This window comes from Roseivivax halodurans JCM 10272 (assembly GCF_000521785.1).
In the GTDB taxonomy this organism is placed as follows: Bacteria; Pseudomonadota; Alphaproteobacteria; order Rhodobacterales; family Rhodobacteraceae; genus Roseivivax; species Roseivivax halodurans.
The window spans coordinates 1-109,398 of the sequence record NZ_JALZ01000010.1 but is presented as its reverse complement, the minus strand read 5'-3'; the positions used below and the strand labels follow the sequence as shown (position 1 = coordinate 109,398).

The following is a 109,398-nucleotide window of genomic DNA, read 5'->3' as shown; positions in this document are numbered from 1 at the left end:
TGGTAGCGCCCCGAACTGTCGTCGACCACGTCCACGCCCCGTTCCGAGAGCTGGTTGATGATCCGGATGACGCCCTTCTCGTTGCCGGGTATGGTCTTGGAGGAGAAGAGGAAGAGATCGCCCTCCTTGAGCTCCATCCCGTGATGCTTGCCGCGCGCGAGCTGGGCCGAGGCCGCACGGCGCTCGCCCTGCGAGCCGGTGACGATCAGCATCAGGTTCTCGCGCGGGATCGATCCCGCCTCCTCGACCGGCACGGTCGACGGGAAATCCTTGAGCACGCCGGTCTCGACCGCCGCCTCGACCATCCGCCGCATCGCGCGGCCGAGCAGGACGATGGACCGCCCCGCCTTCTGCCCCGCTTCGGCCAGCGTCTTCAGGCGCGCGACGTTCGAGGCGAAGGTGGTCGCGCAGACCATGCCCTTGGACTCAGACAGGAGCCGCTCGATCTCGGGGCCGACGGTCGCCTCGGACCGGCCCTCGTGGGACGAGAAGATGTTCGTCGAATCGCAGACCAGAGCCTTCACACCCGAGCTCGCGACGCTTTCCCAGAGCCCGCGGTCGAAGGCCTCGCCGACGACAGGGGTGAGGTCGATCTTGAAGTCGCCGGTATGCATGAGGCGGCCGGCCGGCGTGTCGATCACCAGCGCCGAGCTTTCGGGGATCGAGTGCGAGATCGGCAGGAAGCCGACCTCGAAGGATCCCACCCGCTGGGTCTCGGGCCAGGCCGAGACGGTCTGCACGTATTCGGGCTTGTGGCCCATCTCTTCCATCTTGCGCCGCGCGATGTTGGCAGTGAAGGCGCGCGCGTAGACCGGTGCGCCGAGACGCTCCCAGTAATGCGCGACGGCGCCCACATGGTCCTCGTGTGCGTGGGTGATGAAGATCGCCTTGAGCCGGTCCTTGCGCTCGGCGAGCCACGCGATGTCCGGAAAGATCAGGTCGACCCCGGGCGAGGTCTCCATGTCCGGGAAGGTCACGCCGATGTCGACGAGGATCAGTTCCTCCTGGCCCGCCTTGCCGTAGCCGTAGACATAGGCGTTCATGCCGATTTCGCCCGCCCCCCCGAGGGGCAGGTAGATGATGCGTTCTCCGCTCATTTTGTTCGTTATCCTTGGTTCGTATTGTGTCGGTGGATGACGGTCAGACCGTGCATCGTGAGATCGTCCCTGAACTCGTCGAACAGGGCTTCGGATTGCTGGAAGAGCGGCGCCAGCCCGCCGGTCGAGATGATTTTCATGGGCCGTTCCCGTTCGGCCTTGATCCTTTGGCAGATCTCGCGGACGACCCCCACGTAGCCCCAGAAGATGCCGGATTGCATGCAGGCTACGGTATTGGTTCCGACGACCGCCTGCGGCCGCGAGATGTCGACATGCGGAAGCGCCGCCGCGGCCTCGTGCAACGCCTGGAGCGAAAGGTTCACCCCCGGCGCGATCACACCGCCCACATAGGCGCCGTCATGGTCGACGACGTCGAATGTGGTGGCGGTGCCGAAATCCACGACGATCAGATCGCCTCCGTAGAGGTCGTAACTCCCCACCGTATTTACAAGACGGTCCGGGCCGACCTGCGTTCCCGCATCCACTCGCACGTCCACGGGCAGGGCGCAATCGGGCTTGCCGACGACAATCGGTCGCGTCCCGAAATAGCGGTCGGCGAGGACACGCAGGTTGAAGACGACGCGCGGCACCGTGGACGAGACGATCATGTCGGTGATCTCGGCGTCGATCCCCTTGAGGTTCATCAGGGTCGAGAGCCAGACGTAATACTGGTCGGCGGTGCGCTGGTGCTCGGTCGAGGTGCGCCAGGTGGCGAGGAAGCGCGTCCCGTCCCAGATCGCGAAGACGGTGTTGGTATTGCCCACATCGACGGCGAGAAGCATCGCGTGCCCCTTTCTCAGAAGAAGACGTCCGCCGCCGCGACGGCGATGCGGCCGCTCGGCGTCGAGAGGACGAGATGGCCCGAGGGATCAACGGTCTCGAAGGTGCCGGTGGTGGCGCTCGTTCCGGTGCGGGCGGTGACGGTCTCGCCGACCCGCGCCGCGCCCGCGAGCCAGGCCTGCCGGATCGGGTCGAAGCCGAAGGTGCGGAACGCCGCCTCGCGCCTGGCATAGGCCTCGGCGAGATGCTCAAGGAAATCCTCCGGCGCAACATCGGCGCCGGTCTCGGGCAGGAGCGCAACAGGGCGCATTGCGCCCGGTTCGACCGCTTCCGCGCCGGGCGCGGCACGCAGGTTCACCCCGATGCCGACGGCGAGATGGGCCGCGCCCCCTGCCCCGCGCCCGCCATGGCTCTCGAGCAGGATGCCCGCCACCTTGCCGCCATTCAGCAGGACGTCATTGGGCCATTTGAGCGAGAAGGGCTCGGCGCGGCCCGTCACCGCGACGAGCGCGTCGACGAGCGCCAGCGAGGCCACGAACGAACGCAGGGCGAGATGCTGCGCCGGGCCCGCGACCGGCAGGAGGAGCGTTGCGGCGAAGTTGCCGTCCTCCTCGACCCACGCCCTGCCGCGGCGGCCGCGGGCGGCGGTCTGGCGATGTGCGAAGATCCAGACCGGGCCCGCCGCCTCGGGGGCGCGCCGCGCCGCCTCGGCCATGGTGCTGTCGACTTCGTCCAGCTCGACGCGCGCATATCCCGCAGGCCAGCTCACCGGCGCGCATCCCGGCTTCTTCTTGACACAAATATCCTCGCCGAAGGCAGGCCGGACACCCGCCCCGCCGATGCCGGCCTCAATTGACGAGCGAGGCCGCCGCCGCGGAGGCCGCGCCCTCGATGCCGAAGAGGTTGATGACGCCGCCCACCATGATGAAGGCCGAGAGCGCCATGAAGCCCCAGAGAAGCCCCGAGCGGTTCTGGTCGATCCCGTCGTCCCGATCCGCGCCGAAATACATGAAGTAGACGATGCGCAGGTAATAGAACGCACCGAGGACCGAGGCGATGCCGCCGAGGACCGCAAGCCAGAAGAGGTCCGCCTCGACCGCCGCGCGGAAGACGCCGAACTTGCCGAAGAAGCCGAGGAGCGGCGGCACGCCCGCGAGGCTGAACATCAGGATCAGCATGGCGAAGGCGCGGCCGGGATCGGTGCTCGAGAGCTGGTTGAGCGAGGCGATCTCTGTCACCGGCTGGCCGTCGCGCTCCATCGAGAGGATGAAGGCGAAGGTGCCGATGTTCATGGCGATGTAGATCGCCATGTAGATCAGCATCGCCTCGATGCCGAGCGCGGTGCCCGCCGCGAGGCCCATCATCGCAAAGCCCATATGTGCGATCGAGGAATAGGCCATCAGGCGCTTGATGTTCTGCTGCCCGATCGCGGCGATGCCGCCGAGGAACATCGAGAGCACCGACATGAGCGCGATGATCTGCTGCCAGTCGCCGACCACGCCGCCGAACGCGTCGTGCAGGACCCGGGCGAAGAGCGCCATGGCGGCCATCTTTGGCGCGGTCGCGAAGAAGGCCGTGATCGGCGTCGGCGCGCCCTCGTAGACGTCGGGTGTCCACATGTGGAAGGGCACCGCCGAGATCTTGAAGGCGAGGCCTGCGCTGATGAAGACGAGGCCGAAGAGAAGGCCGAGCGATGCCGAGCCCTCGCCCGCCGCGCCGATGATGCCCGAGAAGAGCGTCGTGCCGGCATAGCCGTAGCTCAGCGACGCGCCATAGAGCAGAAGGCCAGAGGAGAGCGCGCCGAGCACGAAGTACTTGAGGCCCGCCTCGGTCGACTTGGCGCTCTCGCGGCGCAGCGAGGCGACGACATAGAGCGCCAGCGATTGCAGCTCGAGCCCCATGTAGAGCGCGATGAGATCGCCCGCGGAAACCATCATCATCATGCCGATGGCGGCGAGCGCCACGAGGATCGGGTATTCGAAACGCAGGAGCTCCCGGCGCGCCATGTAATCCTGGCTCATCACCAGGACCGAGGCGGCCGAGACGAGGATCGTGACCTTGGCGAAGCGCGCGAAGCTGTCGGCGACGAACATGCCGTCGAAGGCCGTCCGGGTTCCGGGACCGCGCGTCGCGATCCAGATCGCCAGCGCGACCATCAGGCCCGAGGTGATCCAGACGAGCGGCCGCGCGAGGTCGTCCTTCGTGGTGTAGACCGCCCCCACGAGCGCCGCCATGGCGAAGACCGCCAGGATGATCTCGGGAAGGATGAGGTTCAGGTCTGCGGAGAGCATGGGGCGTCGTCCTCAGTGTGCGTCTTGCGATGCGTCGGCCACCTGCGGACCGCCGAGGTCCGCGGCTGCCACCCGCTCGTCGTAGGTTTCGATCAGCGCCTCCACGGAGGGGCCGATGCGGTCGAGGATCGGGGCGGGATAGACGCCCAGCCAGATCGTCATGAAGGCGAGCGGCGCGAAGATCGCCTTTTCGCGGCGGCTCATGTCGGTGATGGACTTGAGCGATTCCTTGACCATCTCGCCCATCACGACGCGGCGGTAGAGCCAGAGCGCGTAGCAGGCCGAGAGGATCACGCCGGTCGTGGCGAAGACCGCGACCCAGGTGTTGACCTGGAAGACGGCCATCAGGGTCAGGAACTCGCCGATGAAGCCGGAGGTGCCCGGCAGGCCGACATTCGCCATCGTAAAGAGCAGGAAGATCGTCGCATAGGCCGGCATGCGGTTCACGAGCCCGCCATAGGCGTCGATCTCGCGGGTGTGCATCCGGTCGTAGATCACGCCGACGCAGAGGAAGAGAGCGCCGGAGATGAAGCCGTGGGAGATCATCTGGAAGATCGCCCCGTCGACGCCCTGCTGGTTCGCCGCGAAGATGCCCATGGTCACGAAGCCCATATGCGCGACGGAGGAATAGGCGATGAGCTTCTTCATGTCCTCCTGCACCAGCGCCACCAGCGAGGTGTAGACGATGGCGATCACCGAGAGCCACAGGATCAGCGGCCCGATCACCTCGGAGCCGATGGGGAACATCGGCAGGTTGAAGCGCAGGAAGCCGTAGCCGCCAAGCTTCAGCAGGATCGAGGCCAGCACCACCGAACCCGCCGTCGGTGCCTGCACGTGCGCGTCGGGCAGCCAGGTGTGGACCGGCCACATCGGCATCTTCACCGCGAAGGAGGCGAAGAAGGCGAGGAACAGCATGGTCTGGAGACCGCCGACCACCTGGATGCCGAGCACGCTGAACGGCGCATGGGCGAAATCGTGGCTCAGCAGCGTCGGGATGTCCGTGGTGCCGGCGTCGGCATACATCGCGACCATCGCCACCAGCATCAGGATCGAGCCGAGGAAGGTGTAGAGGAAGAACTTGAATGCCGCGTAGATCCGGTTCTTGCCGCCCCAGATGCCGATGATCAGGAACATCGGGATCAGGCCGCCCTCGAAGAAGAGGTAGAAGAGCACGAGGTCGAGCGCCATGAAGACGCCGAGCATGAGCGTCTCGAGCAGCAGGAACGCGATCATGTATTCCTTCACCCGCGTCTTCACCTCCCACGAGGCGGCGATGACGAGCGGCATGATGAAGGTGGTGAGCATCACGAACAGGACCGAGATCCCGTCGACGCCCATCTTGTAGTTGAGACCGAGCAGCCACTCCCCTTCCTCGACCATCTGGAAGCCGGGGTTCCGCGGATCGAACTGCGCGAGGATGAAGAGCGAGACGAGAAACGTCGCGCCGGTCGCGATCAGCGCCAGCCACTTGGCGTTCCTGTCCGCCGCCGCGTCCCCGCCCTTGAGGAAGACGCCGAGGATCAGCGCCGCGAGGGCCGGGAGGAACGTGGTGATGGATAGCAGATTGTCCATTACTGCGCTCCTCCGGTCAGCGTCATCAGGGTGAGGAAGACCGCGATCCCGATCACCATCGCGAAGGCGTAGGTGAAGATGTATCCAGACTGGGCGCGGCCCGCGAGGCGGGTGAAGAACGGGACGATGCCCATGGCGAAGCCGTTGATGCCGCCGTCGATCACGCCGGTATCGCCGCGCTTCCAGAGGGTCCGGCCGAGATGGCGGATGGGGCGGACGAAGAGGAAGTCGTAGATCTCGTCGAAATACCACTTGTTGAGCAGGAAGAGGTACAGCGGGCGCTGGCTCTCGGCGAGGCGGCGCGGGATCGCGGGGTTCACGATGTAGAACCAGTAGGCGGTGACGAAGCCGATCAGCATGGCGACGAAGGGCGAGACTTTGACCCAGACCGGGCTCTCGTGCGCCTCGTCGAGCGTGTGGTTCTCGGGCCCGATATAGATCGCGCCGTCGCCCGGAGCGCCGCCAAAGGCGAAGTGGTGGCCCTCGGCGCTGGGGCTGTCGCCCGTTCCTTCGGTCGCGGTGATGGCTTCGGCCGCGGCCTCGGCATCACCGTGCGCCGCTTCCTCGACCGCCTCTGCCGGGCCTTCGCCGTCGGCATGGCTCTCGGCGCTTTCGGCGCCGTGGCTCTCCTCGGCATGGGCTTCGGGAATGGCGAAGAACCGCGCCACCTTCTCGCTCTCGCCGAAGAAGGGCCCGTACCAGATCATGCCGGCAAAGACTGCGCCGATCGCGAGCACGCCGAGCGGGATGGTCATGACCGCCGGGCTTTCATGGGCGTGGTCGTGCGTGTGCTTGTCGCCCTTCGGCTCGCCGAAGAATGTCATGAACATCAGGCGCCACGAGTAGAACGAGGTGAAGAGCGCCGCGATCACCAGCATCCAGAAGGCGTAGCCCCCCGCCGTGCCGGCCCAGGCGCTCTCGATCACCGCGTCCTTCGAGAGGAACCCGGCAAAGCCGATATGGGTGAGCGGGATGCCGACGCCGGTGATGGCGAGCGTACCGATCATCATGGCCCAGAACGTGTAGGGCATCTTGTGGCGCAGGCCGCCGTAGTTCCGCATGTCCTGCTCGTGGTGCATCCCGTGGATGACCGAGCCGGCGCCGAGGAACAACATCGCCTTGAAGAAGGCGTGCGTGAAGAGGTGGAACATCGCGACCGAATAGACGCCGACGCCCGCAGCGACGAACATGTAGCCGAGCTGCGAGCAGGTCGAATAGGCGATGACGCGCTTGATGTCGTTCTGCACGAGGCCGACCGTAGCCGCGAAGAACGCCGTCGTCGCGCCGAGGAAGGTCACGAATTGCAACGCGCCGGGGGCGAACTCCATCAGCGGCGACATCCGGCAAACGAGGAAGACGCCCGCGGTCACCATGGTCGCGGCGTGGATCAGCGCGGAGACCGGCGTCGGGCCTTCCATCGCGTCCGGCAGCCAAGTGTGCAGGATGAGCTGCGCCGACTTGCCCATCGCACCGATGAAGAGCAGCACAGCGATGAGCTCGGCCGCGTTCACCTCGAACCACAGGAAGCTGATCTGGGTCTGCGCGATCTCGGGCGCGGCGGCGAAGATGTCGTCGAAGCGCACCGAGTCGACGAGGAAGAACAGCCCGAAGATGCCGAGCGCGAGGCCGAAATCGCCGACGCGGTTGACGATGAACGCCTTCATCGCGGCGTTGTTGGCGGACGCCTTGCGGTAGTAGAAGCCGATCAGCAGGTACGAGGCGACGCCGACGCCCTCCCAGCCGAAGAACAGCTGCACGAGGTTGTCCGCGGTCACCAGCATCAGCATCGCGAAGGTGAAGAATGACAGGTAGGCGAAGAAGCGCGGCTTGTAGCTCTCCTCGCCTTCGCGGAAGTTCTCGTCATGCGCCATGTAGCCGAAGCTGTAGAGGTGCACGAGCGCCGAGACCGTGGTGACGACGATCAGCATGATCGAGGTCAGGCGGTCGAGGCGGATCGACCAGTCGGTCGAGAGCGAGCCGCTCTCGATCCAGCGCATGACCTGCACGTGCTGCGTCTCGGGGCCGTGGCTGAAGAAGACGATCCACGAAAAGAAGCAGGCGAGGAAGAGAAGGCCGGTGGTGATCCACTGGGCGCCACGGATGCCCGTCAGCTTCCAGCCGAACCCCGCGATGAGAGCGCCCACGAGAGGGGCGAAGAGGATGATGCTCTCCATCGGATCAGCCTTTCATCACGTTGATGTCTTCCACGGCGATGGTGCCGCGGTTGCGGAAGAAGCAGACGAGGATGGCAAGGCCGATCGCCGCCTCGGCCGCGGCGACCGTCAGCACGAAGAGCGTGAAGACCTGTCCGACGAGGTCGCCGAGGAAGGACGAGAACGCGACGAGGTTGATGTTCACCGCGAGCAGCATGAGCTCGATCGACATCAGAAGGATGATGACGTTCTTGCGGTTGAGAAAGAGCCCGAAGATGCCGATGACGAAGAGCGCCGCCGCCACCGTCAGGTAATGTTCAAGTCCGATCATCGTCGTCCCCGTGTCTGTTCCGCGTGCCGGTCGGACCCGGCTGGCCTTTTGAGGTGCGGCTTAGCCCCCGCACCGGGCGTTTGCAATGCGGCGTGCGCCGCGCTGCCGCATCAGACGGACACGAAGCCCCCGATGATGAGGACGACGACGATCACGGCGACGATGATGAGAGTGTTGCGCGACATGGGTTGGATCCCTTCCTTGGTGCCGCACCGGGACCCTGCGCCCCGGCGCCATCGGTCACGGCCGTTCGGGCCGCCCCCGTTCCGAATGTCTACGGCGGCGCGGCGCGCCGGCCGTCATCTTGTCCGCCGGTTGCGCCAGAGGCCCCAGAGCCGGTAGCCGATCAGAGCCTTGACCACCCAGAATAGTGCGGCCCCGGCAACCACCGCCGCGGGATGCGTCCCCGCGAACGGCGGCAGGTGCGGAAGGGTCAAAGGCCCTGCCCGGGTTTGACGTCGCGCAGCTCCATCGCGGTCTTGGGATCGCGGTACATCTGCGCGAGCACGTCCTGCCGCTTCACGTCCGAGCGGTGGCGCAGGGTCAGCACGATCGCCCCGATCATCGCAACCAGCAGGATGAGACCCGCGAGCTGGAAGAGCAGGAAGTAGCGATCGTAGAGGATCATCCCGAGCGCCTCGGTGTTGTGCATGTCGGTCGGGATCGGCTGCTGCGCAGCGTCCGCCGCCAGCTCCGAGGTCTCCCACGCGCCGTAGGCGACCGCGAACTGCATGAGGATGATGACCGCGATCAGGAGCGCCAATGGCATGAAACGCGCCATCTCGGCCTTGAGCTCGGCGAAGTCGACGTCGAGCATCATCACCACGAAGAGGAACAGCACCGCGACCGCGCCGACATAAACAATGACCAGAAGCATCGCGACGAATTCGGCCCCGAGCAGCACGAAGAGGCCCGCCGAGGACAGGAAGGCGAGGATCAGCCAGAGCACCGAGTGCACCGGGTGGCGGCTGATCACGGTGAAGAGACCGCCCGCGAGGCAGCTCACCGCAAAGAGGTAGAAGGCAAACGCGCTCATGTTCCCTCGTCCTTCGTCTCGTCGTTCATCACTTCGCGCGCGAGTTCCATCGCGCGCGTCATCGCGGGGATACCGGCGAACATCGACATCTGCGCGATGGTCTCGGCGATCTCGTCCCGCGTGGCGCCGGCCTCGAGGGCGTGGCGCACCGTCATGCGCACCTGCGTGTCCGCCTGCGCGCCTTGCATCGTCAGGCCCGCCAAGGTCAAGAGCAGCCGCGTCTTGGCGTCGAGCCCTTCCTTCGAGATGCCCTTGCCGAACCACATCTCCATGGCGTCCTTCGGCATCGTCGGCCACATCTTCTCGAAGCCGCGCGGATCGAAGTTCTCGAGCGCGGGATTGAAGGCCCGCGCCATCTCCTGCGCCTGCTCCATGAAGAGCTCGAAGGGGGTCTTGGTGCTCATTGCGGGTTGTCGTCCCCGAGCTCGGCCATCATCGCGGCCATGTCGTCTTCCTCCACCTCGACCGAGGCGCCGGCGAGCATGGTCAGCAGCACCGACAGCCCGTCGACCTTTTGATGCACGATGTCGAGCTCGTCGTGGAGCTCGGACATTTCCTCGCGCATCAGCCGGATCTCGGCCAGAAGCTCCTTGGAGACCGCGTCGCTCATCTGTAGGGCGCGTCGATCTCGAGGTTGCGGGCAATCTCGGCTTCCCAGCGCTCGCCATTTTCGAGAAGCTTGGTCTTGTCGTAGTAGAGCTCCTCGCGCGTCTCGGCGGAGAATTCGAAGTTCGGGCCCTCGACGATGGCGTCCACCGGGCAGGCTTCCTGGCAGAAGCCGCAATAGATGCACTTGGTCATGTCGATGTCGTAACGCGTCGTGCGGCGCGAGCCGTCGTCGCGGGGTTCGGCATCGATGGTGATCGCCTGCGCCGGGCAGATCGCCTCGCAAAGCTTGCACGCGATGCAGCGCTCCTCGCCGTTCGGGTAGCGGCGGAGGGCGTGCTCGCCGCGAAAGCGAGGCGAGAGCGGGCCCTTCTCGTGCGGGTAGTTCAGGGTCGCCTTGGGGCCGAAGAAGTATTTCAGGCCGAGGCGGAAGCCCTTCCAGACGTCCTGCAGCAGGAAGTACTTCGCGGCGCGGGTGTAATCCATGGTCGCCATGTGTCAGCGTCCTCCGGTTTGTCTTCGGCGGGGCCCCTGCCCCGTCCGCGTCGGTGCCGCGGTTCCGGCACCTTTTGCAAGATCGTCCCTCGTCGCCGCCGCCGCGCCGTCGGGGCGCGGCGGGGCAATTGTCTCAGACGCCCGTCGTGTAGCGGGCGAAGATGCCCCAGAACCATTCGAACCTGGCCGCGAAGGCGACGAACACCACCCAGACGAGGCTGAAGGGCAGGAACACCTTCCAGCCGACGCGCATCAGCTGGTCGTAGCGGAAGCGCGGTGTGATCGCCTTCACCATCGCGAAGAGGAAGAAGAAGAACGCCATCTTGGCGACCATCCAGAGCGCGCCGTCAGGCAGGCCCGGGATCGGCGAGAGCCAGCCGCCGAAGAACAGGAGCGACGTCAGCGCGCACATCAGGAACATGGCGATGTATTCGCCGGCCATGAAGAGCAGGAACGGCGTCGAGGAATATTCCACCTGGTAGCCGGCGACGAGCTCCGATTCGGCCTCGGGCAGGTCGAAGGGCGGGCGGTTCGTCTCGGCCAGCGCCGAGATGAAGAAGAGGAAGACCATCGGGAAATGCGGCAGCCAGTACCAGCCGAGCAGGTGCCAGTCCGTGTCCTGCGCCGCGACGATGTTGCCGAAGTTCATCGAGCCGGTCGAGATGATCACGCCGATGATGATGAGGCCGAGCGAGACCTCGTAGGAGATCATCTGCGCCGCCGAGCGAAGGCTTCCGAGGAACGGATATTTCGAGTTCGACGCCCAGCCGCCCATGATGACACCGTAGACCTCGAGCGAGGAGACGGCGAAGACATATAGGATCGCGACGTTGATGTCCGAGAGCACCCAGGTTTCGTTGAACGGAATCACCGCCCAGGCGATCATGGCGAGCACGAAGGAGGTCAGCGGCGCGAGGATGAACACCGCGCGGTCGGCGCCCGCGGGGATGACGACCTCTTTGAAGACGTATTTCATCGCGTCCGCGACGGTCTGCAGCAGGCCGAAGATGCCGACCACGTTGGGGCCGCGCCGCATCTGCACCGCCGCCCAGATCTTCCGGTCGCCGTAGACGAGGAAGAGGAGCGACAGCATCACGAAGGTGACCATGCTCAGAACCTGCAGGGTCACGATCAGCGCGGTGCCGCCGGTAGTGGACAGAAAGTCAGACATGAAGGTCCCTCACACCGTCGGTATTCCGTTCTGCGCAGAGCCCGGACCGGTGGCGTCGCCGCCGATCGTCCCGAGGCCCCGCGGCAGGGCTGGCGAGTTGCTGTAAACCGCATCTGCGCGCCATAAGCCACCCTCTTCCTCGATATTTGTGCGCATTTGACGCGCGAGGGCGGGGCTGCCGAGCCGCCCCTTCGATGCCGCCCGCGGAATGCTCCGGGTCGTCGCCGGATCGGTGGCGCCGCGCAACGGATTACTCCGCAGCGACCGGGGTCTCGTTGCGGGCCCTGGCGTTCGCCGAGAGCTCGGCCATCAGCTCGCTCGCGCGGGTGATCGGGTTCGTCAGGTAGAAATCGGCGATGGAGCTGCGGAAGTTCCCCTTGCCGAGCTCACCCTTCGCCTCCTCGATCTTCCACTCGTTCTCCGGCACCCTGTCGATGCGCTCGAGATGAGGCACCTTCGCGACGAGATCGCGGCGCAGCTCGGCGATGCTGTCGAAGGGCAGCTGCTTGCCGGCCTCGGCCGAGAGCGCCCGCAGGATCGCCCAGTTCTCCTTGGCCTCGCCCGGGGGGAAGGCCGCGCGGAGTGCCAGCTGCGGCCGTCCTTCGGTGTTGACGAAGAGGCCCTGCTCTTCGGTATAGGCCGCGCCCGGCAGAATCACATCGGCGCGGTGCGCGCCGCGGTCGCCGTGGCTGCCCTGGTAGATCACGAAGGCGCCGTCTGCGACGTCGATCTCGTCCGCCCCGAGATTGTAGACCACGTCGGCCCCCTCGGTCGCCGCACCGATGCCGCCCTCGGTCACCGCACCCACGTCGAGCGCGCCGACGCGGCTTGCCGCAGTGTGCAGGACGAGCAGCTTGCCGCCGACGCTGTCGACCAGCTTTTGGGTCGCGGCGAGGACCGCGGCGCCGTCGGCGCCGGTGATCGCGCCCTGCCCCAGAACGACGAGCAGGCTGCCGTTGTCCTTGAGCTCGTCCGGCAGGCCGCGGTCGATCAGCGAGGTCAGCGCGGCGCGGTCGGAGCCGAGATGCTCGTAATCGAAGGTCAGATCCACGTTCTCGCCGATCATCGCGACGTCTGCGCCCTTGATCCACGCCTTCCGGATGCGCGCATTGAGAACCGGCGCTTCCTTGCGCGGGTTGGACCCGATCACGAGGATCATGCCGGCGTCCTCGATATCCTCGATGCTCGCATTGCCGACATAGGCCGAGCGGTTGCCCGCGGGGAGCTTCGCGCCGTCGGTGCGGCACTCGGTGGTGCCGCCCAGGCTCTCGATCAACTCCTTCATCGCGTAGGTCGCCTCGAGCGGGGCGAGGTCGCCGACGAGGCCGACGGGCTTTTTCGCGGCCTTCAGCTTGTCCGCGGCAACGCGCAGCACCTCGGGCCAAGTTGCCGGTCGCAGCTTGCCGTTCTCGCGGACGAAGGGCTTGTCGAGGCGCTGGCGGCGCAGGCCGTCGAAGACGAAGCGCGTCTTGTCAGAGATCCATTCCTCGTTGGTGCCGTCGTGGTTGCGCGGCAGGATGCGCATGACCTCGCGGCCCTTCGCGTCGACGCGGATCGACGAGCCGAGAGCGTCCATGACGTCGATCGACTCGGTCTTGGTCAGCTCCCACGGCCGCGCGGTGTAGGCGTAGGGCTTGGACGTCAGTGCGCCGACGGGGCAGAGATCGATGATGTTGCCCTGAAGTTCGCTCTCGAGCGTCTGGCCGAGATAGGCGGTGATCTCGGCATCCTCGCCGCGGCCGGTCTGACCGAGTTCGGGCATGCCCGCGACCTCGGTGATGAAGCGCACGCAGCGGGTGCAGGAGATGCAGCGCGTCATGTGCGTGCCGACGAGAGGCCCCAGATCCATGTTCGACACGGCGCGCTTGGGCTCGCGGAAGCGCGAGAAGTCGACGCCGTAGGCCATCGCCTGGTCCTGCAGGTCGCATTCGCCGCCCTGGTCGCAGATCGGGCAGTCGAGCGGGTGGTTGATGAGCAGGAACTCCATCACCCCCTCGCGGGCCTTCTTGACCATCGGCGTGTTCGTCCGCACCTGCGGCGGCTCGCCGTCCTTGCCGGGGCGCAGGTCGCGCACCTGCATGGCGCAGGAGGCGGCGGGCTTCGGCGGGCCGCCCACGACCTCGACGAGACACATCCGGCAGTTCCCCGCGATCGACAGACGCTCGTGGTAGCAGAAGCGCGGGATTTCGACCCCGGCGGCGCTCTCACAGGCCTGGAGGATGGTCATGGCGCCATCCACCTCGTAGTCGGTTCCGTCGATATTGACTGTGCGGAGGTCGGACATGGGATAGTCTCACCTTGCTCTGAGCAGGACGCCGATCTGGCTGCCCTTGGCTATTTCCTGGCGGCCGAAGGTGCAATAGGCCGATCTGTCGCCCCTGTCGACGCCCCGGGACGCAAGAAAGGCATCACCGCGGGCCTCCATCCGGGCCTTTTCCTCTTTCGAGGTCACGTAGCGCTCGATCTCCTCGTCGCTATAGCCGCGATCCCTGGCAATGCCCTTCAATTTCTGGAGATAAGAATAGGCGCGGATCAGTCGCGCGTCGATGTTGTCGCAGGTCTTGCGCAGATCGTCGGCGATGGCGACCATCAGCAGCGCGTCGTCGATCTGCGACACCTCGCGCAGCGGGGGCTTCGCCTGCGTGGCGGCGGGACCGGCCAGCGGAACGAGGGTGAGGGTCGCGGCAAGGGCGGCGGCAAGACGGCGCATCTGTCTCTCCTGTCGTCAGAGGACCCGGCAGTGCGGGCGAGTCACCGACAGATGGGTGCCGCGGGGCCGGTCATTCAATAACCGTAACGCCGCGGCCGCCCTCACGATCCCGCGCGGTAGGGTACCGTAGCGGCACCTTCGGGGACCGGCCATTCGATGCAGCGGCCCTGCGCGACGAGGCGGTTTCCGTCGATGGTGAGCGCGCTCGCCGGATCGCGGGTGGGATGCACGACCCAGTCGATGTCGGACGTGCCGTAGTTCTGGATGCAGTGCAGCGTGCCCTCGTAGAAGGCCGCCTGACGCGCGCCCTCGAAGCCGCGCTGCAGCGGGCCGGAGGTCACGGTGAAATTGTGGCGGTCGCTCCGCGGGGCACTGGCCTTGGCGCGATAAAACTGGCCGTCAAAGGGCACGCGCTTGGAGCTTTCGACGCAAGCCGTGAGTGCCAGGGCGGCAATCCCGAGGCTGATGAGCGCGGCGCGGTTCCGTTGCATTCCTGTCCCCTTCGCAGTCCGGCGGGAGCCTGCCCCGCTGTGCCCGGTATCGGGGAAATCGACCGCGCCGTCCAGTCCGTCAGCCCGCGCTCTCGGCGGCTCTCGCCTCGGCACGCTTGAGCTCGGCGACGCTCTGGCCCTTGGCGGCGGCGACGAGGCGCGTGACCCGCGGCAGGATCACCATCGAGATCGTCGGGACGGTCACCGCGGTCGAGAGCAGGATGCGCAGCCAGACCGGCGCGCCGGGGGCGATCCAGCCGACGAGTTCGGCGAAGACCAGAACGCCGGGATAGACGCAGAGCCAAGTGATGAAGACGAAGAGCGCGCGCTGGCTGCGGGACATGAATCGGGCTCCGGGATCGCTGAGGGCGTTCGCGTCGCGAGATGGGCCGGCGAGCGCGAAAGGAAAGGTAGACAGCCGCCTCGGGCAGACTGGGGCCGCGGAAAGCAAAAGCGCCGCGCGATGCCCGCGCGGCGCCCGAACTCTCAGTCTCGCAGCGGCCTCACTCGGCGGCGATGGGTCCGCGCTTGTGCCGGATGCGGTCCTCGATCTCGTCGCGGAAGTTGCGGATGAGACCCTGGATCGGCCAGGCGGCGGCGTCGCCGAGCGCACAGATCGTGTGGCCTTCAACCTGCTTGGTGACGTCGAGCAGCATGTCGATCTCCTCGGGCTCGGCATCGCCCTTCACGAGGCGCTCCATCACCCGCATCATCCATCCCGCGCCCTCGCGGCAGGGCGTGCACTGGCCGCAGCTCTCGTGCTTGTAGAACTTCGAGAGCCGCCAGATCGCCTTGATGATGTCGGTGTCCTTGTCCATCACGATCACGGCCGCCGTCCCGAGACCCGACCGCTGCTCCTTGAGCCAGTCGAAGTCCATGATGGCGTCCTTCATGTTCTCGCCGCGGATGCAGGGAACCGAGGAGCCGCCGGGAATCACCGCCTTGAGATTGTCCCAGCCGCCGCGGATGCCGCCGCAATGCCGATCGATCAGCTCCTCGAAAGAGATCGACATCTCTTCCTCGACGACGCAGGGATTGTTCACGTGGCCGGAGATGGCGAAAATCTTGGTGCCTGCGTTGTTCGGGCGGCCGAAGGACGAGAACCACTCGGCGCCGCGGCGCAGGATCGTCGGCACGACGGCGATCGATTCGACGTTGTTCACCGTGGTCGGGCAGCCGTAGAGGCCCGAACCCGCCGGGAAGGGCGGCTTCATGCGCGGCATGCCCTTCTTGCCCTCGAGCGATTCGAGAAGCGCGGTCTCCTCGCCGCAGATATAGGCCCCTGCACCGTGCGCGAGGTAGAGATCGAAATCCCAGCCCGAGCCGGCGGCGTTCTTGCCGAGGAGACCGTCGTCATAGGCCTCGTCGATGGCGTTCTGCAGCGCTTCCTTCTCGCGGATGTATTCGCCGCGGATATAGATGTAGCAGGCATTCGCGTTCATCGCGAAGGAGGCGATCAGGCAGCCCTCGATCAGCGTGTGCGGATCGTGGCGCATGATCTCGCGGTCCTTGCAGGTCCCAGGCTCGGATTCGTCCGCGTTCACCACGAGATAGGACGGACGCCCGTCCGATTCCTTCGGCATGAAGGACCACTTCATCCCCGTCGGGAAGCCCGCGCCGCCACGTCCGCGCAGACCCGACTTCTTCATCTCGTCCACGATCGCGTCGCGGCCGCGCTTGATGATGTCACCGGTCCCGTCCCAGTGCCCGCGCGCCTTGGCGCCCGCGAGCGTGCGGTCGTGCATCCCGTAGAGATTGGTGAAGATGCGGTCTTCGTCCTTCAGCATGGCTCTCAGTCCTTATTCGCCCGGCGCGCACGCCATAGCTCAAACAGCATGTAGATGGCCATGCCGAACCCTGCCAGTGCGGCAAGGTCGCACAAGGCCCGGGCGCGCTGGCTCCAGTCCAGCGCCGCCCCGAGAGCCGTCGCCGCGATCCAGAAAAGGCCCGTGGCCGCGATCACCAGCGCGATGACGCGCCCCCGTCGTGCCTGTTCCTCGTCCGTCATGCGGTGTCCCGGTGCTCCCTTACGTGTCGTTGTTCATGTCGGGCCGGCGCGAGAAATCGGTCTCGCCGCCTCCCGCCAGTATCTTCGCCTGGTTCACCCAGTCGTCGCGGGTGACCCGGCCCTTGAACCCGTCGAGGTTGTCGTCAACCCAGGCGACCTCGCTTTCGGACCAGTTTGCGATCTGGTCGAAATGATAGACGCCGAGGCCGTTGACCACCTGCTCGAGCTTGGGGCCGACGCCCTTGATCCGCTTGAGGTCGTCCGCGCCCTCTCCGCGCGGAGCCTCGAGGAGCGGCGGCTTGGTCCCCGCGCTCGGCCCGGTGCCGGGTGCCTGGGCGCTGCTATTGCCCTCGTAGCGCCAGGATCCCTTGCGACCCTCGAGGTCGCGCTGCCCCGGCAGGTCCTTCGACGGCTTCACCGTGCCGCCAGCCTCCGCATCGGCGGTCGCGACCGCGGCCCCGGGAGCCGGCGGCGCCGCCTTCTCCTGCGTCTCGGTCGGCGCAGGGCCCGAGTGCGACGCGGTCTCCGGCTCGGACGCCGCGGTCTCGGCCGTCGGTGCAGAGCTGCGCGCCGCGGCACCCGTCCCGGCAGCTTCGGCGGCCGAACTCCGGCGGCCCGACCCTGCCGCAGCGGAGGTCGCCTCGGTGGCGGTGCCCCCGGATGCCGGCGCCGCGCCGGAATGAGGCTGCGACTGACGCGATTGCGTCGAGACCGGAACACCGGTGCCCGGTCCCGGATTGCGCCTCTCGCCGGGCTTGGTCAGGGGCGAGCAGAAGATCATGCTGAAGAGAAACCCCAGCACCACGAAAGCCAACCCGCCAAGAAACATCGCCCCGATGACGCCGTAGCTGCCGACGACGAGCATCAGCACGAAGGCCACGAAACCCACGCCTGCCGCGAGCGCCCAGCATCCCGTCTGGCAGCTCATGCCATTCTTAGATCCGTTCATCTCCCACTCCCTGTCCGCTCTTATAGAGACCCGTGTCTTGAACACGTTGACTCTTTTAGCATGCTCGGAACAAGGCGTCTTGTCCGGTGATCGGCGTTCGGGCGGAGCTCGGCCGTATCAGGACCCCGAGAGATCGCGCGCCTGCCCCACCCAGTTGTCGCGGGTGGCACGGCCCTTGAACCCTTCGAGGTTGGCGTCGATCCAGGCGATCTCGTCATCCGACCAATTGGCGATCTGGTCGAGATGATAGATCCCGTGGCTGAAGAGCAGCTCCTCGAGTTTCGGCCCGATGCCCTTGATCCGCGTCAACTCGTCCGGCTTCTCGCCTCTCGGCGCGTCGAGCGACGCAGGGCGCGATCCAGTCTCTGCCTCCTGCGCCGGGGCGCCGCTTTCGGGGTGTCCCTCGCCGCTCTCGGGCGCGGCGCGCTTGTCGACACCGGTCTCGTCCACCGGATGATCGCCGGCGAGCTCCGGGCTGCGCGGATCGGTCTCGGGCTCGACGCCGACCGTATCCATGTCGCGCCACGGGGTGCGCAGCGGCACTTCGGTGCCATCGATTCGCTTCACCGTGTCGCCGATGTCGGTGGCGAGCGCGACCGACGCGTTGCCCTCGGAGGTGCCGTCGACGAAGCCGGTCAGGGAGGTGAGACCTTTCGCCGGCTCGGAGGCGTAGCGGCCCTGCTGCGGCCCCGGCGTCGGAACGCGGCCCGCGGCGAGCTCGTCGAGGATCTCCGCGAAGCGCTCGGTCGTGAGGTCCTCGTAGTAATCCTTGCCGATCTGCGCCATCGGCGCGTTCGCACAGGCGCCGAGGCACTCCACCTCCTCCCACGAGAACTTGCCGTCCTCGGAGAGCTGGTGCGGCTTCTTCGCGATCTTCTCCTTGCAGACCTCCATCAGGTCCTCGGCGCCGCAGATCATGCAGGAGGTGGTGCCGCAGACCTGCACATGCGCGACCGAGCCCACGGGCTCGAGCTGGAACATGAAGTAGAAGGTCGCGACCTCGAGCGCCCGCATGTAGGGCATGTCGAGCATCTCGGCGACATGCTCGATCGCGGGCCGGGTCAGCCAGCCCTCCTGCTCCTGCGCGCGCCAGAGCAGCGGAATGATCGCCGAGGCCTGGCGGCCGGCGGGAAACTTGGTCATCTGCGCCTCGGCCCACTCGCGGTTCGCGGGCGTGAAGTCGAAGCTTGCAGGTTGGTCGTGATGCAGTCGTCTCAGCATGTCGGGTCCTATCGTGTCGCCACGCAGAGTAGCGGAATGTCGGGCACCGCGCGCGTCTCGCCGGTCCCGTCTATTTCGGCCAGCCTCACCCGCTGGCGCTCGGATTTCAGCAGGTCTGCATCTTGCGCGGCCGCGCCGCCGGGGATCACAGCCAGAGCCGCCGCTGAGATATTGGGGGCCGCACGCATGTCCTCACTCAGCCTTGACGCAGACCACGGGAACGTTCGGCAGAGTGCGGTTCTCGCTCTGTCCGCTCGAATATTCCGAGATCACCCGCTGGCGATCGGCCCGCAGCGCCGGCTTGTCCTCGAGATAGCAGAGGTAGATCTCGGCCGCCTTGCGCATCCCGAAGACCGCGCCGCCACCCTGCACCGGGATCGTCTCGAACCCCTCTTCCGCAAGGCTCGAGAGGTTGCGGAACTGCGAGAGGTTCTGGTCTTGCGCGAGAAGCGGGCCGGCGAAGGCGAACGTGGCGACGAGGATGGCGCGAAGCATGGGTCAGGCCTCTCCGGGTGCGGACGTGTCGCCCTCGGCGACCGTGGGTGCACAGGTGCCGGTGACGAGGCGTACGCCGCCGTTCTCGAAGCGCTGCGCGGCGCCGTTCGCCACCTTGTAGTCGGACATCTCCTGAAGCTGAGCCCGGGTCAGGCCGGTCTGCAGTTCCACGGCAAGATACTCGCTCTCGGTGCGTAGATCGCACCCGACCGAAGCCACCGCGGCGTCGTAATTCGCGGAATCCTGTTCGTCGGTGCCTTCGGGAGGCATCGCACAGGCGGCCGTGAGCGCGAGAGCGGGAAGAACGCCGCGGATGATCTTCATGGAAAGTCCCTTGTCAGTGTCGTTCGTTTCTTCGGCGGAGGCCCGGCGGGACCGGACCCGTGCCGAAGCGTTACCGGTCCACCTCGCCGAAGACGATGTCGAGCGTGCCGATGATGGCCGCGACATCCGCCAGCTGGTGCCCGCGCGAGACGTGGTCCATGGCCTGCAGATGCAGGAAACCCGGCGCGCGCAGCTTGGCGCGATAGGGCTTGTTGGTGCCGTCCGAGACGAGGAAGACGCCGAACTCGCCCTTCGGGGCCTCGACCGCACAGTAGACCTCGCCCTCGGGGACGTGGAAGCCCTCGGTGTAGAGCTTGAAGTGGTGGATCAGCGCTTCCATCGAGGTCTTCATGTCGCCGCGGGTCGGAGGCGTGACCTTCCCGCGGGCAAGCACGTCGCCCTGGTTCGCCGGATCCTTCAGCTTCGCGATCGCCTGCTTGATGATATGCGTCGACTGGCGCATCTCTTCCATCCGGACGAGATAGCGGTCGTAGCAGTCGCCGTTCTTGCCGACCGGGATCTGGAAGTCGAACTCGTCATAGCACTCGTAGGGCTGGGCGCGCCGCAGGTCCCAGGCGAGGCCCGAGCCGCGGACCATGACGCCCGAGAAGCCCCAGTCCTGGATGTCCTGCTCGGTCACCACGCCGATATCGGCGTTGCGCTGCTTGAAGATGCGATTTTCTGTCAGGAGCCCGTCGATGTCCTCGAGCACGCTCGGGAACGCATCGGCCCATGCGTCGATGTCGTCGAGCAGCTCGGGCGGCAGGTCCTGGTGCACGCCGCCCGGCCGGAAATAGGCCGAGTGCAGACGCGCGCCGCAGGCCCGCTCGTAGAAGATCATGAGCTTCTCGCGCTCCTCGAAGCCCCAGAGCGGCGGCGTCAGCGCGCCGACGTCCATGGCCTGCGTGGTCACGTTCAGCAGGTGGTTCAGCACGCGCCCGATCTCGGAATAGAGCACCCGGATCAAGGAGGCGCGGCGCGGCACCGGCGTCTTGGTCAGCTTCTCGATCGCGAGGCACCAGGCATGTTCCTGGTTCATCGGAGCGACGTAGTCGAGCCGGTCGAAATACGGCAGGTTCTGCAGGTAGGTCCGGCTCTCCATCAGCTTCTCGGTGCCGCGGTGCAGCAGGCCGATATGCGGATCGCAGCGCTCGACGATCTCGCCGTCGAGCTCGAGGACGAGACGCAGCACCCCGTGCGCCGCGGGGTGCTGCGGGCCGAAGTTGATGTTGAAGTTGCGGATCTTCTGTTCGCCGGTCTCGGCGTCGCCGAACTGGTTGGAGCCGTCCATCATGTCGTCAGCCTCCACATGCGTTGGAGAAAAGGGCGCCAGGCCCGCCGAGGGGCGCCCGGGCAATATGGCCGATCAGGCTCACTTCTTCGCGCCCTCTTCGGTCTTCTCGTCGCCCGGCAGCACGTATTCCGCGCCCTCCCAGGGGCTCATGAAGTCGAACTGGCGGTATTCCTGCACGAGGCTCACCGGCTCGTAGACGACGCGCTTGAGCGCCTCGTCGTAGCGCACCTCGGTGTAGCCGGTGGTGGGGAAGTCCTTGCGCAGCGGATGGCCGCGGAAGCCGTAATCGGTGAGGATGCGGCGCAGCTCGGGATGGCCCGAGAAGAGCAGGCCGAACATGTCGAAGACCTCGCGCTCGAACCAGTTGGCCGAGGGGTGCACCGCGGTGATCGACGGCACGATATCCTCCTCGCGCACCGAAAGGCGCAGGCGGATGCGGTGGTTCTGGTACATCGACAGGAAGTGGTAGATCACGTCGAAGCGCTTGGGACGCTGCGGATAGTCCACCGCCGTGATGTCGATCAGCGTCGAGAACTTGCAGGTCGGCTCGGTCTTGAGGAACTCGACGAGGCCGCGGATGTTCGACGGCGCCACCTCGACGGTCAGCTCGTCCTCGACCACGGCAAAGCGGACGACGCATTCGGGACGCTTGGCGGCGATGAATTCGCCCAGCTCGGTCAGATCGGTGCTCATCGTCCCTCCTTCAGCGCGTCAGCGTGCCGGTCCGGCGGATCTTCCGCTGGAGCGCGAGAATACCGTAGAGCAGCGCCTCGGCAGTCGGCGGGCAGCCCGGCACGTAGACATCCACCGGCACCACCCGGTCACAGCCGCGCACCACCGAGTAGCTGTAATGGTAGTAGCCGCCGCCATTGGCGCAGGAGCCCATCGAGATCACGTAACGCGGCTCTGGCATCTGGTCGTAGACCTTGCGCAGCGCGGGCGCCATCTTATTGGTCAGCGTGCCCGCGACGATCATCAGGTCGGACTGGCGCGGGCTCGCACGCGGGGCGACGCCGAACCGCTCGGCATCGTAGCGGGGCATCGAGGTGTGCATCATCTCGACCGCGCAGCAGGCCAGCCCGAAGGTCATCCAGTGCAGCGAGCCGGTGCGCGCCCAGTTGATGATGTCCTCGGTCGAGGTCAGCAGGAAGCCCTTGTCGGAGAGCTCGCGGTTGAGGTTCTGGGTCGCGACCTCGCGGTCGGGACCGGCCGTGTTGGCTCCGGTCATCACTCCCATTCGAGCGCCCCCTTCTTCCATTCGTAGGCAAAGCCGATCGTCAGCACGCCGAGGAACACCATCATCGACCAGAACGCCACGTCCGAGAGCCCGGCAAAGCCGACGGCCCAGGGGAACAGGAACGCAATCTCGAGATCGAAGATGATGAACAGGATCGACACGAGGTAGAACCTCACGTCGAACTTCATGCGCGCATCGTCGAAGGCGTTGAACCCGCATTCGTAGGCCGAAACCTTCTCGGGGTCCGGACGGCGGACGGCGAGGACCACGGCAGCGAGGACGAGGACGAGGCCGAGCCCGATGGCTACGGCCAGAAACACGAGGATGGGAAGATATTCCCGAAGCAGCTCTTCCACGGAACCGGGCTCCCTCTGCCGCGGCGCGCGCCCTGACAGGGCGTGGCGGCATCTAGTGGCGAAATCGACTGCTTGGTCATCTATCCCCCGGGCATTGCGGGGTCAACCGAACCTCCGCGCCGGATGGTCGCATCGGGACGGGTGCACGCAGACGTGACGCGAAAAGACCCTCGGAACGGGCAAACACGCGGCATAGCGAAGACGCTCGGTGACGCCTGTGCCTTTGGACCCGCGTTGCTCTGCCATCTTCGATGCTTCGAGCTGACGTTTCCGACGGAGCAAACAGGCACCCGTCGCCGTATCGGAAAACTATGCGGTCCTGTGAGAGCAGAGGCGGAAAGCAACCCCGGGGGCAATTGGGGGGATGGGTGCGTCCCCCGGGGTTGTCCCGATCTCCGAAACCCGGCCGAAAGGCCAGGTCCGGAGCCCGTTTCCAGCGCTGCAGCCCCGCCCCGTTCACGGGCGGCGCCACAGCGCCTCTGCAACCAGAGATATAGGCGATATGCCCCCTAACACATCCGGGCGCGCGTATAGACCGCCGCGCCCGATGGATGTGATCCTATCCGAACGGATAGGGTCCGAGGTCAGGCCGAGCCCCCGGCCCACGAGGCGGGCCGCTTGTCGAAAAAGGCCGACAGACCTTCGGCCGCCTCTTCGGTCTCCCATCGCCGCGCAAGCGCCTCGACGGCGTGCTCGACCTGCGCCTCGGTCACGCGCCCCGCGAGATCGTTCAGCAGCCGCTTGGCGTCCGCGACCGCGCCGGGCGCGCAGGCGAGATAGGGCGCGACCTCCGCCTCGACCGCCTCATCGAGCGCGCCCAGGGGCACCACGCGCGTGAGAAGATCGAGCCGCAGAGCCTCCTCCGCCTCGAAGATCCGCGCCGACATGAAGACCTGCCTGGCCCGCGCCGCGCCCATCCGCGCAACCACGTAGGGGCCGATATTGGCCGGGATCAGCCCGAGCCGAGTCTCGGTGAAGCCCATCTTCAGCCCCTCGACCCCGATCGCCACATCGCAGACCGAGGCGAGGCCGACGCCGCCACCGAAGGCGTTGCCTTGAATGCGCCCAATCAGCGGCTGCGGCAGGGAAGCAAGCGCGCCGAGCACATGGGCGATGCGCGCGCTTTCCGTCTTGCGGGTCGCGGCATCCATCTCGCGCTGCGCCTTCATCCAGCGCAGATCGCCGCCCGCACAGAAGGTCGGCCCGTCCGCGGCGAGGACGACCACGCGCACTGTGTCGTCGGCGGCGAGACGCTCGGCCGCCTGCTGAAGCTCGGTCATCATCTCCGCCGAAAGCGCGTTGTGCTTCTCGGACCGCGCCAGGGTCAGCGTCGCGACGCCGCGGGGATCGGTCCCGAGCCGGATGAACTCATGTGTCATGTCAGATATCCTTCCTCTGGGCGCGGCCCCGCCGCGCCGGCGTTTCTCACATGACGCAGCCGCATGCTCATCCGCGCATCGCCCGCGCCACCTCCGCCGCCGCGTCGAGCACTGCCCGGTCGAGCCCCGTCGCATATCCGAGCCCCTCGACGAAATCGGCGACCTTGCGCGTCGCGACGTTGCCCTTGGCGCCGGGCGCGTAGGGACAGCCGCCGAGCCCGCCGATCGCGGCGTCGAAGACGCGCAGGCCGCGGGCAAGCGAGACCTCGACATTCTCGAGCGCCCGCCCCGACGTGTCGTGGTAGTGCCCCGCGAGCCGCTCCGCCGGCATCTCATCCAGCACGGACGCAAGCATCGTGTCGACAGCGTCGGGCGTGCCCTGCCCGATCGTGTCGCCGAGGCTCACCTCGTAGACGCCCATGTCCCGCAGTGCCGCCACGACGCGCGCGGTCTCTTCAGGCGGCACGGGACCGTCATAGGGGCATTCGACCACGCATGAGACGTAGCCCCGCACCTTCACGCCGCGGGTCCGGGCCGCCTCAGCGACCGGCGCGAAACGCGCGAGGCTCTCGGCGATCGTGGCGTTGAGATTGGCCTTGGAAAATCCCTCCGAGGCCGAGGCGAAGATCGCCACCTCGTCGGCGCCCGCCTCCATCGCGGCCTCGAACCCCTTCATGTTCGGCGTGAGCGCGGCGTAGGAGACACCCGGCGCCCGCGCGATCCGCGCCAGGACCTCGCTCGAGGAGGCCATCTGCGGCACCCATTTCGGGCTCACGAAGGACGCGACCTCGATCCGCGAGAACCCCGCCCGGCTCAGGCAATCGACCAGCGCGATCTTCTCCGCGACCGGGATCTCGCGCGCCTCGTTCTGTAACCCGTCGCGCGGGCCAACCTCGAAGATCTCGACCTTGTCCATATCGCCTCCCTGGCCGGCGCCCGGCCCTTCTTCTTGGCGGAAATACTCCGGGGTCCGGGGCGGAGCCCCGGTCCCGTCCGTTCAGCCCTCCCACGCCGGGTAGAAGTCCCGCGTGTAGAGTCGCGCCTCGCCCTCCGTCGGCAAAGCCTTGCGGAACGCGTCGCGCGCCGTGATCCGCGCATACCACGCCGACATCGCCGGGAACGGGGCCAGAGGCGCGAAGTGCCGGCTCATGTAGACCGCCTGCCCGACCGCGACGTCCGCCGCAGAGAACCCGCCCTCCAGCAGATGGTCGCGCCCGGAGAGACGCGCCTCGACAGCGGCGTAGCATTTGCCGAGACGCGCCGCCTCGAGCTTCATCACCACCGGGCTGGCTGCGCATCGAATCCTCGTAGAGCATCACGTGCTGCTGCGTGAGCGCGGCGGAATGCTGGCTCATCGTCTCGGCGAAGTGCAGCCAGATCAGCCATTGCGACCGCTCCGAATCCCCAGACGCTCGTCCGAGCCCCGCCTCGGGGAACCGCTCGCAGAGGATCTCGGCGATCGCGCCGGTCTCGAAGAGGGTCTCGCCGTCCATCTCGAGCGCCGGCACCCGCCCCGCGGGCGAGAGCGCGAGGTAGTCCGGCGCGCGCAGGGACTTGTCGAAGGGATGCACCACCACCTCGAACTCGAGCCCGAGCTCGTGGAGCAGCCATAGCGTCCGCATCGACCGGGTCTGGGGCGCGTGGTGGAGGCGGATCATGCCGCCTCCTCTTCGGGTTCGAGCCGCACCAGAGCCGCGCCCGCCTCGACCTGGTCCCCTTCGGAGACGAGCACCTCCGCGACGGTCCCGTCGCGCCAGGCGGTCAGGGCGTGCTCCATCTTCATCGCCTCGAGCAGGGCGAGCCGGTCGCCGGCGCGGACGCTCTGGCCGGCACTGACCGACACCCGCGAGACGCGCCCCGGCATCGGCGCCTCGATCACGTTCTCGCCGGTCGCGACCTGCGCCTGCTCCAGCGGATCGACATGATTGAAGGCGAGCCCGTGATGGGCAAAGACGGTGATCCGCGCGCCGTCGACATGAACCCCATGCGCCGGCCGCCCGTCGAACCGCCAGTGGCCGCCCGTCCGCGCGGCGGTGACAGTCGACTCGCCGACGCCGATCTCGATCTCCGACGGCGACTGCACCGAGAGGCGGCAGGCGATCTCCTCGCCCTCCCGCATCAGCCGCACGGTCTGGGTCAGCGGCTGCCAGAGCGCGAAGCCCGCGAAATCGTCCGCACGCCGGTCGAGCCCGGCGGCCGCGAGCGCCGCCTCGGCCACCACGGCGGGACCGGCCTCGGGGGCGGCCGTCAGGGCCTCCAGATCCCGCGCGATGAGCCCCGTATCGACCTCTCCGCGCGCGAAACCCTCATGCGTCGCCAGCGCCCCGAGGAAGGCGAGGTTGGTCACGGTTCCGGCCACTCGCGTCTCGGAAAGCGCGCGGGCGAGCTTGCGCAGGGCGACGGCCCGCGTATCGCCGTGCACGATCAGCTTGGCGATCATCGGATCGTAATGGGGGCTGATCGCGTCGCCGGCCCGCACGCCGGTATCGGCCCGCACGCCGTCCGGGAAGGCGAGCTCCGACAGCCGCCCCGTCGCCGGCAGGAAGCCCGCGGGCACGTCCTCGGCATAGAGGCGCGCCTCGAAGGCGTGGCCGCCGAGCGCCAGATCCTCCTGCCGCATCGGCAGCGCCTCTCCGGCGGCGACCCGCAGCTGCCACGCCACGAGATCGACGCCGGTCACCAGCTCCGTCACCGGGTGCTCGACCTGAAGGCGCGTGTTCATCTCCATGAAATAGAACCGGTCCGCGCGCAGCCCCTCGCTCGCATCGACGATGAACTCGACCGTGCCCGCGCCGGAATAGCCGATCGCCTCCGCGGCGCGCACCGCCGCCTCGCCCATCGCCTGCCGCATCTCCTCGGTCATGCCCGGGGCGGGCGCTTCCTCGATCACCTTCTGGTGCCGCCGCTGCAGCGAGCAGTCCCGCTCGAAGAGATGCACTGCGCGGGTGCCGTCGCCGAAGACCTGCACCTCGATATGCCTCGGGGTCGAGACGAACTTCTCGATCAGCACATGGGCGTTGCCGAAGGCGCCCTTCGCCTCGCCCTGCGCACTCTCGAGCGCGGCGGCGAAATCCTCCGCCCGCTCGACGAGCCGCATGCCCTTGCCGCCGCCGCCCGCGACGGCCTTGATCAGCACCGGGTAGCCGATCCGCTCCGCTTCCGTGGCGAGCCGATCGGGCGCCTGCTCGGCCCCCATGTAGCCCGGAACGACCGGCACCCCGGCCCCCTCCATCAGACGCTTGGCCTCGTCCTTGAGGCCCATCTTGCGGATGGCCGATGCGGGCGGGCCGATGAAGACGAGGCCCGCCGCTTCGACCGCCTCGACGAAATCGGGGTTCTCCGACAGGAAGCCGTAGCCCGGGTGGATCGCCTCGGCGCCGGTCTCCTTCGCCGCCGCGATGATCCGGTCGCCGCGCAGGTAGCTCTCGCCCGGGGCCGCGCCGCCGATCATCACCGCCTCGTCGGCCTCGGCGACATGCATCGCGCCCGCGTCCACATCGGAGTGGACCGCCACGGTCGCGACGCCCATCGACCGTGCCGAGCGGATCACCCGCACCGCGATCTCGCCCCGGTTGGCGATCAGGATCTTGCCGAACATCGCGCGCTCCGTCCCATCTTCTTCTTGATCAAAATATCCAAAATTCGTCCCGTCGGCCGGGCACCCGCTCCGTCACATACGGAAGACGCCGAACCGCGTCTCCTCGATCGGGGCGTTGAGCGCCGCCGACAGCGACAGCGCGAGAACCTCGCGGCTTTTCCGCGGGTCGATCACGCCGTCATCCCAGAGCCGGGCCGAGGCAAAGAGCGGATGCGACTGACGCTCGAACATCTCCACCGTAGGACGTTTGAACTCGGCCTCGTCGTCCTCGGACCATTCCTCGCCAGCCTTCTCCATCGCCGCGCGCCTGACCGTCGCCAGCACGCCTGCCGCCTGCTCCCCGCCCATCACCGAGATGCGGCTGTTGGGCCAGGTCCAGAGAAAGCGGGGCTGGTAGGCCCGCCCCGCCATGCCGTAATTGCCCGCGCCGAAGGAGCCGCCGACCAGCATCGTGACCTTCGGCACGCTCGTCGTCGCCACCGCGGTCACCATCTTGGCGCCGTGGCGCGCGATGCCCTCGTTCTCGTATTTCCGCCCGACCATGAAGCCGGTGATGTTCTGCAGGAAGACAAGCGGGATGCCCCGCTGCGAGCAGAGCTCGACGAAATGAGCGCCCTTCTGCGCCGCCTCGGAGAAGAGCACGCCGTTGTTCGCCACGATCCCGACCGGGCAGCCATGAACGTGGGCGAAGCCGCAGACCAGCGTCTCGCCGAAGCGTGGCTTGAACGCATCGAAGCGCGAGCCGTCCACCAGCCGCGCGATCACCTCGGTGATGTCGTAGGGCGTGCGCAGATCGGCCGGCACGACGCCGAGGATCTCCTCGGGGTCGTAAGCCGGGGGCTCGGGGCTCTGCCAGTCGACGGTCGCAGGACGCGTTCGGTTCAGGCTCTCGACCGCGCGGCGCGCCAGCGCCAGCGCATGCGCGTCGTCCTCGGCCAGGTAATCCGCAACGCCCGAGAGCCGCGTGTGCACGTCGCCGCCGCCGAGATCCTCCGCGGTGACCACCTCGCCCGTCGCCGCCTTCACCAGCGGCGGCCCGGCGAGGAAGATCGTGCCCTGTTTCTTCACGATGATGGTGATATCCGACATCGCGGGCACGTAGGCGCCGCCCGCGGTGCACGACCCCATGACCACGGCGATCTGCGGGATGTTCTTGGCGCTCATCCGCGCCTGATTGTAGAAGATCCGCCCGAAATGGTCGCGGTCGGGAAAGACCTCATCCTGGTTCGGCAGGTTCGCGCCCCCGCTGTCGACGAGGTAGATGCACGGCAGATTGTTTTCCTCCGCGATCTCCTGCGCGCGCAGGTGCTTCTTGACGGTCATCGGGTAATAGGTGCCGCCCTTCACGGTGGCGTCGTTGCAGACCACCATGACCTCCTGGCCGTGCACCCGCCCTATCCCGGCGATGGCGCCCGCCGCCGGGGCCGCACCGTCATACATGCCGTGAGCTGCGAGCGCGCCAACCTCGAGGAAGGGCGAGCCCGGATCGAGAAGGTTCGCCACCCGCTCGCGCGGAAGCATCTTGCCGCGCTCGAGATGCCGCTTGCGCGCCCGCTCGCCGCCCCCCGCCGCGGCGATCTCGGCCGCCTCCCGCACCACCTTCAGCGCGTCCAGATGCGCGTCCCGGTTCGCGCGGAACTCGTCCGAGGACGGGATCGCCTGGGATTTCAGTTTCACGTCTCGCTCTCCCTTGTCGCCCGCGCCTTCAGCTCCTTGCGGATCACCTTTCCCGTCACCGTCATCGGCAGCTTGTCCAGAAAGGCGATCTCGCGCGGATAGGAATAGCTCGCGAGCCGCTCCTTGACCCACGCCTTGAGGTCCTCGGCCAGCTCGTCGGACCGGTCCAGACCGTCCCGCAGCACCACGTAGGCCTTCACGATCTCGGTGCGCATCGGGTCGGGCTTGCCGACGACGCCCACGTTGGCGACCGCGTCGTGGGTCATGAGGCAATCCTCGATCTCGGAGGGGCCGATGCGGTAGCCCGACGAGGTGATCACGTCGTCCTCGCGCCCGACGAAGCGCAACACGTCGCCGTCGAGCACGCCGCGGTCGCCGGTCAGCATCCAGCGGCCTCTGAATTTCGCCGCCGTCTCGCGTGGCTTGCGCCAGTATTCGAGCATCATCGAGGCCGAGCCGCGCTTGATCGCGACGTCGCCCTCGCCGTCCGTCGGCTCGCCCGCCTCGTCGAGCACGGCGACGCGGTGGCCCGGCGCGGCCCGGCCGATGGCCCCCGGCACGGGCTCGAAAAGCGCGGCGCAGGAGGAGGCGACCATGTTGCACTCGGTCTGGCCGTAGAATTCGTTGATCGTGACGCCGAGGTTCTCGCGGCCCCAGGCCAGCATCTCGGCGCCGAGCGGCTCGCCTCCGCTCGCAACCGAGCGCAGCCCGTCGATCCGCGCGTCCGACGCCTTCAGCATCCGCAGCACCGTCGGCGGGAAGAAGACGTTGCGCACCGCGCCTTCCGCGCAGATGCGAGCACAGTCCTCGGGCGTGAACTTCGGCAGGCGCGCGGCGACCACCGGAACGCCGAGCGCGAGCCCGGGCATCAGCACGTCGAAGAGGCCGCCGATCCAGGCCCAGTCGGCCGGCGTCCAGAGTACGTCGCCGCGGGCCCCGAGGAAATCGTGGCTCAGCTCGACGCCCGGCAGGTGGCCGGTCAGCACGCGGTGGCCATGCAGCGCGCCCTTCGGCGTGCCGGTCGTGCCGGAGGTGTAGATGAGCACAGCCGCATCGTCCGGTCCGGTCTCGACCCCCGCGGAGGACGGCGCGCCCTGCTTCAGGTCGCGTTCGGTCAGGACGGCGAGGCCCATGCCCCGCAGCGCCTCGCGGCCCTCGTCATCGGACACCACCACTCCGAGGCCCGAATCGTCGATTCGGCTCTCCAGCGCCTCGCGGCGGAAGAGTTTGAAGAGCGGCACCGAGATCGCGCCGAGCCGCCAGGCCGCGATATGCGCCGCCGCCGTGAGCGGCGATTGCGACAGCAGCACGCCGACGCGGTCGCCGCGCTCGATGCCCTTCTCGATCAGCGCCGCCTCGACCCGGCGCGAGAGCTTCCAGAGCTCGCCATAGGTCCAGCCGCGGCGCGCGCCGCCGGTGAGGTCGAGAATGGCGAGCCGGTCGGGCTCGGTCGCGGCCCAGCCGTCGCAGACCTGCTCGGCCATGTTGAGCTGGTCGGGCAGATCCCAGCGGAAACGGGCGTAGAGCTCTGGATAGGGGCGTTTTCGCAGCATGCGAGCCTCAGGCATCGTCCGGTCCCACCCTTCGGATGAGCTTGCCGGCGCGGTCGACGTAATAGGTGTAATGACGTGCGGCATCGTGGGGCTCGGGTCCGCAGACGACGACGAGCCATGCGCCCTGCCCCGCGCCCGGAACGCCGCGGCATTCGGCGGCACGGGCCGTGGCCCCGGTGCCGTCCCCCGCGCGGTCGGCGAGATAGCGCTCCGCGAAAGCGGCGATGGCCTGCGTCTCGGTCACGTTGGCGTGGATCCAGCCCTGCCGCCAGCCGAGGATCGCGGCGATCGCCACGAGCCCCGCGACAGGCAGGAAGAACACCGTGCGCCGCATCAGACGCGCCTCCGGACCGGTCCGGAGGCGGCACCGATCACCGGTAAAGCGCGTAGAAGAATTCCACCGCCTTTGCGGCCGTCATGTCGCGCTGGCACTCGGCGCCGTAGATCACGCGGATGGAGCCCCCGCCCGCGCTGTCGTAGGCGCGCTGGCACGCGACTTCCTTCTCCGCGATCCAGGCGCGCTGCGCATTCAGGAGACCGTCCCAGCTGCCGTTCGCCTGCGCGGCGGATTTCATCGGCTCCCACCACCGGTTGAGGAGCGAATCCCACGCGCGGTATTCGGCCATGATGCAGTCGGAGATCTCGAGCGTCGTGCCGCCCCGGCAGGAGCCGTCCACGATCCCGACGCAGCCGCCGATCACGCTCTCCTGCGTCCCGCCGCGGGAGCGGTTCTCCACGCAATCCTCGATCGCGGCGACGCCCCGGGCCTCCTGCGCCACACTCGGCATGGGCAGGACGGTCAGGCACAGGAGAGCGGCAAGGCCGAGGGCAAGGCGCATAGGAAAAGGTCTCCGGAAAGGATTTCGGGGCAGGCAATGCCGGAACCCTACCAGAGTGCTGCACCAATCCGAAGCGCGCAGCCATCTTTCAGCTCATCGCCGCCATCAGCTCGCGCCCGACGAGCATGCGCCGGATCTCGGACGTGCCCGCGCCGATCTCCATCAGCTTGGCGTCGCGGAAGAGCCGCGCGACGGGGGCGTCGTTCATGAACCCGGCACCGCCCATCGCCTGCACCGCCTGATGCGCCTGCACCATCGCCTGCTCGGAGGCGTAGAGGCAGCAGGCGGCGGCGTCCTGCCGGGTCACGCGGCCCGCATCGCAGGCCTTGGCGACCTCGTAGACATAGGCGCGCGCAGAGTTCATCGCGGTGTACATGTCCGCGATCTTGCCCTGCATGAGCTGGAAGGACCCGATCGGCTTTCCGAACTGCTTTCGTTCGGCAAGGTAGGGCATGACCTCGTCCATGCAGGCGGCCATGATGCCGAGACCGATGCCGGCGAGCACGACTCTCTCGTAATCGAGGCCGGACATCAGGACCTTCACGCCACGCCCCTCCTCGCCGAGGATGTTCTCGAACGGGACCTCGACATCCTCGAAGATCAACTCGGCCGTGTTCGAGCCGCGCATGCCGAGCTTGTCGAAATGCGGCGAGGTCGAAAAACCGGTCATCGTCTTCTCGATGAGGAAGGCGGTGATCCCCTTCGAGCCCGCCTCCTTGTCGGTCTTGGCGTAGACCACCAGCGTGTCGGCGTCGGGGCCGTTTGTGATCCAGTACTTGGTTCCGGTCAGGCGGAAGTGATCGTTGCGCTTTTCGGCCGCGAGGGACATCGACACGACGTCGGAGCCGGCGCCCGCCTCGGACATCGCGAGCGCGCCGACGTTCTCTCCCGAGACGAGGCCGGGGAGGTACTTCTTGCGCTGCTCGTCCGAGCCGTTGAGCTTGATCTGGTTCACGCAGAGGTTGGAATGCGCCCCGTAGGAGAGCGACACGCTAGCCGAGGCGCGCGCCACCTCCTCGACCGCGACGACATGGGCGAGATATCCCATGCCGGAGCCGCCGTATTCCTCGCCGACCGTGATGCCGAGAAGGCCAAGCTCTCCCATCTCGCGCCAGAGCTCGTTCGGAAAGGCGTTCGAGGCGTCGATCTCGGCGGCCATGGGCTTCAGCCGGTCCTGCGACCAGCGATGCACCATCTCGCGCAGGGCACCGACGTCCTCGCCGAGGTCGAATGTCATGGTGGCGTCGAACACGTGCTCCTCCCCTAGCAATGCTCTCCCGCTTTTAGGGCTATCCCCCGGCGTCACCCGCTGCAACCGGAACCACGCGTAAGAGGGCGGCGTTCGCCGGTCAGACACCGACAGCAAATCGGACAGAAAAGGATAGCCAGTCATGGCAAGCGATCTGAAAGAGACCTTCTGGAACCGCATGGACAAGGTCACCGCGGGGCTTCTCTCGGCCGACAGCGAGCGCCCGATCCCGATGGCACCGCAGGTCGACCGCGAGAACAAGGCGATCTGGTTCATCACCGCGAAGGGCTCGGCCGCCGACCGCGCATCGCAATCGGGCGGCGAGGCGCGCTTCGACGTCGCCGACACCAAGGCGGGCCTCTACGCGGTCATCGAGGGCAAGCTCGATCACGGCTCGGACGAGAAGCTCGACGAGATCTGGAACGCCTTCGCCGGCGCGTGGTTCGAGGACGGCAAGGACGACGAGGCCGTGGAGCTGGTGAAGTTCACCCCCCATTCGGCCGAGGTCTGGGCGACCGAGAATTCCGTCGCATTCCTGTGGGAAGTGGCGAAGGCCAACTTCACCAAGCAGACCGCCGAGGGCGGCGAACACGGACGCGTCGCGTTCTGATCGAGGCTTGATCGACGTATCGAAGGCGCGGTCCCGCGGGGCCGCGCCTTTTTTCATACCGCTGGGCGGACGCCCCTGACCTCTTCGGCGATGATGCGGGAGATGAGCCTGCAATCCTCGACGTCGAAGGTGAGCGGCAGGCGCATGTCGAGCAGTCCTGCGAGCACGCGGTCGGTCCGCGGCATCGGAACGCTCGGCGCGTAGCGCCATGCGCCGTAGCGCGAGGTGAAGCCCGCCGGCTCCTCGGGGCCGAACCATTTCAGCTCGACGCCGCGCGCGGCGCAGCGCGCGACCACCTCCGCGACGGTCGGCTCGGGCCAATCGAGCAGCAGGAACTGGAAGGACGAGCCGACGAAATCCTCCGCCTCGGGGCGCTGGACGAGGGTGAGGCCCGGCACACCCCAGAGGCCCGCCTCCATGGCACGGTAAAGCTCGGCCCAGCGTTCGGACCGGTCCGAAAGCCTCGACAGCTGCGGGCGCAGGATCGCCGCACGAAGGTTGTCCATCCGCCCCGACACGTTCGGGACGTGCCAGCGCAGCCGATCGAAGGCCGCGGCAGGCGGTGCAGCCGCGTGGCGCTCGTAGAGCATGTAGGAGCCCGAGAGCAGGATCGACCGGGCGGCGATCTCCTCGTCGTCGGTGACCAGAAGCCCGCCCTCGCCCGAATTGGCGTGCTTGTAGGTCTGTGTCGAATAGCACCCCACCAGCCCGTGCCGCCCCGAGGGAACGCCGCGCCAGCGGGCGCCCATGGTGTGGGCGCAATCCTCGATCACCGTCACACCCGCCTCGCGGCAGATCGCCATGAGCCGGTCCATGTCGCAGATATGCCCGCGCATGTGGCTGAGCATCAGCACGTCCGCCGCGGCGGCCTTCTCCGCGAGATCATCGAGGTCTATCACCAGATCCTCGGTCACGCCGACGAAGACCGGCTCCGCCCCGAGCGAGGCGATCGCGCCCGGCACAGGCGCTAGGGTGAAGGCGTTGGTCAGGACCCTGTCGTCCGGAGCGACGCCCACGGCGCGCAGAGCGCAGGCGAGCGCGTAGCCCCCCGAGGCGACGGCAAGACAGTAGCGCGCGCCGGTCATCGCCGCGAAATCCTGCTCCAGCAGCGCGGTTTCGCCCAGCTCGCCCTCGGAAAGGTTGTAGCGGTGCAGGCGCCCGTGGCGCATCACCGCGACCGCGGCCTCGATGCCGTCCTCGGGGATCGGCTCCTGCTGGGTGAAGCTGCCCTCGAAGCGCTCGGTCATCAGGTGATCAGGCGGTCGACCGTCGCGCCAAGCTCGTCGTAATGGCCGATGATCGCCTCGGGCTCGTGGCGAGAGACGTCGCGGCCTTCAGGGCCGAAGCCGACGAGGATGCAGGGACGCGAGACGGCGCGGGCCGTCGCGCGGTCGGTCTCGGTATCCCCGACGATGAGCGACCGGTCCATGGCGCCGCCGACGCGCTCCACCGCGATACGGTAGGGCGCGGGGTCGGGTTTGCGCTCCGGCAGGGTGTCGGCTCCGATGAGGGCCCCGAAGAGGTCCCGGATCCCAAGCCGCGCGGTCAGCGTCTCGGCCAGCCCCTCGGGCTTGTTCGTGCAGATCGCGACCTGGGTGCCGGCGCTGCGCAGCGTCTCGACCGCCGCCACCGCGCCGGGATAGAGCGTCGTGTGCACGTCGATCGCCGCGCCGTAGGCCTCGAGAAGCTCGGGATACCAGCGATCGACCGCGTCCTCGTCCGGCTCGCCCATGCGCTCGAGCCCGAGGCGCAGCATCGCGCGCCCGCCGCGGAAGGCGGTCGCGGCATCCTCGTCGGGATCGAGCCGCACGTCGCTTCCCATCTCGGCCAGACAATGGTTGGCCGCCGCGATCAGGTCACCGCTGGTATCGGCCAGCGTGCCGTCGAGATCGAAGATCACGCAGCGCATCGCCGCCTCCCCCGCCCGTTTCATGCAACATGACAGCGTCGGAAACCCTAAGTGATGGCGCGCCCGCTTGTCCTGAGATGCCACGTGGTTAAAACGGCGGCGCAGGAAACACAAAGAGATATCGCATGAGCATCGCCCTGGTCGTTCTGGCCGCCGGCAAAGGCACCCGCATGGAGTCGGACCGGCCCAAGGTCCTCCACAAGATCGGCGGCGCGCCGATGCTGCTGCACGCGCTGGCGACGGGGGCCTCCCTCTCGCCCGAGCGCGTCGTGGTGGTCGCCGGCCACGGCGCCGACGCGGTCACCAAGGCCGCGCAGGACTACGACCCCGACGCCGAGGTCGTGATCCAGTCCGAGCAGCTCGGCACGGCTCATGCGGTCGCGCAGGCAAGGGATGTGCTCGAGGACTTCGACGGCGACGTCATCGTGCTCTACGGCGACACGCCCTTCATCAGCCACGACACGCTCGAGGAGATGGCCCGCGCCCGCGCGCGGCACGACATCGTCGTGCTCGGGTTCGAGGCGGCGGATCCCGCGCGTTACGGACGGCTCGTGATGGAGGGCGACAGTCTTGCCCGCATCGTCGAATACAAGGACGCGACCGAGGAAGAACGCGCCATAACTCTCTGCAATTCCGGCGTTCTGGCGGCAGACGCGCGGACGCTCTTCCGACTGATCGGAGAGGTCGGCAACGAAAACGCGAGCGGCGAGTACTACCTGCCAGACGTCGTGGCGCTCGGGGCAAGCCAGGGGCTTTCGGCCACGGCCGTGGCCTGCGACGAGGCCGAAACGCAGGGCATCAACTCGCGCCCCGAGCTCGCCCGCGCCGAGGCCGCGTTCCAGATCCGCGCCCGCGCGCAGCTGATGGCGGACGGCGTGACGCTGCAGGCGCCCGAGACGGTGTTCCTGAGCTTCGACACGGTCCTCGGCCGCGACACCGAGATCGAGCCGCATGTCGTCTTCGGCCCCGGCGTCACCGTCGAGAGCGGCGCCCGCATCCGCGCCTTCAGCCATCTCGAGGGCTGCCACGTCAGCACCGGCGGCGTGGTCGGACCCTATGCGCGCCTCCGGCCCGGGGCGGAGCTGTCGGAGGATGTCCACGTCGGCAACTTCGTCGAGGTCAAGAACGCGCACCTCTCGGCGGGCGTGAAGGCCAACCACCTGAGCTATATCGGCGATGCCGAGATCGGCGAAGGGGTCAATATCGGCGCAGGCACCATCACCTGCAATTACGACGGCGTCTTCAAGCACCGGACGGAAATCGGTGACGGCGCCTTCATCGGGTCGAACACGATGCTGGTCGCCCCGGTGAAGATCGGCGCGGGCGCGCTCACGGGAAGCGGGTCCGTCATCACCGAGGACGTGCCCGACGGTGCGCTTGCCTTGGGCAGGGCGGCCCAGATCACCAAGGAGGGCCGCGGCGCGAAGCTCTTCGAGATGCTCAAGGCCCGCAAGGCCAACCAGACCAAAGGCGACTGATCATGTGCGGAATTGTTGGGGTGCTCGGCACCCACGAAGTGGCCCCGACCCTGGTCGAGGCGCTGCGCCGGCTGGAATATCGCGGTTACGACAGCGCGGGGATCGCCACGGTGAACGAGGGCCATCTCGACCGCCGCCGCGCGGTCGGCAAGCTCGCGAACCTCTCTGACCTCCTCGTGCACCAGCCGCTCGCGGGCAAGGCCGGGATCGGGCACACCCGCTGGGCGACGCACGGCGCACCGACCGAGGTCAACGCCCACCCCCACAAGGCCGGGCCCGTCGCGGTCGTCCACAACGGGATCATCGAGAACTACAAGGCCCTGCGCGAGGAGCTTCGCGGCATGGGCGCGGAGTTCGAGACCCAGACCGACACCGAGACCGTGGCGCTACTGACCCAGTACTACCTGGCCGAGGGCTTCGCGCCAGCCGAGGCCGCCCTGAAGACGCTTTCGCGACTCGAAGGCGCCTTTGCGCTGGTCTTCCTCTTCGACGGCGAGGACAACTTGATGGTCGCCGCCCGCAAGGGCAGCCCACTCGCCATCGGACACGGCGACGGCGAGGTCTACGTCGGCTCGGACGCCATCGCGCTCGCCCCCCTTACCGACACGATCACGTATCTCGAGGAAGGCGACCGGGCGATCCTGACCCGCACCAGCATCGAGATCCGCGACGCGGACGGCCATTCGGTCGATCGCCCCGCAAAGACCGTCTCGATCGACGCCGCGCGCGTCGACAAGTCCGGCTACAAGCACTTCATGGCCAAGGAGATCTGGGAACAGCCGACGGTCCTTGCCGACGCGCTCTCGGCCTATCTCGACGGCGACGACATCGTGCTGCCCGAGGGGCTGGATTTCTCCGAGACCGATCGGGTCACGATGGTCGCCTGCGGCACCGCGTATTTCGCCTGCCTGACCGCGAAATACTGGTTCGAGACCATCGCGGGCCTCCCGGTCGAGACAGACGTCGCCTCGGAGTTCCGCTACCGCGAGCCCCCGATTCCGGACCGCTCGACCGCGCTCTTCGTCAGCCAGTCGGGCGAGACGGCTGATACGCTCGCCGCCCTGCGTTACTGCCGGGGAAAGGCGGACCGCATCCTGTCGGTGGTGAACGTCGCCGAAAGCTCCATCGCGCGGGAATCGGACATCGCCCTGCCGATCCATGCCGGGGTCGAGATCGGCGTCGCCTCGACCAAGGCCTTCACCTGTCAGCTCAACGTCCTCTACCTGCTGGCGCTGAAAGCAGCGTCGGATCGCGGCCGGATGACGTCCGAAGAGTTGGCGACGGCCCTCGCGGAACTCCGCGCCCTGCCGGGCGTCTTCAACGCGGCGCTCGACCGCGATGCCAGCGTGGCCGAGGCCGCCCGCGCCATGGCCGAGGCACGCGACGTGCTCTTCCTCGGCCGGGGCCTTATGTATCCCCTCGCCCACGAGGGCGCACTGAAGCTCAAGGAAATCAGCTACATCCACGCCGAAGCCTATGCGTCGGGCGAGCTCAAGCACGGCCCCATCGCGCTGATCGACAAGGCGGTGCCGGTGGTCGTCATGGCGCCGAACGACCACCTCTTCGACAAGACCGTGTCGAACATGCAGGAGGTCATGGCCCGCGGCGGGCAGGTGCTGCTGATAACCGATGCCACCGGGGCCGAGGCCGCGGGCGAAGACGTCTGGCGGACCGTGATCCTGCCCGAGGTCTCCCCCCGCCTCACGCCGCTCCTCTACGCCCTTCCCGCGCAGCTGCTCGCCTATCACGCGGCGATCGCGAAGGGCACGGACGTGGACCAGCCGAGAAACCTCGCCAAGTCCGTGACCGTGGAGTGAGGGGGCGTCAGCCCCCCGCGTAGACTTCCAGCGTCGGCAGGTCGGTGAGCGGCGCCTCGATGAGGCGCATCGCCGCCAGCGAGATGCGGCTGCCGGCGCCGGGCTCTCCCGGGATCGGGCGGAGCGTCACGCTCGCCGACTCGCCGGTCTCGGGATAGACCACCCGCCCCTCGGTTTCGGCATCGACCAGTGGCGTCTCGAGCCAGAAGCCCTGCGACGCGGGATCGCCGAGCGATGCCACCGTCGTGCCGAGGCTCGTCTCGCCGCCGATCGGCGCGGGCGCCGCCGCTTCCTGCCGCTCCGCCTCCGTCGTCAGGTCGAAATCATCGACCGAGTTGGCGTTGGCGTCAGGAAACCGCTCTTCGATCGGCTGTTGCGGCGCGGGCTGCGCGGAAGGGACCGGCGCGTCGGCGCCCCGGGTGTCGGAGGGCGCGGGCATCTGCGTGCAGGCGCCGAGCGAAATGGCGGTGCCGAGAAGGAGGGCGGAGCGAAGTTGCATGGGTGGTACCTTTGTCGTGACAGTCGTCTTGCCCGCGATCCTTGCCGAGATGGTCGGGAATTACTAGCTTTGACACATGGATACGCCGCTCATCGACCCCTTCGCCCGCCCGATCAACTACCTGCGGGTCTCGGTCACCGACCGCTGCGACTTCCGCTGTGTCTATTGCATGTCCGAAAACATGACGTTCCTGCCCAAGAAGGAACTGCTGACGCTCGAGGAACTCGACCGCATGTGCTCGAGCTTCGTCCGCCTCGGGGTCGAGAAGCTGCGAATCACCGGCGGCGAGCCGCTCGTGCGCCGGGACATCATGACCTTCTTCCGGTCGATGACCCGCCATCTCGACGCAGGCGCGTTGAAGGAACTGACGCTCACCACCAATGGCTCGCAGCTGTCGCGCTTCGCCGATGATCTCTATGCCGCCGGGGTGCGCCGGGTGAACGTCTCGCTCGACACGCTCAACGAGAAGAAGTTCGCCGACGTCACCCGCTGGGGCCGCCTGCCGCAGGTGCTGCGCGGGATCGACGCCGCCCAGGCCGCGGGGCTTCGGGTCAAGATCAACGCGGTCGCGCTCAAGGGCTTCAACGAGGACGAGCTTTTCTCGATCACCGAATGGTGCGCATCGCGCGACATCGATCTCACCTGGATCGAGGTCATGCCGATGGGCGATATCGGCAACGAGGACCGGATCGGCCAGTACTGGAAGCTCGACGACCTGCGGGCGCGCCTCGGGGAGCACTACACGCTCACCGATCTGCCCGAGCGCACCGGCGGTCCGGCGCGGTACGTCCGGCTCGAGGAGACGGGGCAGAAGATCGGCTTCATCACGCCGCTCACCCACAATTTCTGCGAAAGCTGCAACCGAGTGCGCCTCACCTGCACGGGCGAGCTCTTCATGTGCCTCGGACAGGAGGACAACGCCGACCTCCGCGCGCCGCTGCGCAACCACCCGCGCGACGACGGCCCGCTCGAGGACGCCATCCGCGCCGCGATCGCGCGCAAGCCCAAGGGCCACGATTTCGACTATTCGCGCCAGAGCGTCGACGGCCGCGTCTCGCGCCACATGAGCCATACCGGCGGCTGAGAGCGACCGATCGTGAGGGGCCAGACCCTCACACTCCCCGGGATATTTGGGTCAAGAAGAAGGCAAGCGCATTTGCTTCTTCTTGACCCAAATATCCTCGCCGAAGGCAGGCCCGACGGTCAGCCCAGGCGCATCTTCGGGGTATCGGCGGGCCGGCTGATCTCTCCCCCTCCCACCGCGACGCTGACGCCGGTCGTTGCGGGACAAGAGGTGGGCAGGCCCCGCATGACCCGCACCGCGAGAAAGGCGAAGGCCTGCGCCTCGAGCATGTCGCCGTCGAGACCGACCGCTTCGACGGGCTCGACCGGGCAGTCTAGACCAGCTCCGAGCATCGCCATCATCACCGGGTTCTTGCGTCCGCCTCCACAGACGAGCAGGCGGGAGGGCGGCGCCGGGCAATGCGCGATGGCACGCCGCACCGCCGCCACCGCCATCGCCGTCACGGTCGCCGCCGCATCCGCGTCGCCGAAATCGCGCACGAGGTCGCGCAGCCCCGGGAAATCGTCCCGGTCGAGGGATTTCGGCGGGCTCTTCCGGAAGTAGCTCTCCTCGAGGAAGCGCCCGAGAGCGCCCTCATCGACGCTGCCCTCGCCGGAGAGTGCGCCGTTCTCGTCGTAGGGAAGACCCTTTCGCTCCATCATCAGATCGTTGAGCGGTGCGTTCGCGGGCCCGGTGTCGAAGGCGAGGAGCGCGCCCTCATCCTCGGGCCGGGCCTTCGACGGGTCGATCCAGGTGATGTTGCCGACACCACCGAGATTGAGGAAGGCGAGCGGTTCGGCCGCGCCGAGGGATCTGGCGCAGGCGAAGTGGTAGAAGGGCGCAAGCGGCGCGCCCTCACCGCCGAAGCGCACGTCCGACGAGCGGAAATCCCAGACCACCGGCAGCCCGAGCGCCTCCGCGAGGGCCGCTCCATCTCCGAGCTGGTGCGTGCCCCGCCCGCGCGGCTCGTGCGCGAGCGTCTGGCCGTGAAAGCCCACGAGCTCCGCGCCCTCGAAACTCGAGAGCACATCGAGATGGACGCGATGCACGACCTCCGCCGCAGCGTCGAGATCGTCGCCCGGCCAGCGGCCGAGCGCGGCGCGCAAGATGGCCGTCTCGTCCGGCGCATAGGACCGGTAATCCGACGCGCCGGTCTCGAACACCGTCTCGCCGTCGGTCAGCACCATCGCCGCGTCGACGCCGTCGAGCGACGTGCCCGACATCGCGCCGAGCGCCCAGATCGCTTCGTTCCTGCTCATGTGTGCCTGCCTTGCCGTGAAAACCGGGATTGGATGTTGCCGTTTGCCGCTTTATAGCCGCGAGACCACCACTTCGCGAGGGTTCAGCGATGACCTACCATCCCAAATCGGATTTCATGCGCGTGATGATGGAGCGCGGCTATCTCGCCGATTGCACCGATTATCAGGGGCTCGACGAGGCGCTCTCCGCCGGGATGGTCACCGCCTATATCGGCTACGACGCGACCGCCAAGTCGCTGCATGTCGGGCATCTTCTGAACGTGATGATGCTGCGCTGGTTTCAGAAATGCGGCCACAAGCCGATCACGCTCATGGGCGGCGGCACCACCAAGGTGGGCGATCCGTCCTTCCGCTCGGACGAGCGCCCGCTGCTCGGGCCCGACCAGATCGCCGAGAACATCGAGGGCATGAAACAGGTCTTCGCCAAGTACCTGACCTACGAGAAGGGCGAGAACGGCGCGCTGATGCTCGACAACGCCGAGTGGCTGGACGGGCTCAACTACCTCGAGTTCCTGCGCGACATCGGGCGGCATTTCAGCGTGAACCGGATGCTGAGCTTCGAGAGCGTGAAGTCGCGGCTCGACCGGGAGCAGTCGCTGTCGTTCCTCGAGTTCAACTACATGATCCTGCAGGCCTACGACTTCCTCGAGCTCAACCGCCGCTATTCCTGCGTGCTGCAGATGGGCGGATCCGACCAATGGGGCAACATCGTCAACGGCATCGACCTGACCCGCCGGGTTCTCGACGCAGAGATCTTCGGTCTGACCTCGCCGCTCCTGACCACCTCGGACGGGCGCAAGATGGGCAAGTCCGCGGGCGGGGCCGTGTGGCTCAACTCCGACATGCTGAGCCCCTACGAGTTCTGGCAGTTCTGGCGCAACACGACCGACGCGGATGTGGGCCGGTTCCTCAAGCTCTATACCGAGCTCCCGGTCGAGGAATGCGAGCGGCTGGGCGCGCTCGGCGGGGCCGAGATCAACGAGGCCAAGGCCGTGCTCGCGAATGAGGTCACGGCGCTCTGCCACGGGCGGGAGGCGGCCGAGGCTGCGCAGGCGACCGCGCGCGAGGTCTTCGAGAAGGGCGGCGCTGGGGACGATCTTCCCACGGTCGAGCTCAGCCGGGACGAGGTCGCGGGTGGCATCTCGATCGTGCAGGTCTTGGTGCGCTCGGGGCTCGCGAAGTCCGGCAAGGAGGCCAAGCGGCTCATTTCGGACAACGGCGCGCGGATGGGCGACGAGGCGCTGACCGATCCCGGGCTCATGCTCGACGCCGGCGCGCTGCAATCGCCGGTGAAGCTCTCGGCAGGCAAGAAGCGGCACGCGCTCGTCAAGCTCGCGGAGTAATCGGTTCGCGGGCGGTCAGCCGCCCGCGAGCAGCCACCAGGCCAGCTCCCCGAGCGCGATCAGGGCGAAGGGCAGCGATAGCAGCATCGCGGCGAGGAGAGCTGCAGCGCGTGTCGGACGGGGTGGAGGAATCGTCTGCCTCATTCGCCGAAGTTTACTCGGTTTTAGGTTTCCGATCGGTCAATCGGGACCATGTCTCGCGCCCTGCAACAATCGGACGAATTCTTTCACGCCGCACGGGCTCTCGGCTGGCCGGTGGAGCGGGGCCGCGCGCCCTGCGGCACGTGCTGGATCGAGCAGCGGCGGCGCCTGCCCCTCTTCGGGCCCGTGCGGCTCATCTCGCGCGCGCCTGCCGGCACAGGATGGCTCGCCGCGGCGGCGCGTCCGGGACCGCTTCTTCTCAACGCAGAGGAAGGACGCGATGCGGATCTCTGGCGGGCGGGATTCTGGCCGATCCTGACGCCGGCGACCCTCGCCACCCTGCCGCTCGGCCCCGAGGCGCAGATGCGCGCGCGCCTCAGGCAGAAATGGCGCAACCGGCTCAATGCGGCGCAGCGCGCGGGGGTCACGGTGAAGGCAAGTGCGCTGCCCGCAGATCCCCGGCACTGGTTGCTTGCAGCGGAGGCCGAACAGGCACAGCGCCGCGGCTATCGCGGCTGGCCTGCGAGCCTTTGCGCCGCCTGGGCCGAGACCAGCGCCGGGGCGGCGCGGCTTTTCGTGGCCCATGGGGAGGGAGCGACCCTCGCGGGCGCGGTCGTGCTGCTGCACGGCAGCACCGCGACATGGCAGGTCGCGGTGTCCTTGCCGGAGGGTCGCAGGACGCACGCCATGAACGCGCTTCTCTGGGAGGCGATGTGCTGGGCGGCGGAGCAAGGCTACGACAGGCTCGACCTTGGAACGATCGAGACGAAGACCGCCGGGGGGCTTGCCGCGTTCAAGCTCGGCACCGGGGCCGAGCCTGTGCGCCTCGGCGGCACCTGGCTCCACCATCCGGTGCTGGCGCCGATGGCGCGGAGGGCGCCACCGGCCTGGGCGTGGCCGCAGGGCGAGCCGGGCTCCCCTGCCCCGGCGCGCCTCACTCGGTGACGCGCACCGCTTCCATGACGTCCGGCTGGCCGACGATCGCGCCGTTCTGCCCGGTGCCGCGCTTGATCGCGTCGACCACGTCCTGCCCGCCGGTCACCTCTCCCACGACGGTGTAGCTGCCGTCGAGATGCGGTGCGGGCGCGAGCATGATGAAGAACTGCGAATTGGCGCTGTCGGGCGATTGCGAGCGGGCCATGCCCACGGTGCCGGTCTCGAAGGACCGGTCCGAGAACTCGGCCGGCAGGTCCGGCTTGTCCGATCCGCCGCGTCCGGCCATGCGCATGTCGCCGCCGGCCTTTCCGAACTCGACGTCGCCGGTCTGGGCCATGAAGCCGTCGATCACCCGGTGGAAGACCACGTTGTCGTAGGCGCCGTCCTGGGCGAGCGTGGTGATCCGCTCGACATGCTCGGGGGCGACGTCCTCGAAGAGGTCGATGGCGATGGTGCCGTTTGCGCCCTCGCCCGCGACGTCGATCTCGATGCCCGTCGCGGCGGCGGGTCCGGCCGCCACGATCAGGCCTGCGACGACCAAGTTACGCATCGGCGGCGACCTTCACGCTGATCATGCGGTCGGGATTCTCCGGCGGCTCGCCGCGGGTGATCGCGTCGACATGCTCCATCCCCTCGATGACGCGGCCGTAGACGGTGTACTGGCCGTTCAGGAAGTGGTTGTCCTTGAAGCTGATGAAGAACTGCGAATTCGCCGAATTGGGGTTCTGGCTGCGCGCCGCGCCGAGCGTGCCGCGGTCGTGCGGCAGCTTCGAGAATTCCGCCGGCAGGTCCGGCATCGCCGAGCCGCCCGTCCCTGCGCGCCGCAGGTTGAAGTCGTTTTCCATGTTGCCGTGCGCGACGTCACCGGTCTGCGCCATGAAGCCGTCGATCACGCGGTGGAAGGCGACGTTGTCGTAGGCGCCGCTCCGCGCGAGATCCTTCATGCGCTCGCTGTGCTGCGGCGCGACGTCCGGCAGAAGCTCGATGACGACGGTGCCGTCCTTCAGCTCCATCAGGATGGTGTTCTCGGGGTCCTTGATCTCCGCCATGGCGGCTCTCCCTCTGTCATAAAGTCCCGCCCTAGGTAGAGGCGGGAACGCGGCACCACAAGGCAGGGTTTGTTGACGACGGCCCCGCAGCGGGCCATGCAAATGCCGAAACGGGAACGCAGGAGATGAATATGGCGTGGAAGACGCTCGACGACATGGATCTGGCAGGCAAGCGCGTGCTGACCCGCGTGGACATCAACGTGCCGGTCGAGGACGGCCGCGTGACCGACGCGACCCGGATCGAGCGCGTGGTTCCGACGATCAAGGACATCCTGTCGAAGGGCGGCAAGCCGATCCTGCTGGCCCATTTCGGCCGCCCCAAGGGCGAACGCGTGCCTGAGATGAGCCTCCAGCCGCTGATCCCCGCACTCGAGGAGGCCTTCGGCACCCGCGTCGTATTCGCCGCCGATTGCCGCGGCCCCTCGGCGCAGAGCGCGATCGAGGCGATGGGCGACGGCGAGGTCGTTCTGCTCGAGAACACCCGCTTCCATCCCGGGGAGGAGAAGAACGACGACGCTCTCGCCTCCGAGATGGCGGAACTCGGCGACATCTACTGCAACGACGCGTTTTCGGCGGCGCACCGGGCGCATGCCTCTACGGAAGCGCTGGCCCGCAAGCTGCCCTCCTGCGCGGGCCGGCTGATGGAAGCGGAGCTCTCGGCCCTCGAAAAGGCGCTCGGGGAGCCCAAGCGACCGGCGGTCGCCGTGGTCGGCGGCGCGAAGGTGTCGACCAAGCTCGACCTTCTGTCGAATCTCGTCACCCGCGTCGACACGCTGGTGATCGGCGGCGGCATGGCGAACACCTTCCTCGCCGCGCAGGGCCTCGACGTGGGCAAGTCGCTCTGCGAGCACGACATGACCGGCACCGCCTCCGAGATCGCGGAAAAGGCGGCCGAGGCCGGCTGCGAGATCCTGCTGCCGCGCGACGTGGTGGTCGCGCACCGCTTCGAGGCGGGCGCGCCGCACCAGATCGTCAAGACCGAGGACGTGCCGTCCGACGCGATGATCCTCGACACCGGACCCGACAGCGTCGCCCATATCAAGGAGGTGCTGGACCGGTCCGAGACGCTGATCTGGAACGGCCCGCTCGGCGCCTTCGAGATCAAGCCGTTCGACGAGGCGACCAACGCCGCCGCGGGATATGCCGCGGAACTCACGAAGGCGGGCAAGCTGATCTCCGTCGCGGGCGGCGGTGACACCGTCGCGGCGCTCAACAAGGCGGACGCGTCCGATCACTTCACCTATGTCTCGACGGCGGGCGGCGCCTTCCTCGAATGGATGGAGGGCAAGGACCTGCCGGGGGTTGCGGCGCTCGGGTAACACCCCCTCGCGCAAGGGATTCCCAAGCGCCGGGCGCTGTGGCATGGTCACGCCACAAGCGCCCGGTGCCAGAGGCGCGATCGAGGCAGAGCCATGAGCAATCGCAAGTCCCGCCCCGCCATCGGGGCGCTTATCTTCTTCTCCGGCTCCCTTGTGGTCGGCGGCTACTTCACCTTCGCCGCCGTGCAGGGAGATTACGGTCTCTTCCGCCGCGCCGAGATCGAGGTCGAGACCCGCGTGCTCCGCGAGGAGCTCGCCTCGCTCGAGGCCGACGTCGCACGGATGGAGAACCTCACCAAACGCCTCTCGGACGATTACCTCGATCTCGACCTTCTCGACGAACAGGCGCGCGACGTGCTGGGGCTGATCCGCTCGAACGAAGTAGTGGTGCGCTGAGCGCTTAGCGGTTCGCCCGCGCCAGCATCCCCACCGCGATCAGCCCGACCAAGATTACCAGCACCGCCGCCGGGGCCGCGCCGCCGAGATTCTCGAGGCTGGCCTGCTGGTGCACCCGGGTCGCCAGCGTCTCGTAGTTGAACGGCCGCAGGAGAAGCGTCGCGGGCAGTTCCTTCACGCAATCGACGAAGACGAGCAGCAGAGCCGAAGCGACGCTCGAGCGGATGAGCGGGTAATAGACCGCGCCGAGGACCTGCCCCTCGCTGCGTCCGAGCGAGCGCGCGGCGAGCGGCAGGTTCGGCGATACCCGCCCCATCGCCGCGTCCGCCGCACCCTGGGCGATGGCGAAGAACCGCACAAAATAGGCGAGCACCAGCGCGAAGGCAGATCCCGTCATCACGAGACCGATATCGACCCCGGTGGCGTTCTCGATCGCGTCCGCGACCGCGTTGTCGATGGCCGCGAGCGGGATCAGGATGCCGACGCCAAGCACCGCCCCCGGCGCGGCATAGCCGATCGAGGTGATCGGCATCAGCAGACGCGGCAGCCGCCGCCCCGAGAGGCGCACGCCGTAGACCATGAAGACACCGCCCGCGACCGTCACCGCCGCCGCGATGGCGCCCACCGTCATCGTGTGCAGGCCGGCGCGAACGAGCTGCGGATCGGTCCATTCTCCTGCGTTGTCGAAGGCATGTTCGAGGATCACCCCCACCGGGAGAACGAAGCCGAGGGCGAAGGGGAACCCGCAGGCCAGACAGGCCGCGAGCCCCGCCCGCCCCGTCAGCCGCTTGCGCAGCACCGGCCGGTGCCGGGTCGAGAGGTTGAAAAAGCGCATCCGTCGGCGCGAGGTGCGCTCGAGCGAGACCAGCAGCACTACCACGACGAGGATCACGCAGGCGATCTGCGCCGCGCCGCCCGCATTGCCCGATTGCAGCCAGACCGAGAAGATGCCGGTCGTCAGCGTCTGCACCGCGAAGTAATCCACGGTGCCGAAATCGTTGACCGCCTCCATCATCACGATGGCGACGCCCGCGGCGATGGCGGGCCGCGCGAGCGGCAGGCCGATCCGGCGGAACCGTGCAAAGGCGCCCGCGCCGAGCGACTGGGCCACCTCCTCGGCACTGCCCGACTGCTCGCGGAAGGCGTTGCGGGTGAGCAGGTAGACGTAGGGATAAAGCGCCGCGGACAGAACAACGATCGCCGCCCCCATCGAGCGGATCTGGGGGAACCAGTAGTCGCGCGCGCTCTGCCAGCCGAAGAGGTCGCGCAAGGCCGTCTGGACCGGTCCGGCGTATTCGAGGAAGTCGACCAGCGCGTAGGCCCCGACATAGGCGGGAATCGCCAGCGGTAGGAGCAGCAGCCATTCGAGCCAGCGCCGGCCCGGAAAATCGTAGCGCGCCACGAGCCAGGCCGCGCCCGTGCCCATGCAGGCGGTCATGAGGCCGGTCCCCGCCATCAGTACCGCGGTGTTGCCGAGATAGCGCGGCAGCGTCGTCGAGATGAGATGCGGCCAGATGTTCTCCTCGGGGAAGAACGCGAGGCCCAGCACCGACAGGATCGGCGCCAGCACCAGCGCCGCGATCAGGACCGCCCCCGCGGACCAGAGGTTCGGCCGGCGCCGGGGCGCAGGCTGGGAGGCAGGATCGCTCGCGCTGAGGGTCATGGGCACGTCCCTGAGGGTGGCACGGGGTTTGACGGAATGCGGGGGCTCTTATAGGTCCGCGGGGAAGCAATCTGAAGCCCCCGATGCCCGTCACATCTCACACCGGCGTCAGCGCCACGGATACCGAGCGGTCCTGGCCATGAAGGCCAAGGGCCTGCCCCGCAGCGTCGCGGAACTCCGTGCCCGTGTCGGCAAGGTGACGATGCGCGGCGGTGACGAGGTGGCACGGGCCCGCCGAATGCTCGACGTCTATCTCGAAACCGCCGCGACGCACGGGCTCGCCGTCGAGGACGTCGCGCGGGAGATCAAGTCGGGTCTTCCCGCGCTGCGTATCGGCGGGGCGGAACTGACGGCCCAGACGGACTCGGCTCCGGTGCGGCTGGCGGCCTGCGCGCCCGGCTGCGCCTTCTGCTGCATCCTCGCCGGGGACGAGGGTGCGGTCATCCTCGAGGCCGAGGCGCGGCGCCTGCACGAGGCGCTCGTGCCGCTTGCCGGGGCGCCGGACGGGCGGGCATGGCATTCTCGCGCCTGCCCCGCCCTCGATCCCGAGACGCGCATGTGCCGGGCTTACGACGCGCGTCCGATGATCTGCCGCACCTACGTCTCGCCCGATGCCGAAGCCTGCCGCCAGATCTCGGAAGGCACACCCGCCGCGGGTCCCGGAGTTCTCGGCGCGCAGAGGACGTACCTGACCGTGCAGGCGCTCGGCCGCGCCGGGCTGCAGGGCGCGGTCACGGTCCCGACCTACGCGCTCGCCCGGATCGCCGCCGCCGCGGTCGAGGGCCGGGATCTCGCGGCGGCGCTGCGCGAGGCGCGACACAAGCCGCGCACGCTCGAGGACGAGCGCGCGCGCCTGACCGGAGCCGCGACGGACTGACCCGCCTCGCCCGACCGAAGCGTCACGTTGGCCCGAGCGCGTCCGATCCGGGACACGCACCAGCGAACAGGCGAAAGTTTCCCTCCTCGGCCAAACCCGGTTCTCGGCTACCCCTTGAACGGCGCCGATCCGGGCGCAAGTCTGGGGCAGACCTGACAAGAGCGGCCCCATGCACAACAACGATCCCGAAGCCATGCCCATCCTGCACGCGCCCGCCCCCGAGGTGGCGCAGCGCGAGAAGCTGGAGGGCGGCAAGCGGTTCGTCATGCATACCGAATATTCGCCCGCCGGCGACCAGCCGACCGCGATCAAGGAGCTGTCGGAACAGGTGATGTCGGGCGAGCGCAATCAGGTGCTGCTCGGCGCGACGGGCACCGGCAAGACCTTCACCATGGGCAAGGTGATCGAGGCGACCCAGCGCCCCGCGATCATCCTCGCCCCGAACAAGACGCTGGCGGCCCAGCTCTACGGCGAATTCCGGCAGTTCTTCCCGGAGAACGCGGTCGAGTACTTCGTCAGCTACTACGATTACTACCAGCCCGAGGCCTACGTGCCGCGCTCGGACACGTATATCGAGAAGGAATCCCAGATCAACGAGCAGATCGACCGGATGCGCCACTCGGCCACCCGCGCGCTGCTCGAACGCGACGACGTGGTGATCGTGGCCTCGGTGTCGTGCATCTACGGCATCGGCTCGGTCGAGACCTACGGCGCGATGACGCAGGATCTCTTCGTCGGCAAGGAATACGACCAGCGCGCGGTCATGGCCGATCTCGTGGCGCAGCAATACAAGCGCAACGATCAGGGCTTCCAGCGCGGCAGCTTCCGGGTCCGCGGCGACGTGCTCGAGGTCTGGCCCGCTCACCTCGAGGACCGCGCCTGGCGCTTCAGCTTCTTCGGCGAGGAGCTCGAGGCGATCACCGAGTTCGATCCGCTGACGGGACAGAAATCCACCAGCTTCGACCGCATCCGGATCTACGCCAACTCGCACTACGTGACGCCCCGTCCGACGCTCAAGCAGGCGATCGAGAAGATCAAGACGGAGTTGCGCCAGCGGCTCGACATCCTCGTCGGCGAGGGCAAGCTGCTCGAGGCGCAGCGGCTCGAACAGCGCACCAACTTCGATCTCGAAATGCTCGAGGCGACTGGCACCTGCAACGGGATCGAGAACTACTCGCGCTACCTCACGGGCCGCGCGCCGGGCGAGCCGCCCCCGACGCTCTTCGAATTCATCCCCGACGAGGCCATCGTCTTCGCCGACGAGAGCCACGTCTCGGTCCCGCAGATCGGCGCGATGTACAAGGGAGACTACCGGCGCAAGTTCACGCTGGCCGAGCACGGCTTCCGCCTGCCCTCCTGCATGGACAACCGCCCGCTCAAGTTCGAGGAATGGGACGCGATGCGCCCGCAATCGATCTTCGTGTCGGCGACGCCGGCGAACTGGGAACTCGACCAGTCGGGCGGCGTCTTCACCGAGCAGGTCATCCGCCCCACCGGTCTTCTCGATCCGCAGGTCGAGATCCGCCCCGTCGAGACGCAGGTGGACGATCTCCTCGACGAGATCCGCAAAGTGGCGGCCGACGGCTACCGCGTGCTCTGCACCGTGCTCACCAAACGCATGGCCGAGGACCTGACCGAGTACCTGCACGAGCAGGGCATCCGCGTGCGCTACATGCATTCCGACATCGACACGATCGAGCGGATCGAGATCCTGCGCGACCTGCGCCTCGGCGCCTTCGACGTGCTCGTCGGCATCAACCTCCTGCGCGAGGGGCTCGACATACCCGAATGCGGTCTGGTCGCGATCCTCGACGCGGACAAGGAAGGCTTCCTGCGCTCCGAGACCTCGCTGATCCAGACCATCGGCCGCGCCGCGCGGAACGCCGAGGGCCGGGTGATCATGTATGCCGACCGCGTCACCGGTTCGATGGAGCGTGCCATCGGCGAGACCAACCGTCGCCGCGAGAAGCAGATCGCCTACAACGAGGAACACGGCATCACCCCCGAGACGATCCGCAAGAACGTCGAGGACGTGCTGGCGGGCGTCTATCAGGGCGACACCGACATGAACCGCGTCACCGCCAAGATCGAGCCCGCACACCAGGGCTCGAACATGCAGGCGGTGCTCGAGGGGCTGCGGACGGACATGCGCAAGGCCGCCGAGAACCTCGAATTCGAGGAGGCGGCGCGCCTGCGCGACGAGGTCAAGCGTCTCGAAGCCGTCGACCTCGCCGTCGCCGACGACCCCCTCGCCAGGCAGCAGGCGGTCGAGAAGGCCTCCGACGAGGCGACCAAGCGCTCCGGCCGCTCGACCGCGGGCCGACCGGGACAGCGTGGCGGCAATGTGCAGCGCCGGAAGAAGAAGTAGGCCGCTGCTCACTTGGCCGGGCGACGGAACGCGAGCCCCCCTCCATCGGTTTGTCGAAAAGCATACCCCGTACAGGAGGGCACATCATGGAATACGGAATTCTCGGACTTCTCGTCCTCATCCTCGACATCTACGCGATCTACAAGATCATCACCTCGGGCGCATCCACCGGCGCAAAGGTGCTCTGGGTCCTGCTGATCCTCATCCTGCCGCTGCTCGGCTTCATCGCCTGGCTCGTGGCGGGGCCCGGCGACAAGACGGTCAACCCCTGAGGCAAGGCGCCGGGGCCTGCGCGCCCCGGCGGTCTTCACCCCTCAGCGCAGGACGTGCACCGCGCAAGGGGCGTGACGAACCACGCGGCCCGCCGTGGAGCCGAGAAACCAGTCCTGCAGACCGGGCTTGTGCGAGCGGATCACGATCAGATCGAAGCCCTCGTCACGCGCCACGTCCACGATCTTGGACGCGGGAGAGCCGGTCACGGCAGAGACCTTCACCTCGGGTTTGTCGCGAAACGCCTCTTCGAGCTGCTTTTTCATCTCGCAACTGGATTTTTCGTAGACTTCGGCAGGCACCTCGGCCGCGACATAGAGCGGGATCATCTCCAGCACTGACATTGCCTCAATGACCGTATTCTCGCCCGCAAGTTGGCGCGCGACGGCGATGCTGTCTTCCACCGCCTCGATATGGTCGGGTGCGATCGGGATCAGTATCTTCTTGTACATGGCGATTACCTCCTGCCCCGACCTTGGGCGGGACAGGCAGGCATCGCATTGATTCATGTCATGTTTCGTTCGAAATCGCCGGGCTCCCGCAGCAAGGCCGGAGGCTCAGCCGCAGCGGACACCGGTGATCGTGCCGGCCTCGTCGACGTCGATGGTCAGCCGGTCGGCCCGGTACTCCATCGTGACGATCTCGCCGGGCCGGATCACCCGCTGCGGCAGCTCCGCGGGCAGGGTCACCGCCGCGAGCGGGCTGCCGACGAGGCTCTGGTAGCCGTCCGCCCCGCAGGCTGGCGCCGAGGGATTGGGCTCGGCCGCGGTGCAGGCCGCCAGCCCCGCGGCAAGGAGGATCAGGACGCGTCGCATGGCACTTCTCCGGACTTGGTCATTTCCGTCACGCTAGCGCCGCGGCGGGGCCCTGCCAAGGATCGACAGGGCCCGGAAAGCTGGTAAGCTCTTGGTCATGCGCCTGATCCCGATCGTCTTCCTCGCTCTCCTCGCCGCCTGCGCCACCCCGCTCGAGCGGTGCGTCTCGCAGGCCCGCGCCAGTCTCACCGCCGCCGAGAGCGAGCTGCGCGAGCTCGAACAGATTCTCGCCCGCGGCTACGCGATCGAGTACCGCACCCGCAGCTATCCGGTCTTCGTCACCTGCGTCGACGGCGACGGCGATCCCTACCCGTGTGTCCGCGAGCGCACCCAGCGTGTGCCGAAGCGCGTGCCGGTGAACCTCGTCCGCGTCGCCCAGCGCGCCGACGAGATCCGCGCCCGCCTGCCCGCGCTGCAGACCTCGGCCGATACCGGCGCCGCCCAGTGCCGCAACGTCTATGCCGACAGCCTTGCGGAGCAGCGCTGAGCGACCGGAGAGCCGCATGCCACACGACATTGCCGACCTGCGCGACCTCGCGCGGACACTTTACGAGGCCGCGATTGCCGCCGCCGATCCCGCGCGCGCCCTCGCCCGCGCCTGGGACAAGGCGCCCCCGGACAAAGCCACAGGCCGCACGGTCCTCATCGCCTTCGGCAAGGCCGCGCCGCAGATGATGCAGGCCGCGCTCGCGCGAGTGGAGGGTGCTGTCGACGCGCTCGCCGTCACACATCACGAGAACGAGATGGACGTGTCCGGCTCCAGGGTGATGCGCGCGGGTCATCCCGTCCCCGACGCCGCCGGCGCCGAGGCCGCGCAGGAGGTCATGCGCCGCCTCGACGCGGCCGGTCCGGACGACCGCGTGATCGCGCTCGTGTCGGGTGGCGGCTCGGCGCTCCTGCCCGCACCGGTGCCGCCCCTCACGCTCGCCGACAAGCAGGCGGTGAACGAGGTGCTCCTCGCGGGCGGGCTCGACATCGTCGGCACCAATCTCGTCCGGCAGCAGCTGTCCGAGTTGAAAGGCGGCGGGTTCCTGCGCCGCGCCGCACCCGCACCGGTGACCGCCTACATCCTCTCCGACGTGATCGGCGACGACCTGCGCGTCGTCGCCTCCGGCCCCACCTCCGAGCCCATCGGCACGCCCGAGGAAGCACGGCACCTGCTCGCCGAAGCGGGGCTCTGGGACCGTCTCCCGCAAGCCGCGAAGGACCGGCTCGAGAGCGCGACCCAAAAGGAGCCCGCGACGCCGGCGCGCAACCACCTCATCGGCTCGAACCGCGTCTCGCTCGAGGCGATGGAGGAAACCACGGAACGCGCAGGGTTCGCGGCCCGCATCGTCTCGGATCACCTGACCGGGGATGTGGGCGACGCGGCCCGTGAGGTGCTGACGCATCTCGCCACCCCGGATCGACCAACCGCGCTCCTCTTCGGAGGAGAGACCACCGTGCGCCTCTCGGGTTCGGGCAAAGGCGGCCGCAATCAGGAAATGGCCCTGCGCATCGCGCTCGCCGCACCGGACCACGACTGGCCGTGGGTCTTCCTCTCCGCCGGAACGGATGGGCGCGACGGGCCGACCGATGCCGCGGGCGGGATCGTCGACGGCGGGACGGCGGAGCGCATCCGCGCGGCAGGCGGCGACGCGGAGGCCCTCCTTGCCGACAACGACAGCTACCGGGCGCTCAGGCTCGCGGGGGACCTGCTGCAGGTCCCCGCCACCGGCACCAATGTCGCCGACGTGCAGGCGCTGCTCATGGTCCCGGGCCAGCAGTAGCGGGCCCTACCGCCGCCCCTCGAAGGTCCGAAGCGTCACGCCCGCATCCTTCAGCGCGTCCCGCACCGCGCGGGCGATCGCGAGGGCTGTCGTTCCGTCTCCGTGAAGGCAGATCGTGTCGACCGCCGCGCCGATCCGCGCGCCGCTCTCGGTCAGGATCGCCCCGGCCTCGACCATCCGCACCATGCGCTCGGCGGCCACGTCCGGCTCGTGGATCACCGCCCCCGGCTGCGAGCGGTCGACCAGCGTCGCATCGTCGTTATAGGCCCGGTCGGCAAAGATCTCTCCCGCCCAGAGGCAGCCGAGACCCCGCGCCGCCTCTTCCTGCTTCGTCCCCGCGAGCACCATCAAGATGAGGTCCGGATCGAGTTCGAGCGCCGCGTCATAGGCGCGCCTGGCCATCTCGGCGTCCTGCGAGGCCATGTTCGCCATCGCCCCGTGCAGCTTGAGGTGCCGGACCCGTCCGCCCGCGACCCGCGCCATGCCCTGCGCCGCGGCGACCTGATAGCGGACCATGTTGGCGAGCGTCCCGCCCGGAATGTCCATCTTCCGCCGCCCGAACCCCTGAAGGTCTGGAAAGCCGGGATGTGCCCCGATCCCGACACCGCGCTCGACCGCCCGCGCCATCGTCGCCGCCATCACGTCGGCGTCCCCGGCATGGAAGCCGCAGGCGATGTTGGCCGAGGTGATCACGTCGAGCAGCGCCTCGTCGTCGCCCATCTTCCAGGGCCCGAAGCTCTCGCCCATGTCGGCGTTGAGGTCCACGTGGTCCACGTCAGCTCTCCTGATCAAGGTCGTCGCCCGCCGTCACGCCGCCGATCAGCGTGTACGACATGAGGTCGGTCATCTTCGCCGGATCGCGCACCAGCGGCTGCGGTTTCAGCCCGGGACGCGCCTCGCGCCACGCCGCGGTGAGCCTCCGCCCCTCCTCCAGCGTGACGAACTCGAACCGCAGCGCCGCGCCCGGCTGCGCCTGCGCGACGCGGGCAAGGTCGGGCGGGATGACGGTGCCGATCCGAGGATAGCCCCCGGTGGTCTGGCTTTCCGCCAGAAGGACGAATGGCGTGCCGTCGCCGGTGATCTGGATGTCACCCGGCACGATCACCTCCGAGACGACATGCAGACCTCCGTCGACACCGAAGCCTTCGCCCTCCGCATCCATCCGCGCGCCCTGCCGGTTGGCCCTTGCATCCTTGCGGAATTCGGTCTTCTCGAACCGCGCGCGCGTCTCGTCTGGAAAGACCGCGGTCTGCAGGCTCGGCACGACGCGCACCCTGCCGCCACCGAACCTTTCCTCGGACGGCAAGATCTGTCCCGAGCGTCCGCCCCCGCCCACCGAAAGCACGTCCCCGGCCGCGAGCGCGCGCCCGAGCCCTCCGGCCAGATGCGCCGACCGCGCGCCCAGTACCATGTCGGACTCGATCCCGCCGCCGACGTGAAGGTAGCCGTAGATCCCGCGCTCCGCCGCGCCGATCTCGAGCACCGCGCCGTCCTCCAGCTCGTGCGAGGCGTTCCACGTCAGCGCCCGCCCATCCGTCTGCGCCCGCATCGGCGCTCCGGTCAGCGCGATGCGGCACGCCCCTTCGGCCCGGAACGTGCCGCCTGCACCGGCCATCTCGAGCGCCGCGAGCCCCGCATCCTGACCGAGAAGCGCCGCCCCCTCGAACAGCGCCATCCGGTCCATCGCACCGCCGCGCGAGAGGCCGAAGGCCAGCGCCCCGGATCGTCCGAGATCCTGGACCGTGACCTGCGGCCCGGCTTTCTCGACATGCAGCGATGCGCTCACGCGACGTCCTCCCAGTCCGCGCCGCCGTCGTCGTCGCCTTCGATCCGAGAGAACTCCGCCTCGTCCACGGCGGGAAACGTCACCTCGTCGCCGGGGCGCAACACAAACGGCGTTTCGCTCTCCGGCCGGAAGAGTCGGAGCCCGGTCTGCCCGACATGGCGCCACCCGGTCGGGCTGGCATTGGCAAAGAGAACCAGTTGCCGCACCGCAACCACGAGAGCCGCCGCCGGAACCTGCGCAAGCTCCGCGCTGCGCGGGATGTCCCAGTCCTCGGGCAGCGTGCCGAGATAGGGCTGCCCCGGGGCGAAGCCGATCGTCGTGACCCGCACCCGCGCCTGCGACAGCTGCCGGACCGCCTCCTCCGCGCTCATCCCCGCCGCCTCCGCCGCGGCGGCGAGCTGCGGCGCCCGATCCGTACCGTAGAGCGTCGGGATCCGCACGAATCGCCGCCCCGCAGGCAGCGGCGCCTCGGTCCAGTTCCGCGAGTCCAGAAGCGTCCGCGCCCGCTCCTCCACCGCGCCCGGATCTGACCCCGGATCGAGCCGCAGGAAGGTCGAGACGAGCGAGGTCGAGGTCTCCGCCACGCCCTCGATCCCCTCGGCGTCGAGCGCCGCGCGATACGCGAGCGCCGCCCGGTTCGCGGGCTCGCCGAGCGCGCCGGAGAACCGAACCAGCAGCCCGTCCGTGCCCGCGCTGTCGATCCGTGGAAACCCGTCCGTCATGCCGTCCCTTCCCGTGGTTCAGGAAAACCGCCCGGGCCCGCTGGGCGCAAGGCCGATACTGGGCGAGCGCCCGGCGCCGGGTCGTGTCCCGATCCACGACGGGAGCCCGCCCAGATCCAGCGCTCGGACGCAGCAGGCGACGTCCGCCCTCGGCGTCGACACGCCCCACCCTCTCGATGGGAAGCGAACGGCAGGAGCGCCGGGCGGCTCACAGCTTGGACGAGATCACGCCGGTCGCGAAACCACCCTTCCGCAGCTCTCCGAAAAGACGCTGATGCTCGATCTTGGGGCAGCGGTTCTGGATCACATCGATCCCGCGCGCCTCGGCCTGCGCCGCCGCCTCGGCATGCTCGACCCCGATCTGCATCCAGATCGTCCGGAGCCCGGGCAACACCTCGAGCGCGCGCTCAACGATCGGGGGGACCGCATCCGAGCGGCGGAAGATGTCGACTATGTCGACGTCGTCGGGCGCCTCGGACAGATCCCCGATCACCGTCTCCCCGAAGAGCGTCTTGCCCGCGTGCCCGGGATTGACCGGAATCACCCTGTATCCCTTGAGCGACAGATACCGCGCCACGTAATAGGAGGGCCGGATCTCGTTCATCGACACGCCCACGACCGCGATGGTCCGCGCGCGTTTCAGCACGTCCCTCAGAAATTCGTCCGCATAGGTCATGAGCCGACCGTAACCCGTTCTCCGGACACAAAAAAGCGCCCGAGATCTAACTCGGGCGCAGGTACGGAACGAGGGACAGTGAAGGTCTCGCGGGGGTTCCGGTCCCGCGAGCCTGCACTAAACATGGGCACGAAAGTCACAGTGTGAAGTCCCCTAAAGAAGTCGTGAACGAAAAAGGTTGACGTTCCGCGCAACTTCCGGGCGGAGATCATTCCGCCGCCATAGCCTCGGCGCCGCGCAGCATCTCCCAGACCCGGACCGGCGTGAACGGGATGTCCGCCTGACGCACGCCGCGGGACCAGAGCGCATCCTGCACCGCGTTCGCCGTCGCCGCGATCGAGCCGACGGTCCCGGCCTCGCCACAGCCCTTCATGCCGAGCTGGTTCGCGGTCGAGGGCACCGGCTCGGTGTCGAACCCGAACATCGGCATGTTGTCGGCCCGCGGCATCGCGTAATCCATGAAGCTCGCGGTCAGAAGCTGCCCGGTCTCGTCATAGGCCACCCGCTCGTAGAGCGCCTGCCCCACACCCTGGGCGATGCCGCCGTGCACCTGCCCCGCGACGAGGAGCGGGTTCACGAGATTGCCGAAATCATCCACGACCGAATAGCGGTCGAGCGTCACCTCACCCGTTTCGGGATCGACCTCGACCTCGGCGACATGCGCGCCGTTCGGGAAGGACCGCGCCGGCAGCGTCGCCGTGGCCGCATGGACCAGAAGATCCCCGCGCCCGGTCTCCCGCGCCATCTGCGCCGCCTCCAGCATCGTCGGCGTGAGGTTGGAGCCCTCCGCCCGGAAGCGCTCGTCGTCGAAGGATATCGCCTGCGGATCGACACCCATCTCGGGCGCGAGGAAGGTGCGGAACGCCTCGACGATCTGCTCGACCGCGACGAGCGTGACATTCGCCTGCACGGTGACCGAGCGCGACCCGCCGGTGCCGCCGCCCTTGGCGATGAGGTCGCTGTCGCCCTGCACGACGCGTATCTTGTCCACGGGGATGCCCGACTGGTCGGACAGGAACTGCGCGAAGACCGTCTCGTGCCCCTGCCCGTTCGACTGCGTCCCGACATAGATGACCGCGCCGTCCTCCTCGAACTCGATCCGTACGTCCTCGTTCGGCGCCCCAAGGATCGACTCAATGTAATAGCAGATGCCCTGCCCCCGCAGCTTGCCCCGCGCCTCAGACTGCGCCCGCCGCGAAGCAAAGCCGCCCGCATCCGCAGCCTCGGCCGCACGGGTCAGGACACGCGAGAAGTCTCCCACGTCGTAGGTCTCGCCAGACACCGTGTCGTAGGGAAATTGCTGCGGCTTGATGAAGTTGATCCGGCGCAGCTCCCAGGGATCGACGCCGAGCTCGCGCGCCGCCCGGTCCATCATCCGCTCGAGCAGGTAATTCGCCTCGGGCCGCCCCGCGCCGCGATAGGCGTCGACCTGCGTGGTGTTGGTCACGATCCCCTCCGAGCGCAGCCAGGCCGTGGGGATGTCGTAGACCCCCGTGAGGACGCGCGAGAAGAGATGGGTCTGCATCAACGGCCCGAAGCCCGAGAGATACGCTCCGAGATTGAACCGCGTGTGCACCCGGTAGCCGGTGATGCGGTTGTCCTCGTCGAAGGCGAGCTCGGCCTCCGAGACGAGGTCGCGGCCAGCATTGTCCGAGAGCATCCCCTCGCCGCGCTCCGCGAACCAGCGCACCGGTTTACCCAGCACCCGCGCGGCATGGGCGACGGGAAAATACTCAGGGTACGGCATCGTCTTGGTGCCGAACCCGCCGCCCACGTCCGGCGTCGTCACGTGCACGGCGTCGGCATCGAGGCCGAGGAACTTCGAGAGAAGATCCTTCATCTGCCAGACGCCCTGTCCGGAAAAGCCGAAATGCAGCCGGTCGCCGTTCCATGTCGCGTGGCAGCCCCGCGCCTCCATGGGGTTCGAGATGATGCGGCTGTTCTCGACCGTGAGGCGCACCACCCGCGCCGCGCTGTCGAAGGCCGCCGCCGTCGCCGCCTCGTCGCCGAGCCCGTAATCGAAAGCGCGGTTGTCCGGCACCGTCTCGTGGATCGCCTCGCCCCCCGCACGCGTCTCCATGTGCGGTGCGCGGTCCTCGAGGTCGAGTTCGATCAGCTCGGCGGCGTCTTTGGCCTGATCCCGCGTCTCCGCGACCACCATCGCCACCGGCTCGCCCACGAAGCGGACGCGCCCCTCGGCAAGGAGCGGACGGCGCGGCGGTTCGGATTTCGTTCCGTCCCGGTTCGGCACCATGACGGTCGGCAGCCCGCTCGTGATCCCCGCCTCGGCAAGATCGGCCGCGGTCAGGACAAGGTGCACGCCCACGGCGGCGCGCGCCTCCGACACGTCGAGTCCGGTGATGTCCGCATGGGCGACGGGAGACCGCAGGAAACAGGCGAAAAGCGCGCCCTCGGGAGCGTCGTCGTCAATGTACCGCCCGTGTCCGGTGAGGAAGCGCACGTCCTCGACCCGCTTGACCGGCTGGCTCTTGCCGAACTTGTCCATGCTGCCCCTCGCCCTCGTTCCTGCGTGCCCGGGGCACCTTACGGTCCCCGCGCGCCCTGTCCAGAGGGCCGCCGCGCGTCAGTCGATGCCGAGCGTCACCACCTCGCGCGTGCCGTAGCCGTTGAAGCCGGTCACGAGCGCCGCGCCATAGGCGCCCATCCCCTCGATCAGGACGTAATCGTCCTCGGCGAGGTCGGCGGGAAGCTCCAGCGGGTGAGGCAACCGGTCGAGGCTGTCGCAGGTCGGCCCGAAGACGATGCGCGCGCTCGCATCGCCTGTCCGGGGCGTGCCATCCGGGGCGACGACCGACACCCGCGACATCGCGGGCAGGTCGCGCCATTCGCCGAATGCGCCGTAGACCCCGTCGTTGAGCGTGATCGCACCGTCGTCCACCGCCTTCACGCGCACCGCCAGCGTCACCGCATCCGCGACCATCGCGCGCCCGGGCTCGCAGAGCAGCACCGGTTGCGTGTCGAAGGCCTGCTCGGCCGCCTCGCGGATGGCCGCGAAGATCGCGCCGAGATCGGGCGCGGCACTGTCGCGATGCGCCGGAAAGCCGCCGCCGACATTGAGCCGAGCAAGCCGGACGCCAGCGCGTTCCGCCACCTCGGCCGCCGCATGGATGTACCGCGCCCAGGCCGCCCCGTCGGGGCATTGCGTGCCGGGATGGAAGGTCATCGACGGAACGGCGCCCATCGCGGCGACCCGGGCCAGGAGCTCCGCGGCCAGCTCGGGATCGGCGCCGAACTTCGCGCCGAAATCGTAGGCCGCGCCTGCCACGGGCAGGCGCAGGCGCACCGATACCTCGTGCGTTTCATCGAGAGGGCCGAGCTTCTCGAGCTCAGAGACCCGGTCCACCGACCACGACCGCACGCCGAGACGCCGCGCCTCGGCGATCTCTCCCGTCGAGCGCACCGGGTTGTTGTAATGCAGCACGGCCCGAGGACAGACGGTCCGCACGGCCCGCATCTCCTGCGGCGAGGCGACGTCGAAGGCCGCGATGCCGCTCGCCGCGAGCGTCGCCAGGATCTCGGGCGCCGGGTTGGCCTTGATCGCGTAGGTCACCTGTCCCGGAAAGCCCCCCGCGAAAAGCCGCGCGGTCGCGGCCAACGTGCCGGGGCGAAAGAAGAAGACCGGCGCGTCGGGACGATGGCGGACCAGATGCGCAACCGGATCGGTCGCCACGGGGCGTTGGGTCGTCATGACGGTACTCCTGCTCGGGCCTTTTTTGTCATGGTGGGGCCGAGATATGTCGAAGTCGCTCGGCACTTGTGGCAGAATGTCGCGCAAGTCAGTTAAAGAGGCAGGATGACCAGTCAGATCGACGAAACCGACCGCGCACTGCTCGCCGCGCTCTCCGAGGATGCGCGCGCCTCGGTCGCGGCACTTGCGCGGCGCCTCGGCATCGCGCGCACGACCGTACAGGCGCGGATCGAACGGCTCGAGGATCGCGGGGTGATCGCGGGCTACACGCTGAAGCCCGGCGCCAAGCTGCGGCCCGCGCTCCGCGCCACGGTTCTGGTGGCAATCGAGCCGCGTTCGGGCCCCGCCGTGCTCGCGCGCCTCAAGGCGCTGCGCGGGGTCGAGGCGGCGCACACGACGAGCGGCCGCGTCGACATGATCCTCGAGGTGGTGGCCGACACGACCGAGGCGCTCGACGACACGCTCGACCGGATCGGCGAGGCCAAGGGTGTCAGAAGCTCGGAAAGCCTCATCCACCTCTCGACCAAGCTCGACAGGCGGTGAGGCGCGGGTTCAGGCCTCGTCCTCTCCGGTGCCGTAGCGGCGGAAGAGTCCGCCCTGGAACATGAAGAACAGGAACAAGGCCGCTGTCAGACCGAAGGTCTTGAAATAGACCCAAGTCTCGGTGGACATCGTCCGCCACACAACCTCGTTGGCGAGGGCGAGGCCGAGGAAGAAGATGGTGACGCGCTTCGTCAGGATCATCCAGCCCTCGTCCTCGAGCGGCATCAGCCCCTCCATCACGAAGCGCAGGTAGCTCTGGCCGCGCAGCAGACCGAAGCCGAGGACGCCCCCGAAGATCAGGTAGATCAGCGTCGGCTTCATCTTGAAGAACCGCTCGTCGTTGAGCCAGACCGACAGCCCGCCGAAGACGACGATCAGCACCACCGTCACCACCTGCATGCGACTGAGGTGCCCCGTGAGTGCCCAGAGCACGCCCGTCGCCGCGATCATCACCGGCACGAAGCCCGCGGTGACCACGATGAAACCCTCGTAGTCGCGCCCGCCGATCTCGAACACGCGGTCCTTGAGCAGCAGATACGCCACGAAGAAGGCCAGCACCGGCCCCAGCTCCAGCGCCGTCTTCAGCATCGGATTGATCTCGCGTTTGGCCATGGTCACCTCCGGCTCGTCATATGGCGGCTTCAGCCCCCCATCTCAACGATCACGGCGCCCGCCGCAATCAGCGTCATCAGGGCAATGCGCCGCGGCCCGACAGTTTCCTTCAGAACGAGCCAGCCAATGAGCGCGGCGAAGACCGTCGAGGTCTCGCGCAGCACCGCCGCCTCGCCGACCTTGTCGAGCCGCGTCGCCAGCATGATCGAGCCGAAGCTCGCGAAGGCGATGAAGCCGCCCACGATGCCGCGGAGCGCCAGCGGTCCGGGCGACGGCGGCTCGTCCATCCGCATGTAGCGCCAGAGCGCATAGGGCGGCATGGCGAGCCCGTCGATGAAGAAGAACCACGCCAGGAACGTGAAGGGATCGGCGGTGGAGCGGATGCCGTAGGCGTCGTAGGTCGTGTAGAGCGCGACGAACGTCCCCGTCGCCACCGCGAAGGCGAGCGCCGGCCCGAGCGTCGCGCGATCCTGCACCAGATAGAGATAATTGTAGACCGCGAGCCCGAAGATTCCCGCCATCAGCACCGCGATGCCGAGCCATTGCACCGGCGTGAATACCTCGCCGAAGATGATGTGGGCGCCGATCACGGCAAAGAACGGCCCCGTCCCGCGCACCACCGGATAGACCACCGTGTAGGCGCCACGGGTATAGGCGAGCCCCTGCAGCACCTTGTAGACCACGTGGATGAGGAAGGCGCCGGCAAGGATCGGCCACAGATGCGGCTCGGGCCAGGGCACGACGAAGAGCGCGAAGGGAGCCGCCATGATGCCGTAGGAGGCGTCGATCGCGCCGCGCGAGAGCCAGGGATCGTGCCGCCCCTTCTGCAGCGCGCCGAAGACGGCATGCAGGAACGCTGCCGAAACGGCGAGGATCAGCGCGAGCCGGTGCCCGGCCTCGGTCCCTTCGAGCGAGATCAGCCAGTCGCTCATGCGGCGGCGCCTTCCGGTAAGGTGCAGGGGGCTCTGCCCCCGTCGCCTGCGGCGACACCCCCGGAGTATTTCCGCCAAGAAGAAGGGCGCGCCCGAAGAATATCGCGCCGCGGTGGGATCGCGGGGAAACGCGTGCGCGGCAGCGACGTTAATCGGCAAAGAGAGGCGCGACGGGAGGAGTCTGCCATGATCGATCTGGTACGAAGCGAGCTGCTGACGACGTTTTCGGCGACGCCACTTTCCGTGGCGGTGCTGCGGCTCGTCGCGGCCGCGATGCTGGGGGCCATCCTCGGCTGGGAGCGCGAGGCGCACGAGAAGCCCGCCGGCCTGCGCACGCATATCCTGGTCGCCGTCGCGGCCTGCCTCTTCACGCTGATCGCCTTCGATCTCATGGCGATCGAGGCCACCGAAAGCGATTCGCTGCGGGTCGATCCGATCCGCGTGATCGAGGCGGTGACAGCCGGTGTGGCCTTCCTCGCCGCGGGCTCGATCATCACGCAGGGTGCCAAGGTGCGGGGGCTCACCACCGGCGCCGGCATGTGGCTCGCCGGGGCCGTTGGCCTGTCCTGCGGGACGGGCAACGTGCCGCTGGCCGCACTCGCCACGGCGCTCACGGTCATCGTGACCTGGCTCTTGCGCAAGGTCGTGCCGGAGACCGGCAAGGGGTAGAATTGGGGCAGATGGCCCGCGCCGTTCTTCGTCATCCGGGGTGGCGCACCATGCCCGTCCGGATCTCGAACCCGAACCGCTTGTAGAGCTCGAACGAGCCCGGATCGGCGATCAGGCTGAGATCGCAGGAGGCGGGCAGCTCGGCCTCGGCCCAGGCGATCAGCCGCTCGAGAATGCCGGTCCCGATGCCCTGCCGTCGGAACTCGGGATCGACGGCAATGTCCACGATCTGAGCAAAGCAGCCGCCGTCTCCGACGACGCGCCCCATTCCGACGAGCCGCGCACGCTCGCGCGCCGTCACCACGTGGAGCGAGCCCTCGAGACCCTTCGCGGCGGCGTTCGGCGCCCGGCGAGAGAGGCCCGCGAGGCGGCGCAGCTCGCCGTATTCGCCGACCGACGGGGGCTCGTTGCCCCAGGTCACGCTCATTGCTCGAGCCCCGTGAGGGCCGCGGCGAACTCCTCGGGATCGAAGGGCGCGAGGTCGTCGATCTGCTCCCCCACCCCGATCGCGTGGATCGGCAGTCCGAACTTGTCGGCGAGCGCCACCAGCACGCCGCCCTTGGCGGTGCCGTCGAGCTTGGTCATCACGAGGCCCGAGACGTCCGCGAGCTTCTGGAAGGTCTCGACCTGGCTGAGCGCGTTCTGGCCGGTGGTGGCGTCGAGCACGAGGAGTGTGTTGTGCGGCGCGTCCGGATCCTTCTTGCGCAGCACGCGGACGATCTTGGCGAGCTCCTCCATCAGGTCCTGCCGGTTCTGCAGGCGGCCCGCGGTGTCGATCATCAGAAGGTCCGCGCCGTCCGCCTCGGCCTTGGTGAAGGCGTCGAAGGCGAGCGAGGCGGGGTCCGAACCCTCGGGCGCGGTCAGGACCGGCACGCCCGCGCGGTCGCCCCAGATCTGCAGCTGCTCGACCGCCGCGGCGCGGAACGTGTCGCCCGCCGCGATCACGACCTTCTTGCCGGCCTGCGTGAACTGGCTCGCGAGCTTGCCGATCGTCGTGGTCTTGCCCGAGCCGTTGACGCCCACGACCAGCACCACCTGCGGCTTGCTGCGGTAGAGCGGCAGGGGCTTGGCAACCGGCTCCATGATGCGGGCGATCTCGGCGGCGAGAAGCTCCTTGATCTCCTGCGTCGACACGCGGCGGCCGTAGCGGCCCTCGGCCATGTTGCCGGCGACGCGCAGGGCCGTGTCGACACCCATGTCGGCGGAGATCAGCAGCTCCTCGAGGCTCTCGACCATCTCGTCGTCGAGCGTGCGGCGCACCACCGGCGCCTCGGACGGCCCGCGCCCGAAGAGACGGCCGAAGAGGCCAGTGTTGCGGTTCTCGGGCGGCGCGTCCGACGGCACCTCGGCGGGCGCCGAGGGCGCCGAGGGCAGCTCCTCCTGCGGCATCTCCATCGGGGTGAGCGGCACCGCTTCGGAGGGACGCTCCGGCACCGGATCCTCCGGCGCGGGATCGGCCGGGCCCGGTGCGGGCGCGTCCGGGATCTCGACCGGATCCTCCGGGACCGGGGCCTCTTCGGGCACGCCGGGCGGCAGCTCCTCCGGGGCCTCGGGGGGCGTCTCGGGCGGCAGATCCGGCGCGGGATCTTCCGGCGGCGGGTCCTGCGGCGGCGTGGTGTCGGGCGCGGGTGGCGTCTCCGGGCGCTCGGGATCGGCGCTGCCGCCCTCTTCCACGATGGCGTCGAGCCCCTCCTCGAGCTTCGAGGACGAGCGCATCAGGCGGGACTTGAGCTTGCCGAAAAAGGACATGGGGCACGGGCCTTCGGTCGGATCGGGACCCTCCTCACCTAAACGCGATCCGGGCCAAGGAAAAGGCCCGTTGACCGGCGGGCGCCTCCGCCTTCTATGGTCCGGGCATGATCCGTCGCTTCCTAATCCTGCTTTTGCTGACCGCTCCGCTGCCTGCCGCCGCGCAGGAGCCGGGCAGGATGTGCTCGACCGGCAAGTGGAACCACGTCCAGTGCATCCGGCCCTCGCATTACGTCCACGACACCTGCCAGGCGATCGAGTATTTCGCGCGCGAGAACGCGCTCGACCCGGGCTTCTTCGCCCGCCTCATCTGGCAGGAGAGCCGGTTCGACCCGAACGCCCTCAGCCACGCCGACGCCCGCGGGATCGCGCAGTTCATCGACGGCACCGCCGACCTGCGCGGGCTCGGGGACAGCTACAACCCGGCCGAGGCGCTCGAGCATTCGGCGCATTATCTCGGCGACATGGCGCGCCGCTACGGCAATCAGGGGCTCGCGGCGGTCGGCTACAATGGCGGCGAGGGACGCGCAGAGGGATTGATCGCGGGCAGCGGCGGCCTCGCCCGCGAGACCGTGCATTACGTCCAGATCATCACCGGGCTCAGGGCCGAGACATGGCGGGACGACCCGCCCGAGGACCCGGATTTCCGCCTGCAGGGAGACATGCCCTTCCGCGAGGCGTGCCACGACCTCGCCCGGAACCGCCGCATGACCCGCTACCCGCCGCCGGAGCCCGTGCACGCGCCCTTCGGAGTGCAGCTCGCCTACGGTCTGACCGTGGCCGCGGCGCGCCAGTCCTTCGAGCAGCGCAGCCAGGCTTGCCGCTCCGGCGTCGAGGAGATCGATCTCGACCTCGTCTACGTGAGGAGCCGCATCACAGGCCAGCGGGCCCGCTACATGGCGCGGCTCGGCCAGCAGAGCGCCTCCGCCGCCCATCGCCTCTGCGCCGAGCTCCGACGCCAGGGCTGCATCTGCGCCGTCTACCGCAACGACTGACCCGCTCGCGCGCGTCAGCCTCCACGGATCACACGATCTCGCGCATCGCGGCGAGGAAATCGCGCACTTCGCCGAGCGTGTTGTAGTGGCAGACGGACACGCGAACCGCGCCCTCGAGCCCGAGCGGGCTCAGGATGTTGCCGGAGTAATGGTCCGCCTTGCGCGTGTGCACCCGGATGCCGCGCGCTTCCAGCGCCTCGACGATGGCGGGCGCGGCCCGATCCTCCGCGGCGAAGGTCACGAGCCCCTCGCGCGCCGCGTTCTCGGCCCCGCCGACGATGGTGATGCCGTCCATGCGCGCGAGCCCCGGCAGGTTGTCCGTCCCCCAGAGCATCGCATCGGTCAGCGTGCGCTCGTGGTCGTGGATCGCCGCGGCCGCGGCCTCGATCCGAGCGCGACGGTCGCACGCCTCCGAGACCTCGCCGCCGAGCCAGTCAAAATAGGCCACCACGTCGCGCAGGGTAGCGTAGGCGCCGGTGTCGCGGGTGCCGAGCTCCCAGTTGCCAGCGGGCCCGCCCGCGAGCGCGTCGTGGCCGAGCGCCGTCAGTCGGTCCGAGGCCCAGGCGACGCCGTAGCCGTGGCGCGAAAAGACCTTGTAGGGCGAGACCGCGTAGCCGTCGATGCGGTAGGAGGCGATGTCGATCGAGCCGTGGCAGGCATGTTGAATTCCGTCGACGACGATCAGCGCCTCGGGTGCCACCGCCCGGATCGCCGCCGAGATCCCGGCGACGTCCATGCCCATGCCGGTGACCGGCGAGGTGTGCAGGATCGTCGCGACACGCACCTCGGGCGTGACCGCCGCGGCGTAGGCCTCGGGCGTCACGAGACCGAGCGCGTCGTCATGCGGCATCTGGACGTAGTCGCGCCCTGTGACCTCCGCCCAACGCGCGGCGGCAGACCGCGACGCGGGATGTTCCACCGTCGAGCCCAGCACGACGCCGCCTTCGGGCGCGCCGAGGCAGGCGTCGCGGATCATCCGGAACAGGAGCTCCGTCCCGCTCTCGCCGACGAAGACGGTTCCGCCCTGCGCATTGAAGAACTCCGCAACCTCGGCCTTTGCCGCCGCGATGGTCTCCATGAGCTTGGCGCTCGCGCCGTTCGCGCGGCCCTGGTTGTCGGGCACGGAGGCGTAGAAGCCGCTCGTCTCGACCACGGATTTCAGCGTCAGCGCGCCGCCCGCGTTCTCGAAGAAGATCCGGCGCCCTTCGAAGGGGCATTCCTCGACATGGGCAAAGCGGCCGCGGATCTCGGCCATCAGTTCGGGCGAAAAGGTCAATTCAGCTTCCCCTGTTCCTCGGCGGCCCGTTCTGCGGCGTCGAGCGCCTCCTCGATGTCCTCGGGGTCGCTCGAGGGCACCGCGTATGACCCGCTCATCCACTTGGCGAGGTCCACGTCCGCGCAGCGCCGGCTGCAGAACGGACGGTATTTCGGGTCGGTCTCCCGGGCGCAGATCGGACAGCTCATTGCGCGCCCCCTCTCAGTATCTCGGCAAGCGCCGGGCGGTCGCGCTTGCGCTGCAGCTCGAGATTGCCCATCGGCGTCCACCCGGCGAAGTTCGTCTCCACGCTGTCGGTCTTTAGCGCGGCCCGGAGCACCTGCTCGATCTGCTTGCGCTCCTTCTTGGGGATCGGCGCGGGATCGACCGTGACAAGGCCCCCGAGCCCCCGCAGGCGCAGCTGCCGCGGCAGCTCGCGCAGGGCCGCGATGGTTGCCTTGAGGCCCGCCGCCGGGGACGTGTCGCCGCCGGTGTTCACGTCGACGGCAACCAGCGCGCGCGTCAGTTCGACCGCCATGGACGCACCGCCCCCGAGAGGGACGTCCGCCGCGCCCAGCGCGTCGATCGCATCGAGCACGCCGTGCCGCTCGAAACTGCCCGCATCGCGGTCGACCTCGGCGCGCATCGTCCATTCGCGCCACGCACGGGCATGTGCTCCGTCGCCCTCGACAAGAACCTCCGCGCCGCCCGAGGCGTCCGCCATCGCCGCCTTCGAGAGCTCGGCCATCTGCCGGATGTCCTCGGCGACGTCCTCCTCGTCGGCGCCCGCGCAGGACGAACGCAGGATCAGCCCGTCCTCGCTGTCGAAGACCTCGCGCGCGAGTCCCCGCAGCGCATCGCGCATCTCGTCGTCCTTGATCGCCTTCGACACGTTGATGCCGGGCGCGCCGGGCGTGACGATGGCGTAGCGGCTCTTGAAGAGCACGCGGTCGGTGACCGGGATCGCCTTGCCGGGCTCGGCAAATCCCGTGACCTGAAGGATGCGCGCCTCGCCAGGGGAGATCCCCTTGATCTGCCGCAGATAGGCAGACCCATCGGGCGTGTCGAAAAAGATGCCGCCCTGCCCCTTCATGGGACGTCCAGCGACCCCGCGATAGATCGTGCCGGGCAGCGCGCCGCCCCCGTCGAGGAAGAGATCCTCGAGCCGTCCGTCCACGACCAGCGCCGCCGCCTCGCGGCCGTTCAGCTCGTCGAGAGCAATGGTCGCGCCCTTCATGTCGTCCTCCAGACCGGCCACCCGGCCGCTTGCAAGAGCCCCGCGGTCTCGGCGAGCGGCAGGCCCACGACGGCGGTAAAGCTCCCCGAGATCCATGGCACCAGCGCGCCCGCGGGCCCCTGTATCCCGTAGGCGCCCGCCTTGCCCTGCCAGTCCCCGGTGGCGATGTAGCCGCGGATCTCGGCGTTCGACAGCGGCTTCATCTTCACCCGCGTGACCACGTCCCGCTCCCAGAGCCTGCCGCCCTTGCGGACCGCCACGGCGGTCACCACCCGGTGCCGCCGGCCGGACATGGCCCGCAGGAACTCCTCGGCCTCGGCCTCGTCCGCGGCCTTGCCGAGAATGCGCCGTCCGAGCGCCACCGTCGTGTCCGCCGACAGCACCACGTCGGCCTCGTCCGCCACGACCGCCTGCGCCTTCTCGCGCGCCATGCGCTGGCAATAGGGGCGCGGCAGCTCGCCCTTCTCGGGCGTCTCGTCGATCTCGGGCGGGCGGATGTCGTCCGCCTCGATCCCGAGCTGCGCAAGCAATTCGCGCCGCCGGGGCGAGCCGGATCCGAGAATGAGCTTCATGAGGTCTCTCCGCGCATGCAAACGGGGCCCGAAGGCCCCGCACTCGTCCGTGATAAACGGATCACTTGAAGCGGTAGTTGATGCGGCCCTTTGTCAGATCGTAGGGCGTCATCTCCACCTGCACCTTGTCGCCGGCCAGAACCCGGATGCGATTCTTCCGCATCTTTCCTGCCGTATGCGCGATGATCTCATGGCCATTCTCTAGCTCGACCCGGAACGTCGCGTTGGGCAGGAGTTCCTTCACGACACCGGGAAATTCGAGCGTATCTTCCTTGGCCATGGTCTCTCCTGAATTGCGTTCGGGGGCGGCGCCACGCACCACCCCGTTCGATGCGCCTTAATTGTCCCAAACGGCGAAGTTTTCAAGCCCCAATCGGAGGGTCAGGCGAGCGGCACCACCTGCGGCGGGCCGCTGCGCGGTCCCTGCTCGGCCCAATGCGCGCGGTTGAGCACCACGCCGTCCGCCCGCACCGCCGCGACCTGCGCGAGGTCAACATGCGCGTAGGTCCAGCCGGGCGCGTTCATCTCGCCCGCCGCGATCACGCCCGTTGGCGGAAAGCCCACATCCGGCGGCCCGAAGACCCCGCCCGCGCCCACGTTGGTGTCGACCGCCTCGGACCACGGCGCATCGCCTACAGTGGAGGACATGACCGTGACGCATTGCTGCTCGAGCGCCCGCGCCATTGCGCCGATCCGCACGCGCCAGTAACCCGCGAGCGCCTCGGTGCAGGACGGCACAAGCAGCATGTCCGCGTCCGCAACCGCGCGCGCCAGCAGCGGATATTCCGAATCGTAGCAGATCAGGATGCCGATCCGCCCCAGCGCCGTGTCGAAGAGCCGGAGCGGTCCGCCCGGAACCACGCCCCAGACCTCGCGCTCGAAGCGGGTCATGATCTGCTTGTCCTGAACACCGACCTGGCCACCGGGGGTGAACAGCATCGCCCGGTTCACCGGACGATAGGAAATGGCGGGATCGAAAACCGGACCCGAGGACGAGAGGATGTGCACCCCGTAATGGCGGGCGAGCGCAGAATGCAGCGCCGCCACGTGCCCCATCCGCGCCGAGACCGCGGCGAGCGACGCCTCGAGATTGCCTGCCACCGCCGGCCCGTCGAGCGTCGCAAGCTCCATCGCGCCGTATTCGGGAAAGACCAGAAGCTCCGCACCCTCTCCCGCCGCCTCGCCGACCCAGCGGGCGATCTTGTCGGCATAGACGCCCCATGTGGGCAGCACGTCGAGCGGATATGCGGCGGTCGCGACCTTCATGCGGACCGCTTGTGCGCGCCGCGGGTGAGGTTGAGGAAGACGTCCTCGAGATCGGCCTGCTCGGTGCGGACGTCGGCGATCCGGATGCCCGCCTCGCGCACCGCGTCGAGCACCCGCTCCGCGCTCGTCTGATTGGCGTGATACGTCACCGCGATCGCCCCGTCCTCACGCGTCTCGACCTCGAGCTCGGGATGCTGCGGCAGCGCGTTCGGTGTGGTCTCGGGCACGATGACCATGGTCCGCGCGTCGATCTGTCCGAGCAGGTTTGACGTCCGGTCCCGCGCCACAACCGCGCCGTCGTTGATGATGGCGATGTCGCCGCACATCTTCTCGGCTTCCTCGAGGTAGTGCGTCGTGAGGATCACCGTCATGCCCTGCTCCACGTTGAGCTTGCGGACGTTCTCCCAGAGCATCTCGCGCAGCTCGATGTCGACGCCCGCAGTCGGCTCGTCGAGGATCAGCACGTGCGGGTGATGCACCAGCGCCTTGGCCAGCAGCAGCCGCCGCCGCATACCGCCCGAAAGGGTGCGCGCATAGGCCTCGGCCTTGTCCTCGAGCCCTACGGTGCGCAGGATCTCGTCCGAGCGCCGCTGCTTCTTCGGCACGCCGTAGAGCCCGGCCTGCACCTCGAGCGCCCCGCGCGGCGTGAAGAACGGGTCGAGATTCAGCTCCTGCGGCATCACGCCGATCGAGGCCCTCGACTGCCGCGGGTTGGTGTCCTGGTCCCAGCCCCAGATCTCGACCTTGCCGGCCGTCTTCACGACGAGCCCCGCGAGGATGTTGATGAGGGTGGATTTGCCCGCGCCGTTGGGGCCGAGCAGGCCGAAGACCGAGCCCCTCGGCACCTCGAGGTCCACGCCCCTCAGCGCCTCTTTCGGAGGCTGGCCGTGGCTGCCCGCGTAGGTTTTCTTCAATCCTTTGATCCGGATCGCCGCGTCGCTCATGGTGTTGGCCTTGCTCCCGTTCTGCCGCTCGGTCATAACGCAGCTAGTGCCCGAGATGCGAGAGGGGAGCCCCCAGATGACGACCGACGCGCCGGAAACCAAGATCGTCGACAGCTACCGCGTGGCCTGCGACGGCGGAGAAGGAGCGCTCGGGCATCCCCGGGTCTGGCTGCAGATCCCCGAAGACCGCGGCTGGGCCGAATGCGGCTATTGTGATGCAAAGTTCATTCACCGTGACTTCGAAGGCAGGGTCTGAGACCTTCGCCAGCCTTTGAGCGCGGCCGTTCCTACGCTACATTAAGCGCATGAGCGAGGCCGATACCCCATCTGCGCCGCCGGTCCCTACCGGGCGGTCCTATACCCGAGCCGAACTGGCGAGCGATGTCGCCGTTCACCTCGCGGGGCTCGTTCTGGCGCTCGGCGCGGTGCCGGTGCTGATCACCCTGACGGCGGTCTGGCGCGGCGACGCGGCCGGAATCACCGGCGTGTCGATCTACGGCGCGACGCTGATCCTCATGCTGCTCTGCTCGCTGCTCTACAACCATGTCGGCCGGCCGCGCTGGACCGATCTTTTCCGGCGGCTCGACCATTCCGCGATCCACTTCAAGATCGCCGGGACCTACACGCCCTTCGCGCTCTTTTCCGGCGCCGGCAGCGGCCTTCTGACCGCGATCTGGACCGCCGCGGCGGGCGCGACCGCGCTCTCCTTCATCCTGCGCGACCGTTCGACCCTCCTCGGGATCGGCATCGGCCTCGCCATGGGCTGGGCCGTGCTCGTCGGCGGGCAGGACGTGCTGGAACGCCTGCCCTGGTCGGTCGTCGTCCTGATGATCGTCGGCGGCACGCTCTATTCTGCAGGCACGATTTTCCTCGCGCTCCAGACGGTCCGCTATCACAATACGATCTGGCATCTCTTCGTCGTCATCGCCTCCATCGTGTTCTTCGTCGCGGTCTTCCTCGCCGCGGCCCTGCCCATCGAGGGCATCGCCCCCTAGATCGCCATCTGGAAGCCGCGCGGCCTTCGTGTCAGAAGGCCCCTGAGCGACGAGCGACAAGGGATCCGCGAGATGAGCGAGAGCTTCGGCAAAGGCTGCCACCTGCACCTGATCGACGGATCGGCCTTCATCTTCCGGGCCTTCCACGCGCTGCCGCCGCTGACGCGCAAGTCCGACGGCCTGCCCGTCGGCGCTGTGCAGGGCTTCTGCGACATGCTGCGCCGCTATATCGGCCACGATCACGGCGCGGACGCCCCCACCCACATCGCGGTGATCTTCGACAAGGGCAGCCACACCTTCCGCAACGATCTCTACGATCAGTACAAGGCCAACCGCGAGGCAATGCCAGAGGAGATGCGCCCGCAGATCCCGCTGACCCGTCGCGCGACCGAGGCCTTCAACATCGCCTGCAAGGAGATCGAGGGCTTCGAGGCGGACGACATCATCGGCACGCTCTGCGCTCAGGCCAAGGAAGCGGGCGGCCGCGTGACCATCGTGTCCTCCGACAAGGACCTCATGCAGCTCGTCGGCGACGGGGTCGAGATGTTCGACGCCATGAAGAACCGCCGCATCGACGCCGAGGGCGTGATGGAGAAGTTCGGCGTCGGGCCCGACAGGGTCGTCGACGTGCAGGCGCTCGCCGGCGATTCGGTCGACAACGTCCCCGGCGCGCCCGGTATCGGCGTGAAGACCGCGGCGCTCCTGCTGAACGAATACGGCACGCTCGAGGAGCTTCTCGACCGCGCCGGCGAGATCAAGCAGAAGAAGCGCCGCGAGACGCTGCTCGAATACCGCGAGCAGATCCTCCTCTCGAAGAAGCTCGTCCAGCTCGACTGCGACATGACGCTGCCCTTCTCCATTGAGGATCTGGAGCTGCGCGATCCCGACCCCGAGGCGCTCATGGCCTTCCTCGCGGAGATGGAGTTCCGCTCCCTCACCCGCCGCATCGCCGAGCAGCTCGGGATCGAGCCGCCGACCATCCCCGACAAGGCGCCCGAGACCGCGGACAAGGCGGAAGGCGACATGCCCGAAGCCCTGCCCTTCGTGCCCGAGGATTACGTCTGCATCCGCGACCTCGAGACCCTGAACACCTGGATCGGCAAGGCGCGCGAGCGCGGCTGGGTCGCCATCGACACCGAGACCACGGGGCTCAACGAGATGACCGCCGAACTCGTCGGCGTCTCGCTCTGCATCGAGCCCGGAGAGGCGGCCTACCTGCCGCTCACCCACCGCGCCCAGGGCGACGGCGATCTCTTCGGCCCCGGAGAGCTGCTGCCCGATCAGGTCGACAAGGACGCCGCGCTCGATGCGCTGAGGGACTTGCTCCAGGACCCGGCGGTCATGAAGATCGGCCAGAACATGAAGTACGACGCCAAGATCCTCGCCCGCGTCGGCATCGTCATGGCCCCGATCGACGACACGATGCTCATGTCCTATGCCATGAACGGCGGCGAGCACGGCCACGGCATGGATACCCTGTCCGAGCGCTATCTCAGCCACCAGCCGATCCCGATCAAGGACGTGATCGGCACCGGCAAGAGCCAGATCACCTTCGACCGCGTGCCGATCGAGGATGCGACGAAATACGCCGCCGAGGATGCCGACATCACGCTGCGGCTCTGGCAACTCTTCAAGCCGCAGCTTCACCGCGCGCATGTCACCCGCGTCTACGAGACGATGGAGCGCCCGCTCGTGCCGGTCCTCGCCGCGATGGAGATGAACGGCATCAAGGTCGACCGCGACACGCTCAGCCGCATGTCCGCCGCCTTCAGCCAGAAGATGGCGGCGCTCGAGGACGAGATCCACACGCTCGCAGGCGAGAGCTTCAACGTCGGGAGCCCGGCGCAGGTCGGCGAGATCCTCTTCGACCGGATGGGCATGGAAGGCGGCAAGCGGGGCAAGAACGGCAAGTACTCGACCCCCGCCGACGTGCTCGAGGACCTCGCGACGATCCACGACCTCCCCGCCCGCATCCTCGACTGGCGGGGCCTCTCGAAGCTGAAATCGACCTATACCGACGCGCTGCAGGAGCACATCAACCCGGTCACGGGCCGCGTGCACACCTCCTACTCCATCGCCGGCGCCAACACGGGGCGGCTCGCCTCGACCGAGCCGAACCTGCAGAACATTCCCGTCCGCTCCGAGGAAGGCCGCCGCATCCGCGAGGCCTTCGTGCCCGAGGACGGCAATGTGCTGGTCAGCCTCGACTATTCCCAGATCGAGCTGCGCATCCTCGCCCATGTCGCCGGGATCGAGACGCTGAAACAGGCCTTCCGCGACGGGCTCGACATCCACGCGATGACCGCGTCCGAGATGTTCAACGTTCCCCTCGAGGAGATGACGCCCGAGATCCGCCGGCAGGCCAAGGCGATCAACTTCGGCGTCATCTACGGCATCTCGGGCTTCGGCCTCGCCCGCAACCTGCGCATCCCCCGCGCCGACGCGCAGGGCTTCATCGACCGCTATTTCGAGCGTTTCCCCGGCATCAAGGCCTATATGGACGCGACCACGGACTTCGCGAAGAAGACCGGCCGCGTCGAGACGCTCTTCGGCCGGGTGATCCACACGCCCGAGATCAACGCAAAGGGCCCCCGCGCCGGCTTTGCCCGCCGCGCCGCGATCAACGCGCCGATCCAGGGCACCGCCGCCGACATCATCCGCCGTGCCATGGTCCGCATGCCGGACGCCATCGCGGAATTCGGCCCGAAGGCGCAGATGCTGCTTCAGGTCCACGACGAACTTCTCTTCGAGGTGCAGGCAGACACAGCGGACGCGCTGATCGCCCGCGCCAAGGAGATCATGGAAGGCGCCGCCGACCCGGTGGTGAAACTCGACGTGCCCCTCGTCGTGGAGGCCGGACAGGGCATGAACTGGGCCGCCGCGCACTGAGCGCGGCCGCCGCCCCTAGAGCTCCCGGATCCAGAACTGCAGCTGGTGGTCCGTCTCCTCGGCCTCGTCGATGTCCTTCCACCGGAAGTGCGCCACCACGCCCGGCAGCGGCTCGTAGCCGCGCTTGCGCCAGAAGCCGTTGAGCGGCTGGTAATCGTCCGGCCTCAGCGGATGGTCCTCCGGCCGCTGCACCCCGCAGAAACACGACCACGACCGCCCCAGCGCCCGCGCATGGTCCTCGCGCGCCTCGAAGAAAGCGTGCCCGATCCCCCTTCCCCGGTACTCGGGCAGCAGGACCGATTCCGCGCAGTAGAAGATCGTCTTCAGATCGAGCCCCGTCTGCGCGAAGGGCGCGGCAAAGTCACCTGCGTGATCCTCCATCGGCGTGCCCGTCGCGGCGCCCACCAGCCGGTCGCCGTCGAATGCTCCGACCACGATCGCACCCTCGCTCTCGCGATAGGCCTGCAGGTACTCGCGCTCGTAGGCTTCCGAGCCGTCGTAGAGATAGGGCCACGCCCGGAACACCGAGATCCGCAGGCGCGCCACGTCGTCCAGCGCCGCCTCCAGCGCCTCGCCGGTCAGGACCTCGACCCTCATGCCGAGACCTGGGCCACCCAGTCCGACAGGTTGTAATAGGTGACGACCCGCGCGATCCTGCCGTCCTGCAGCGAAAAGAACGACCCCGCCGGCAGCCGGTAGCTCTGCCCCTTCGCCTCGGGCAGCCCCTCGTCGGTCTCGAGGTAGACGCCGTTAACCATGAACTCCGCCGCCCCGCGCGCGCCGTCCTCGGCGGTGAAGACCACGAGCTCGGTCAGGCTCTCGTCGTAGCAGCGCGCCATGTGATGGCAGAAGGCGCGGAACTGCTCTTTGCCCATCCGCACCTCGCCCTCGTTGACGTGATGCGCCACGTTGTCCGCGAGGCACGCCAGCATGCCCTCCACGTCCTTGCGATTGAACGCGTCGAAGTAGCGCTCCAGTGTCTCGATGCTCATCTCGTCCCCCATTTCGATGTCATGTGTGCCCGGATCTGGTCGCGGGTGTGCCTGTAGGCGTTGAGCTTGGTCTCGCGCGTCTCGCCGATCCCGGTCGGATCCGAGACCGGCCAGTATTCGACCGCGAGATGATGGAACCGCGTGAGGTCGAGCGCCCGCCGCCGCGCTTCGGTCGACATCGCGACGATCAGATCGAACCCCGACAGCGCCTCCCCGGAGGTTTCCAGCTCCTCGAAGGACCGCGTGCGGTGGCGCGACAGCTCGACCCCGATCTCGGCGCAGGCGGCTATGGCGAAGCCGTCGATCTCGAGATCGTTGATCACGCCCACCGACTGCACGTAGACGCTCTCTCCGAAGAGATCCTTCATCATCCCCTCCGCCATGGGCGAGCGGACGGCATTGTGGTCGCAGGCGAAGAGAACGGACTGCGGCAGCCGCTCGGGCACCTCTCAGCCTCCGAAATGCAGCACGCAGACGAGCGTGAAGAGACGCCGGGCCGTGTCCTCGTCGATCTCCGCCTTGCCGTCGAGCCGCTCCCTGAGGATGCGCGCGCCCTCGTCGTGGATGCCTTTGCGGGCCATGTCGATCGTCTCGATCTGGCTCGGCGGCAGCGTCTTCACCGCATCGTAGTAGCTCTTGCAGATCGAGAAGTAATCCTTGACCACCTGCCGGAACGGCGACAGCGACAGGTGGAACTCCGCCGCCTGTTGCCCGTCCGAGCCCGCGACGTCGAACACGAGCCGCTTTTCCCGGATTGACAGCGACAGACCGTAGGGCCCATCCGGCATCGCCTGTCCGTTCCGCGCGGGCAGCGCGAAGGAATTGCGCTCCATCAGGTCGAACATGGCGACCCGCCGCTCCTGCTCGATCTCCGGGGTCGGCGGAGGCAGGTTCGCGTCGTCGAGGGCGATCGTGGCGATATGGCTCATGGGGCCGCGCTCTTGTGCTGTTTGGTCGCACGGTAGCGCGGCCTCCGGCCGGCGGCAATGCCGCAACGCAGCATCGCTCATTCCGGCCCGCAATTGAGCTTGGAGAGCCGCGCGGTGACCGACAGCCCGTGGGCCTCGAGGCTCTCGGCGGCCGCCAGCCGCTCCGCCGCGGGGCCGATAGCGGCGAGCGCCTCGGGCGTCATCTGCGCCAGTGTCGTGCGCTTGAGGAAATCGAGCACGGACAGCCCCGAGGAGAACCGCGCCGAGCGCGCCGTCGGAAGCACGTGGTTCGGACCGCCCACATAGTCGCCGATCGCCTCGGGCGTCCAGTGACCGAGGAAGACCGCGCCCGCGTGCCGGATCCTCTCCGACAGCGGCGCGGGATCGTCGACGCAGAGCTCGAGATGCTCAGGCGCGATCCGGTCCGACAGGGCCGCGGCCTCTTCGAGGTCGCGCGCTACAATCACCGCGCCGAAATCCCGCCAGCTCGCCCCTGCGATGGCGCGGCGCTCGAGCGTCTCGAGCCGGGCCTCGACCGCCTGGCCGACCCGGCGGCCGAATTCGGCATCCGTGGTGATCAGGATCGACTGCGCGCTCTCGTCGTGCTCGGCCTGGCTCATGAGGTCGAGCGCCACCCAATCGGGATCGCCCGTGCCGTCCGAGATCACGAGGATCTCCGACGGTCCCGCGATCATGTCGATGCCGACCCGGCCGAAGACGCGCCGCTTGGCCGCCGCGACGAAGGCGTTGCCGGGCCCGGTGATCTTGTCGACCGGCGCGATGGTCTCGGTCCCGTAGGCCAGCGCCGCGATCGCCTGCGCCCCGCCGATCCGGTAGATCTCGTCGACGCCCGCGACCCGCGCGGCATACATCACCAGCGGGTTGATTGCCCCGTCCGGCGTCGGCACGCAGATCGCCAGCCGCTCGACGCCCGCGACCTTGGCGGGGATCGCGTTCATCAGCACCGACGAGGGGTACGACGCCGTGCCGCCCGGCACGTAGAGCCCCGCGGCCGCCACCGCCGTCCAGCGCCAGCCGAGCGTCGCGCCCTCGGGATCGGTCCAGCGCGCATCCTCCGGCATCTGCCGCACGTGATAGGCGCGGATGCGCTGCGCCGCCTGATCGAGCGCCGCACGGTCCTCGGCTGGGACCTTGGCGATCTCGGCGTCGACCTCGTCGCGGCTGATCGCGAGGCCCTCGGGCGTCAGCGACATCCGGTCGAACCGCTCTGTCAGCTCGCAGAGCGCCGAGTCGCCGCGGGCGCGCACATCGGCGATGATCCCCGCGACGGTATCGTCGACGTCCGGGCTGTCCTCGCGCTTGGCCGTCAGAAGGCGCCGGAACTCCGCCTCGAACCCCTCGTCGCGCGTGTCGAGAAAGACGGGCATCGGGCCCTCCCCTGTCAGATCGTCAGAGCGGCGTTATAGCGGCCCGTGCACCGGTGTCGACCGGGCCGGCCCCGGCCGGTCACTCGGGATGGGACGGCCGCTTGCCCGAGGGCGCCGCGTAGGGCCGCGTCACGTCCTTCAGCGACACTTCCAGCGCCTCGACCTCGGCGCGCACCGCGCCGTCGCCGGCAAAGGTGATCTCGACGAATCCGGCGGCATCCTCGCCCGGCTCGAAGCTCACGGTCAGCATCTGCAGCACCGTGTCGGGATCGCCTCGCGTCACGCCCTGGCTCGCCACGCGGGCCACGTTTTCGATCACCAGCACCGATTGTACCCGTTCGACCTCGCCGCGGCCGATCTCGTCCTCGCGCCGCAAGCGGTTGATCAGAAAGGCAAGACGTCCCTCGCCCTTCCTCCACGTCATCTCGGACGCCGGCAGGACCGCATCCTGCACCAGCGCCGAGATCACCGCGAGATCGTCGAGGTCCATCGCGCCGAGATAGAGCGGACGCCCGCCGGCATCCTCGAATCGTGCATCCTCGCTCATACGCCCACCGCCCGTTCGATCTTTGCGCCGACGCCGGCCAGCTTCTCGACCACGTGTTCGTAGCCGCGGTCGAGATGATAGACCCGGTTCACCACCGTGTCGCCCTCGGCCGCGAGCCCGGCGAGGATCAGCGAGACGCTCGCCCGCAGGTCCGTCGCCATCACCGGCGCGCCCTTCAGGTGATCGACTCCGTGCACCTTCGCGGTGCCGCCCGACACGTCGATCCGCGCGCCCATACGCATCAGTTCGGGCGCGTGCATGAAGCGGTTCTCGAAGATCTTCTCCTCGAGCACCGACGTGCCCTCCGCCGTGCAGAGCAGCGCCATCATCTGCGCCTGCAGGTCCGTCGGGAACCCCGGGAACGGCTCGGTCGTCACGTCGACTGGCTGCACCCGGTCGCCCTTGCGGGCCACCTTGAGACCGCGATCGGTCTCCTCGACGGCGACGCCCGCCATGTCGAGCTTGTCGCAGAAGGACTGCACCAGCCGCCGCTCGCCGCCGAGACAGGTGACCTCGCCGCCGCAGATCGCCGGCGCCAGCATGTAGGTGCCAAGCTCGATCCGGTCAGACACCACCCGGTGCGTCGCACCGCCCAGACGCTCGACACCCTGAACGGTGATCGTGTGGGTGCCGTCGCCCTCGATCTGGGCGCCCATCTTGCGCAGGCAGTCGGCGAGATCGACGATCTCGGGCTCGCGGGCCGCGTTCTCGATCACCGTCGTGCCCTTGGCGAGCGTCGCTGCCATCAGCGCGTTCTCGGTCGCGCCGACCGACACCAGCGGGAAGGTGATGCGACCGCCCCTAAGGCCTCCGGAAGGCGCCTTGGCATGCACGTAGCCCTCGCGCAGGTCGAGTTCCGCCCCGAGCGCCTCGAGCGCGCGCAGGTGCAGATCGACCGGCCGCGCGCCGATCGCGCAGCCGCCCGGCAGCGAGACCACGGCCTCCCCGTCGCGCGCCAGCATCGGCCCGAGCACGAGGATCGAGGCGCGCATCTTGCGCACGATGTCGTATTCCGCCCGGTGGCTCGTCAGCGCATGGGAGGAAAGTGCCAGCACCTTGCCGTCATGCAGCGGGCTCACCTCGGCACCCAGCGATTGGAGGAGTGTCCCCATCGTCCTGATGTCCGACAGCCGCGGCGCGTTGGTCAGCGTCAGCGGCTCCTCGGTCAGCAGGGTCGCGGGCATCAGGGTGAGGCATGCGTTCTTGGCCCCGGCAATGGGAATATCTCCCGAGAGCGGGCCATTGCCCGTCACGACGATCGAATCCATGGGTCAGCTGTCCTCGTTCTGCTCGGTAGTCTTGTTGTCGTTGTCGTCATGCCGGGCGCGGGCCTTCGCCTGAGCCTTGCGCCGGGCGAGGTTCGACTTCAGAGCGGCCTTCAACCGGTCCTCGCGCGCCTCATCCCTCTTACCCGGAGTGCCTCGTTTGCGTTCCATGGGCGGTCTCTACAGGAGACCGAAAAAACCGTCCAGATTGCGCTTGCACGCCTCCGACGTTCTGGGTAGAGACCCGCCACACCGCGACGGTGCCCCGGCGCTGCTGTAGCTCAGAGGTAGAGCACTCCCTTGGTAAGGGAGAGGTCGAGAGTTCAATTCTCTCCAGCAGCACCACCATTATCCCAACGATGACATGACGCTGTATCCCGATCTTCGCGCGGAAGCCGGCCCGGCGTGATCCTTTTGCGTCGGCGCGACGGTCTTTGCAGAGCGAGGGAACCGCAACCTGTCTCCGCACATTGAGCGTGCGAAGTGTCTCACAGGAGCGTTACCATGAACCGGATCATCTACATCGTCGGCCTCGTCGTCATCGTCGTCGCCATTGTGGGTTTCGTGCTCTGATCCGAGCGCGGCGCACGCTTGTCGCCTCGCGGCTCCCTTGCTAAGCGGTCACAAACCGCAAGCGAGGGGGCCGCGATGCGCACGGCGATCGCTACCAGCGACTACCACGTAAGTGGCGAGACCTTCATCAATCGCCACATCGCGCATCTCTTCGGCGGCGACACCGTCGTCATCGCCGGGCGCACGAACGGCGACGATCCCTACGGCAAGCCGGTCTTCACCCGGCGTCAGAAGCTGGGTGCGGTCGATCTCGCCATCCTTCCCTTCCATGCCACGCGGAACCGCCTCCTGCATGGCACCTCGCGTCTGCCGTTCGGCACGGGCTACCGCGCGCTCGCCGAATTTTTGCATGCGCAGAAGGTCGAGGTCATCCTCGCCGAATTCGGCACGCAAGCCCTCGCGGTCGCGCCGATCGCCAACGATCTCGGCATCCCCTGCTTTTCCTATTTCCGCGGCACCGACGCCTCCAAGCACCTCAGGTCCAGGCGGATCTGCCGCGCCTACCGTCTGATGATGCCGCGCCTCGCGGGCATCGTCTCGGTCTCGCAATTTCTGCTCGACAACCTCGCCTCGGTCGGCGTCACCCACCCCAACGCCCACGTGATCCCCTCGGGCGTCGACGTGCGGCGTTTCGCGCCCGGGACCAAGCGTCCGCTCTCCTGCCTCGCCGTCGGCCGCTTCGTCGAGAAGAAGGCCCCGCTCACCACGCTGCGCAGTTTCGTCGAGGCGACGGCGCAGCGGCCCGAGGCCCGGCTCGACTTCATCGGCGACGGCCCGCTTCTCTCCGAGGCGCAATCCCTCGCGCAGGAGCTCGGCGCCGCCGGTCGCGTCACCTTCCACGACGCGCAGCCGCACGATTTCGTCCGGGACCGACTCGAGACCACGCAATTCTTCCTGCAGCATTCGGTGACCGCCGCTGACGGCAACACCGAGGGGCTCCCCACCGCGATCCAGGAGGCGATGGCCGCGGGCTGCATCACCGTCTCGACCCGACACGCCGGCATTCCCGAGGCCATCGAGGAGGGCGAGACCGGCTTTCTGGTCGAGGAGCGCGACGCAAGCGGTTTCACCGCCGCGATTTCCCGCGCCATGGACATCTCCGACAAGCCCGCGATGGCCACCCGCGCCCGCGCCGTGGCCGAGACCCGCTTCGACAACGGCCGCCTGATCGGCACGCTCGAAGACGCCATCCGGGACACGGTCGCGGGCCGCCTGTGAGCATCCTGGCGGACACAAGGCGCGGTCCCGCGTTCCGGTCCAACCGAAGCCAGTTCTCGGGGTCGCCGCAGCGGTCCGATGCCCGGAGTCATCCCCCTGCGACTGACCCGTCCGCGCGAATACACACCGCAGGGCATCTCATCGACGGCCAGTTCCCCGTACCATGCTGATCTATCGCATCCTCATCCGTCTCTTTGCCGCCGGCGTCCTGATCCGGCTCGCGCTGCGTGGGCAGAAGGACGCCATCACCGCCCGCTTCGGCTATGGCCCGAACTCGAACTCTCCTCATATCTGGCTCCACGCCGCCTCGAATGGAGAGCTGGCCTCCGCGAAGCCGATCATCTCCGCATGGCGCGAGGCGCGCCCGGACCTGCCGCTCGTCGTGACCTGCAACTCGGACACCGGCGTCGCGCTTGCGCGGGAGATGGGGCTCGAGGCCGCCCTCGCCCCGCTCGACCTGCCCGGCGCCGTCGACCGGTTCTGCGCGCGGTGGCGAGTGCAGGGGCATATCGCCATGGAATCCGAGCTCTGGCCGCATCGCTTCATCCAAATGCCCGGCCCCGTGGCGGTTCTTGGCGGACGCCTGTCGAGCGGGTCCGCCCGCACATGGTCGCGGTTCCCGAGGCTCGCAGCCCGCGTCTTCGGCCGGATCGACTACGCCTCGGCGCAGGACGCAGGCTCGCTCGACCGGATGGCCGCGCTCGGCCTCGCCCCGGAGGCGCGCGGCCCCGTCGCTGACCTCAAGTCCTTCTACGAACGCCCCGACATCGCGCCTGACCCGTCCCTCGCCGCCGCGTTCGACCGGCAGCACACCTGGCTCGCCGCCTCGACCCACGAGGGCGAGGAGGCGGTGGTTGCCGAGGCGCACGTTCTCGCGCGCGAAGGGCGCCCGGATCTCCGGCTGATCCTCGCGCCGCGCCATCCCCGGCGGGCGGACGAGATCGCCGCGTTGCTCGGCGCCCGCGGCCTGACCGTCTCGCGACGCTCCGCCGGTGACGACCCCGCGCAGGGCGACGTCTATCTCGCGGACACGCTCGGTGAGATGCCGCTCTGGTACCAGCTCGCCGGCACGGTCTTCATCGGCGGCACGCTGACCGACCGGGGCGGACACACGCCCTACGAACCCGCTTCGTTCGACGCCGCCCTCATCCACGGTCCCGACACGCGCAACTTCCGCGCGCCCTTCGCCGCGCTCGGCGATGCCGCCGCCGCCATCCGCATCACGGACGCATCCTCCCTCGCCGCCGCCGTGACCGACCTTGCACCCGCCGAACACCGCGAACGCGTGGCGCAGGCGGCACGGAACTCCCTGCGCCCCGAGGCCGGCGCGGGCGCGCTGTCCGACGCGCTATTGTCGCTCTTCGGGAAAAACACAACGCCGCCATAAGCCTTCACATCCGCGGGTAAATTCTTGAAACGGTAATCGCTTTTGGCCATCTTCCTCCCTCGGCTCACATGGGTCCGGAAGGCATGATTCGATACACTCTGCGCTGTGCCGACGGGCACGAATTCGAAAGCTGGTTCCAGTCCGCGGGCGCCTTCGACGCGCTGGCCCGGTCGGGCCATCTGTCCTGTGCGGTCTGCGGGTCTCCCCGCGTCGAGAAGAGCCTGATGGCGCCTCACGTCGCTGCCGACGCCGAAGCGTCGCCGCCGAAACGCGCGCTCTCGGCGCCGAAATCCCCCGCCGAACAGGCGCTCGCAGCCCTGCGAAAGCACATCGAGAAGAGCGCCGATTACGTCGGCCGCGATTTCGCGACGCAGGCCCGCGCCATGCATCTCGGCGACGCGCCAGAGCGGCCGATATGGGGCGAGACGCGGCCCGACGAGGCAAAGGCGCTCCTCGAGGACGGCGTGCCCGTCGCCCCGCTCCCCTTCCGCCGGGCCAAGGACAGCAATTGACGCCGCGGCCCCCGCGACCCGAGGACATTCCCGCCGCCTTCGCGCAGGCCTGGGCCACTCGGGACGGCGCCGCCATCGGCGCGCTCTTTGCCGAGGATGCGGACTTCGTGAACGTGGTCGGCCTCTGGTGGCACGACCGCGCCGCCATCGCCAAGGCGCACGATTACGCGCTCAAGAGCTTCTTTTCCGAAACGCGGCTGACACCCGGTGTCATCCGGGTCAGACGCCTCGGCGACGCCCACGCCGTTGTGCAGTGCCGCTTCCGCCTCGCGGGCCAGCGCGCGCCGGACGGCAGCGAGGCGGCGGAGCGGCGCACGATCCTCACCTTCGTCGCGGAGCACCGCGAAGACGGCTGGATCGTCGTCACCGCGCAAAACACCGACATCATGGAAGGGGCCGAAAGCCTCGTGCGCGGCCCCGACGGCCTCGCCCCCGCCGACTACCGGGACACGTAGCCAATTGTGCAATCATCTTGCGCCGCGCCGCCGCCGCGCATAAGCACCCGGGCGCAAGTCCGGCCCCGGGAGGCGCCTCATGTCCGTTCTGGTGATGAAATTCGGCGGCACGTCCGTCGCCACGCTCGACCGCATCCGCCGCGCCGCCAAGCGCGTCGGCACCGAGGTCGCCAAGGGGCACGACGTCATCGTCATCGTCTCGGCCATGTCGGGCAAGACCAACGAGCTCGTCGGCTGGGTGAACGAGACCTCGCCCTTCTACGACGCCCGCGAATACGATGCGGTGGTGAGCTCGGGCGAGAACGTCACCGCCGGCCTCATGGCCCTCACCCTGCAGGAGATGGAGGTGCCCGCCCGCTCCTGGCAGGGCTGGCAGGTGCCGCTCAGGACCACCTCGGCGCATTCGGCCGCGCGGATCGAGGAGATCCCGACCGACAACATCACGCAGAAGTTCGGCGAGGGCATGCGCGTCGCCGTGGTCGCCGGCTTCCAGGGCATCTCGCCCGAGGGCCGCATCACCACGCTCGGCCGCGGCGGTTCGGACACCACCGCCGTCGCCTTCGCCGCCGCCTTCGACGCGGTGCGCTGCGACATCTACACCGACGTGGACGGCGTCTACACCACCGACCCCCGCGTCTGCCGGAAGGCCCGCAAGCTCGACCGCATCGCCTTCGAGGAGATGCTGGAGCTTGCCTCGCTCGGCGCCAAGGTGCTGCAGACCCGCTCGGTCGAGCTCGCCATGCGCTACAATGTGAAGCTGCGGGTGCTGTCGAGCTTCGAGGAACCATCCGACGAGGCCGGAACGCTCGTCTGCGGAGAGGAACTGATCATGGAATCGAACGTCGTCTCGGGTGTGGCCTTCTCCCGCGAGGAGGCCAAGGTCACCATCGTCACTGTCGCCGACAAGCCGGGCATCGCCGCGGCGATCTTCGGCACGCTCTCCGATGCCGGCGTGAACGTCGACATGATCGTGCAGAACGTGTCCGAAAGCGACTACGAGGGCCACGAGGGCAAGGTCACCGACATGACCTTCTCCTGCCCCAACGACCAGCTCAAGCGCGCCGAGAAGGCGCTCGAGGCGGCGAAGGCCGAGGGCAAGCTCACCTACGACCGGCTCGAAGCCGAGACCGATGTCGCCAAGGTGTCGGTCGTCGGCATCGGCATGCGCTCGCAATCGGGCGTCGCCGCGCGGATGTTCGAGACGCTCGCGCAGGAGGGCATCAACATCAAGGTGATCGCCACCTCCGAGATCAAGATCTCGGTGCTGGTCGAGCGCAAGTACATGGAGCTCGCCGTCCAGGCCCTGCACGACGCCTTCGAGCTCGAGAAGGCCTGAAGGCCGGCGCGTTTCCGATACGCGCCACTGTCGCGCCGGCAGGCAGGCGTCTGGCGGCTTGCAGTCCCCCGATGAGTGCGCTTGCCCTTTCCTCTGCCCGCCGCTCTGCCCTATGACTCGTGCGCCGGGCGGAAGGAACCACAACGACATGGCGGATCGAACCGAGAGTGAAAGCCGGAAACTTCTGGGCCGCCTCCGCGACACCATGGCGGAGGACGCGGCAGGACAGGCGCGTCTCGACAAGATCACCCATCTCACCGCCGATTCGATGGGCACCGAGGTGTGCTCGATCTACCTCTTCCGCGATGAGGACACACTCGAGCTCTGCGCCACCGAGGGCCTGAAGGCCGAGGCGGTGCACCAGACCCGGATGCGCCTTGGCGAGGGCCTCGTCGGCCGCGTCGCCCGGTCGGGCAAGGTGGTGAACACCGCGAACGCGCCCTCCGAGAAGGGCTTCCGCTACATGCCCGAGACCGGCGAGGAGATCTATTCGTCGTTCCTCGGCGTGCCGATCCAGCGGCTCGGAGAAAAGCTCGGCGTGCTCGTCGTCCAGTCCAAGGAGCAGCGCCAGTTCACCTCCGACGAATGCTACGCGCTCGAGGTCGTGGCGATGGTGCTCGCCGAGATGACCGAGCTCGGCGCCTTCGTCGGCGAGGGCGCGGCGCTCAAGGCCCGCCACACCAATCCCGTCCTCTTCCGCGCCACGGTTGGCCAGGAGGGCGCGGCCGAGGGCCATGTCTGGCTGCACGAGCCGCGCGTCGTCGTCACGAACCTCGTCGCCGACGATCCGGAGACCGAGCTCAAGCGCCTGCAGGACGCGGTCGATTCCCTGCGCGTCAGCGTCGACCAGATCCTCGCCTCAGCGTCAGACCCCGAACAGGTGCAGGTGCTCGAGGCCTACCGCATGTTCGCCAATTCCAAGGGCTGGCTGCGGCGCATGGAGGAGGATATCGGCCGCGGTCTGTCGGCCGAGGCCGCCGTCGAGAAGGAGCAGTCGAACGCCCGCGCCCGCATGGCGCAGGTGACCGACGCCTATCTGCGCGACCGCCTCCACGATCTCGACGACCTCTCGAACCGCCTCCTGCGGATCCTCACCGGCCAGGGCTCCGAGACCGGCGCCGAGCTGCCGCCAGACCCGGTGCTCGTCGCGCGCAACATCGGCCCCGGCGAGCTTCTGGAATACGGGCGCAGCCTCAAGGGCGTGGTGCTCGAGGAGGGCTCCGTCGGATCCCACGCCGCGGTGGTCGCGCGGGCGCTGGCGATTCCGCTCGTCGTCCATGCCGGGCGGGTCACGACCGAGGCGCTCAACGGCGATCACATCATGGTCGACGGCGACAACGGCATCGTCCATCTGCGCCCCGACGAGACCGTGGTGACCGCCTTCCGCGACAAGATGGCGATGCAGGCCAAGGCGCTCGAGCGCTATGCCTCGATCCGCGACAAGGATTGCGTGACCGCCTGCGGCACCCGCATCGGGCTCCACATGAATGCCGGCCTGATGGCGGACCTGCCGAGCCTCGAGAATTCGGGCGCCGAGGGCGTCGGGCTCTTCCGGACGGAGCTGCAGTTCCTCGTGCGCAACCAGATGCCCAAGCGCACCGAGCTCGCCGCGCTCTATTCCCGCGTGCTCGATGCCGCAGGCGGCAAGCGCGTCATCTTCCGCACGCTCGATATCGGCTCGGATAAGGTCCTGCCCTACATGAAGCCCAACGACGAGCCGAACCCCGCGCTCGGCTGGCGCGCGATCCGAGTCGGGCTCGACAAGCCGGGCGTGCTGCGCATGCAGCTGCAGGCGCTCCTGCGCGGCGCGAATGGCCGCGCACTGACGGTGATGTTCCCCTTCGTCGCGCAGCTCTACGAGTTCCGCGAGGCCCGCGCCGAGATGGACAAGGCCATCGCCCGCGAGGAACGGCTCGGTCACGTTCTGCCCGAAAGCATCGAGGTCGGCGCCATGCTCGAGACGCCGAGCCTCGCCTATGCCCCGAACGGCTTCTTCCGCGAGGTCGATTTCGTCTCCATCGGGGGCAATGATCTCAAGCAGTTCTTCTTCGCCGCCGACCGCGAGAACGAGCGCGTGCGCCGCCGCTACGACACGCTCAACACCTCGTTCCTGACCTTCATCGAACGCATCGTGCAGCGCTGCGAGAAGGCGGGAACGCCGGTGTCCTTCTGCGGCGAGGACGCCGGCCGCCCGATCGAGGCGATGTGCCTCGCGGCGATCGGCGTGCGCACCCTCTCGATGCGCCCGCCCTCGATCGGCCCGGTCAAGAGCCTGCTCCTCCGCGTCGACCTCGGAGAGCTGAGGCGGGTGATCCACGAGGCCCGCGAGCGCGACGAGCAATCCGTGCGGCCCGCGGTCATGGATTACCTGCGCTGGATCACCTGATCCTCAGCGCGGGATGGCCCTCCGGTAGAGGTGCCAGCTCGCGTGCCCGAGGATCGGCAGCGTCACCGCCAGACCCACCAGCGCCGGTATCGTCCCGAGCACCAGCAGCCCCGCCACGATCCCGCCCCAGGCGAGGATCACGCCGGGATTCTTGAAGAAGACCCGGAGCGACGTGACGATCGCGTTCGGCACCCCGATGTTGCGGTCGAGCAGCAGCGGGAACGAGATCACCGCCGTCGCCAGCACCAGCACCGCAAAGGCCGCACCGATCGCGATGCCGACGATCGCCATCGTCCAGCCCTCGGGCGTCGTTGCCACGTTGCCGAGGAACATCCAGAGCGAGGCCGGAAGCTCCGGGCCCATGGTCGACTCGAAGATCAGCCGCGCCGCCAGCAGCCAGACCACCATGATCGCCGCGAGGTAGAGCCCCAGAACGAGGATCGCCCCGAAGGCCGGCGCGGCCATCACGTCGAAGGCGCTCGTCCAGTTGATCGGCCGCCCCGCCTCGCGCTGCCGGCTCATCTCGTAGAGGCCGAGCGCCGCGAGCGGCCCGATCAGCACGAAGCCCGACATCAGCGGAAAGAGCAACGGCATGAGGCTCTGCGTCATCGCCGTGAAGACCAGCGCCATGCCGAGGATCGGGTAGAGCAGGCAGAGCACCAGCGCGTCGGCCCGCGACGCCATGAGGTCCTCCCAGCCGGCCCTGAGCGCGGCGCGCAGATCGTTTATGGTGAGCGTGGCGATGTCCTCATGCGCCACGGGGCCCGAGGCGTCCGAGCCGCCGATCTCTGCCGCCGTCGCGCTCAGATACGCCGAGCCCGAGAAGAGCCGCCGCCCGAGCCAGGAGGCGGGATTTCCGATGGTTCTGTCCGTGCTGTCCATGACGCGGAACTCCGCAGCTGCCGGGCGTACCACGGGACCCGCGGAACGCGGCGCCCGAAATCCGTGCGTCCCGCGGGGCGGCATCGCGCCGCCTTCCGCAACGTAACACCGCACAGCGTTCGCCGCGAACACGAAGGCGAGAGCACACATTACGACACAACCCCAAGGCGATATCTGCGCAGCCTCGCGCTCTCGGAACCGGCACGTCTTGTGCAAACACGGCCCGCCTGCCGTACGGAAAGCGCCCGAGGTGGCCCAGGGGCAAGCGACAACGCAAACGCGAGCCGAACCCGAAACACGAAAACGCCCGGCACGGTCGTTCACCATGGCCGGGCGCCTTTCGTCTGCGGTCCGGTGCTGCGGCCCTTCTGGCCTGCGCCTCCGCCGCGCGTTGGATCCCCGACCTTCTGGCCGAGGAACATGGCGGCGAATCCCGCCGCCGCTGTCCTTCCCGGGCTCCGGTCGGGCCGGAAATCGGGACGCCGCCCCGCTCTGCGGGATCGGCTCACCCTCGGGCGGGGTGCGGACAGGACGGGCTTACCGCGATTCCCCCGAAGAATTGGTTAACGCGCTGGCAATCAAACCCGCGAAAGGGCCTTGCGGAACTCCGCCACCACCGCCTCGCGGTCGCGGCCGGTCTCCTCGGCATAGCGCTTCAACCCGAAATGCACCGCCGCCATCTCCTGGTAATACGAGGTATAGGCATAGTTGGTGGCCGCGCCCGCCGCCGCGCCGAGGATCGGCACCGTCTGCGCGGCGAGCTTCTGGCCGAGAACCACGCCGAGCCGCGGCGCGACCCGACCGATGATCCCGTGCAGCGTGGCGCCGGTGATCGTGACCCGCGCCGAGAGGAACGCCATGTCGACGCCGTCGTCGTCCTCGAGCGGACCCGCCGATCCGAAGACCGCAAGGCACTCCTTCTGGACCTCGGGATCGGCCGGATCGTAGCCGTGCTCCCACGCGATGCCCTGGATCGCCCGCAGGAGCACCGTCGTCGTCACCGGCAGTTCGGCCAGCGCGGTCGGAAGACCGCCCGCCCCGCCGGCGGCCCCCATCGCGGTCGTGAGCGCGGTGTTGAGCCATCCCTTCTGGTCGGGCACGTAGCCCCGCGAGCGATGCGCGGCGTACAGAGCCGTCTCGAGCGCGCGCGTCGTCGCCTCCTCAAGCCGGTTCTTCACCCGGTCGGGCAGCCGCTCGAGAAGGTTCTCCGCCTGCCCGCCGATGATGTTCAGCACCTGAAGTCCGACACCGCCCGCACGCTTGTGTCGCCGCGCGAGGCTCAGCATTTCCTTGTCGCGATCCACCACAGCGAGCTCCGTGCCGGTCATCCCCGTCTCCACCTGATCGTTCATGGCGGGTAAGATGTTGGTTTGCCCGCCCGCTTTCAATGCCAGGCGGTGACCTCGCCCGCGACCCCGTCCCAGGCGCCGGGGCTGAGCGCGAGCCCGAGGATCCGCTCGGGATTGGTCGGCGGCGGCATCTCGACCCCGCTCAGATGCTCAAATCCGAACCGCCCGTAATAGGGCGCGTCCCCGACGAGCAGCACCCTCTCCCATTCCTCGCGCGCGACGAACAGGCTCTCGCGGATGAGCGCGCCCCCAAGGCCCTCGCCCTGCGCCGTCGGATGCACCGCGATCGGGCCCAGGAGCAGCGTCGGCGCCCCGCCGACGCGCACCGGCCAGTAGCGGATCGCCCCGCCGAGAAAACCGCCCTCCTCGTAGCGCGCGACCCGGCAGAGGCGACGCACCGGCGGCACCCCGTCGCGCAGCCGGTAGGAGGAGAGCGCCTCCCGTCCAGGCGCGAAGCAGAGGTCGTAGAGCGTCTCGACCTCCCAAGAGTCAGTCTCGCGTTCTGGGGTGATCACGTACATCGGCAGAGGGCTCGCGGCGGCGGCAGGCATTGAATTCGGCGGGTCGGCGTGCATCTTGGCCGCCAGCCTCCGCGCTAGCACCTGCTCGCGGGACCTGCAATTTGAAGCCCCGGCCCGTGCACCGGCCCCGGGCGAGAGGAGACCGGCGATGTTCTACCGCCCTGAGGACGGCCACGGCCTGCCGCACAACCCGTTCAACGCCATCGTCACGCCGCGTCCCATCGGCTGGATCTCGACCCGCGGCGCGGACGGCTCCGAGAACCTCGCGCCCTATTCCTTCTTCAACGCAGTCGCCTACGTGCCGCCGCAGGTCATGTTCGCCTCGACCAGCGCCAAGGACGACCGCGGCGACACCAAGGACAGCGTCGCCAACATTCGCGAGACCGAGGTCTTCTGCGTCAACATCGTCGAATACGAGGCCCGCGACGTGATGAACCAGACCTCGGGCCCCTGGGACAAGGAGACCGACGAGTTCGACCTATCCGGCGCCGAGAAGGCGGCCTGCGAGATCATCCCCTGCTCCCGCGTCGCGACCGCCCCGGCGAACCTCGAATGCCGTCTGACCCAGATCGTGAAGCTGCCGGGCGAGGCCAATTTCGTCGTCTTCGGTGAGGTCGTCGGCGTGCATATCCGCGACAATTGCCTGCGGGACGGGATCTTCGACGTCCTGACCTTCAACCCCCTCAGCCGCATGGGCTACCGCGACTACACCGTCGTGCGCGAGAAGTTCGAGCTGAAGCGCCCGGGGGACTGACCGGCGCCCGAGCCGCACCACCGGGACCGGTCGGAGCTCCCGAAAGCGCCGGCCGAGACCGCGCCCCTTTCCCCCGGCACCGAGATCGGCCACTTTTGCCTGCGGCAGGACAGTCAGGAGGCAGGCATGAAGCTCGGCATCATCGGCGAATCGGGGCTCTACGACCTCGAAGGCCTCGAGAACGCGGCATGGCAGGAGGTCGACACGCCCTGGGGCGCGCCCTCGGACGCGATCCTGACCGGCACGCTCGACGGGCTCGACATGGCCTTCCTGCCCCGCCACCGCCGCGGCCACGCCCTCGCCCCGTCCGATGTGCCCTACCGCGCCAATATCGACGCGCTGAAGCGGCTCGGCGTCACCGACATCGTCTCGCTCTCCGCCTGCGGCTCGTTCCGCGAGGAGATGGCGCCCGGCGACTTCGTCATCGTCGACCAGTTCATCGACCGCACCTTCGCCCGCGCGAAGAGCTTCTTCGGCACGGGATGCGTCGCGCATGTCTCGCTCGCCGACCCGACCTGCAGGCGCCTGTCGAACGCGGTGCTCGGCGCGGCGGAGGCGGCCGGGGTCACGGTCCACGAGGGAGGCACCTACCTCGCGATGGAAGGCCCGCAATTCTCGACCCTCGCCGAGAGCCGCCTCTACCGCGAGCAATGGGGCTGCGACGTCATCGGCATGACCAACATGCCCGAGGCCAAGCTCGCCCGCGAGGCCGAACTCTGCTACGCGTCCGTGGCGATGGTCACCGATTACGATTGCTGGCACGAGGATCATGGCGCGGTGGATGTCGCCACCGTGGTGCGCACGCTTCAGGGCAATGCCGAGGCCGCGCGCAATCTCGTCCGCGGCCTGCCCGAGCGCCTGCCGCCCGCCCGCACCGCCTGCTCCGAGGGCTGCGACCGGGCGCTCGACCACGCGATCATCACAGCCCCCGAGGCGCGCGCCCCGGAGGTTCTCGCGCGCCTCGACGCCGTCGCGGGCCGTGTTCTCTAGATCGCGTCGCGGATCACCGGGGCCTCCCGCGCGATGGCCCCGATCCAGCGCCGCACCATCGCGTCGATGGGCAGCCGCATCGCGGTGCATTTCTCGCTGAAGACGCCATCGAGATTGTCCGGCACGGCGATGCCGTTATCGTCGAAGACCTTGGGGCCGACCCAGTTCGGATGCGTCTTGAGCCGGACCGCCAGAGTGCGCATCTCACGCACGCCGTCATCGAGCATCACCTCCGAGATCAGCGACTTCTCGACCGTGCAGGGCAGCCGCCCCTTGCTCAGCGCGCGCGCCGTCCGCACCTCGCAATCGCTCTCGACGAAGACGTCCCATTCCTCCTCCATCACGAGGTTGACCCCGCGCAGGACCACCTCGCGCCGCTCGGCGCGCAACTCCTCCTGCTCCTCGGCAGCGGCGCTTTCACCGAAGAGGCCCTTCACGGCGTCGATCGAATCGATGAATTCGGGAAAGCGCTCGCGGAGGTCGTTGTAATAGGCGGCCGTGACCATGCTCGGCATGGCCTGATCCTGCGCCGGTTTCAGCGAACACAGCCGGTAGATCGAGTTGTCGGGTGTGACGGCCACCACGTCGCCGGGCCGGAGCGGGCTGCGCGGCGGATCGAAGGGAAGCGAGTAATCGTGGAAGGCCAGCACGTCGGGATGGTCCACCTTGGTCATCCAGTAATAGCCGATCCATCCCACGACAAAGAGCAGCGCCGTGATCGCGACGGTTTTCAGACGGGTCATGGCACGGCCCTCAGCGCGAACAGCAGCTGTCTTCGCCGCAGGGATAATGGGTGCCGGGACATTGCGTCTGGGCCGAGGCGGAGACGCAGGTGAATAGCAGAACGAGTGGCCAAATCAGGCGCATTGTGAAATTCCTTCATGTGAAAAAGACGCAATCAACACGTGGAATATTATGCCCGAGATGCGATTCGCACAAGCTATGCGCGACTTTGCGCGCTCCTGCTGCCGGAGAGGATGAGATGAGCTCGGTCAGAGACTACATCCGCACGATCCCGGATTTCCCCCACGAGGGGATCATGTTCCGCGACGTGACGACGCTCTTCGCCGATGCGCGCGGCTTCCGCATGGCGGTCGACCAGCTCGTGCAGCCGTTCTCGGGCGTGCGGTTCGACAAGGTCGTGGGGCTCGAGGCCCGAGGCTTCATCCTCGGCGGCGCGGTCGCGCACCAGCTCTCGGCGGGCTTCGTGCCTGTGCGCAAGAAGGGCAAGTTGCCGGGCGCGGTGATCTCGGAGAGCTACACGCTCGAATACGGCACCGCCGAGGTCGAGCTGCACGACGACGCCATCTCCGCCGGAGAGCGCATCCTGCTCGTCGACGACCTTCTCGCGACGGGCGGCACCGCCGAGGCCGGGATCAAGCTGATCGAACGGCTCGGCGGCGAGGTGATCGGCTGCGCCTTCGTGATCGACCTGCCGGATCTCGGCGGCCGTAAGCGGCTCGAGGATCTCGGCATGAACGTCCAGGCGCTCTGCGCCTACGAAGGCGACTGAGGCAGCTGCGGTGCCCCAGTACGGGGCACCGCGCCTCTCACTTCACCTCGTCGGGGAAGTGCTTCAGAACCGAGCGGAACGGGTTCGGCGCCGCCTGCCCGAGCCCGCAGATCGAGGCATCCACCATGACCCCGGCGAGATCCTCCAGAAGCTCGGCGTCCCAGCTCTCGGCCTGCATCAGCTTGACCGCCTTCTCGCAGCCGACGCGGCAGGGCGTGCACTGCCCGCAGCTTTCGTCCTCGAAGAACCGCAGCATGTTGAGCGCCGCCTCGCGCGCGCTGTCCTTGTCCGACAGCACCACCACCGCCGCCGAGCCGATGAAGCTCCCGTGCGGTTGCAGCGTGTCGAAGTCGAGCGGCACGTCGTCCAGCGACGCCGGCAAGAGCCCGGAGGACGGCCCGCCCGGCTGGTAGGCCTTGAGTTCGTGCCCCTCGGCCATGCCGCCCGCGGCCTCGACCACGTCGCGGATCGTGGACCCCGCCGGCAGCAGGTAGACGCCCGGCGCCGCGACCCGCCCCGAGACCGAGTAGGAGCGCAGGCCGCGCCGCCCGTTCTTCTCGACCGAGGTCAGGATGTCGCCGCCCTCGCGCAGGACCCGCGCCACCCAGTGCAGCGTCTCGACATTGTGCACCAGAGTGGGCCGGTCGAAGATCCCGACCTGAGCCACGTAAGGCGGCCGGTGGCGCGGGATGCCGCGCTTGCCCTCGATCGATTCGATCATCGCGCTCTCTTCGCCGCAGATATAGGCCCCGGCTCCGCGGCGCAGTTCGATATATCCCGGTGCCGCGATGCCCGCGGTCTCGAGCGCGGCGATCTCGCGCCGCAGGATTTCGAGCACCGCCGGATATTCGTCGCGCATGTAGACAAAGCACCGCTCCGCCTCCACGGCCCAGGCCGCGACGAGCATCCCTTCGAGGAAAAAGTGCGGCCGCCGCTCGAGATAGTGGCGATCCTTGAAGGTCCCAGGCTCGCCCTCGTCGCCGTTGACCGCAAGGTAGCGCGGCCCCTTCGCGGCGCGGACGAAGCCCCACTTCTTGCCCGACGGGAACCCCGCCCCGCCGAGGCCGCGGATGCCCGCACCCGTGACCTGCCGCTGCACCGCCTCCCAGTCGCCGGTCTCGCGCAAAGCCGCGAGCGCGGCATAGCCGCCGCCGCCCGAATAGGCCTCGAAATCCTCGTAATCGGGAATGTGCGGATGGGTCTCGCCCGCCGCGATCGCCTCCGTCACGCGCTCGGGCGTCGCGTGGTCGATATGGAAATGTCCCAGCTCGCAGACCGGCGCGGTGTCGCAGCGCCCCATGCAGGGAGCCCGCACGACGCGGACCTCCGCGGGATCGAGTCCGTCTTCGAGCGCCTTCTGCAACTGCGCCGCGCCCGCAAGTTCGCAGGAGAGCGAGTCGCACACGCGCACCGTCAGTGCCGGCGGCGGCGTCTCGCCCTCCTTCACCACGTCGAAATGCGCGTAGAAGGTCGCGACCTCGTAGACCTCCGCCTGCGCCATCCGCATCTCGTCGGCGAGCGCCCTAAGATGCCGCGCCGAGAGATGTCCATGGGCGTCCTGGATGAGGTGCAGATATTCGATCAGCAGATCGCGCCGCCGCGGCCGGTCGCCGAGAAGCGCCCGCACCTCCGCGAGAGCCTCCTCCTCGGTCTGGCGGCCCTTCGGCGTCGCGCGCCCCTTGCGTTTCGGCGTCTTCCAGACCGGTTTGTCTCCGTCGAGCGCCATGTCTGCCGGGCCTCCTCCCTTGGTCCTTCCCTATCCCTACCGCCCCGGAGCCTCCCCGTGACCCCGAAAAGCGACACCGGGACTGCGACTTGCGGCTCGGTTGCGCCCGGCCTGCATTCCATGCACGGCGCGCGGTTCCGATCGGCGCCCGGCCTCTCGGACACGTTAACGCTTTCTCAAGCTTCGCGCTTCACCGCCCCGCCGCCGCCTGCCACGCTCGGAGCATGATTCGCGCATTCCTCACCACACTCGCCCTCGCCCTGCCCGCCGCCGCGGATCAGCCGCTCACGGGCGCCGAGTTCGAGGCCTACGTGACCGGCAAGACGCTCTATTTCGGCCAGAACGGCGAGGCCTACGGGGTCGAGCAATACCTGCCCGGCCGCGAGGTCGTCTGGTCGTTCCTCGACGGCGAGTGCCGGGAGGGCCGCTGGTACGAGGCGGGCGAGCAGATCTGCTTCGTCTACGAGGACAACCCCGTCCCGCAATGCTGGAGCTTCTACCGCACCGGCGAAGGCACCCTGCGCGCGGTCTTCGAGAACGACCCGGCCAGCAGCAGCCTCTACGAGGCCCGCAGGGACGAGGATCCGATGATCTGCCCCGGCCCCGACGTCGGCGTCTGATCCCGGCGACGCCTATGCCGAACCGGCGGAGGGGCGCTGCCCCTCTTGGCCTGTCGGCCAATTCACCCCGGAGTATTTTTCCCAAGAAGAAGCAGGGGACGTATCCGACGGCCAGCTTGCCCTTCGCCGGGCCTGCCGCCATGGTTCCGGGTGGAGGGCATCGCGGGGGAGGATCGCATCATGGGTTGGCTGGCCGACGAGACGGGGCTCGAAAAGCGCGCGGCGAATTATGCCGCCCTGACGCCGCTGTCGTTCCTGAACCGCGCCGCGGACGTCTTTCCGAAACAGATCGCGGTGGTCTACGGCGGCACGCGCCGCAGCTACGCGGAATATCACGAGCGGGTGACCCGCCTCGCTTCGGGGCTCGCGGGGCTCGGCATCGCACCCGGCGACGTGGTGGCGACGCTCCTGCCCAACGTGCCCGCCCATGCCGAGGCGCATTTCGGCGTGCCCGCCTGCGGCGCCGTCCTCAACGCCATCAACACGCGGCTCGACACCGACACCGTCGCCTACATTCTCGGACATGGCGGCGCGAAGGTCCTGCTCTGCGATGCGGCTCTGGTCGATCAGGCGAGAGCCGCCTGCGCCGCGATGAGCGAGGGCACGCCGCCGACGATCGTCGAGGTGCCCGACGCCGAGGCCGGGATCGCTGCCTCGGGCGATCACATGACCTACGACGAGCTACTCCAATCGGGCGATCCGGGCTTCCGCTGGATCATGCCCGAGGACGAGTGGGAGAGCCTCTCGCTCAACTACACCTCGGGCACGACCGGACGTCCCAAGGGCGTGGTGTACCACCACCGCGGCGCGTATCTCAACGCGATGGGACAGGTGCTCAGCTGGCGCATGATCCTGCGCCCGGTCTACCTGACCATCGTGCCGCTCTTTCACTGCAACGGCTGGTGCCACACCTGGATGATGCCCGCCGTCGGCGGCACGCTCGTCTGTTGCCGCGAGATCCGCGCGAAGCCGATCTTCGACGCCATCGCGGACGAGGGCGTGACCCATTTCGGCGGCGCGCCCATCGTGCTCAACACGCTCATCAACGCGCCCGAGGAGGAGCGGCGGCCCTTCGACCACGTCGTCGAGGTCTTCACCGCCGGCGCGCCGCCCGCGCCCTCGACCCTCGCCGCGATCGAGCCGATGGGCTTCAACGTCACCCATGTCTATGGCCTGACCGAGACCTACGGGCCCGCGACCGAGTGCCTCTGGCACCCCGAATGGGACGCGCTGACCGGCGAGGACCGCGCCGCGGCGAAAGCCCGGCAGGGCGTCGGCATGCCCTTCATCGAGCACGTGACCGTCATGGACGACACGCGGATGGAGGAGGTCCAGCGCACCGGCGCCCACCAGGGCGAGATCATGTTCCGCGGCAACGGCGTGATGAAGGGCTATTACAAGAACGCGCAGGCCACCGAGCAGAGCTTCGCGGGCGGCTACTTCCATTCCGGCGATCTCGCCCTGCTCGACGCCGAGGGCTACATGACGATCTCGGACCGCGCCAAGGACATCATCATCTCGGGCGGCGAGAACATCTCCTCGATCGAGGTCGAGAACGCGCTGATGCGCCACGAGGCCGTCAGCCTCTGCGCGGTGGTGGCAAAGCCCGACGACAAGTGGGGCGAGGTGCCCTGCGCCTTCGTCGAGCTCAAGACCGGCGCGAAGGTCGGCGCGGAGGACCTCATCGCCTTCGCACGCGAGCGTCTCGCGGGGTTCAAGACGCCCAAGGCGGTGGTCTTCGGCGAGCTGCCCAAGACCTCCACCGGCAAGATCCAGAAGTTCCAGCTGCGCGAGCGGGCGAAGACCCTCTGACCGGCGATGCGCGCCTTACTTGGTGCCGAACATCCGGTCGCCGGCATCGCCGAGCCCCGGCACGATGTAGCCGCGCTCGTCGAGCCGCTCGTCGAGCGCCGCGGTCACGATCGGAACGTCCGGATGCGCCTCCTTCATCTTGGCGACGCCCTCGGGCGCGGCGAGGAGGCACAGGAAGCGGATGTTCGTCGCGCCGGCCTGCTTCAGAAGGTCCACGGCGGCGGCAGACGAGTTGCCCGTCGCCAGCATCGGATCCACCGCGATCACCAGCCGGTCCTCGAGCCCGTCCGGCACCTTGAAGTAGTACTGGACCGGATGAAGCGTTTCCTCGTCGCGGTAGAGCCCGACGAAGCCGACCCGCGCCGCGGGCACCAGCTCCAGCACCCCGTCGAGCAGGCCGTTGCCCGCCCTGAGGATCGAGATCAGCGCCAGCTTCTTGCCCGCCAGCACCGGCGCCTCCATCGTCTGCATGGGCGTCTCGATGGTCTCGGTCGTCACCTCCAGCTCGCGGGTGATCTCGTAGGCCAGAAGCTGGCTGATCTCGCGCAGGAGCTGGCGGAAGGACTTCGTGGAGGTGTCCTTGCGGCGCATGATCGTCAGCTTGTGCTGGATCAGCGGATGGTCGACGATTGTCAGATGCTCGGGCATGATCTCTCTCAGGTCAGGCGTTTGGCGACGCGCTCGCGCGTGGCGGCGTCGCAGAAGGCGGCGTTCAGCGAGATGCGGGCGAGGTCGCGGAAGGCCTCCGCATCCCAGTCGTGCACCCGCGCGAGGCGGCGGTATTCCTCGCGCATCGTGGTGTGGAAGAACGGCGGATCGTCGGTCGACACGGTCACGGTGACGCCCCGCTCGCGCAGCTTTCCGATCGGATGCGCTTCGAGCGTGGGATAGACGCCGAGCGCCACGTTCGAGCCCGGGCAGGTCTCGAGCACGATGCCGTCCTCGGCGATCCGCTCGACCAGCGCGGGATCCTCGATCGCCCGCACGCCGTGGCCGATCCGCTCGCAGCCGAGGTGATCGAGCGCCGCGCGCACCTCCTCGGGCCCGCGCCATTCGCCGGCATGGGTGGTCAGCCGCAGCCCCGCCTCGCGGGCGCAGTCGAAGGACCAGGCGAAATCCTTCTGCTCGTAGGCGTTCTCGTCCCCGCCCATGCCGAAGCCGGTGATCCACTCCCCCGCCGTCTCGGCGGCGCAGCGGGCGGCCGCCTTCGCGCGCTCGGGTCCGAAATGCCGCACGCAGGTCACGACGCCGCGCAGGGTCACGCCGAGATCGCGCTCGCCCGCCTCCGCCGCCTCGACCATCGCGGCGAGGTAGTCGCGCCAGGCGTCCACGTCCCCGCCGCCGCAGAAATCCGGGCTCAGGAAGGTTTCGGAATAGACGACGCCCTCCTCGGCCGATTGCTCCATGACAGCGCGCACCAGCCGCGCGTAATCCTCGGGGCTCCTCAGCACGCCGGTCGCGGCCTCGTAGACCTGCAGGAAGTGCCGGAAGCCCTCGAACGCGTAGGTCCCGTCCGGGCGGAAGATGCCCGAGAGGTCCACCCGCTTCTCGGCGGCGAGCCCGCGAATGAAGGACGGCGGCGCCGCCCCCTCAAGATGAAGGTGCAGCTCGACCTTCGGCAGGGCCGCGATCTCGGAGAGCGCCTCCTCGGTCACCTGGCCAGCATGCTCCTCTACGTTCCGACCCTGTCTCACAGAAAGCTCCGTCCCGGCCCGCGGCCCTCGATCCCAAGATGATCCGCGACACTCGCGGCCACGTCGGCAAAGGCCACCTGCCCCACCGATCCGGCCCCGCGCCCCGCGATCAGCACCGGCACCCGCTCGCGGGTGTGGTCGGTGCCGTTCCAGGTCGGGTCATTGCCGTGATCGGCGGTCAGGCACAAGAGGTCCCCCTCCCGAAGCTTCGGCAGCAGCCTGCCGATCTCGGCGTCGAACCATTCGAGCGCCCTGGCGTAGCCCGCGACGTCCCGCCGGTGCCCCCAGAGGCTGTCGAACTCGACGAAGTTGGCAAAGACCAGCGCCCCCTCGGGCGCCGCGTCCACCAGCCCGGAAAGATGCCCTATCAGCTCGGCATCGCTGCCCTTCACCACCCGGTCGATCCCCTCCATCGAGAAGATGTCGCCGATCTTGCCGACCCCGATGACCGCGCGGCCCGCATCCTGCGCCCAGTTCGTCAGCACCGGCTCCGGCGGCCGGATGGCATAGTCGCGCCGGTTCCCCGTCCGCCGGAACGCGCCCGCCTCGCCCACGAAGGGCCGCGCGATCACCCGCCCGACGCGCATCCCGTGCAGCATCGGCGCGATCTCCTCGCAGAGCGCCAGCAGCCGGTCGAGCCCGAAGATCTCCGGATCCTCGTGCGCCGCGATCTGGAACACGCTGTCGGCCGAAGTGTAGCAGATCGGCCGCCCGGTCCGCACATGCTCCGCCCCGAACCGGTCCAGCATCACCGTGCCCGAGCCGTGGCAATTGCCGAGAATGTCCTCCGTCCCGGCGATCCGGCACACTTCCGCCCGCACCTCCTCGGGAAAGGCCGGCTCGCCGACGGGAAAGTAATGCCAGTCCCACGGCACCGGCAGCCCGGCGAGCTCCCAATGCCCCGACGGCGTGTCCTTGCCGGGCGAGACCTCCGTCGCCGCCCCCCAGAGCGCCCTTGGCTCGGCCCCGAGGCCCGGCGCCTCCGCGCCGCTGGCCAGCCGCACCGCCGCCCCGAGCCCCATCCCGTCCAGCACCGGCATCTTCAACGGCCCCGAGCGCCCGTCCTCGGCCTGCCCCGCCGCACAGGCTTCGGCGATATGCGCAAGCGTGTTTGCCCCGCGATCCGGCACGCCGCCCGAGAAGAAATCGCCCGCGTCGGGCGCCCCGCCGATCCCGACCGAATCCATCACCACAAGAAATGCCCGGCTCATCGCCCATCCTCCGGCCGGCACGCCGGTCGCGCCGCGGCCCCGCTTCTTCTTGACCAAGATATCCCGGGCAGCCGAGCAGCGGCGGGGCGGAGCCCCGGACCCGGCCAGCTCTCTTCTTCTTGGCAAAAATACTCATGCAACATGCCGGCCCCCGCACCGTCCTCGCGGCGCGGCGCGCCCTCACCACACGCGCGCCGCTTCATCCGACGCGCCCCCGCACCAAGGCGGCCGGCGCCGCGCTCTCCCCGATCCGGACCGCCACCCGAATGCTGCGCCCCGCCGCCTCGGCCTGCTCCTCGCACGCCGCATGGACCCGCGCGATCGGCTGGCCCGCCTCGACGCGGGTGCCGAGCCGTACCATCCCGGTGATCCCGACCGCCGGATCGACCCGGTCGCTCTCGACCCGCCGCCCGCCGCCGAGATCCACCACCGCAAGGCCCAGCGCCTCGCCTTCGATCGCCGTCACCACGCCCCCCTCGGGCGCCGTCACCTCCCGGATCACCGGCGCCTGAGGCAGGAACCGCGCCCAATCCTCGACAAGGCCCGCCGGTCCGCCCATCGCGTGGATCATCCGCCCGAAGCGCTCGGCCGCGGCGCCGCAAGCGATCGCCTCACCGATCCGGCGCGCGCCTTCGGCGGCATCGCGCGCCAGCCCCGCCGAGGCGAGCAGCTCCCCGCCCAGCGCCGCGCTCAACTCTAAGAGCGGACCCCGCTCCGTTCCCGTCAGCACCCGGCAGGTCGCCGCCACCTCGACCGCATTGCCAAGCGCATCGGCCAGCGGCTCGTCCATCGAGGTGAGGAGCGCCGAGGTCGGACAGCCCGCCTCCCGCGCCGTCGAGACCAGCGCCTCTGCCAGCGCCCTTGCTTCCGCCTCGGTTTTCATGAACGCGCCCGATCCGACCTTCACGTCGAGAACGAGACCCTGCAGCCCCGCCGCGAGCTTCTTCGAGAGGATCGACGCGGTGATGAGATCGAGGCTCTCCACGGTCCCGGTCACGTCCCGCACCGCGTAGAGCCGCCGGTCCGCGGGCGCGAGGTCCGCCGTCGCCCCGACGATGGCGCAGCCCGCGGTCTCCACCACCGCCCGCATCCCGTCCTCGTCAAGCGCGGTCACCACCCCGGGGATCGCCTCGAGCTTGTCGAGCGTGCCGCCCGTATGCCCGAGCCCCCGCCCCGAGATCATCGGCACCCGTACCCCGCAGGCCGCGAGCGCCGGCGCGAGCACGAGACTCACGCAATCGCCGACGCCGCCCGTCGAATGCTTGTCGAGCACCGGCGCGCCTGCGCCCCAGTCGAGCCGCCGCCCGCTGTCGCGCATCGCCTCGGTCAGCGCCACGCGCCCGCTCGCGCCGAGCCCCCGCAGGCACACCGCCATCGCGAAGGCGCCCGCCTGCGCGTCCGACACCGACCCGTCCGAGAGGCCCGCGGCGAACCAGCGCAGCGCCTCCGCCGACGGCTCCTCGCCCCGGCGCAGCCCCGCGATCACCGCGCGCGCATCGATCATGCGCCCTCCATGTGGCCCTTGCCGAAGGCGCCCGGCAGCAGCTCGGCCACCGACATCGCCCGCTCATCGCCCGCGAGCGTCGCCATGGTCACTACAGCGTCCGGGCCCGCGAATTCGGCGATCTTCTGGCGGCATCCGCCGCAGGGCGGCACCGGCGCGGGCGCGTCGGCCACCACGTAGATCGCGGTGAGCTCGGTCTCGCCGCCCGCGACCATCGCCGCGATCGCGCCCGCCTCGGCGCAGGTGCCTTCGGGATAGGCGACGTTCTCGACGTTGCAGCCCGAAACCACGCGCCCCGCGCCCGTCCGCAATGCCGCCCCGACCTTGAAGTTCGAATAGGGCGCATAGGCCATCTCGCGCACGCGGCGCGCCGCCTCTCTCAACTCGTCCGGTCCGTCGCTCATCGGATCTCCGCCATGCATTCCGGCCTTTATCGTGCGCAGAGCCGCGCACCGGACGCAAGACGGCGGCCGCCGCGGAACCGGCGCCGAAATCGTGCGTTCTTCAAAAGAACATTAAAGGAACATGGACCCATGACCGACACCCCCAAGCAGGACGCCCCCGGCAACGCCGACAAGCCCGTCGAGGAATGGACAACCGGCGACGAGAAGATGACCGGCGCGCAGGCCTCCTATCTCAAGACCCTCTGCCAGGAGGCCGAGGTCGAGTTCGACGACAGCCTGACCAAGGCGGAAGCCTCGGCGCGGATCGACGAGCTACAGGACAAGACCGGGCGCGGCTGAGGCGGGAACGGCGGGCCGAGGCCCGCGTTCTCAGCGCAGACCAAGCCATTATCCCGGAGATACGCGATGGCCAAGCAGCCCGACCGCCCAGACCTCGATCCCGAAGACGCCCTGCCCGACGATCCGCGCGAGCCGATGACCGACGTGCAGGCCGCGCAGCTGCGCGATCTGGCCGACAAGACCGGGGCGGAATACGACGAGTCCCTGACCAGCGGCGAGGCCGAGGAGCGCATCGCCGATCTTGCCAGGCGCGCCGGCTGAGAAAGCCTGCTTCCGCCGCGTCCCCAAATCGGCTAGCCCTCGGAGCATAAGCACTCCGGGGGATTTTTCGTGTCAGATCAGACCAACGACACCCTGCGCCAGCAGGCGCTCGACTACCACCAGTTCCCGAAACCCGGTAAGCTCGAGATCCGCGCGACCAAGCCGATGGCGAACGGCCGCGACCTCGCCCGCGCCTATTCCCCCGGCGTCGCCGAAGCCTGCCTCGAGATCAAGGACGACCCCAAGGCCGCCCGCGACTACACCGCCCGGGGCAACCTCGTCGCGGTCGTCTCCAACGGCTCCGCCGTGCTCGGCCTCGGCAATATCGGCGCACTGGCCTCGAAACCGGTGATGGAAGGCAAGGCCGTCCTCTTCAAGAAGTTCTCCGGCATCGACTGCTTCGACATCGAGCTGAACGAGCCCGACCCCGAGAAGCTCGCCGACATCGTCTGCGCGCTCGAGCCGACCTTCGGCGCGATCAATCTCGAGGACATCAAGGCACCCGACTGCTTCATCGTGGAAAAGATCTGCCGCGAGAGGATGAATATCCCGGTCTTCCACGACGACCAGCACGGCACCGCCATCGTCGTCGGCGCCGCCGCGACCAACGCCCTGCGCGTCGCGGGCAAGTCCTTCGAAGACATCAAGATCGTCTCGACGGGCGGCGGCGCGGCGGGCATCGCCTGCCTCAACATGCTGCTGAAGCTCGGCGTGAAGCGCGAGAACGTCTGGCTCTGCGACCTCGAAGGCCTCGTCCACGAGGGCCGCGAGGCCGACATGACCCCGCAGAAGGCCGAATATGCCCAGCCCGGCGGGCCGCGGAGCCTGGGCGACGTGATCGAGGGCGCCGACCTCTTCCTCGGCCTCTCCGGCCCGGGCGTGCTCAAGCCCGAGCACGTCAGGAAGATGGCCGAACGCCCGATCATCTTCGCGCTCGCAAATCCCTATCCCGAGATCATGCCGGACGATGCGCGCGAGGCCGATCCGACTGCGATCATCGCGACGGGGCGCTCGGACTATCCCAACCAGGTCAACAACGTTCTCTGCTTCCCGTTCATCTTCCGCGGCGCGCTCGATGTCGGCGCGACGACGATCAACGACGAGATGCAGATCGCTTGCGTCGAGGGCATCGCCGCCCTGGCCCGCGCCACCACCAGCGCCGAGGCCGCGGCCGCCTATCGCGGCGAACAGCTGACCTTCGGCGCCGATTACCTGATCCCCAAGCCCTTCGATCCGCGCCTCTCGGCCACCGTCTCGGTCGCCGTCGCCAAGGCGGCGATGGACTCGGGCGTCGCCGAGCGCCCGATCGAGGATATCGAGGCCTACCGCCACCGGCTCAACGCCAACGTCTACAAGTCCGCCCTGCTCATGCGCCCGGTCTTCGAGGCGGCCGCGACCGCCGCGCGCCGCATCGTCTTTGCCGAGGGCGAGGACGAGCGCGTCCTGCGCGCCGCGCAGGCGATCATCGAGGAGACGACCGAGCAGCCGATCCTCATCGGCCGCCCCGAGGTCATCAACATGCGCTGCGAGCGCATGGGTCTCGAGATCCGGCCCGAGCGCGACTTCAACATCGTGAACCCCGAGAACGACCCGCGCTACCGCGACTACTGGGGCAGCTACCACGAGATCATGGCCCGTCGCGGCGTGACCCCCGACCTCGCCCGCGCGATCATGCGCACCAACACCACCGCCATCGCAGCCGTTATGGTGCATCGCGGCGAGGCCGACAGCATGATCTGCGGCACCTTCGGCGAGTACAAGTGGCACCTCAACTACGTCAGCCAGATCCTCGGCACGTCCGAACTGCACCCGACGGGCGCGCTCTCGCTGATGATCCTCGAGGACGGGCCGCTCTTCATCGCCGACACCCATGTGCACATCGCGCCCACGCCGGACGAGATCGCCGAGGCCGCCATCGGCGCCGCACGCCACGTCCGCCGCTTCGGGATCGAGCCCAACATCGCGCTCTGCTCGCAATCGCAGTTCGGCAACCTCTCGAACGAATCCGCCGAGCGCCTGCGCGCCGCCATCGCAATCCTCGACAGCAAGGAGCGCGACTTCTGCTACGAGGGCGAGATGAACGTCGAGGCCGCGCTCGATCCCGACCTGCGCGCGCGGCTGCTGCCGGCGAACCGGATGTCCGGCACCGCGAACGTGCTGATCTTCGGTCAGGCCGACGCCGCGTCGGGCGTGCGCAACATCCTCAAGATGAAGGCCGGCGGGCTCGAGGTCGGCCCGATCCTGATGGGCATGGGCAACCGCGCGCATATCGTCACGCCCTCGATCACCGCGCGCGGGCTGCTCAACATGGCGGCGATCGGCGGCACGCCCGTCGCGCATTACGGCTGAGGGTCAGCCCGCGAGCGCCTCGCGCAAAGCGGCCCGTTCCTCCTCGACGGTGCCGGGAAACTTCTCCCGGCCCGCGCGGGAATACCAGTAGGCGGCGTTGCCCTCGTCGCCCTCGACCCGGTGGAGATGCGCGTGCAGCCACGCCGCCTCCGGCCCGGGATCGTCCTGCGCGATGTCGTGTGCCGCCTCCCACTCGCCCGCGTCGAGCCGGTCGAGCGCCTCGGTCAGTTTCTCGTGCATGATAACCTCCGTGATCCCCCGGGAAACGCCTGCCACCCGCCGCGCCGTTCCCGGTTCTTTGCAAACTCCCGGGGGCTTCGCAGCGCCGCTTTGCAGCCGGATTGCTTTGCAAATCATACCGGCAACATTCTGCAAACTTAATGTCGCAGGCCCCGGGCTGGTGTCGCTAACGGGCTTGCCGCACCCGCCCCGCCTTCCGTAACACCGTCTCATCGCGAGGAGGAGGAGCGACCCCATGAGTTACGCAGAGGTGTATTCCGCCTGGAAATCCGACCCCGAGGGGTTCTGGATGCGCGAGGCCGAGAAGATCGACTGGGACCGCAAACCCTCGCAGGCTCTGACCAGGACCGGCGACAACCTCTACGCCTGGTTCGCCGACGGCATGGTCAACACCTGCTGGAACGCGGTCGACCGCCATGTCGAGGCAGGGCGCGGCGATCAGGTCGCGATCATCCACGACAGCCCCATCACCGGCACCAAGCGCGAGATCTCCTATGCGGAGCTGCGCGACCGCGTCGCGACCCTCGCCGGCGCTCTCCGCGCCCGGGGCGTCGGCAAGGGCGACCGCGTCATCATCTACATGTCGATGGTCCCCGAGGCGCTCGAGGCCATGCTCGCCTGCGCCAGGCTCGGCGCGATCCACTCGGTGGTCTTCGGCGGCTTCGCCGCACACGAGCTCGCCGTCCGCATCGACGACGCCAGGCCCAAGGCGATCATCGCGGCCTCCTGCGGGATCGAGCCCGGGCGGATTGTGCATTACAAACCCCTCCTCGACAGCGCCATCGACCAGGCGGTGCACAAGCCCGACTTCTGCGTCATCCTCCAGCGCGAGGCCGCGCCCGCCGAGCTGACCCCGGACCGCGACGTCGACTGGCACGAGGTCCAGCAGGGCGCCGAACCCGCCGATTGCGCCCCCGTCGAGGGCGACCACCCCGCCTACATCCTCTACACCTCCGGCACCACGGGCGCGCCCAAGGGCGTCGTGCGCCCCACGGGCGGCCATCTCGTCGCGCTCCACTGGAGCATGAAGAACATCTACAACGTCGATCCCGGAGAGGTCTTCTGGGCCGCCTCCGACGTCGGCTGGGTCGTCGGCCACAGCTACATCTGCTACGCGCCGCTGATCCACGGCAACACCACCATCGTCTTCGAGGGCAAGCCCGTCGGCACGCCCGACGCGGGCACGTTCTGGCGCGTCATCGAAGAGCACAAGGTGCGCAGCTTCTTCACCGCGCCGACCGCCTTCCGGGCGGTGAAGCGCGAGGACCCCAAGGGCGAGTATCTGAAGAAGTACGACCTCTCGAACCTCCGCGCCATCTACCTCGCCGGCGAACGCGCCGATCCCGACACGATCGAGTGGACGCACGAGATGACCGGCAAGCCGGTCTACGACCATTGGTGGCAGACCGAGAGCGGCTGGCCGATGGTCGCCAACCCCGTCGGGATCGAGGCGATGGAGGTCAAGATCGGCTCGCCCACCGTCGCCATGCCGGGCTACGAGATCCACATCCTCGCCGACGACGGCACCCCCAAGCCCGCCGGAGAGCTCGGCGCCATCGCGATCAAGCTGCCCCTTCCCCCGGGCACGCTCCCCACGCTCTGGAACGCCCCCGAGCGGTTCGAGAAATCCTACCTCGCGCATTTCCCCGGCTATTACGAGACCGGGGACGCGGGGATGATGGACGAGGACGGCTATCTCTGGATCATGGCCCGCACCGACGACGTCATCAACGTCGCGGGCCACCGCCTCTCGACCGGCGGCATGGAGGAGGTCCTGGCCTCCCATCCCGACGTCGCCGAATGTGCGGTGATCGGCGTGAAGGACGAGCTCAAGGGCCAGCTGCCCATGGGTTTCGTCTGCCTCACCAAGGGCGTGAATCGCGAGCCCGCGGAGATCGAGAAGGAATGCGTCGCGCTCGTCCGGGACAGGATCGGGCCCGTGGCGGCCTTCAAGCTCTGCAAGGTGGTCGACCGCCTGCCCAAGACCCGCTCGGGCAAGATCCTGCGCCGCACCATGGCCTCCATCGCCGACGGCGAGGACTTCAAGCTCCCCGCTACCATCGACGATCCGGCCATCCTCGACGAGATCCGCGAGGGCACCAGCGCCATGGGCTATCCCCGCAAGTTGGGCGAGCCGGTCTGATCGACCATGTCCCGACCCCGCAGGCGGGGTCGGGTCAGGACTTCGGTAACGGGG

General features: G+C 68.5%; 114 protein-coding genes, 1 tRNA gene and 1 pseudogene (1 of these 116 only partly in view). 35 read left to right on the top strand and 81 right to left on the bottom strand.

All coding sequences use genetic code 11. The features are described from left to right. The 35 genes and pseudogenes from OCH239_RS11370 to OCH239_RS11190 form a co-directional block, all read right to left on the bottom strand. On the bottom strand, nt 1–1,097 hold the 5' portion of the coding sequence (locus tag OCH239_RS11370; protein ID WP_037262537.1) for a ribonuclease J. Its footprint begins 571 nt before the window's first position; the window shows 1,097 of its 1,668 coding nt (coding positions 1–1,097); its start codon is at nt 1,095–1,097; its stop codon lies off the left edge, out of view. 8 nt (nt 1,098–1,105) lie between these two features. Beyond that, nucleotides 1,106–1,879: a type III pantothenate kinase gene (locus OCH239_RS11365; RefSeq protein WP_037262534.1), complete on the bottom strand. Its 774-nt coding sequence runs from the start codon at nt 1,877–1,879 to the stop codon at nt 1,106–1,108. Between the two features lie 14 nt (nt 1,880–1,893). Next, on the bottom strand, nt 1,894–2,646 hold the full coding sequence (locus OCH239_RS11360) for a biotin--[acetyl-CoA-carboxylase] ligase (RefSeq protein ID WP_037262531.1): 753 nt from the start codon (nt 2,644–2,646) through the stop codon (nt 1,894–1,896). Nucleotides 2,647–2,725: 79 nt separating this feature from the next. Next, entirely contained in the window at nt 2,726–4,168 is a 1,443-nt protein-coding gene (nuoN, locus tag OCH239_RS11355) for an NADH-quinone oxidoreductase subunit NuoN (protein WP_037262528.1), read from the bottom strand. A 12-nt stretch (nt 4,169–4,180) separates the two neighbouring features. Then, complete coding sequence (locus OCH239_RS11350) at nt 4,181–5,740, bottom strand: NADH-quinone oxidoreductase subunit M (RefSeq protein WP_037262525.1); 1,560 nt, start codon at nt 5,738–5,740, stop codon at nt 4,181–4,183. Beyond that, on the bottom strand, nt 5,740–7,914 hold the full coding sequence (nuoL, locus tag OCH239_RS11345) for an NADH-quinone oxidoreductase subunit L (protein WP_037262523.1): 2,175 nt from the start codon (nt 7,912–7,914) through the stop codon (nt 5,740–5,742). Before nuoL ends, OCH239_RS11350 begins: the two co-directional genes overlap by 1 nt. Nucleotides 7,915–7,918: 4 nt before the next feature. Further along, nucleotides 7,919–8,224, bottom strand: a complete 306-nt coding sequence (nuoK, locus tag OCH239_RS11340; RefSeq protein ID WP_037262521.1) for an NADH-quinone oxidoreductase subunit NuoK — start codon at nt 8,222–8,224, stop codon at nt 7,919–7,921. 433 nt (nt 8,225–8,657) lie between these two features. Continuing rightward, complete coding sequence (locus OCH239_RS11335) at nt 8,658–9,260, bottom strand: NADH-quinone oxidoreductase subunit J (RefSeq protein WP_037262518.1); 603 nt, start codon at nt 9,258–9,260, stop codon at nt 8,658–8,660. Beyond that, nucleotides 9,257–9,664 carry a carboxymuconolactone decarboxylase family protein gene (locus OCH239_RS11330; protein WP_037262515.1) on the bottom strand — a complete coding sequence of 136 codons (408 nt, stop codon included), beginning with the start codon at nt 9,662–9,664 and terminating at the stop codon, nt 9,257–9,259. The genes OCH239_RS11335 and OCH239_RS11330 overlap by 4 nt, the downstream gene beginning before the upstream one ends. Then, nucleotides 9,661–9,870, bottom strand: a complete 210-nt coding sequence (locus OCH239_RS11325; protein ID WP_037262513.1) for a hypothetical protein — start codon at nt 9,868–9,870, stop codon at nt 9,661–9,663. Before OCH239_RS11325 ends, OCH239_RS11330 begins: the two co-directional genes overlap by 4 nt. Continuing rightward, nucleotides 9,867–10,361 carry an NADH-quinone oxidoreductase subunit NuoI gene (gene nuoI, locus OCH239_RS11320; RefSeq protein WP_037262511.1) on the bottom strand — a complete coding sequence of 165 codons (495 nt, stop codon included), beginning with the start codon at nt 10,359–10,361 and terminating at the stop codon, nt 9,867–9,869. Before nuoI ends, OCH239_RS11325 begins: the two co-directional genes overlap by 4 nt. A 133-nt stretch (nt 10,362–10,494) precedes the next feature. Next, nucleotides 10,495–11,532 (bottom strand): NADH-quinone oxidoreductase subunit NuoH, encoded by a 1,038-nt coding sequence (nuoH, locus tag OCH239_RS11315; protein WP_037262509.1) that lies wholly within the window; start codon nt 11,530–11,532, stop codon nt 10,495–10,497. 250 nt (nt 11,533–11,782) lie between these two features. Further along, nucleotides 11,783–13,816 carry an NADH-quinone oxidoreductase subunit NuoG gene (gene nuoG / locus OCH239_RS11305; RefSeq protein ID WP_037262507.1) on the bottom strand — a complete coding sequence of 678 codons (2,034 nt, stop codon included), beginning with the start codon at nt 13,814–13,816 and terminating at the stop codon, nt 11,783–11,785. 9 nt (nt 13,817–13,825) lie between these two features. Next, nucleotides 13,826–14,242 (bottom strand): DUF5333 domain-containing protein, encoded by a 417-nt coding sequence (locus OCH239_RS11300; protein ID WP_037262504.1) that lies wholly within the window; start codon nt 14,240–14,242, stop codon nt 13,826–13,828. Between the two features lie 101 nt (nt 14,243–14,343). Continuing rightward, complete coding sequence (locus OCH239_RS11295; RefSeq protein WP_051489422.1) at nt 14,344–14,733, bottom strand: hypothetical protein; 390 nt, start codon at nt 14,731–14,733, stop codon at nt 14,344–14,346. A 79-nt stretch (nt 14,734–14,812) separates the two neighbouring features. Further along, on the bottom strand, nt 14,813–15,076 hold the full coding sequence (locus OCH239_RS11290) for a putative antibiotic biosynthesis monooxygenase (RefSeq protein WP_037262501.1): 264 nt from the start codon (nt 15,074–15,076) through the stop codon (nt 14,813–14,815). 160 nt (nt 15,077–15,236) lie between these two features. Beyond that, nucleotides 15,237–16,520 (bottom strand): NADH-quinone oxidoreductase subunit NuoF, encoded by a 1,284-nt coding sequence (gene nuoF, locus OCH239_RS11285; RefSeq protein ID WP_037262498.1) that lies wholly within the window; start codon nt 16,518–16,520, stop codon nt 15,237–15,239. Nucleotides 16,521–16,525: 5 nt separating this feature from the next. Then, a complete protein-coding gene (locus OCH239_RS11280; protein ID WP_037262489.1) occupies nt 16,526–16,741 on the bottom strand; it encodes a DUF5337 domain-containing protein in 216 nt (71 codons plus the stop codon). Between the two features lie 19 nt (nt 16,742–16,760). Beyond that, a complete protein-coding gene (locus tag OCH239_RS11275; RefSeq protein ID WP_037262488.1) occupies nt 16,761–17,690 on the bottom strand; it encodes a hypothetical protein in 930 nt (309 codons plus the stop codon). A 117-nt stretch (nt 17,691–17,807) separates the two neighbouring features. Further along, entirely contained in the window at nt 17,808–18,911 is a 1,104-nt protein-coding gene (locus OCH239_RS11270; protein ID WP_037262487.1) for an NADH-quinone oxidoreductase subunit E, read from the bottom strand. 192 nt (nt 18,912–19,103) lie between these two features. Then, the gene (locus OCH239_RS11260; protein ID WP_037262485.1) at nt 19,104–19,406 is read right to left on the bottom strand and encodes a hypothetical protein; all 303 of its coding nucleotides are present in this window, start codon (nt 19,404–19,406) and stop codon (nt 19,104–19,106) included. Between the two features lie 3 nt (nt 19,407–19,409). Next, on the bottom strand, nt 19,410–19,730 hold the full coding sequence (locus tag OCH239_RS11255) for a hypothetical protein (RefSeq protein ID WP_037262484.1): 321 nt from the start codon (nt 19,728–19,730) through the stop codon (nt 19,410–19,412). Between the two features lie 70 nt (nt 19,731–19,800). Next, nucleotides 19,801–21,021, bottom strand: a complete 1,221-nt coding sequence (locus OCH239_RS11250) for an NADH-quinone oxidoreductase subunit D (protein ID WP_037262665.1) — start codon at nt 21,019–21,021, stop codon at nt 19,801–19,803. A gap of 81 nt (nt 21,022–21,102) precedes the next feature. Then, complete coding sequence (locus OCH239_RS11245; RefSeq protein WP_037262482.1) at nt 21,103–21,717, bottom strand: NADH-quinone oxidoreductase subunit C; 615 nt, start codon at nt 21,715–21,717, stop codon at nt 21,103–21,105. A 10-nt stretch (nt 21,718–21,727) separates the two neighbouring features. Then, nucleotides 21,728–22,252 (bottom strand): NuoB/complex I 20 kDa subunit family protein, encoded by a 525-nt coding sequence (locus tag OCH239_RS11240; RefSeq protein ID WP_037262662.1) that lies wholly within the window; start codon nt 22,250–22,252, stop codon nt 21,728–21,730. Further along, a complete protein-coding gene (locus OCH239_RS11235; protein WP_037262480.1) occupies nt 22,252–22,617 on the bottom strand; it encodes an NADH-quinone oxidoreductase subunit A in 366 nt (121 codons plus the stop codon). The genes OCH239_RS11240 and OCH239_RS11235 overlap by 1 nt, the downstream gene beginning before the upstream one ends. Nucleotides 22,618–23,201: 584 nt before the next feature. Next, nucleotides 23,202–23,996: a crotonase/enoyl-CoA hydratase family protein gene (locus OCH239_RS11230; protein WP_037262479.1), complete on the bottom strand. Its 795-nt coding sequence runs from the start codon at nt 23,994–23,996 to the stop codon at nt 23,202–23,204. A 67-nt stretch (nt 23,997–24,063) separates the two neighbouring features. After that, nucleotides 24,064–24,912, bottom strand: a complete 849-nt coding sequence (locus OCH239_RS11225) for a hydroxymethylglutaryl-CoA lyase (RefSeq protein WP_037262476.1) — start codon at nt 24,910–24,912, stop codon at nt 24,064–24,066. An 81-nt stretch (nt 24,913–24,993) separates the two neighbouring features. Then, nucleotides 24,994–25,654: pseudogene (locus OCH239_RS11220) on the bottom strand (glutathione S-transferase family protein). After that, entirely contained in the window at nt 25,651–27,594 is a 1,944-nt protein-coding gene (locus tag OCH239_RS11215; protein WP_037262473.1) for an acetyl/propionyl/methylcrotonyl-CoA carboxylase subunit alpha, read from the bottom strand. The pseudogene OCH239_RS11220 and the gene OCH239_RS11215 overlap by 4 nt, the downstream one beginning before the upstream one ends. Nucleotides 27,595–27,666: 72 nt before the next feature. Beyond that, entirely contained in the window at nt 27,667–29,271 is a 1,605-nt protein-coding gene (locus OCH239_RS11210; protein ID WP_037262470.1) for a carboxyl transferase domain-containing protein, read from the bottom strand. Continuing rightward, complete coding sequence (locus tag OCH239_RS11205) at nt 29,268–30,824, bottom strand: AMP-binding protein (RefSeq protein ID WP_244430341.1); 1,557 nt, start codon at nt 30,822–30,824, stop codon at nt 29,268–29,270. Before OCH239_RS11205 ends, OCH239_RS11210 begins: the two co-directional genes overlap by 4 nt. A 7-nt stretch (nt 30,825–30,831) precedes the next feature. Next, complete coding sequence (locus OCH239_RS11200) at nt 30,832–31,158, bottom strand: hypothetical protein (protein ID WP_037262461.1); 327 nt, start codon at nt 31,156–31,158, stop codon at nt 30,832–30,834. Nucleotides 31,159–31,195: 37 nt separating this feature from the next. After that, nucleotides 31,196–31,663 carry a lysozyme inhibitor LprI family protein gene (locus OCH239_RS11195; RefSeq protein ID WP_037262459.1) on the bottom strand — a complete coding sequence of 156 codons (468 nt, stop codon included), beginning with the start codon at nt 31,661–31,663 and terminating at the stop codon, nt 31,196–31,198. Between the two features lie 88 nt (nt 31,664–31,751). After that, nucleotides 31,752–32,915, bottom strand: coding sequence for an acyl-CoA dehydrogenase family protein (locus tag OCH239_RS11190; protein ID WP_037262456.1), 1,164 nt, complete (start codon nt 32,913–32,915; stop codon nt 31,752–31,754). 139 nt (nt 32,916–33,054) lie between these two features. Here OCH239_RS11190 and OCH239_RS11185 point away from each other — a divergent pair, with 139 nt between their 5' ends. Beyond that, a complete protein-coding gene (locus OCH239_RS11185; protein WP_037262454.1) occupies nt 33,055–33,522 on the top strand; it encodes a pyridoxamine 5'-phosphate oxidase family protein in 468 nt (155 codons plus the stop codon). A gap of 53 nt (nt 33,523–33,575) precedes the next feature. Here OCH239_RS11185 and OCH239_RS11180 read toward each other — a convergent pair whose 3' ends face one another. Both OCH239_RS11180 and OCH239_RS11175 read right to left on the bottom strand, forming a co-directional pair. After that, on the bottom strand, nt 33,576–34,769 hold the full coding sequence (locus tag OCH239_RS11180) for a DegT/DnrJ/EryC1/StrS family aminotransferase (protein ID WP_037262452.1): 1,194 nt from the start codon (nt 34,767–34,769) through the stop codon (nt 33,576–33,578). Beyond that, nucleotides 34,769–35,431: an HAD-IA family hydrolase gene (locus tag OCH239_RS11175; protein WP_037262450.1), complete on the bottom strand. Its 663-nt coding sequence runs from the start codon at nt 35,429–35,431 to the stop codon at nt 34,769–34,771. The genes OCH239_RS11180 and OCH239_RS11175 overlap by 1 nt, the downstream gene beginning before the upstream one ends. Before the next feature lie 125 nt (nt 35,432–35,556). On the opposite strand from OCH239_RS11175, the gene glmU reads away from it, so the two are divergent. Together glmU and glmS are read left to right on the top strand one after the other, a co-directional pair. Then, nucleotides 35,557–36,909 carry a bifunctional UDP-N-acetylglucosamine diphosphorylase/glucosamine-1-phosphate N-acetyltransferase GlmU gene (glmU, locus tag OCH239_RS11170; protein WP_037262448.1) on the top strand — a complete coding sequence of 451 codons (1,353 nt, stop codon included), beginning with the start codon at nt 35,557–35,559 and terminating at the stop codon, nt 36,907–36,909. Nucleotides 36,910–36,911: 2 nt separating this feature from the next. Then, nucleotides 36,912–38,726 (top strand): glutamine--fructose-6-phosphate transaminase (isomerizing), encoded by a 1,815-nt coding sequence (gene glmS / locus OCH239_RS11165; RefSeq protein WP_037262446.1) that lies wholly within the window; start codon nt 36,912–36,914, stop codon nt 38,724–38,726. A 7-nt stretch (nt 38,727–38,733) separates the two neighbouring features. Here glmS and OCH239_RS11160 read toward each other — a convergent pair whose 3' ends face one another. Further along, complete coding sequence (locus tag OCH239_RS11160; protein ID WP_037262445.1) at nt 38,734–39,225, bottom strand: hypothetical protein; 492 nt, start codon at nt 39,223–39,225, stop codon at nt 38,734–38,736. A gap of 76 nt (nt 39,226–39,301) precedes the next feature. Here OCH239_RS11160 and moaA point away from each other — a divergent pair, with 76 nt between their 5' ends. Further along, nucleotides 39,302–40,309: a GTP 3',8-cyclase MoaA gene (gene moaA / locus OCH239_RS11155; RefSeq protein WP_037262443.1), complete on the top strand. Its 1,008-nt coding sequence runs from the start codon at nt 39,302–39,304 to the stop codon at nt 40,307–40,309. A gap of 119 nt (nt 40,310–40,428) precedes the next feature. Here the strand turns inward: moaA and OCH239_RS11150 are convergent, their stop codons facing one another. Continuing rightward, the gene (locus OCH239_RS11150; protein WP_037262442.1) at nt 40,429–41,547 is read right to left on the bottom strand and encodes an anhydro-N-acetylmuramic acid kinase; all 1,119 of its coding nucleotides are present in this window, start codon (nt 41,545–41,547) and stop codon (nt 40,429–40,431) included. A gap of 89 nt (nt 41,548–41,636) precedes the next feature. Here OCH239_RS11150 and tyrS point away from each other — a divergent pair, with 89 nt between their 5' ends. Beyond that, on the top strand, nt 41,637–42,890 hold the full coding sequence (tyrS, locus tag OCH239_RS11145) for a tyrosine--tRNA ligase (protein ID WP_037262441.1): 1,254 nt from the start codon (nt 41,637–41,639) through the stop codon (nt 42,888–42,890). A gap of 15 nt (nt 42,891–42,905) precedes the next feature. On the opposite strand, the gene OCH239_RS23740 is transcribed toward tyrS, so the two are convergent. After that, nucleotides 42,906–43,034 (bottom strand): hypothetical protein, encoded by a 129-nt coding sequence (locus OCH239_RS23740; protein ID WP_280110839.1) that lies wholly within the window; start codon nt 43,032–43,034, stop codon nt 42,906–42,908. A 48-nt stretch (nt 43,035–43,082) separates the two neighbouring features. Between OCH239_RS23740 and OCH239_RS11140 the strand changes: the two genes are divergently transcribed. Continuing rightward, nucleotides 43,083–43,976 (top strand): GNAT family N-acetyltransferase, encoded by an 894-nt coding sequence (locus tag OCH239_RS11140; RefSeq protein WP_084782372.1) that lies wholly within the window; start codon nt 43,083–43,085, stop codon nt 43,974–43,976. Here the strand turns inward: OCH239_RS11140 and OCH239_RS11135 are convergent. Both OCH239_RS11135 and OCH239_RS11130 read right to left on the bottom strand, forming a co-directional pair. Then, on the bottom strand, nt 43,966–44,517 hold the full coding sequence (locus tag OCH239_RS11135; protein ID WP_037262440.1) for a peptidylprolyl isomerase: 552 nt from the start codon (nt 44,515–44,517) through the stop codon (nt 43,966–43,968). The genes OCH239_RS11140 and OCH239_RS11135 overlap by 11 nt on opposite strands. Continuing rightward, the gene (locus OCH239_RS11130; protein WP_037262439.1) at nt 44,510–45,016 is read right to left on the bottom strand and encodes a peptidylprolyl isomerase; all 507 of its coding nucleotides are present in this window, start codon (nt 45,014–45,016) and stop codon (nt 44,510–44,512) included. The genes OCH239_RS11135 and OCH239_RS11130 overlap by 8 nt, the downstream gene beginning before the upstream one ends. A gap of 131 nt (nt 45,017–45,147) precedes the next feature. On the opposite strand from OCH239_RS11130, the gene OCH239_RS11125 reads away from it, so the two are divergent. Beyond that, nucleotides 45,148–46,335, top strand: a complete 1,188-nt coding sequence (locus tag OCH239_RS11125) for a phosphoglycerate kinase (protein ID WP_037262438.1) — start codon at nt 45,148–45,150, stop codon at nt 46,333–46,335. Nucleotides 46,336–46,428: 93 nt separating this feature from the next. After that, a complete protein-coding gene (locus tag OCH239_RS11120) occupies nt 46,429–46,731 on the top strand; it encodes an FtsB family cell division protein (RefSeq protein WP_037262437.1) in 303 nt (100 codons plus the stop codon). 4 nt (nt 46,732–46,735) lie between these two features. Here the strand turns inward: OCH239_RS11120 and OCH239_RS11115 are convergent, their stop codons facing one another. Beyond that, nucleotides 46,736–48,394, bottom strand: coding sequence for an ABC transporter permease (locus tag OCH239_RS11115; protein WP_037262436.1), 1,659 nt, complete (start codon nt 48,392–48,394; stop codon nt 46,736–46,738). A gap of 139 nt (nt 48,395–48,533) precedes the next feature. On the opposite strand from OCH239_RS11115, the gene OCH239_RS11110 reads away from it, so the two are divergent. The 3 genes from OCH239_RS11110 (at nt 48,534) to OCH239_RS11100 (ending at nt 51,911) form a co-directional block, all read left to right on the top strand. Next, a complete protein-coding gene (locus OCH239_RS11110; RefSeq protein ID WP_037262435.1) occupies nt 48,534–49,271 on the top strand; it encodes a YkgJ family cysteine cluster protein in 738 nt (245 codons plus the stop codon). Nucleotides 49,272–49,440: 169 nt separating this feature from the next. Continuing rightward, nucleotides 49,441–51,639 carry an excinuclease ABC subunit UvrB gene (gene uvrB, locus OCH239_RS11105; protein WP_037262433.1) on the top strand — a complete coding sequence of 733 codons (2,199 nt, stop codon included), beginning with the start codon at nt 49,441–49,443 and terminating at the stop codon, nt 51,637–51,639. Between the two features lie 86 nt (nt 51,640–51,725). Then, nucleotides 51,726–51,911, top strand: coding sequence for a PLDc N-terminal domain-containing protein (locus OCH239_RS11100; protein WP_037262431.1), 186 nt, complete (start codon nt 51,726–51,728; stop codon nt 51,909–51,911). 42 nt (nt 51,912–51,953) lie between these two features. Here OCH239_RS11100 and OCH239_RS11095 read toward each other — a convergent pair whose 3' ends face one another. Beyond that, nucleotides 51,954–52,361, bottom strand: coding sequence for a universal stress protein (locus OCH239_RS11095; RefSeq protein WP_037262429.1), 408 nt, complete (start codon nt 52,359–52,361; stop codon nt 51,954–51,956). Between the two features lie 105 nt (nt 52,362–52,466). After that, complete coding sequence (locus OCH239_RS11090) at nt 52,467–52,724, bottom strand: I78 family peptidase inhibitor (RefSeq protein WP_037262426.1); 258 nt, start codon at nt 52,722–52,724, stop codon at nt 52,467–52,469. A 97-nt stretch (nt 52,725–52,821) separates the two neighbouring features. Between OCH239_RS11090 and OCH239_RS11085 the strand changes: the two genes are divergently transcribed. Both OCH239_RS11085 and OCH239_RS11080 read left to right on the top strand, forming a co-directional pair. Continuing rightward, on the top strand, nt 52,822–53,211 hold the full coding sequence (locus OCH239_RS11085; RefSeq protein ID WP_037262424.1) for a hypothetical protein: 390 nt from the start codon (nt 52,822–52,824) through the stop codon (nt 53,209–53,211). A 16-nt stretch (nt 53,212–53,227) separates the two neighbouring features. Continuing rightward, nucleotides 53,228–54,493 carry a glycerate kinase type-2 family protein gene (locus OCH239_RS11080; RefSeq protein WP_037262422.1) on the top strand — a complete coding sequence of 422 codons (1,266 nt, stop codon included), beginning with the start codon at nt 53,228–53,230 and terminating at the stop codon, nt 54,491–54,493. 6 nt (nt 54,494–54,499) lie between these two features. Here OCH239_RS11080 and OCH239_RS11075 read toward each other — a convergent pair whose 3' ends face one another. The 6 genes from OCH239_RS11075 to OCH239_RS11050 form a co-directional block, all read right to left on the bottom strand. After that, the gene (locus OCH239_RS11075) at nt 54,500–55,267 is read right to left on the bottom strand and encodes a LamB/YcsF family protein (protein ID WP_157577852.1); all 768 of its coding nucleotides are present in this window, start codon (nt 55,265–55,267) and stop codon (nt 54,500–54,502) included. Nucleotide 55,268: 1 nt separating this feature from the next. After that, nucleotides 55,269–56,279 (bottom strand): 5-oxoprolinase subunit C family protein, encoded by a 1,011-nt coding sequence (locus tag OCH239_RS11070; protein WP_037262420.1) that lies wholly within the window; start codon nt 56,277–56,279, stop codon nt 55,269–55,271. Beyond that, on the bottom strand, nt 56,276–57,001 hold the full coding sequence (locus tag OCH239_RS11065) for a carboxyltransferase domain-containing protein (RefSeq protein ID WP_037262417.1): 726 nt from the start codon (nt 56,999–57,001) through the stop codon (nt 56,276–56,278). The genes OCH239_RS11070 and OCH239_RS11065 overlap by 4 nt, the downstream gene beginning before the upstream one ends. A gap of 208 nt (nt 57,002–57,209) precedes the next feature. Further along, nucleotides 57,210–57,677: a CoA-binding protein gene (locus OCH239_RS11060; protein ID WP_037262415.1), complete on the bottom strand. Its 468-nt coding sequence runs from the start codon at nt 57,675–57,677 to the stop codon at nt 57,210–57,212. Nucleotides 57,678–57,885: 208 nt separating this feature from the next. Then, entirely contained in the window at nt 57,886–60,183 is a 2,298-nt protein-coding gene (locus tag OCH239_RS11055; protein WP_037262413.1) for a xanthine dehydrogenase family protein molybdopterin-binding subunit, read from the bottom strand. Nucleotides 60,184–60,261: 78 nt separating this feature from the next. After that, the gene (locus tag OCH239_RS11050; RefSeq protein WP_037262411.1) at nt 60,262–61,386 is read right to left on the bottom strand and encodes a type III PLP-dependent enzyme; all 1,125 of its coding nucleotides are present in this window, start codon (nt 61,384–61,386) and stop codon (nt 60,262–60,264) included. 105 nt (nt 61,387–61,491) lie between these two features. On the opposite strand from OCH239_RS11050, the gene OCH239_RS11045 reads away from it, so the two are divergent. Further along, on the top strand, nt 61,492–61,929 hold the full coding sequence (locus tag OCH239_RS11045; RefSeq protein ID WP_037262408.1) for an Lrp/AsnC family transcriptional regulator: 438 nt from the start codon (nt 61,492–61,494) through the stop codon (nt 61,927–61,929). Nucleotides 61,930–61,938: 9 nt separating this feature from the next. On the opposite strand, the gene OCH239_RS11040 is transcribed toward OCH239_RS11045, so the two are convergent. Then, the gene (locus OCH239_RS11040) at nt 61,939–62,541 is read right to left on the bottom strand and encodes an inner membrane-spanning protein YciB (RefSeq protein ID WP_037262406.1); all 603 of its coding nucleotides are present in this window, start codon (nt 62,539–62,541) and stop codon (nt 61,939–61,941) included. Between the two features lie 29 nt (nt 62,542–62,570). After that, the gene (locus tag OCH239_RS11035; RefSeq protein ID WP_037262404.1) at nt 62,571–63,473 is read right to left on the bottom strand and encodes a DMT family transporter; all 903 of its coding nucleotides are present in this window, start codon (nt 63,471–63,473) and stop codon (nt 62,571–62,573) included. Between the two features lie 186 nt (nt 63,474–63,659). Here OCH239_RS11035 and OCH239_RS11030 point away from each other — a divergent pair, with 186 nt between their 5' ends. Then, on the top strand, nt 63,660–64,142 hold the full coding sequence (locus tag OCH239_RS11030; RefSeq protein ID WP_037262402.1) for an MgtC/SapB family protein: 483 nt from the start codon (nt 63,660–63,662) through the stop codon (nt 64,140–64,142). A gap of 31 nt (nt 64,143–64,173) precedes the next feature. Here the strand turns inward: OCH239_RS11030 and OCH239_RS11025 are convergent, their stop codons facing one another. Then, nucleotides 64,174–64,569 carry a GNAT family N-acetyltransferase gene (locus OCH239_RS11025; protein WP_037262400.1) on the bottom strand — a complete coding sequence of 132 codons (396 nt, stop codon included), beginning with the start codon at nt 64,567–64,569 and terminating at the stop codon, nt 64,174–64,176. After that, a complete protein-coding gene (gene ftsY / locus OCH239_RS11020; protein WP_037262398.1) occupies nt 64,566–65,891 on the bottom strand; it encodes a signal recognition particle-docking protein FtsY in 1,326 nt (441 codons plus the stop codon). The genes OCH239_RS11025 and ftsY overlap by 4 nt, the downstream gene beginning before the upstream one ends. 107 nt (nt 65,892–65,998) lie before the next feature. On the opposite strand from ftsY, the gene OCH239_RS11015 reads away from it, so the two are divergent. Next, a complete protein-coding gene (locus OCH239_RS11015) occupies nt 65,999–66,886 on the top strand; it encodes a lytic transglycosylase domain-containing protein (protein ID WP_037262395.1) in 888 nt (295 codons plus the stop codon). 28 nt (nt 66,887–66,914) lie between these two features. On the opposite strand, the gene OCH239_RS11010 is transcribed toward OCH239_RS11015, so the two are convergent. The 7 genes from OCH239_RS11010 to OCH239_RS10980 form a co-directional block, all read right to left on the bottom strand. Continuing rightward, complete coding sequence (locus tag OCH239_RS11010) at nt 66,915–68,141, bottom strand: aminotransferase class V-fold PLP-dependent enzyme (RefSeq protein WP_037262654.1); 1,227 nt, start codon at nt 68,139–68,141, stop codon at nt 66,915–66,917. 17 nt (nt 68,142–68,158) lie between these two features. Continuing rightward, nucleotides 68,159–68,350, bottom strand: coding sequence for a DNA gyrase inhibitor YacG (locus OCH239_RS11005; protein WP_037262393.1), 192 nt, complete (start codon nt 68,348–68,350; stop codon nt 68,159–68,161). After that, a complete protein-coding gene (locus OCH239_RS11000) occupies nt 68,347–69,378 on the bottom strand; it encodes a ribonuclease E/G (protein ID WP_037262651.1) in 1,032 nt (343 codons plus the stop codon). Before OCH239_RS11000 ends, OCH239_RS11005 begins: the two co-directional genes overlap by 4 nt. Then, nucleotides 69,375–69,950, bottom strand: a complete 576-nt coding sequence (locus OCH239_RS10995) for a Maf family protein (RefSeq protein WP_037262385.1) — start codon at nt 69,948–69,950, stop codon at nt 69,375–69,377. The genes OCH239_RS11000 and OCH239_RS10995 overlap by 4 nt, the downstream gene beginning before the upstream one ends. 61 nt (nt 69,951–70,011) lie before the next feature. Beyond that, nucleotides 70,012–70,230, bottom strand: a complete 219-nt coding sequence (infA, locus tag OCH239_RS10990) for a translation initiation factor IF-1 (protein WP_005978431.1) — start codon at nt 70,228–70,230, stop codon at nt 70,012–70,014. Nucleotides 70,231–70,331: 101 nt separating this feature from the next. Next, the gene (locus tag OCH239_RS10985) at nt 70,332–71,216 is read right to left on the bottom strand and encodes a carbon-nitrogen hydrolase family protein (RefSeq protein WP_037262383.1); all 885 of its coding nucleotides are present in this window, start codon (nt 71,214–71,216) and stop codon (nt 70,332–70,334) included. After that, a complete protein-coding gene (locus OCH239_RS10980; protein ID WP_037262648.1) occupies nt 71,213–72,160 on the bottom strand; it encodes an ABC transporter ATP-binding protein in 948 nt (315 codons plus the stop codon). The genes OCH239_RS10985 and OCH239_RS10980 overlap by 4 nt, the downstream gene beginning before the upstream one ends. 76 nt (nt 72,161–72,236) lie before the next feature. On the opposite strand from OCH239_RS10980, the gene OCH239_RS10975 reads away from it, so the two are divergent. The 3 genes from OCH239_RS10975 (at nt 72,237) to polA (ending at nt 76,044) form a co-directional block, all read left to right on the top strand. Beyond that, nucleotides 72,237–72,416: a zinc-finger domain-containing protein gene (locus tag OCH239_RS10975; protein WP_037262381.1), complete on the top strand. Its 180-nt coding sequence runs from the start codon at nt 72,237–72,239 to the stop codon at nt 72,414–72,416. A gap of 49 nt (nt 72,417–72,465) precedes the next feature. After that, the gene (gene trhA / locus OCH239_RS10970; protein ID WP_051489420.1) at nt 72,466–73,155 is read left to right on the top strand and encodes a PAQR family membrane homeostasis protein TrhA; all 690 of its coding nucleotides are present in this window, start codon (nt 72,466–72,468) and stop codon (nt 73,153–73,155) included. 72 nt (nt 73,156–73,227) lie between these two features. Further along, on the top strand, nt 73,228–76,044 hold the full coding sequence (gene polA, locus OCH239_RS10965) for a DNA polymerase I (protein ID WP_037262376.1): 2,817 nt from the start codon (nt 73,228–73,230) through the stop codon (nt 76,042–76,044). Nucleotides 76,045–76,059: 15 nt separating this feature from the next. On the opposite strand, the gene OCH239_RS10960 is transcribed toward polA, so the two are convergent. From OCH239_RS10960 to OCH239_RS23285, 8 genes are all read right to left on the bottom strand, one after another. Beyond that, complete coding sequence (locus OCH239_RS10960) at nt 76,060–76,641, bottom strand: GNAT family N-acetyltransferase (RefSeq protein WP_037262374.1); 582 nt, start codon at nt 76,639–76,641, stop codon at nt 76,060–76,062. Further along, nucleotides 76,638–77,036, bottom strand: a complete 399-nt coding sequence (locus OCH239_RS10955) for a ketosteroid isomerase-related protein (protein WP_037262641.1) — start codon at nt 77,034–77,036, stop codon at nt 76,638–76,640. Before OCH239_RS10955 ends, OCH239_RS10960 begins: the two co-directional genes overlap by 4 nt. Then, nucleotides 77,033–77,482: an arsenate-mycothiol transferase ArsC gene (locus tag OCH239_RS10950; RefSeq protein WP_037262371.1), complete on the bottom strand. Its 450-nt coding sequence runs from the start codon at nt 77,480–77,482 to the stop codon at nt 77,033–77,035. Before OCH239_RS10950 ends, OCH239_RS10955 begins: the two co-directional genes overlap by 4 nt. A gap of 3 nt (nt 77,483–77,485) precedes the next feature. Continuing rightward, complete coding sequence (locus tag OCH239_RS10945) at nt 77,486–77,965, bottom strand: UPF0262 family protein (RefSeq protein WP_037262368.1); 480 nt, start codon at nt 77,963–77,965, stop codon at nt 77,486–77,488. A 77-nt stretch (nt 77,966–78,042) separates the two neighbouring features. Beyond that, entirely contained in the window at nt 78,043–79,353 is a 1,311-nt protein-coding gene (hisD, locus tag OCH239_RS10940) for a histidinol dehydrogenase (RefSeq protein WP_037262359.1), read from the bottom strand. A gap of 79 nt (nt 79,354–79,432) precedes the next feature. Beyond that, nucleotides 79,433–79,900, bottom strand: coding sequence for a DUF2948 family protein (locus OCH239_RS10935; RefSeq protein ID WP_037262356.1), 468 nt, complete (start codon nt 79,898–79,900; stop codon nt 79,433–79,435). After that, nucleotides 79,897–81,168, bottom strand: coding sequence for a UDP-N-acetylglucosamine 1-carboxyvinyltransferase (murA, locus tag OCH239_RS10930; RefSeq protein ID WP_037262353.1), 1,272 nt, complete (start codon nt 81,166–81,168; stop codon nt 79,897–79,899). Before murA ends, OCH239_RS10935 begins: the two co-directional genes overlap by 4 nt. A gap of 3 nt (nt 81,169–81,171) precedes the next feature. After that, nucleotides 81,172–81,336, bottom strand: coding sequence for a hypothetical protein (locus OCH239_RS23285; RefSeq protein WP_169733014.1), 165 nt, complete (start codon nt 81,334–81,336; stop codon nt 81,172–81,174). A 99-nt stretch (nt 81,337–81,435) separates the two neighbouring features. On the opposite strand from OCH239_RS23285, the gene OCH239_RS10925 reads away from it, so the two are divergent. The 7 genes from OCH239_RS10925 to ptsP all read left to right on the top strand — a co-directional run bounded on the left by OCH239_RS10925 (nt 81,436) and on the right by ptsP (nt 89,032). After that, nucleotides 81,436–81,510: transfer RNA gene (locus tag OCH239_RS10925), tRNA-Thr, on the top strand. A 303-nt stretch (nt 81,511–81,813) separates the two neighbouring features. Beyond that, nucleotides 81,814–82,956, top strand: a complete 1,143-nt coding sequence (locus OCH239_RS10920; RefSeq protein ID WP_037262348.1) for a glycosyltransferase — start codon at nt 81,814–81,816, stop codon at nt 82,954–82,956. 163 nt (nt 82,957–83,119) lie between these two features. Next, entirely contained in the window at nt 83,120–84,343 is a 1,224-nt protein-coding gene (locus tag OCH239_RS10915) for a 3-deoxy-D-manno-octulosonic acid transferase (protein WP_037262345.1), read from the top strand. Between the two features lie 83 nt (nt 84,344–84,426). Beyond that, nucleotides 84,427–84,855: a DUF1178 family protein gene (locus OCH239_RS10910; protein WP_037262342.1), complete on the top strand. Its 429-nt coding sequence runs from the start codon at nt 84,427–84,429 to the stop codon at nt 84,853–84,855. Then, the gene (locus OCH239_RS10905) at nt 84,852–85,310 is read left to right on the top strand and encodes an SgcJ/EcaC family oxidoreductase (RefSeq protein WP_037262339.1); all 459 of its coding nucleotides are present in this window, start codon (nt 84,852–84,854) and stop codon (nt 85,308–85,310) included. The genes OCH239_RS10910 and OCH239_RS10905 overlap by 4 nt, the downstream gene beginning before the upstream one ends. 79 nt (nt 85,311–85,389) lie before the next feature. Further along, nucleotides 85,390–86,646 (top strand): aspartate kinase, encoded by a 1,257-nt coding sequence (locus tag OCH239_RS10900; protein WP_037262335.1) that lies wholly within the window; start codon nt 85,390–85,392, stop codon nt 86,644–86,646. Between the two features lie 148 nt (nt 86,647–86,794). Beyond that, nucleotides 86,795–89,032 (top strand): phosphoenolpyruvate--protein phosphotransferase, encoded by a 2,238-nt coding sequence (gene ptsP, locus OCH239_RS10895; RefSeq protein WP_037262331.1) that lies wholly within the window; start codon nt 86,795–86,797, stop codon nt 89,030–89,032. A gap of 3 nt (nt 89,033–89,035) precedes the next feature. Here the strand turns inward: ptsP and OCH239_RS10890 are convergent, their stop codons facing one another. The 3 genes from OCH239_RS10890 to OCH239_RS10875 all read right to left on the bottom strand — a co-directional run bounded on the left by OCH239_RS10890 (nt 89,036) and on the right by OCH239_RS10875 (nt 91,784). After that, nucleotides 89,036–89,914, bottom strand: a complete 879-nt coding sequence (locus tag OCH239_RS10890; RefSeq protein ID WP_037262329.1) for a DUF2189 domain-containing protein — start codon at nt 89,912–89,914, stop codon at nt 89,036–89,038. 578 nt (nt 89,915–90,492) lie between these two features. Further along, nucleotides 90,493–91,242 (bottom strand): EcsC family protein, encoded by a 750-nt coding sequence (locus OCH239_RS10880; protein WP_037262628.1) that lies wholly within the window; start codon nt 91,240–91,242, stop codon nt 90,493–90,495. A gap of 56 nt (nt 91,243–91,298) precedes the next feature. Next, nucleotides 91,299–91,784 (bottom strand): GNAT family N-acetyltransferase, encoded by a 486-nt coding sequence (locus tag OCH239_RS10875; protein WP_037262322.1) that lies wholly within the window; start codon nt 91,782–91,784, stop codon nt 91,299–91,301. A 148-nt stretch (nt 91,785–91,932) separates the two neighbouring features. On the opposite strand from OCH239_RS10875, the gene OCH239_RS10870 reads away from it, so the two are divergent. After that, nucleotides 91,933–92,538, top strand: a complete 606-nt coding sequence (locus OCH239_RS10870) for a flavin reductase family protein (protein ID WP_037262319.1) — start codon at nt 91,933–91,935, stop codon at nt 92,536–92,538. A 126-nt stretch (nt 92,539–92,664) separates the two neighbouring features. After that, entirely contained in the window at nt 92,665–93,528 is an 864-nt protein-coding gene (locus tag OCH239_RS10865; RefSeq protein WP_037262315.1) for an S-methyl-5'-thioadenosine phosphorylase, read from the top strand. Here OCH239_RS10865 and OCH239_RS10860 read toward each other — a convergent pair. Then, the gene (locus OCH239_RS10860) at nt 93,525–94,271 is read right to left on the bottom strand and encodes a hypothetical protein (protein ID WP_037262312.1); all 747 of its coding nucleotides are present in this window, start codon (nt 94,269–94,271) and stop codon (nt 93,525–93,527) included. The two genes, OCH239_RS10865 and OCH239_RS10860, sit on opposite strands and share 4 nt — an antisense overlap. Before the next feature lie 239 nt (nt 94,272–94,510). Between OCH239_RS10860 and OCH239_RS10855 the strand changes: the two genes are divergently transcribed. Continuing rightward, nucleotides 94,511–95,041 (top strand): adenine phosphoribosyltransferase, encoded by a 531-nt coding sequence (locus tag OCH239_RS10855; protein ID WP_037262306.1) that lies wholly within the window; start codon nt 94,511–94,513, stop codon nt 95,039–95,041. Between the two features lie 37 nt (nt 95,042–95,078). Here the strand turns inward: OCH239_RS10855 and OCH239_RS10850 are convergent, their stop codons facing one another. Next, on the bottom strand, nt 95,079–96,767 hold the full coding sequence (locus tag OCH239_RS10850; protein ID WP_037262304.1) for an NAD(P)H-dependent oxidoreductase subunit E: 1,689 nt from the start codon (nt 96,765–96,767) through the stop codon (nt 95,079–95,081). 224 nt (nt 96,768–96,991) lie between these two features. Between OCH239_RS10850 and OCH239_RS10845 the strand changes: the two genes are divergently transcribed. Together OCH239_RS10845 and OCH239_RS10840 are read left to right on the top strand one after the other, a co-directional pair. Further along, nucleotides 96,992–97,387, top strand: coding sequence for a hypothetical protein (locus OCH239_RS10845; protein WP_037262302.1), 396 nt, complete (start codon nt 96,992–96,994; stop codon nt 97,385–97,387). Between the two features lie 180 nt (nt 97,388–97,567). Further along, a complete protein-coding gene (locus tag OCH239_RS10840) occupies nt 97,568–99,199 on the top strand; it encodes an AMP-binding protein (protein WP_037262300.1) in 1,632 nt (543 codons plus the stop codon). Between the two features lie 15 nt (nt 99,200–99,214). Here the strand turns inward: OCH239_RS10840 and upp are convergent, their stop codons facing one another. The 5 genes from upp to OCH239_RS10815 form a co-directional block, all read right to left on the bottom strand. After that, the gene (upp, locus tag OCH239_RS10835; protein WP_037262297.1) at nt 99,215–99,847 is read right to left on the bottom strand and encodes a uracil phosphoribosyltransferase; all 633 of its coding nucleotides are present in this window, start codon (nt 99,845–99,847) and stop codon (nt 99,215–99,217) included. Nucleotides 99,848–99,855: 8 nt separating this feature from the next. Then, complete coding sequence (locus OCH239_RS10830; RefSeq protein ID WP_425280286.1) at nt 99,856–100,830, bottom strand: adenosine deaminase; 975 nt, start codon at nt 100,828–100,830, stop codon at nt 99,856–99,858. Between the two features lie 59 nt (nt 100,831–100,889). After that, nucleotides 100,890–102,104 carry a phosphopentomutase gene (locus OCH239_RS10825; protein WP_037262625.1) on the bottom strand — a complete coding sequence of 405 codons (1,215 nt, stop codon included), beginning with the start codon at nt 102,102–102,104 and terminating at the stop codon, nt 100,890–100,892. A gap of 199 nt (nt 102,105–102,303) precedes the next feature. Beyond that, complete coding sequence (locus OCH239_RS10820) at nt 102,304–103,605, bottom strand: thymidine phosphorylase (RefSeq protein ID WP_037262623.1); 1,302 nt, start codon at nt 103,603–103,605, stop codon at nt 102,304–102,306. Then, nucleotides 103,605–104,012: a cytidine deaminase gene (locus OCH239_RS10815; RefSeq protein ID WP_037262293.1), complete on the bottom strand. Its 408-nt coding sequence runs from the start codon at nt 104,010–104,012 to the stop codon at nt 103,605–103,607. The genes OCH239_RS10820 and OCH239_RS10815 overlap by 1 nt, the downstream gene beginning before the upstream one ends. Before the next feature lie 129 nt (nt 104,013–104,141). Between OCH239_RS10815 and OCH239_RS10810 the strand changes: the two genes are divergently transcribed. The 3 genes from OCH239_RS10810 (at nt 104,142) to OCH239_RS10800 (ending at nt 106,961) form a co-directional block, all read left to right on the top strand. Continuing rightward, nucleotides 104,142–104,351 carry a DUF3072 domain-containing protein gene (locus tag OCH239_RS10810; RefSeq protein ID WP_037262291.1) on the top strand — a complete coding sequence of 70 codons (210 nt, stop codon included), beginning with the start codon at nt 104,142–104,144 and terminating at the stop codon, nt 104,349–104,351. A gap of 66 nt (nt 104,352–104,417) precedes the next feature. After that, nucleotides 104,418–104,612, top strand: a complete 195-nt coding sequence (locus OCH239_RS10805) for a DUF3072 domain-containing protein (protein ID WP_037262289.1) — start codon at nt 104,418–104,420, stop codon at nt 104,610–104,612. Nucleotides 104,613–104,681: 69 nt separating this feature from the next. Further along, nucleotides 104,682–106,961, top strand: a complete 2,280-nt coding sequence (locus OCH239_RS10800; RefSeq protein WP_037262287.1) for an NADP-dependent malic enzyme — start codon at nt 104,682–104,684, stop codon at nt 106,959–106,961. Between the two features lie 3 nt (nt 106,962–106,964). On the opposite strand, the gene OCH239_RS10795 is transcribed toward OCH239_RS10800, so the two are convergent. Continuing rightward, nucleotides 106,965–107,201 carry a hypothetical protein gene (locus OCH239_RS10795; protein ID WP_037262284.1) on the bottom strand — a complete coding sequence of 79 codons (237 nt, stop codon included), beginning with the start codon at nt 107,199–107,201 and terminating at the stop codon, nt 106,965–106,967. A 235-nt stretch (nt 107,202–107,436) separates the two neighbouring features. Between OCH239_RS10795 and OCH239_RS10790 the strand changes: the two genes are divergently transcribed. Beyond that, the gene (locus OCH239_RS10790) at nt 107,437–109,344 is read left to right on the top strand and encodes a propionyl-CoA synthetase (RefSeq protein ID WP_037262282.1); all 1,908 of its coding nucleotides are present in this window, start codon (nt 107,437–107,439) and stop codon (nt 109,342–109,344) included. Nucleotides 109,345–109,398 lie beyond the last annotated feature (54 nt).

What these genes read in the sequence shown, in the direction of transcription:
- OCH239_RS11365 (WP_037262534.1), bottom strand. Translation starts at nt 1,879, where the DNA reads ATGCTTCTCGCCGTCGATGTGGGCAATACCAACACCGTCTTCGCGATC.
- nuoN (WP_037262528.1), bottom strand. Translation starts at nt 4,168, where the DNA reads ATGCTCTCCGCAGACCTGAACCTCATCCTTCCCGAGATCATCCTGGCG.
- OCH239_RS11350 (WP_037262525.1), bottom strand. Translation starts at nt 5,740, where the DNA reads ATGGACAATCTGCTATCCATCACCACGTTCCTCCCGGCCCTCGCGGCG.
- nuoL (WP_037262523.1), bottom strand. Translation starts at nt 7,914, where the DNA reads ATGGAGAGCATCATCCTCTTCGCCCCTCTCGTGGGCGCTCTCATCGCG.
- nuoK (WP_037262521.1), bottom strand. Translation starts at nt 8,224, where the DNA reads ATGATCGGACTTGAACATTACCTGACGGTGGCGGCGGCGCTCTTCGTC.
- OCH239_RS11335 (WP_037262518.1), bottom strand. Translation starts at nt 9,260, where the DNA reads ATGAGCGCGTTTGCCTTCTACCTCTTTGCGGTGAGCTGCCTCGCGGGC.
- OCH239_RS11330 (WP_037262515.1), bottom strand. Translation starts at nt 9,664, where the DNA reads ATGAGCACCAAGACCCCCTTCGAGCTCTTCATGGAGCAGGCGCAGGAG.
- OCH239_RS11325 (WP_037262513.1), bottom strand. Translation starts at nt 9,870, where the DNA reads ATGAGCGACGCGGTCTCCAAGGAGCTTCTGGCCGAGATCCGGCTGATG.
- nuoI (WP_037262511.1), bottom strand. Translation starts at nt 10,361, where the DNA reads ATGGCGACCATGGATTACACCCGCGCCGCGAAGTACTTCCTGCTGCAG.
- nuoH (WP_037262509.1), bottom strand. Translation starts at nt 11,532, where the DNA reads ATGTCTGACTTTCTGTCCACTACCGGCGGCACCGCGCTGATCGTGACC.
- nuoG (WP_037262507.1), bottom strand. Translation starts at nt 13,816, where the DNA reads ATGTCCGACCTCCGCACAGTCAATATCGACGGAACCGACTACGAGGTG.
- OCH239_RS11300 (WP_037262504.1), bottom strand. Translation starts at nt 14,242, where the DNA reads ATGCGCCGTCTTGCCGCCGCCCTTGCCGCGACCCTCACCCTCGTTCCG.
- OCH239_RS11295 (WP_051489422.1), bottom strand. Translation starts at nt 14,733, where the DNA reads ATGCAACGGAACCGCGCCGCGCTCATCAGCCTCGGGATTGCCGCCCTG.
- OCH239_RS11290 (WP_037262501.1), bottom strand. Translation starts at nt 15,076, where the DNA reads ATGTCCCGCAGCCAGCGCGCGCTCTTCGTCTTCATCACTTGGCTCTGC.
- nuoF (WP_037262498.1), bottom strand. Translation starts at nt 16,520, where the DNA reads ATGCTGAAGGACGAAGACCGCATCTTCACCAATCTCTACGGGATGCAC.
- OCH239_RS11280 (WP_037262489.1), bottom strand. Translation starts at nt 16,741, where the DNA reads ATGACGGACGAGGAACAGGCACGACGGGGGCGCGTCATCGCGCTGGTG.
- OCH239_RS11275 (WP_037262488.1), bottom strand. Translation starts at nt 17,690, where the DNA reads ATGAACGGATCTAAGAATGGCATGAGCTGCCAGACGGGATGCTGGGCG.
- OCH239_RS11270 (WP_037262487.1), bottom strand. Translation starts at nt 18,911, where the DNA reads ATGCTGAGACGACTGCATCACGACCAACCTGCAAGCTTCGACTTCACG.
- OCH239_RS11260 (WP_037262485.1), bottom strand. Translation starts at nt 19,406, where the DNA reads ATGCTTCGCGCCATCCTCGTCGCCACGTTCGCCTTCGCCGGCCCGCTT.
- OCH239_RS11255 (WP_037262484.1), bottom strand. Translation starts at nt 19,730, where the DNA reads ATGAAGATCATCCGCGGCGTTCTTCCCGCTCTCGCGCTCACGGCCGCC.
- OCH239_RS11250 (WP_037262665.1), bottom strand. Translation starts at nt 21,021, where the DNA reads ATGGACGGCTCCAACCAGTTCGGCGACGCCGAGACCGGCGAACAGAAG.
- OCH239_RS11245 (WP_037262482.1), bottom strand. Translation starts at nt 21,717, where the DNA reads ATGAGCACCGATCTGACCGAGCTGGGCGAATTCATCGCCGCCAAGCGT.
- OCH239_RS11240 (WP_037262662.1), bottom strand. Translation starts at nt 22,252, where the DNA reads ATGACCGGAGCCAACACGGCCGGTCCCGACCGCGAGGTCGCGACCCAG.
- OCH239_RS11230 (WP_037262479.1), bottom strand. Translation starts at nt 23,996, where the DNA reads ATGACACATGAGTTCATCCGGCTCGGGACCGATCCCCGCGGCGTCGCG.
- OCH239_RS11225 (WP_037262476.1), bottom strand. Translation starts at nt 24,912, where the DNA reads ATGGACAAGGTCGAGATCTTCGAGGTTGGCCCGCGCGACGGGTTACAG.
- OCH239_RS11215 (WP_037262473.1), bottom strand. Translation starts at nt 27,594, where the DNA reads ATGTTCGGCAAGATCCTGATCGCCAACCGGGGCGAGATCGCGGTGCGG.
- OCH239_RS11205 (WP_244430341.1), bottom strand. Translation starts at nt 30,824, where the DNA reads ATGCTGCGAAAACGCCCCTATCCAGAGCTCTACGCCCGTTTCCGCTGG.
- OCH239_RS11200 (WP_037262461.1), bottom strand. Translation starts at nt 31,158, where the DNA reads ATGCGGCGCACGGTGTTCTTCCTGCCTGTCGCGGGGCTCGTGGCGATC.
- OCH239_RS11195 (WP_037262459.1), bottom strand. Translation starts at nt 31,663, where the DNA reads ATGCGCCTTGCCCTCGGCCTTGCCGCTCTCCTGTGCCTGACCGTCCTG.
- OCH239_RS11185 (WP_037262454.1), top strand. Translation starts at nt 33,055, where the DNA reads ATGGCAAGCGATCTGAAAGAGACCTTCTGGAACCGCATGGACAAGGTC.
- OCH239_RS11180 (WP_037262452.1), bottom strand. Translation starts at nt 34,769, where the DNA reads ATGACCGAGCGCTTCGAGGGCAGCTTCACCCAGCAGGAGCCGATCCCC.
- OCH239_RS11175 (WP_037262450.1), bottom strand. Translation starts at nt 35,431, where the DNA reads ATGCGCTGCGTGATCTTCGATCTCGACGGCACGCTGGCCGATACCAGC.
- glmU (WP_037262448.1), top strand. Translation starts at nt 35,557, where the DNA reads ATGAGCATCGCCCTGGTCGTTCTGGCCGCCGGCAAAGGCACCCGCATG.
- glmS (WP_037262446.1), top strand. Translation starts at nt 36,912, where the DNA reads ATGTGCGGAATTGTTGGGGTGCTCGGCACCCACGAAGTGGCCCCGACC.
- OCH239_RS11160 (WP_037262445.1), bottom strand. Translation starts at nt 39,225, where the DNA reads ATGCAACTTCGCTCCGCCCTCCTTCTCGGCACCGCCATTTCGCTCGGC.
- moaA (WP_037262443.1), top strand. Translation starts at nt 39,302, where the DNA reads ATGGATACGCCGCTCATCGACCCCTTCGCCCGCCCGATCAACTACCTG.
- OCH239_RS11150 (WP_037262442.1), bottom strand. Translation starts at nt 41,547, where the DNA reads ATGAGCAGGAACGAAGCGATCTGGGCGCTCGGCGCGATGTCGGGCACG.
- tyrS (WP_037262441.1), top strand. Translation starts at nt 41,637, where the DNA reads ATGACCTACCATCCCAAATCGGATTTCATGCGCGTGATGATGGAGCGC.
- OCH239_RS23740 (WP_280110839.1), bottom strand. Translation starts at nt 43,034, where the DNA reads ATGAGGCAGACGATTCCTCCACCCCGTCCGACACGCGCTGCAGCTCTC.
- OCH239_RS11140 (WP_084782372.1), top strand. Translation starts at nt 43,083, where the DNA reads ATGTCTCGCGCCCTGCAACAATCGGACGAATTCTTTCACGCCGCACGG.
- OCH239_RS11135 (WP_037262440.1), bottom strand. Translation starts at nt 44,517, where the DNA reads ATGCGTAACTTGGTCGTCGCAGGCCTGATCGTGGCGGCCGGACCCGCC.
- OCH239_RS11130 (WP_037262439.1), bottom strand. Translation starts at nt 45,016, where the DNA reads ATGGCGGAGATCAAGGACCCCGAGAACACCATCCTGATGGAGCTGAAG.
- OCH239_RS11125 (WP_037262438.1), top strand. Translation starts at nt 45,148, where the DNA reads ATGGCGTGGAAGACGCTCGACGACATGGATCTGGCAGGCAAGCGCGTG.
- OCH239_RS11120 (WP_037262437.1), top strand. Translation starts at nt 46,429, where the DNA reads ATGAGCAATCGCAAGTCCCGCCCCGCCATCGGGGCGCTTATCTTCTTC.
- OCH239_RS11115 (WP_037262436.1), bottom strand. Translation starts at nt 48,394, where the DNA reads ATGACCCTCAGCGCGAGCGATCCTGCCTCCCAGCCTGCGCCCCGGCGC.
- OCH239_RS11110 (WP_037262435.1), top strand. Translation starts at nt 48,534, where the DNA reads ATGAAGGCCAAGGGCCTGCCCCGCAGCGTCGCGGAACTCCGTGCCCGT.
- uvrB (WP_037262433.1), top strand. Translation starts at nt 49,441, where the DNA reads ATGCACAACAACGATCCCGAAGCCATGCCCATCCTGCACGCGCCCGCC.
- OCH239_RS11100 (WP_037262431.1), top strand. Translation starts at nt 51,726, where the DNA reads ATGGAATACGGAATTCTCGGACTTCTCGTCCTCATCCTCGACATCTAC.
- OCH239_RS11095 (WP_037262429.1), bottom strand. Translation starts at nt 52,361, where the DNA reads ATGTACAAGAAGATACTGATCCCGATCGCACCCGACCATATCGAGGCG.
- OCH239_RS11090 (WP_037262426.1), bottom strand. Translation starts at nt 52,724, where the DNA reads ATGCGACGCGTCCTGATCCTCCTTGCCGCGGGGCTGGCGGCCTGCACC.
- OCH239_RS11085 (WP_037262424.1), top strand. Translation starts at nt 52,822, where the DNA reads ATGCGCCTGATCCCGATCGTCTTCCTCGCTCTCCTCGCCGCCTGCGCC.
- OCH239_RS11080 (WP_037262422.1), top strand. Translation starts at nt 53,228, where the DNA reads ATGCCACACGACATTGCCGACCTGCGCGACCTCGCGCGGACACTTTAC.
- OCH239_RS11065 (WP_037262417.1), bottom strand. Translation starts at nt 57,001, where the DNA reads ATGACGGACGGGTTTCCACGGATCGACAGCGCGGGCACGGACGGGCTG.
- OCH239_RS11060 (WP_037262415.1), bottom strand. Translation starts at nt 57,677, where the DNA reads ATGACCTATGCGGACGAATTTCTGAGGGACGTGCTGAAACGCGCGCGG.
- OCH239_RS11055 (WP_037262413.1), bottom strand. Translation starts at nt 60,183, where the DNA reads ATGGACAAGTTCGGCAAGAGCCAGCCGGTCAAGCGGGTCGAGGACGTG.
- OCH239_RS11050 (WP_037262411.1), bottom strand. Translation starts at nt 61,386, where the DNA reads ATGACGACCCAACGCCCCGTGGCGACCGATCCGGTTGCGCATCTGGTC.
- OCH239_RS11045 (WP_037262408.1), top strand. Translation starts at nt 61,492, where the DNA reads ATGACCAGTCAGATCGACGAAACCGACCGCGCACTGCTCGCCGCGCTC.
- OCH239_RS11040 (WP_037262406.1), bottom strand. Translation starts at nt 62,541, where the DNA reads ATGGCCAAACGCGAGATCAATCCGATGCTGAAGACGGCGCTGGAGCTG.
- OCH239_RS11035 (WP_037262404.1), bottom strand. Translation starts at nt 63,473, where the DNA reads ATGAGCGACTGGCTGATCTCGCTCGAAGGGACCGAGGCCGGGCACCGG.
- OCH239_RS11030 (WP_037262402.1), top strand. Translation starts at nt 63,660, where the DNA reads ATGATCGATCTGGTACGAAGCGAGCTGCTGACGACGTTTTCGGCGACG.
- OCH239_RS11025 (WP_037262400.1), bottom strand. Translation starts at nt 64,569, where the DNA reads ATGAGCGTGACCTGGGGCAACGAGCCCCCGTCGGTCGGCGAATACGGC.
- ftsY (WP_037262398.1), bottom strand. Translation starts at nt 65,891, where the DNA reads ATGTCCTTTTTCGGCAAGCTCAAGTCCCGCCTGATGCGCTCGTCCTCG.
- OCH239_RS11015 (WP_037262395.1), top strand. Translation starts at nt 65,999, where the DNA reads ATGATCCGTCGCTTCCTAATCCTGCTTTTGCTGACCGCTCCGCTGCCT.
- OCH239_RS11010 (WP_037262654.1), bottom strand. Translation starts at nt 68,141, where the DNA reads ATGGCCGAGATCCGCGGCCGCTTTGCCCATGTCGAGGAATGCCCCTTC.
- OCH239_RS11005 (WP_037262393.1), bottom strand. Translation starts at nt 68,350, where the DNA reads ATGAGCTGTCCGATCTGCGCCCGGGAGACCGACCCGAAATACCGTCCG.
- OCH239_RS11000 (WP_037262651.1), bottom strand. Translation starts at nt 69,378, where the DNA reads ATGAAGGGCGCGACCATTGCTCTCGACGAGCTGAACGGCCGCGAGGCG.
- OCH239_RS10995 (WP_037262385.1), bottom strand. Translation starts at nt 69,950, where the DNA reads ATGAAGCTCATTCTCGGATCCGGCTCGCCCCGGCGGCGCGAATTGCTT.
- infA (WP_005978431.1), bottom strand. Translation starts at nt 70,230, where the DNA reads ATGGCCAAGGAAGATACGCTCGAATTTCCCGGTGTCGTGAAGGAACTC.
- OCH239_RS10985 (WP_037262383.1), bottom strand. Translation starts at nt 71,216, where the DNA reads ATGAAGGTCGCGACCGCCGCATATCCGCTCGACGTGCTGCCCACATGG.
- OCH239_RS10980 (WP_037262648.1), bottom strand. Translation starts at nt 72,160, where the DNA reads ATGAGCGACGCGGCGATCCGGATCAAAGGATTGAAGAAAACCTACGCG.
- OCH239_RS10975 (WP_037262381.1), top strand. Translation starts at nt 72,237, where the DNA reads ATGACGACCGACGCGCCGGAAACCAAGATCGTCGACAGCTACCGCGTG.
- trhA (WP_051489420.1), top strand. Translation starts at nt 72,466, where the DNA reads ATGAGCGAGGCCGATACCCCATCTGCGCCGCCGGTCCCTACCGGGCGG.
- polA (WP_037262376.1), top strand. Translation starts at nt 73,228, where the DNA reads ATGAGCGAGAGCTTCGGCAAAGGCTGCCACCTGCACCTGATCGACGGA.
- OCH239_RS10960 (WP_037262374.1), bottom strand. Translation starts at nt 76,641, where the DNA reads ATGAGGGTCGAGGTCCTGACCGGCGAGGCGCTGGAGGCGGCGCTGGAC.
- OCH239_RS10955 (WP_037262641.1), bottom strand. Translation starts at nt 77,036, where the DNA reads ATGAGCATCGAGACACTGGAGCGCTACTTCGACGCGTTCAATCGCAAG.
- OCH239_RS10945 (WP_037262368.1), bottom strand. Translation starts at nt 77,965, where the DNA reads ATGAGCCATATCGCCACGATCGCCCTCGACGACGCGAACCTGCCTCCG.
- hisD (WP_037262359.1), bottom strand. Translation starts at nt 79,353, where the DNA reads ATGCCCGTCTTTCTCGACACGCGCGACGAGGGGTTCGAGGCGGAGTTC.
- OCH239_RS10935 (WP_037262356.1), bottom strand. Translation starts at nt 79,900, where the DNA reads ATGAGCGAGGATGCACGATTCGAGGATGCCGGCGGGCGTCCGCTCTAT.
- murA (WP_037262353.1), bottom strand. Translation starts at nt 81,168, where the DNA reads ATGGATTCGATCGTCGTGACGGGCAATGGCCCGCTCTCGGGAGATATT.
- OCH239_RS23285 (WP_169733014.1), bottom strand. Translation starts at nt 81,336, where the DNA reads ATGGAACGCAAACGAGGCACTCCGGGTAAGAGGGATGAGGCGCGCGAG.
- OCH239_RS10920 (WP_037262348.1), top strand. Translation starts at nt 81,814, where the DNA reads ATGCGCACGGCGATCGCTACCAGCGACTACCACGTAAGTGGCGAGACC.
- OCH239_RS10915 (WP_037262345.1), top strand. Translation starts at nt 83,120, where the DNA reads ATGCTGATCTATCGCATCCTCATCCGTCTCTTTGCCGCCGGCGTCCTG.
- OCH239_RS10910 (WP_037262342.1), top strand. Translation starts at nt 84,427, where the DNA reads ATGATTCGATACACTCTGCGCTGTGCCGACGGGCACGAATTCGAAAGC.
- OCH239_RS10900 (WP_037262335.1), top strand. Translation starts at nt 85,390, where the DNA reads ATGTCCGTTCTGGTGATGAAATTCGGCGGCACGTCCGTCGCCACGCTC.
- ptsP (WP_037262331.1), top strand. Translation starts at nt 86,795, where the DNA reads ATGGCGGATCGAACCGAGAGTGAAAGCCGGAAACTTCTGGGCCGCCTC.
- OCH239_RS10890 (WP_037262329.1), bottom strand. Translation starts at nt 89,914, where the DNA reads ATGGACAGCACGGACAGAACCATCGGAAATCCCGCCTCCTGGCTCGGG.
- OCH239_RS10880 (WP_037262628.1), bottom strand. Translation starts at nt 91,242, where the DNA reads ATGACCGGCACGGAGCTCGCTGTGGTGGATCGCGACAAGGAAATGCTG.
- OCH239_RS10875 (WP_037262322.1), bottom strand. Translation starts at nt 91,784, where the DNA reads ATGTACGTGATCACCCCAGAACGCGAGACTGACTCTTGGGAGGTCGAG.
- OCH239_RS10870 (WP_037262319.1), top strand. Translation starts at nt 91,933, where the DNA reads ATGTTCTACCGCCCTGAGGACGGCCACGGCCTGCCGCACAACCCGTTC.
- OCH239_RS10865 (WP_037262315.1), top strand. Translation starts at nt 92,665, where the DNA reads ATGAAGCTCGGCATCATCGGCGAATCGGGGCTCTACGACCTCGAAGGC.
- OCH239_RS10860 (WP_037262312.1), bottom strand. Translation starts at nt 94,271, where the DNA reads ATGACCCGTCTGAAAACCGTCGCGATCACGGCGCTGCTCTTTGTCGTG.
- OCH239_RS10855 (WP_037262306.1), top strand. Translation starts at nt 94,511, where the DNA reads ATGAGCTCGGTCAGAGACTACATCCGCACGATCCCGGATTTCCCCCAC.
- OCH239_RS10850 (WP_037262304.1), bottom strand. Translation starts at nt 96,767, where the DNA reads ATGGCGCTCGACGGAGACAAACCGGTCTGGAAGACGCCGAAACGCAAG.
- OCH239_RS10845 (WP_037262302.1), top strand. Translation starts at nt 96,992, where the DNA reads ATGATTCGCGCATTCCTCACCACACTCGCCCTCGCCCTGCCCGCCGCC.
- OCH239_RS10840 (WP_037262300.1), top strand. Translation starts at nt 97,568, where the DNA reads ATGGGTTGGCTGGCCGACGAGACGGGGCTCGAAAAGCGCGCGGCGAAT.
- upp (WP_037262297.1), bottom strand. Translation starts at nt 99,847, where the DNA reads ATGCCCGAGCATCTGACAATCGTCGACCATCCGCTGATCCAGCACAAG.
- OCH239_RS10825 (WP_037262625.1), bottom strand. Translation starts at nt 102,104, where the DNA reads ATGAGCCGGGCATTTCTTGTGGTGATGGATTCGGTCGGGATCGGCGGG.
- OCH239_RS10815 (WP_037262293.1), bottom strand. Translation starts at nt 104,012, where the DNA reads ATGAGCGACGGACCGGACGAGTTGAGAGAGGCGGCGCGCCGCGTGCGC.
- OCH239_RS10810 (WP_037262291.1), top strand. Translation starts at nt 104,142, where the DNA reads ATGACCGACACCCCCAAGCAGGACGCCCCCGGCAACGCCGACAAGCCC.
- OCH239_RS10805 (WP_037262289.1), top strand. Translation starts at nt 104,418, where the DNA reads ATGGCCAAGCAGCCCGACCGCCCAGACCTCGATCCCGAAGACGCCCTG.
- OCH239_RS10795 (WP_037262284.1), bottom strand. Translation starts at nt 107,201, where the DNA reads ATGCACGAGAAACTGACCGAGGCGCTCGACCGGCTCGACGCGGGCGAG.
- OCH239_RS10790 (WP_037262282.1), top strand. Translation starts at nt 107,437, where the DNA reads ATGAGTTACGCAGAGGTGTATTCCGCCTGGAAATCCGACCCCGAGGGG.